Source organism: Streptomyces sp. NPDC059534 (genome assembly GCF_042743475.1).
Classification (GTDB): Bacteria; Actinomycetota; Actinomycetes; order Streptomycetales; family Streptomycetaceae; genus Streptomyces.
This window is the reverse complement of sequence record NZ_JBHWAQ010000009.1, coordinates 1-115,343: the sequence shown is the minus strand read 5'-3', so window position 1 is coordinate 115,343 and position 115,343 is coordinate 1. Positions and strand designations below refer to the sequence as shown.

General features: G+C 72.2%; 100 protein-coding genes, 1 tRNA gene and 1 pseudogene (1 of these 102 running past the window's edge). 59 read left to right on the top strand and 43 right to left on the bottom strand.

Going from position 1 to position 115,343, the window contains the following annotated elements; translation table 11 throughout:
* Nucleotides 1–541, bottom strand: partial view of a snapalysin gene (snpA, locus tag ACFVZH_RS13935; RefSeq protein WP_384896641.1) — the 5' portion only. Its footprint begins 110 nt before the window's first position; the window shows 541 of its 651 coding nt (coding positions 1–541); it begins with the start codon at nt 539–541; the stop codon falls past the left edge of the window.
* A 186-nt stretch (nt 542–727) separates the two neighbouring features.
* Here snpA and ACFVZH_RS13930 point away from each other — a divergent pair, with 186 nt between their 5' ends.
* The 3 genes from ACFVZH_RS13930 to ACFVZH_RS13920 all read left to right on the top strand — a co-directional run bounded on the left by ACFVZH_RS13930 (nt 728) and on the right by ACFVZH_RS13920 (nt 3,445).
* Nucleotides 728–1,696 (top strand): LysR substrate-binding domain-containing protein, encoded by a 969-nt coding sequence (locus ACFVZH_RS13930; protein ID WP_384896638.1) that lies wholly within the window; start codon nt 728–730, stop codon nt 1,694–1,696.
* On the top strand, nt 1,693–2,226 hold the full coding sequence (locus ACFVZH_RS13925; RefSeq protein ID WP_384896636.1) for a GNAT family N-acetyltransferase: 534 nt from the start codon (nt 1,693–1,695) through the stop codon (nt 2,224–2,226). Before ACFVZH_RS13930 ends, ACFVZH_RS13925 begins: the two co-directional genes overlap by 4 nt.
* Before the next feature lie 82 nt (nt 2,227–2,308).
* The gene (locus tag ACFVZH_RS13920; protein WP_384896633.1) at nt 2,309–3,445 is read left to right on the top strand and encodes a pentapeptide repeat-containing protein; all 1,137 of its coding nucleotides are present in this window, start codon (nt 2,309–2,311) and stop codon (nt 3,443–3,445) included.
* A 10-nt stretch (nt 3,446–3,455) separates the two neighbouring features.
* Here the strand turns inward: ACFVZH_RS13920 and ACFVZH_RS13915 are convergent, their stop codons facing one another.
* Nucleotides 3,456–4,082: a TetR/AcrR family transcriptional regulator C-terminal ligand-binding domain-containing protein gene (locus ACFVZH_RS13915; protein ID WP_384896631.1), complete on the bottom strand. Its 627-nt coding sequence runs from the start codon at nt 4,080–4,082 to the stop codon at nt 3,456–3,458.
* A gap of 82 nt (nt 4,083–4,164) precedes the next feature.
* Between ACFVZH_RS13915 and ACFVZH_RS13910 the strand changes: the two genes are divergently transcribed.
* A complete protein-coding gene (locus ACFVZH_RS13910) occupies nt 4,165–4,743 on the top strand; it encodes an RBBP9/YdeN family alpha/beta hydrolase (protein WP_384896628.1) in 579 nt (192 codons plus the stop codon).
* 66 nt (nt 4,744–4,809) lie between these two features.
* Here ACFVZH_RS13910 and sodN read toward each other — a convergent pair whose 3' ends face one another.
* Nucleotides 4,810–5,205 carry a superoxide dismutase, Ni gene (sodN, locus tag ACFVZH_RS13905; RefSeq protein WP_017236240.1) on the bottom strand — a complete coding sequence of 132 codons (396 nt, stop codon included), beginning with the start codon at nt 5,203–5,205 and terminating at the stop codon, nt 4,810–4,812.
* Between the two features lie 162 nt (nt 5,206–5,367).
* On the opposite strand from sodN, the gene sodX reads away from it, so the two are divergent.
* The gene (gene sodX / locus ACFVZH_RS13900; RefSeq protein ID WP_384896625.1) at nt 5,368–5,802 is read left to right on the top strand and encodes a nickel-type superoxide dismutase maturation protease; all 435 of its coding nucleotides are present in this window, start codon (nt 5,368–5,370) and stop codon (nt 5,800–5,802) included.
* Here sodX and ACFVZH_RS13895 read toward each other — a convergent pair.
* Nucleotides 5,706–6,335, bottom strand: coding sequence for a CGNR zinc finger domain-containing protein (locus ACFVZH_RS13895; protein WP_384896622.1), 630 nt, complete (start codon nt 6,333–6,335; stop codon nt 5,706–5,708). The two genes, sodX and ACFVZH_RS13895, sit on opposite strands and share 97 nt — an antisense overlap.
* 97 nt (nt 6,336–6,432) lie before the next feature.
* Between ACFVZH_RS13895 and ACFVZH_RS13890 the strand changes: the two genes are divergently transcribed.
* Nucleotides 6,433–7,182, top strand: coding sequence for a class I SAM-dependent methyltransferase (locus ACFVZH_RS13890; protein WP_384896619.1), 750 nt, complete (start codon nt 6,433–6,435; stop codon nt 7,180–7,182).
* A 59-nt stretch (nt 7,183–7,241) separates the two neighbouring features.
* Here the strand turns inward: ACFVZH_RS13890 and ACFVZH_RS13885 are convergent, their stop codons facing one another.
* From ACFVZH_RS13885 to ACFVZH_RS13875, 3 genes are read right to left on the bottom strand one after another with little or no spacing between them, the layout of a single operon-like run.
* On the bottom strand, nt 7,242–8,003 hold the full coding sequence (locus ACFVZH_RS13885) for an amino acid ABC transporter ATP-binding protein (RefSeq protein WP_384896616.1): 762 nt from the start codon (nt 8,001–8,003) through the stop codon (nt 7,242–7,244).
* The gene (locus ACFVZH_RS13880; RefSeq protein WP_384896613.1) at nt 8,000–8,956 is read right to left on the bottom strand and encodes an amino acid ABC transporter permease; all 957 of its coding nucleotides are present in this window, start codon (nt 8,954–8,956) and stop codon (nt 8,000–8,002) included. Before ACFVZH_RS13880 ends, ACFVZH_RS13885 begins: the two co-directional genes overlap by 4 nt.
* 29 nt (nt 8,957–8,985) lie before the next feature.
* Nucleotides 8,986–9,963, bottom strand: coding sequence for an ABC transporter substrate-binding protein (locus tag ACFVZH_RS13875; RefSeq protein ID WP_384896610.1), 978 nt, complete (start codon nt 9,961–9,963; stop codon nt 8,986–8,988).
* Between the two features lie 537 nt (nt 9,964–10,500).
* Here ACFVZH_RS13875 and ACFVZH_RS13870 point away from each other — a divergent pair.
* The 3 genes from ACFVZH_RS13870 (at nt 10,501) to ACFVZH_RS13860 (ending at nt 14,379) form a co-directional block, all read left to right on the top strand.
* Nucleotides 10,501–11,712, top strand: coding sequence for an NADP-dependent malic enzyme (locus ACFVZH_RS13870; RefSeq protein WP_384896608.1), 1,212 nt, complete (start codon nt 10,501–10,503; stop codon nt 11,710–11,712).
* A gap of 242 nt (nt 11,713–11,954) precedes the next feature.
* Entirely contained in the window at nt 11,955–12,920 is a 966-nt protein-coding gene (locus ACFVZH_RS13865) for a zinc-binding dehydrogenase (protein WP_384896604.1), read from the top strand.
* A gap of 82 nt (nt 12,921–13,002) precedes the next feature.
* A complete protein-coding gene (locus tag ACFVZH_RS13860) occupies nt 13,003–14,379 on the top strand; it encodes a cellulase family glycosylhydrolase (protein ID WP_384896887.1) in 1,377 nt (458 codons plus the stop codon).
* Nucleotides 14,380–14,466: 87 nt separating this feature from the next.
* Here ACFVZH_RS13860 and ACFVZH_RS13855 read toward each other — a convergent pair whose 3' ends face one another.
* Together ACFVZH_RS13855 and ACFVZH_RS13850 are read right to left on the bottom strand one after the other, a co-directional pair.
* Complete coding sequence (locus tag ACFVZH_RS13855) at nt 14,467–15,366, bottom strand: helix-turn-helix transcriptional regulator (protein WP_384896601.1); 900 nt, start codon at nt 15,364–15,366, stop codon at nt 14,467–14,469.
* A gap of 1 nt (nt 15,367) precedes the next feature.
* A complete protein-coding gene (locus tag ACFVZH_RS13850; protein ID WP_384896599.1) occupies nt 15,368–16,243 on the bottom strand; it encodes a DUF4097 domain-containing protein in 876 nt (291 codons plus the stop codon).
* A gap of 149 nt (nt 16,244–16,392) precedes the next feature.
* On the opposite strand from ACFVZH_RS13850, the gene ACFVZH_RS13845 reads away from it, so the two are divergent.
* Nucleotides 16,393–17,205: a hypothetical protein gene (locus tag ACFVZH_RS13845; RefSeq protein WP_384896597.1), complete on the top strand. Its 813-nt coding sequence runs from the start codon at nt 16,393–16,395 to the stop codon at nt 17,203–17,205.
* Between the two features lie 21 nt (nt 17,206–17,226).
* Here ACFVZH_RS13845 and ACFVZH_RS13840 read toward each other — a convergent pair whose 3' ends face one another.
* Nucleotides 17,227–17,409, bottom strand: coding sequence for a DUF6104 family protein (locus ACFVZH_RS13840; RefSeq protein WP_019075209.1), 183 nt, complete (start codon nt 17,407–17,409; stop codon nt 17,227–17,229).
* A 96-nt stretch (nt 17,410–17,505) separates the two neighbouring features.
* On the opposite strand from ACFVZH_RS13840, the gene ACFVZH_RS13835 reads away from it, so the two are divergent.
* The 7 genes from ACFVZH_RS13835 to fxsT all read left to right on the top strand — a co-directional run bounded on the left by ACFVZH_RS13835 (nt 17,506) and on the right by fxsT (nt 29,210).
* Entirely contained in the window at nt 17,506–17,964 is a 459-nt protein-coding gene (locus ACFVZH_RS13835; RefSeq protein ID WP_384896594.1) for a CU044_2847 family protein, read from the top strand.
* Entirely contained in the window at nt 17,961–20,006 is a 2,046-nt protein-coding gene (locus ACFVZH_RS13830) for a trypsin-like peptidase domain-containing protein (RefSeq protein WP_384896591.1), read from the top strand. The genes ACFVZH_RS13835 and ACFVZH_RS13830 overlap by 4 nt, the downstream gene beginning before the upstream one ends.
* 121 nt (nt 20,007–20,127) lie before the next feature.
* A complete protein-coding gene (locus tag ACFVZH_RS13825) occupies nt 20,128–21,144 on the top strand; it encodes an AAA family ATPase (protein WP_384896589.1) in 1,017 nt (338 codons plus the stop codon).
* A 7-nt stretch (nt 21,145–21,151) separates the two neighbouring features.
* Nucleotides 21,152–24,382: an SAV_2336 N-terminal domain-related protein gene (locus tag ACFVZH_RS13820; protein ID WP_384896586.1), complete on the top strand. Its 3,231-nt coding sequence runs from the start codon at nt 21,152–21,154 to the stop codon at nt 24,380–24,382.
* 138 nt (nt 24,383–24,520) lie between these two features.
* A complete protein-coding gene (locus ACFVZH_RS13815) occupies nt 24,521–24,721 on the top strand; it encodes a hypothetical protein (protein ID WP_384896583.1) in 201 nt (66 codons plus the stop codon).
* Nucleotides 24,722–24,853: 132 nt separating this feature from the next.
* Nucleotides 24,854–26,131 (top strand): HEXXH motif domain-containing protein, encoded by a 1,278-nt coding sequence (locus ACFVZH_RS13810; RefSeq protein ID WP_384896580.1) that lies wholly within the window; start codon nt 24,854–24,856, stop codon nt 26,129–26,131.
* Nucleotides 26,132–26,189: 58 nt separating this feature from the next.
* Nucleotides 26,190–29,210, top strand: coding sequence for an FxSxx-COOH system tetratricopeptide repeat protein (gene fxsT, locus ACFVZH_RS13805; protein ID WP_384896577.1), 3,021 nt, complete (start codon nt 26,190–26,192; stop codon nt 29,208–29,210).
* 78 nt (nt 29,211–29,288) lie between these two features.
* Here fxsT and ACFVZH_RS13800 read toward each other — a convergent pair whose 3' ends face one another.
* The 6 genes from ACFVZH_RS13800 to ACFVZH_RS13775 all read right to left on the bottom strand — a co-directional run bounded on the left by ACFVZH_RS13800 (nt 29,289) and on the right by ACFVZH_RS13775 (nt 39,132).
* The gene (locus tag ACFVZH_RS13800; protein WP_384896575.1) at nt 29,289–33,080 is read right to left on the bottom strand and encodes a multifunctional oxoglutarate decarboxylase/oxoglutarate dehydrogenase thiamine pyrophosphate-binding subunit/dihydrolipoyllysine-residue succinyltransferase subunit; all 3,792 of its coding nucleotides are present in this window, start codon (nt 33,078–33,080) and stop codon (nt 29,289–29,291) included.
* A 290-nt stretch (nt 33,081–33,370) separates the two neighbouring features.
* Nucleotides 33,371–34,423, bottom strand: a complete 1,053-nt coding sequence (locus ACFVZH_RS13795; RefSeq protein WP_384896884.1) for an ATP-binding protein — start codon at nt 34,421–34,423, stop codon at nt 33,371–33,373.
* 65 nt (nt 34,424–34,488) lie between these two features.
* The gene (locus tag ACFVZH_RS13790) at nt 34,489–35,226 is read right to left on the bottom strand and encodes a response regulator transcription factor (RefSeq protein ID WP_384896572.1); all 738 of its coding nucleotides are present in this window, start codon (nt 35,224–35,226) and stop codon (nt 34,489–34,491) included.
* An 82-nt stretch (nt 35,227–35,308) separates the two neighbouring features.
* Complete coding sequence (locus ACFVZH_RS13785; protein WP_384896570.1) at nt 35,309–35,980, bottom strand: spermidine synthase; 672 nt, start codon at nt 35,978–35,980, stop codon at nt 35,309–35,311.
* A 102-nt stretch (nt 35,981–36,082) separates the two neighbouring features.
* Nucleotides 36,083–37,153, bottom strand: coding sequence for a 5'/3'-nucleotidase SurE (surE, locus tag ACFVZH_RS13780; protein WP_384896567.1), 1,071 nt, complete (start codon nt 37,151–37,153; stop codon nt 36,083–36,085).
* Nucleotides 37,154–37,365: 212 nt separating this feature from the next.
* The gene (locus tag ACFVZH_RS13775) at nt 37,366–39,132 is read right to left on the bottom strand and encodes a glycoside hydrolase family 3 protein (RefSeq protein ID WP_384896564.1); all 1,767 of its coding nucleotides are present in this window, start codon (nt 39,130–39,132) and stop codon (nt 37,366–37,368) included.
* A gap of 181 nt (nt 39,133–39,313) precedes the next feature.
* Here ACFVZH_RS13775 and ACFVZH_RS13770 point away from each other — a divergent pair, with 181 nt between their 5' ends.
* Nucleotides 39,314–39,955, top strand: a complete 642-nt coding sequence (locus ACFVZH_RS13770; RefSeq protein WP_384896561.1) for a TetR/AcrR family transcriptional regulator — start codon at nt 39,314–39,316, stop codon at nt 39,953–39,955.
* A gap of 39 nt (nt 39,956–39,994) precedes the next feature.
* Here ACFVZH_RS13770 and ACFVZH_RS13765 read toward each other — a convergent pair whose 3' ends face one another.
* Nucleotides 39,995–40,585 carry a DUF2867 domain-containing protein gene (locus ACFVZH_RS13765; protein WP_384896559.1) on the bottom strand — a complete coding sequence of 197 codons (591 nt, stop codon included), beginning with the start codon at nt 40,583–40,585 and terminating at the stop codon, nt 39,995–39,997.
* Between the two features lie 136 nt (nt 40,586–40,721).
* Between ACFVZH_RS13765 and ACFVZH_RS13760 the strand changes: the two genes are divergently transcribed.
* Entirely contained in the window at nt 40,722–41,282 is a 561-nt protein-coding gene (locus ACFVZH_RS13760; RefSeq protein ID WP_384896556.1) for a TetR/AcrR family transcriptional regulator, read from the top strand.
* A gap of 42 nt (nt 41,283–41,324) precedes the next feature.
* Here ACFVZH_RS13760 and ACFVZH_RS13755 read toward each other — a convergent pair whose 3' ends face one another.
* A complete protein-coding gene (locus tag ACFVZH_RS13755) occupies nt 41,325–41,876 on the bottom strand; it encodes a hypothetical protein (protein ID WP_384896553.1) in 552 nt (183 codons plus the stop codon).
* Between the two features lie 91 nt (nt 41,877–41,967).
* Complete coding sequence (locus ACFVZH_RS13750; protein WP_384896550.1) at nt 41,968–42,606, bottom strand: GNAT family N-acetyltransferase; 639 nt, start codon at nt 42,604–42,606, stop codon at nt 41,968–41,970.
* Between the two features lie 130 nt (nt 42,607–42,736).
* Here ACFVZH_RS13750 and lon point away from each other — a divergent pair, with 130 nt between their 5' ends.
* Both lon and ACFVZH_RS13740 read left to right on the top strand, forming a co-directional pair.
* Nucleotides 42,737–45,148, top strand: a complete 2,412-nt coding sequence (gene lon / locus ACFVZH_RS13745; RefSeq protein WP_384896547.1) for an endopeptidase La — start codon at nt 42,737–42,739, stop codon at nt 45,146–45,148.
* 85 nt (nt 45,149–45,233) lie between these two features.
* The gene (locus tag ACFVZH_RS13740) at nt 45,234–45,809 is read left to right on the top strand and encodes a DUF4240 domain-containing protein (protein ID WP_384896544.1); all 576 of its coding nucleotides are present in this window, start codon (nt 45,234–45,236) and stop codon (nt 45,807–45,809) included.
* 40 nt (nt 45,810–45,849) lie between these two features.
* On the opposite strand, the gene ACFVZH_RS13735 is transcribed toward ACFVZH_RS13740, so the two are convergent.
* Both ACFVZH_RS13735 and ACFVZH_RS13730 read right to left on the bottom strand, forming a co-directional pair.
* Nucleotides 45,850–46,734: a lytic polysaccharide monooxygenase gene (locus tag ACFVZH_RS13735; RefSeq protein WP_384896541.1), complete on the bottom strand. Its 885-nt coding sequence runs from the start codon at nt 46,732–46,734 to the stop codon at nt 45,850–45,852.
* 207 nt (nt 46,735–46,941) lie between these two features.
* Complete coding sequence (locus ACFVZH_RS13730; protein WP_384896538.1) at nt 46,942–47,775, bottom strand: lysozyme; 834 nt, start codon at nt 47,773–47,775, stop codon at nt 46,942–46,944.
* 487 nt (nt 47,776–48,262) lie between these two features.
* Here ACFVZH_RS13730 and ACFVZH_RS13725 point away from each other — a divergent pair, with 487 nt between their 5' ends.
* On the top strand, nt 48,263–48,694 hold the full coding sequence (locus ACFVZH_RS13725; protein ID WP_384896881.1) for a MarR family winged helix-turn-helix transcriptional regulator: 432 nt from the start codon (nt 48,263–48,265) through the stop codon (nt 48,692–48,694).
* Between the two features lie 4 nt (nt 48,695–48,698).
* On the opposite strand, the gene ACFVZH_RS13720 is transcribed toward ACFVZH_RS13725, so the two are convergent.
* A complete protein-coding gene (locus tag ACFVZH_RS13720) occupies nt 48,699–49,490 on the bottom strand; it encodes a hypothetical protein (RefSeq protein ID WP_384896535.1) in 792 nt (263 codons plus the stop codon).
* Between the two features lie 370 nt (nt 49,491–49,860).
* On the opposite strand from ACFVZH_RS13720, the gene ACFVZH_RS13715 reads away from it, so the two are divergent.
* From ACFVZH_RS13715 to ACFVZH_RS13680, 8 genes are all read left to right on the top strand, one after another.
* Nucleotides 49,861–52,917: a nitrate- and nitrite sensing domain-containing protein gene (locus tag ACFVZH_RS13715; protein ID WP_384896532.1), complete on the top strand. Its 3,057-nt coding sequence runs from the start codon at nt 49,861–49,863 to the stop codon at nt 52,915–52,917.
* Nucleotides 52,914–53,405 (top strand): roadblock/LC7 domain-containing protein, encoded by a 492-nt coding sequence (locus ACFVZH_RS13710; protein WP_384896529.1) that lies wholly within the window; start codon nt 52,914–52,916, stop codon nt 53,403–53,405. The genes ACFVZH_RS13715 and ACFVZH_RS13710 overlap by 4 nt, the downstream gene beginning before the upstream one ends.
* On the top strand, nt 53,402–53,815 hold the full coding sequence (locus ACFVZH_RS13705; RefSeq protein WP_384896526.1) for a DUF742 domain-containing protein: 414 nt from the start codon (nt 53,402–53,404) through the stop codon (nt 53,813–53,815). The genes ACFVZH_RS13710 and ACFVZH_RS13705 overlap by 4 nt, the downstream gene beginning before the upstream one ends.
* Entirely contained in the window at nt 53,796–54,524 is a 729-nt protein-coding gene (locus ACFVZH_RS13700; RefSeq protein WP_384896523.1) for an ATP/GTP-binding protein, read from the top strand. The genes ACFVZH_RS13705 and ACFVZH_RS13700 overlap by 20 nt, the downstream gene beginning before the upstream one ends.
* 37 nt (nt 54,525–54,561) lie before the next feature.
* Nucleotides 54,562–55,797, top strand: a complete 1,236-nt coding sequence (locus ACFVZH_RS13695) for a styrene monooxygenase/indole monooxygenase family protein (RefSeq protein ID WP_384896520.1) — start codon at nt 54,562–54,564, stop codon at nt 55,795–55,797.
* A gap of 194 nt (nt 55,798–55,991) precedes the next feature.
* The gene (locus tag ACFVZH_RS13690; RefSeq protein WP_384896517.1) at nt 55,992–56,420 is read left to right on the top strand and encodes a protein-tyrosine phosphatase family protein; all 429 of its coding nucleotides are present in this window, start codon (nt 55,992–55,994) and stop codon (nt 56,418–56,420) included.
* A 74-nt stretch (nt 56,421–56,494) separates the two neighbouring features.
* Entirely contained in the window at nt 56,495–56,968 is a 474-nt protein-coding gene (locus ACFVZH_RS13685) for an AAA family ATPase (protein WP_384896514.1), read from the top strand.
* Between the two features lie 171 nt (nt 56,969–57,139).
* Entirely contained in the window at nt 57,140–57,673 is a 534-nt protein-coding gene (locus ACFVZH_RS13680) for a DUF6584 family protein (RefSeq protein ID WP_384896512.1), read from the top strand.
* A gap of 332 nt (nt 57,674–58,005) precedes the next feature.
* Here ACFVZH_RS13680 and ACFVZH_RS13675 read toward each other — a convergent pair.
* The 5 genes and pseudogenes from ACFVZH_RS13675 to ACFVZH_RS13655 all read right to left on the bottom strand — a co-directional run.
* Nucleotides 58,006–58,869: pseudogene (locus ACFVZH_RS13675) on the bottom strand (MFS transporter); the annotation flags it as partial.
* 107 nt (nt 58,870–58,976) lie between these two features.
* Nucleotides 58,977–60,479, bottom strand: a complete 1,503-nt coding sequence (locus ACFVZH_RS13670) for an NlpC/P60 family protein (RefSeq protein ID WP_384896509.1) — start codon at nt 60,477–60,479, stop codon at nt 58,977–58,979.
* Between the two features lie 74 nt (nt 60,480–60,553).
* Nucleotides 60,554–60,853: a hypothetical protein gene (locus ACFVZH_RS13665; RefSeq protein ID WP_384896506.1), complete on the bottom strand. Its 300-nt coding sequence runs from the start codon at nt 60,851–60,853 to the stop codon at nt 60,554–60,556.
* Between the two features lie 34 nt (nt 60,854–60,887).
* A complete protein-coding gene (locus ACFVZH_RS13660; RefSeq protein ID WP_384896503.1) occupies nt 60,888–61,610 on the bottom strand; it encodes a TetR/AcrR family transcriptional regulator in 723 nt (240 codons plus the stop codon).
* A gap of 30 nt (nt 61,611–61,640) precedes the next feature.
* A complete protein-coding gene (locus tag ACFVZH_RS13655; protein ID WP_384896500.1) occupies nt 61,641–62,576 on the bottom strand; it encodes a diiron oxygenase in 936 nt (311 codons plus the stop codon).
* 155 nt (nt 62,577–62,731) lie between these two features.
* Between ACFVZH_RS13655 and ACFVZH_RS13650 the strand changes: the two genes are divergently transcribed.
* Nucleotides 62,732–63,841 carry a ferritin-like domain-containing protein gene (locus tag ACFVZH_RS13650; protein ID WP_384896498.1) on the top strand — a complete coding sequence of 370 codons (1,110 nt, stop codon included), beginning with the start codon at nt 62,732–62,734 and terminating at the stop codon, nt 63,839–63,841.
* A gap of 43 nt (nt 63,842–63,884) precedes the next feature.
* Here ACFVZH_RS13650 and ACFVZH_RS13645 read toward each other — a convergent pair whose 3' ends face one another.
* From ACFVZH_RS13645 to ligD, 7 genes are all read right to left on the bottom strand, one after another.
* Entirely contained in the window at nt 63,885–65,372 is a 1,488-nt protein-coding gene (locus ACFVZH_RS13645) for a penicillin-binding transpeptidase domain-containing protein (protein ID WP_384896495.1), read from the bottom strand.
* Nucleotides 65,369–66,748: an FtsW/RodA/SpoVE family cell cycle protein gene (locus ACFVZH_RS13640; RefSeq protein ID WP_384896492.1), complete on the bottom strand. Its 1,380-nt coding sequence runs from the start codon at nt 66,746–66,748 to the stop codon at nt 65,369–65,371. The genes ACFVZH_RS13645 and ACFVZH_RS13640 overlap by 4 nt, the downstream gene beginning before the upstream one ends.
* 56 nt (nt 66,749–66,804) lie before the next feature.
* Nucleotides 66,805–68,085, bottom strand: a complete 1,281-nt coding sequence (locus ACFVZH_RS13635) for an ATP-binding protein (RefSeq protein WP_384896489.1) — start codon at nt 68,083–68,085, stop codon at nt 66,805–66,807.
* Nucleotides 68,082–68,900, bottom strand: coding sequence for a hypothetical protein (locus ACFVZH_RS13630; protein WP_384896487.1), 819 nt, complete (start codon nt 68,898–68,900; stop codon nt 68,082–68,084). The genes ACFVZH_RS13635 and ACFVZH_RS13630 overlap by 4 nt, the downstream gene beginning before the upstream one ends.
* Nucleotides 68,901–69,052: 152 nt before the next feature.
* Complete coding sequence (locus ACFVZH_RS13625; protein WP_384896485.1) at nt 69,053–71,353, bottom strand: PBS lyase; 2,301 nt, start codon at nt 71,351–71,353, stop codon at nt 69,053–69,055.
* A gap of 222 nt (nt 71,354–71,575) precedes the next feature.
* Nucleotides 71,576–72,535 carry a DNA ligase gene (locus ACFVZH_RS13620; RefSeq protein WP_384896482.1) on the bottom strand — a complete coding sequence of 320 codons (960 nt, stop codon included), beginning with the start codon at nt 72,533–72,535 and terminating at the stop codon, nt 71,576–71,578.
* Between the two features lie 13 nt (nt 72,536–72,548).
* On the bottom strand, nt 72,549–73,445 hold the full coding sequence (gene ligD, locus ACFVZH_RS13615) for a non-homologous end-joining DNA ligase (protein ID WP_384896479.1): 897 nt from the start codon (nt 73,443–73,445) through the stop codon (nt 72,549–72,551).
* Between the two features lie 50 nt (nt 73,446–73,495).
* Here ligD and ACFVZH_RS13610 point away from each other — a divergent pair, with 50 nt between their 5' ends.
* Nucleotides 73,496–74,695: a Ku protein gene (locus ACFVZH_RS13610; RefSeq protein ID WP_384896477.1), complete on the top strand. Its 1,200-nt coding sequence runs from the start codon at nt 73,496–73,498 to the stop codon at nt 74,693–74,695.
* A 270-nt stretch (nt 74,696–74,965) separates the two neighbouring features.
* Complete coding sequence (locus ACFVZH_RS13605; protein ID WP_384896473.1) at nt 74,966–76,573, top strand: M4 family metallopeptidase; 1,608 nt, start codon at nt 74,966–74,968, stop codon at nt 76,571–76,573.
* A 75-nt stretch (nt 76,574–76,648) separates the two neighbouring features.
* Here ACFVZH_RS13605 and ACFVZH_RS13600 read toward each other — a convergent pair whose 3' ends face one another.
* From ACFVZH_RS13600 to ACFVZH_RS13580, 5 genes are all read right to left on the bottom strand, one after another.
* Complete coding sequence (locus ACFVZH_RS13600) at nt 76,649–79,588, bottom strand: type I restriction endonuclease subunit R (protein ID WP_384896470.1); 2,940 nt, start codon at nt 79,586–79,588, stop codon at nt 76,649–76,651.
* Nucleotides 79,589–79,772: 184 nt separating this feature from the next.
* Nucleotides 79,773–80,900: a hypothetical protein gene (locus tag ACFVZH_RS13595; RefSeq protein ID WP_384896467.1), complete on the bottom strand. Its 1,128-nt coding sequence runs from the start codon at nt 80,898–80,900 to the stop codon at nt 79,773–79,775.
* Nucleotides 80,897–82,390 carry an N-6 DNA methylase gene (locus ACFVZH_RS13590; RefSeq protein WP_384896464.1) on the bottom strand — a complete coding sequence of 498 codons (1,494 nt, stop codon included), beginning with the start codon at nt 82,388–82,390 and terminating at the stop codon, nt 80,897–80,899. The genes ACFVZH_RS13595 and ACFVZH_RS13590 overlap by 4 nt, the downstream gene beginning before the upstream one ends.
* Nucleotides 82,387–83,898, bottom strand: a complete 1,512-nt coding sequence (locus ACFVZH_RS13585; protein WP_384896461.1) for an N-6 DNA methylase — start codon at nt 83,896–83,898, stop codon at nt 82,387–82,389. Before ACFVZH_RS13585 ends, ACFVZH_RS13590 begins: the two co-directional genes overlap by 4 nt.
* Before the next feature lie 177 nt (nt 83,899–84,075).
* Nucleotides 84,076–84,147: transfer RNA gene (locus ACFVZH_RS13580), tRNA-Arg, on the bottom strand.
* Between the two features lie 160 nt (nt 84,148–84,307).
* On the opposite strand from ACFVZH_RS13580, the gene ACFVZH_RS13575 reads away from it, so the two are divergent.
* The 25 genes from ACFVZH_RS13575 to ACFVZH_RS13455 all read left to right on the top strand — a co-directional run bounded on the left by ACFVZH_RS13575 (nt 84,308) and on the right by ACFVZH_RS13455 (nt 109,934).
* Nucleotides 84,308–84,784 carry a response regulator gene (locus ACFVZH_RS13575; protein WP_384896458.1) on the top strand — a complete coding sequence of 159 codons (477 nt, stop codon included), beginning with the start codon at nt 84,308–84,310 and terminating at the stop codon, nt 84,782–84,784.
* A 102-nt stretch (nt 84,785–84,886) separates the two neighbouring features.
* Complete coding sequence (nrtL, locus tag ACFVZH_RS13570; RefSeq protein WP_384896455.1) at nt 84,887–85,921, top strand: ArgS-related anticodon-binding protein NrtL; 1,035 nt, start codon at nt 84,887–84,889, stop codon at nt 85,919–85,921.
* Between the two features lie 10 nt (nt 85,922–85,931).
* A complete protein-coding gene (gene lysA / locus ACFVZH_RS13565; protein ID WP_384896453.1) occupies nt 85,932–87,323 on the top strand; it encodes a diaminopimelate decarboxylase in 1,392 nt (463 codons plus the stop codon).
* A gap of 142 nt (nt 87,324–87,465) precedes the next feature.
* Nucleotides 87,466–88,755 carry a homoserine dehydrogenase gene (locus ACFVZH_RS13560; RefSeq protein ID WP_384896879.1) on the top strand — a complete coding sequence of 430 codons (1,290 nt, stop codon included), beginning with the start codon at nt 87,466–87,468 and terminating at the stop codon, nt 88,753–88,755.
* A 6-nt stretch (nt 88,756–88,761) separates the two neighbouring features.
* On the top strand, nt 88,762–89,832 hold the full coding sequence (thrC, locus tag ACFVZH_RS13555) for a threonine synthase (protein WP_384896451.1): 1,071 nt from the start codon (nt 88,762–88,764) through the stop codon (nt 89,830–89,832).
* Nucleotides 89,833–90,132: 300 nt separating this feature from the next.
* Nucleotides 90,133–91,050, top strand: a complete 918-nt coding sequence (gene thrB / locus ACFVZH_RS13550) for a homoserine kinase (protein WP_366307637.1) — start codon at nt 90,133–90,135, stop codon at nt 91,048–91,050.
* A gap of 430 nt (nt 91,051–91,480) precedes the next feature.
* Complete coding sequence (gene rho, locus ACFVZH_RS13545; protein ID WP_384896449.1) at nt 91,481–93,550, top strand: transcription termination factor Rho; 2,070 nt, start codon at nt 91,481–91,483, stop codon at nt 93,548–93,550.
* Nucleotides 93,551–93,745: 195 nt separating this feature from the next.
* Nucleotides 93,746–94,840 carry an LCP family protein gene (locus tag ACFVZH_RS13540; protein ID WP_384896447.1) on the top strand — a complete coding sequence of 365 codons (1,095 nt, stop codon included), beginning with the start codon at nt 93,746–93,748 and terminating at the stop codon, nt 94,838–94,840.
* A gap of 134 nt (nt 94,841–94,974) precedes the next feature.
* Complete coding sequence (gene rpmE / locus ACFVZH_RS13535; RefSeq protein ID WP_384896445.1) at nt 94,975–95,196, top strand: 50S ribosomal protein L31; 222 nt, start codon at nt 94,975–94,977, stop codon at nt 95,194–95,196.
* A 93-nt stretch (nt 95,197–95,289) separates the two neighbouring features.
* The gene (prfA, locus tag ACFVZH_RS13530; RefSeq protein WP_384896443.1) at nt 95,290–96,366 is read left to right on the top strand and encodes a peptide chain release factor 1; all 1,077 of its coding nucleotides are present in this window, start codon (nt 95,290–95,292) and stop codon (nt 96,364–96,366) included.
* Between the two features lie 37 nt (nt 96,367–96,403).
* A complete protein-coding gene (gene prmC / locus ACFVZH_RS13525) occupies nt 96,404–97,249 on the top strand; it encodes a peptide chain release factor N(5)-glutamine methyltransferase (protein ID WP_384896442.1) in 846 nt (281 codons plus the stop codon).
* 34 nt (nt 97,250–97,283) lie between these two features.
* Entirely contained in the window at nt 97,284–97,931 is a 648-nt protein-coding gene (locus ACFVZH_RS13520) for an L-threonylcarbamoyladenylate synthase (RefSeq protein ID WP_376485069.1), read from the top strand.
* A complete protein-coding gene (locus tag ACFVZH_RS13515) occupies nt 97,928–98,575 on the top strand; it encodes a protein-tyrosine-phosphatase (RefSeq protein ID WP_384896440.1) in 648 nt (215 codons plus the stop codon). Before ACFVZH_RS13520 ends, ACFVZH_RS13515 begins: the two co-directional genes overlap by 4 nt.
* Nucleotides 98,576–98,611: 36 nt before the next feature.
* Nucleotides 98,612–99,859 (top strand): serine hydroxymethyltransferase, encoded by a 1,248-nt coding sequence (gene glyA / locus ACFVZH_RS13510; RefSeq protein WP_384896438.1) that lies wholly within the window; start codon nt 98,612–98,614, stop codon nt 99,857–99,859.
* 107 nt (nt 99,860–99,966) lie between these two features.
* Nucleotides 99,967–101,280: an MraY family glycosyltransferase gene (locus tag ACFVZH_RS13505; protein ID WP_384896436.1), complete on the top strand. Its 1,314-nt coding sequence runs from the start codon at nt 99,967–99,969 to the stop codon at nt 101,278–101,280.
* Nucleotides 101,281–101,543: 263 nt separating this feature from the next.
* A complete protein-coding gene (locus tag ACFVZH_RS13500; RefSeq protein WP_384896434.1) occupies nt 101,544–101,957 on the top strand; it encodes a hypothetical protein in 414 nt (137 codons plus the stop codon).
* 222 nt (nt 101,958–102,179) lie between these two features.
* Entirely contained in the window at nt 102,180–102,989 is an 810-nt protein-coding gene (atpB, locus tag ACFVZH_RS13495) for a F0F1 ATP synthase subunit A (protein WP_384896432.1), read from the top strand.
* A gap of 91 nt (nt 102,990–103,080) precedes the next feature.
* A complete protein-coding gene (gene atpE / locus ACFVZH_RS13490; RefSeq protein WP_093874070.1) occupies nt 103,081–103,338 on the top strand; it encodes an ATP synthase F0 subunit C in 258 nt (85 codons plus the stop codon).
* Between the two features lie 41 nt (nt 103,339–103,379).
* Nucleotides 103,380–103,925, top strand: a complete 546-nt coding sequence (locus ACFVZH_RS13485; RefSeq protein WP_384896430.1) for a F0F1 ATP synthase subunit B — start codon at nt 103,380–103,382, stop codon at nt 103,923–103,925.
* Nucleotides 103,922–104,737 (top strand): F0F1 ATP synthase subunit delta, encoded by an 816-nt coding sequence (locus ACFVZH_RS13480; RefSeq protein ID WP_384896429.1) that lies wholly within the window; start codon nt 103,922–103,924, stop codon nt 104,735–104,737. Before ACFVZH_RS13485 ends, ACFVZH_RS13480 begins: the two co-directional genes overlap by 4 nt.
* Before the next feature lie 140 nt (nt 104,738–104,877).
* Entirely contained in the window at nt 104,878–106,476 is a 1,599-nt protein-coding gene (gene atpA / locus ACFVZH_RS13475) for a F0F1 ATP synthase subunit alpha (RefSeq protein WP_033206791.1), read from the top strand.
* A gap of 20 nt (nt 106,477–106,496) precedes the next feature.
* On the top strand, nt 106,497–107,414 hold the full coding sequence (locus ACFVZH_RS13470; protein ID WP_384896427.1) for a F0F1 ATP synthase subunit gamma: 918 nt from the start codon (nt 106,497–106,499) through the stop codon (nt 107,412–107,414).
* On the top strand, nt 107,414–108,856 hold the full coding sequence (gene atpD, locus ACFVZH_RS13465) for a F0F1 ATP synthase subunit beta (RefSeq protein ID WP_384896425.1): 1,443 nt from the start codon (nt 107,414–107,416) through the stop codon (nt 108,854–108,856). Before ACFVZH_RS13470 ends, atpD begins: the two co-directional genes overlap by 1 nt.
* A gap of 112 nt (nt 108,857–108,968) precedes the next feature.
* Nucleotides 108,969–109,343, top strand: coding sequence for a F0F1 ATP synthase subunit epsilon (locus tag ACFVZH_RS13460; RefSeq protein ID WP_384896423.1), 375 nt, complete (start codon nt 108,969–108,971; stop codon nt 109,341–109,343).
* Between the two features lie 144 nt (nt 109,344–109,487).
* The gene (locus tag ACFVZH_RS13455; protein ID WP_384896421.1) at nt 109,488–109,934 is read left to right on the top strand and encodes a DUF2550 domain-containing protein; all 447 of its coding nucleotides are present in this window, start codon (nt 109,488–109,490) and stop codon (nt 109,932–109,934) included.
* A 201-nt stretch (nt 109,935–110,135) separates the two neighbouring features.
* On the opposite strand, the gene ACFVZH_RS13450 is transcribed toward ACFVZH_RS13455, so the two are convergent.
* The 3 genes from ACFVZH_RS13450 to ACFVZH_RS13440 form a co-directional block, all read right to left on the bottom strand.
* Nucleotides 110,136–111,977, bottom strand: a complete 1,842-nt coding sequence (locus ACFVZH_RS13450) for a glycosyl hydrolase family 18 protein (protein ID WP_384896419.1) — start codon at nt 111,975–111,977, stop codon at nt 110,136–110,138.
* Nucleotides 111,978–112,100: 123 nt separating this feature from the next.
* Nucleotides 112,101–112,754 carry a response regulator gene (locus tag ACFVZH_RS13445; protein ID WP_384896417.1) on the bottom strand — a complete coding sequence of 218 codons (654 nt, stop codon included), beginning with the start codon at nt 112,752–112,754 and terminating at the stop codon, nt 112,101–112,103.
* On the bottom strand, nt 112,751–113,947 hold the full coding sequence (locus tag ACFVZH_RS13440) for a sensor histidine kinase (protein ID WP_384896415.1): 1,197 nt from the start codon (nt 113,945–113,947) through the stop codon (nt 112,751–112,753). Before ACFVZH_RS13440 ends, ACFVZH_RS13445 begins: the two co-directional genes overlap by 4 nt.
* A 162-nt stretch (nt 113,948–114,109) precedes the next feature.
* On the opposite strand from ACFVZH_RS13440, the gene ACFVZH_RS13435 reads away from it, so the two are divergent.
* Nucleotides 114,110–114,733, top strand: a complete 624-nt coding sequence (locus ACFVZH_RS13435; protein ID WP_384896413.1) for a hypothetical protein — start codon at nt 114,110–114,112, stop codon at nt 114,731–114,733.
* Here the strand turns inward: ACFVZH_RS13435 and ACFVZH_RS13430 are convergent.
* Nucleotides 114,650–115,222, bottom strand: a complete 573-nt coding sequence (locus ACFVZH_RS13430; protein WP_384896411.1) for a cob(I)yrinic acid a,c-diamide adenosyltransferase — start codon at nt 115,220–115,222, stop codon at nt 114,650–114,652. The two genes, ACFVZH_RS13435 and ACFVZH_RS13430, sit on opposite strands and share 84 nt — an antisense overlap.
* Nucleotides 115,223–115,343 lie beyond the last annotated feature (121 nt).

Below are 115,343 nucleotides of genomic sequence, written 5' to 3'. Positions count from 1 at the left end.
CCGACATCAGCTCGCTGCACGGGCCGCTGTAGTGGTCCGGCAGGCCGAGCACGTGACCGGTCTCGTGGGCCGTCACACGGGTGGAGTTGTACTGCTGGTTCTGCCGGTAGTCGAGGAAGATGTAGCCACCGCCGTGACCGTCGGTGCTGGCGTACGAGCCGCGCGAGTCGTTGCCCTCGTAGTACGCGAAGTCCGGGTTGCTCCCCTCGACGAGCCGGACGTTCGCCACCGAGCTGTTCCATATCTGGGCGGAGCGGGAGATCTGCGTGCGGAAGCTCGGCGCGTTGGCGGCGCTGTAGACGACGGTGACCGCGGCCGCGCCCGGGGCGGCGGCCCGCTTCTTCGCCACCGACTTCACGACGGCGTCGAAGAACGCCTTGTTGGCCTTGGCCTCCTCGGCCGAACCGGCGTACGCCACCTTGGCGGTGCCGGCGGTCACGGCCGGGGCCGAGGCGGCCGCCGGGGCCGTGCCGAGGGAGGCGGTGAGGCCGAGACCGAGGGTGGCGGTCAGTACGGCGGTGAGGACCTTGGGGTGACGCATGGGGGGCTCCTCCTGTTGGGGTTGGAGAGAGTCTCGGGGGAGCCGGGGCGTGCGGGGATGATGCCAACCGCCGATAGCTCCGCCGCATCACCCTCGGTCGGAGCCCTCAACTGCCATGGAATGCAAGGAGATTGAGGCGTTCCGGATGTCTGGTGCGACGCCCGGCCGCCGCCCTACCCTCGGGGCATGGAGCTGGAGGTGAGACACCTGCGCGCGCTGTGCGCCATCGCGGACACGGGCAGCCTGCACAAGGCGGCGCGGCAACTCGGCATGAGCCAGCCCTCGCTGACCACCCAACTGCGCCGCATCGAGAACTCCCTGGGCGCCGAGCTCTTCTCCCGCGGCCGCACCGGCTGCCGCCCCACCCCGCTCGGCCGCTCGCTGCTCAGCCGCGCCCGCCCCCTCGTCGCGGACATGGCCGCCCTCGTCACCGAGGCCCGCGCCGCCGCCGCCGGCACCGGCGGCCCCGGGCTCCGCGTCGGCTCCACCGCGAGCCGGGCCCTCCCGGGCTGGCTCCGCCGGCTGCGCCAGCGGCTGCCGGACACCGACGTCGGACTCCGCATGGACGTCTCCGCCAACGCGCTGCTGCGGTCGGTCGCCGCCGGCCAGCTCGACGTGGCGTTCGTCCACGAGGTCGAGGGCTGCCCGTTACGGGTCCCCGACGGCCTCGACGGAAGGGTGCTCGTCGCCCGCGAACCGCAGTTCATCTCCATGGCCCGCGACCACCCGACCGCCGGCCGGTCCGTCGTGGACCTCGCCGACCTCGCCGGCGACCACTGGATGGTCGACCCCACCGTGGACGGCGAATGGGACGGCCTGCGCCGGGTCCTGGGCGACGCCGGCATCGACCCGCCCCTGCTGCACGGCGACTACCACACCGCCGCCTCGCTCATCGTCCTCGGCGAGGCCGTCGCCCCCTGCCAGCCGACCTCGGCCCCGCGCGAGGACATGGCCATCCGCCCCCTGCGCGGCGACCCGCTGGCCGTCCGGCTCCTGCTGTACGCGCGCCCCGGGGCACCCCTGGACCTGCTGTACGCGGAACTCGCCGCGGCCTACCGGGAAGTGGCCCTGCGAGCCGCCCCGTACCGCGAGTGGCTCCGCCGCCAGGGGACGGCGGCCGGGCTGTCGGTGGGACCGTGCATGATGACCGTATGAGCGAACGCGAAGGCGGCTCCGGCCGGGCAGTGGCACGCCACGCGCACCTGGAGGACCTGCCCCGGGCAGCGGTACGCCACGCGCACCCCGGGGACCTGCCCCGGGTCGTGGAACTCGTCGCCGAGCACGCCGCGTACGAGAAGGCGGCCGCCCCGGCGCCCGGCCTCGCCGACCGCCTCGCCCGCCTCCTCTTCGGCCCCGAACCGCCCCGCCTCCGCTGCCTGGTCGCCGCCCTCCCGGACGGCACCCTCGCCGGCTACGCCACCTGCGCCCCCGAACTCTCCACCTGGGACGGCGCCGAATACCTCCACATGGACTGCCTCTACCTCACCGAAGCCTCCCGCGGCCACGGCCTCGGCCCGCTCCTCATGGCCGCCGTCCGAGCCGAGGCCCGCGCACTCGGCCTCACCGACGTCCAGTGGCAGACCCCCGTATGGAACGAAGGAGCCATCCGCTTCTACGACCGCCTCGGCGCCACCTCCAGGGGAAAGCACCGCTACACCCTCCGCGCGGACCCCGCCGCCCCCTGATCGTGTGGGCCGCGGCTCCCGAGGGTGAGGAGTCTCGGTGTGGTGCCGGGGCCGGGCCGGTGGCGCGTGGGCCAATGAGGAGATGACCGAGAGGCCGAGCAACGGACGACTCCACCAGATCCGGCGGCGGCGTACCGCCCGGCGCCCCGGTCCGGAACGGGGCGGGACCGGTGGAACCACCTCCCGGCTCTCCCTGCTGCTCCTGAGTCTGCCGGGCCTCGCCGCCGTCGCCGCCCTGCTCTTCACCTGGCTCCAGGTCGGCCAGACCGGCAAGGAGCTGCGGATCATCGAGGAGGGCCAGATCACCACCCGCTTCAACACCGCGATCGGGAACCTGGGTTCCGACTCCGTCGACGTCCGGCTGGGCGGGATCTACGCGCTCGAACGCATCATGAACGACTCGCCGCCGGACCAGGGCAGCGTGGTGTCCGTGCTCTCCGCCTACATCCGGCGCCACTCCCCGGTGCGGCCCGGAGGCGCGCCGTCCGCCCCGTCCGTCGACGCGGTCGCCGCCATGAACGTGCTCGTACGGCGCAGGCCCGAGCACGACCAGGGGCTCTCGGTGGTGCTGAGCGGCGTCAACCTGCGGGGCTGGGCCCCGGTCCAGCCGATCGCGGCGGGCGACAGGCGCGCCGTCCACCTGCGCGAAGCCGTGCTCTCGGGTGCGGACCTGCGGGACGCGGAGTTCATCGACGCCGACCTCCGCGGCGCCGAACTCGACCACGCCGACCTCAGCGGTGCCGACATGACGTTCACGAATCTCGCGGAGGCGTCCCTGGACCGCGCGCGGCTGCGCGACACGGCCTTCAGCGGCTCGGACCTCACGGCCGTCCAGTTCTGCTTCGACTCCGGGCAGTGCGCCGACCTGACGGGCACGGACCTCTCGGGAGCCGACCTCTCGGGAGCCTCCTTCCCCGGCGCGGACCTGCGGAAGGCGCTGTTCTGCTCGGACGTCTTCCTGCAGCGCGTCGGCCGCGAGGACCCCATTTCCGAAGGCCGGTGCGCGTCCCTGCGCACCGTGGACCTGACGGCGGCGGACCTCTCCGGCGTCGACCTGGCCGGCGCGGACCTGACGGGTGCGGATCTGACCGGCGCGGACCTGACCGGCGCGGACCTGACCGGCGCCGACCTGACCGGCGCCGACCTCACGGACGCCAAGCTGGACGACGCCGTCCTCGCCGGAACACGCGGCCTGCCCCCGTCGCTCCGGAAACGATGAAGCCGCGGGCTCAGGCCGACGGTCCGCCGCCGCGCAGGCCGTCGACGACGTGCGCGACATGGTGTGCGGCCTCGGCGGGGTCGAGCGCCGCGTGTCCGACGAGCAGGCGGTACCAGAAGGTCCCGAAGATCTGGTCGGTCGCGAGCTCCAGATCGGCGCCGGCGGGCAGTTCGCCCCGGTCGAGGCCGCGGGTCAGCAGCTCCTTGACGACGGCGCGGCGGCTCTCCACCCACTGCCGGAAGGGTTCCTCGAAGGCGGGGTCGAGCTGGGCCTCGGCCATCAGGCCGCGCAGCGCCCGCACCCTCCGAGGGTGCCCCGTCACCCCGTAGAGCGCGGTGACGAACGCGGTCAGGTCCTCGGTGAGACGGCCCTCGTCGGGTACGGGCATGCGCTGCTCGATGGTCTGCCGGTACGCGTCCATGACGAGCGTCGGCCGGGACTTCCACCAGCGGTAGACGGTGCTCTTGGCGACGTCGGCGCGCCGGGCCACGCCCTCCATGGTGACGCCCTGGTAGCCGACCTCCTCCAGGAGTTCGGCCGCCGCGGCGAGTACGGCGTCGTGCGCGTCCTGGCTGCGTACGCGGCCTCCGGTGCGGGGGGCGGCGGTGCGGCGGGCGGGGGGATTCTCTGCGGACACCCGAGCACCGTAGCAGTGTGCTAGCTTTAAATCGAAACGCGACGCAGCGTTTCGATTAAGGGCTTCGACGAGGGGGAAGATCATGAGCACGGTCATCGTGTCGCACGGGCTCGGGATGAACAGCGCCGACCACTGGTACCCGTACCTTCAGGACGAACTGACCACCACCGGCCACCGGGTGCGCGTCCCCCGGCTGCCCGACGCACACGCACCCCAGGCGGACGCCTGGCTCAAGGCACTGGCCGCCGAGACCGCCGACGCGCCCGCCCCCGACACCGTCCTCGTCGGCCACAGCCTCGGCGGCGTCAACGTGCTGCGCCTCCTCGCCCAGCACGACGTCGACGCCGAGGGCCCGTACGCCGGAGTCGTCCTCGTCGCCTCCATGGCCGGCGAAGTCGGCTACGACGCCCTCGCCCCCTTCTTCGAGCCCGGCTTCGACTGGCCCCGCATCCGCCGCGCCGCCGCCTCGTTCCGCATCCTCCACGCCGCCGACGACCCGGTCACCGGCCCCGCCACCGCCGACCACGTCATGAAGTTCGTGACCGAACTCGGCGCCACCGCCACCCTCTCCGCCATCGGCGGCCACTTCCCCAGCACCGACACCACCCTCACCCGCCTCCCCGAGGCCCTCCGCCTGATCACCGACCTCCTCCCGGCCTGACCGCACACGCGAAGGGGCCCGACCGTCGCCGGTCGGGCCCCTTCGTGCATCCGGGAACGGGGAAGGTCAGGCCTTCTTCGTCTCCCAGAAGATGCGGTCGATCTCGGCGATGAGTTCCAGCGCCTTTTCGCCCGTCTTGGGGTCGGTGGACGCCTTGGCGGCCGAGAGGGCCTTCAGGGTGTCGTTGACCAGCTGGTTGAGCTCGGGGTACTTCTCGAAGTGCGGGGCCTTGAAGTAGTCGCTCCAGAGCACCGAGACGTGGTGCTTGGCGAGCTCTGCGCGCTGCTCCTTGATGACCGTGGCGCGGGCGCGGAAGTGCGCGTCCTCGTTCGCCTGGTACTTCTCCTGGACAGCCTTGACCGACTCGGCCTCGATGCGGGCCTGGGCGGGGTCGTACACGCCGCAGGGGAGGTCGCAGTGGGCGCTGACCGTCACCTTGGGGGCAAACAGGCGGGAGAGCATTGAGCCGTCCTTCCTCGTGATCGTCTTCTCAGGTGGGACATTACTCGGTGAGAAGGGCGTTTTCGCGGGCGCCCCCTGGGGCTTAGGTCAAAAGTCCAGGGTCACCATGGGACTCGTGTACGAGTCGACGAGCGGGCGCGCGGGCGGACCGGGAGGTGCCGGATGAGGGAATCGGGGCGGGAGCAGGTGGCGGAGGCCGGGGCTCCGTTCGGGATCGCCGAGGTGACGGGGGTGTCGATGGTGCCCACGCTGCTCCACGGCGACCAGCTGCTCGTGCACTACGGCGGGCGGCTGCGGCCCGGCTGCGTGGCGGTGCTGCGCCATCCGCTCCAGCAGGATCTGCTGATCGTGAAGCGGCTGATCGAGCGACGGGACGGCGGCTGGTGGGTGCTGGGGGACAACCCGGCCGCGGAGGGGGACAGCCGGGTCTTCGGGGCCGTACCGCCCGAGCTGGTTCTCGGGCGGGTGCGGGCCCGGTACAGGCCGGTGACGCCGGGGCGTCAGCGGTCGGCGGTGGTGACGCTCTCCTGGCTGGTCTCGGCGGTGAGGCCGGTGTGGTCCGACCGTTCCGCCTCCAGGCGCTTGCGGGCGCGGTAGGCGGCGACGTTGGCGCGGGTGGCGCAGCGGTCCGAGCAGTAGCGGCGGGAGCGGTTGGTGGAGGTGTCGAGGTAGGCGTTGCGGCAGGGCGGTGCCTGGCACAGGCCGAGCCGGTCGGCGCCGAACTCGGTGAGGTGGAAGGCGAGGCCCATGGCCGCGATCGCCGCGTAGCCCGCGGTCGGGTTCGAGGGGTGGTCGGCGAGATGCATGTGCCAGCGGGGGCGGCCATCGTCGTCGAGGAGGTCGTGGCCGGAGATCTGGGGGCTGACGGGGAACTCCAGGAGGAGGGAGTTCAGCAGGTCGACGGCGCCCGTGTGGTCGTCCTCGTCGGCCGCGGCGAAGACCGCCCGGAGCCGGGCGCGTACCGACCGGAAGCGGGCGACGTCGGGGTCGGTGACCCGCCGGGCCATCTGGGTGGCCGGGCCGAAGAGGTCCCGGATCACCTCGACGGAGGTCAGGGTGTCCTTGCCGCGAGCCGGCTCCTCGGTGTTGACCAGACGCACGGCATAGTCCGAGTAATAGGCCAGTTCCACTTGTAGTCCTTACTCCGGCGGGCTAGGGTCTCGGTCGTGAGGGGTAACGGCTGTGTCCCCTTCGAGGGTATTACGAAGGGGACGGGAGGGTACGGCGATGACCGGAACCGACTGGGCGGCCTGGCAGCGGAGCTGGGACCGTCAGCAGGAGTGGTACATGCCGGACCGCGAGGAGCGGTTCCGCGTGATGCTCGACATGGTCGAAGCGGTCGTGGGACCGAAGCCCCGCGTGCTCGACCTCGCCTGCGGTACGGGAAGTATCACGGATCGGCTCCTCCGGAGGTTCCCCGATTCCACCAGTACTGGAGTGGATCTCGACCCGGCCCTCCTGGCCATCGCCGACGGGTACTTCGCCGGCGACCCCCGCGTCACCCTCGTGGCGGCCGACCTCAAGGACCCGGAGTGGACCGCGGGGCTGCCCCACGACACGTACGACGCCGTCCTGACCGCCACCGCCCTCCACTGGCTCCACAGCGAGCCCCTGACGGCCCTCTACGGGCAGCTCGCCGGTCTCGTCCGGGACGGCGGCGTCTTCATGAACGCCGACCACATGATCGACACGACCACCCCGCGGATCAACGCCGCCGAGCGCGCCCACCGGCACGCCGCCATGGACCGGGCCAAGGCCGACGGGGCCCTGGACTGGGCCGAGTGGTGGGCCCTCGCCGCCGAGGACCCGGCCCTCGCCGGCCCCACCGCCCGCCGCTTCGAGATCTACGGCGAGCACGCCGACGGCGACATGCCCTCCCCGCGCTGGCACGCCGAGACCCTCCGCGCCGCCGGCTTCGGCGAGGCGCGCCCGGTCTGGGCCTCGCCCTCCGACACCCTGCTCCTGGCGGTGAAGTAGACCGGCCGGACACGACGGAAGGGGCGGTACGGGAGACCCGTACCGCCCCTTCGTGCCGTTTACAGCACCTTGGACAGGAACGCCTTCGTCCGGTCGTGCTGCGGGTTGGTCAGGACGTCCCGGGGGTGGCCCGACTCGACCACCACGCCGCCGTCCATGAAGACCAGCGAGTCGCCGACCTCGCGGGCGAAGCCCATCTCGTGCGTGACGACGACCATCGTCATGCCCGACTCGGCCAGGTCCCGCATGACGTCGAGGACGTCGCCCACCAGCTCCGGGTCGAGCGCCGAGGTGGGCTCGTCGAAGAGCATCAGCTTCGGCTCCATCGCCAGCGCGCGGGCGATGGCGACGCGCTGCTGCTGGCCGCCGGAGAGCTGCGCGGGGTAGCTCCCCGCCTTGTCGCCCAGGCCGACCCGGTCGAGCAGGCGCTCGGCACGCTCGCGCGCCACCGCCTTGGTCTCGCCCTTCACCTGGATGGGCGCCTCCATGACGTTGGCCAGGGCCGTCATGTGCGGGAAGAGGTTGAAGCGCTGGAAGACCATGCCGATGTCGCGGCGCTGGGCGGCGATCTCGCTGTCCTTCAGCTCGTAGAGCTTGTCGCCCTTCTGGCGGTAGCCCACCAGCTGGCCGTCGACGTACAGCCGGCCGGCGTTGATCTGCTCCAGGTGGTTGATGCACCGGAGGAAGGTCGACTTGCCGGAACCGGACGGGCCGATGAGGCAGAACACCTCGCCGTTCTGCACCTCCAGGTCGATGCCCTTGAGGATGTGAGCGGCGCCGTACGACTTGTGGACGCCCTCGGCCTTCACCATGGCGGTCATCGGGTCACCGCCTCACGGTTGGAGAATCGGGAGAGGTTCGCCTTGATCTTCTGCCACGGGGTGGGCGGCAGGGAGCGCAGCGACCCGCGGGCGTAGTGCCTCTCCAGGTAGAACTGCCCGACGCTGAACACCGAGGTCAGGATCAGGTACCAGATCGAGGCGACGAAGAACATCTCCATCACCGCGAACGAGGTCGAGGCGATGTCCTGAGCGGCCCGCAGAAGGTCGGGATACTGCACGGCCACGACCAGGGACGAGGTCTTCAGCATGTTGATGAACTCGTTGCCCGTCGGCGGGATGATCACCCGCATCGACTGGGGGAGCACCACGCGTCGCATCGTCTTCGCCTGGCTCATGCCCAGCGCGTGCGACGCCTCCGTCTGGCCCTCGTCGACCGACTGGATGCCGGCCCGGACGATCTCCGCCATGTACGCGCCCTCGTTGAGGCCGAGACCCAGCAGGGCGGCCAGGAAGGGGGTCATGACATCGGTCATCTCGTCCTTGTAGAACCCGATGTTGAAGATCGGGAAGATCAGGGCGAGGTTGAACCAGATCAGCAGCTGCACGTAGACCGGGGTGCCGCGGAAGATCCAGATGTAGAGCCAGGCGACGGTGCTCGTCACCGGGTTCTTGGACAGGCGCATGACGGCGAAGACCACGCCGAGCACCAGACCCAGCGCCATCGAGGCGACGCTGATCAGGACCGTGTTCCCGAGGCCCTCGAGGATGCTGGGGTCGAACAGCTTCTCGGGGACGGTCGCCCAGCGGACATCGCCCTGGGAGAACGCCACGGCGAGCAGCACCAGCAGTGCCGCCACGACGAAACCGGCGACCCAGCGACCGTAGTGGCGGACCGGAATGGCCTTGATGGCCTCCGGCGGGATCGCCGTCGGGGCGGGGGACGCCCCGGCGGGAACCTTGTCGACCTTGTCTTTGTCGAACTTGTCAGTCACAACGACTGCCCTTCAGTGGTGCCGGGAAGTCAGGAGCCGCCGTTGATCTTGGCCGCGGGGATGGCGCCGTCACCGGCGTTCCACTTGTCGAGGGCGGCCTTGTAGGAGCCGTCCTTGATGGCGGCGTCCAGGGCTTCCTTCAGCGCGTCGCGGAGCTGGGTGTTCTTCTTGTCGACGGCGATGCCGAAGAGGCCGGCGTCGGTCTTGTTGGCGATGGCCTCGAAGTCGTTGCCGCCACCCGCGGTCTGCGCGATGTACGCGGCGACCGGGGAGTCGTTCAGGTCGGCGACGGCGCCGCCCGCCTTGACACGGGTCTGGGCCTCGGCGTCGGTCGGGAAGGACTCGAAGGTGAGGGCCGGCTTGCCGTCCTTCTTGCACTTCTCGGCCTGGTCCTTGGCGGCCTGCTCGTACGTGGTGCCGCGCTGGACCGCGAGCTTCTTGCCGCACAGGTCGTCGAGCGACTTGATGTTCTGGGGGTTGCCCTTCTTCACCAGGATGCCCGTGGAGGCGGTGAAGTAGTCGACGAAGTCGACACCGGTGCCGGTCTTCTGGCCCTTGTCGTCCAGACCCTCCTGACGGGCCTTGGTGTCGGTCATCGAGGACATGACGATGTCGGTGCGGCCGGTCGGCAGGGCCGTGAGCAGCGTGTCGAAGGTGCCGCTCTCGAACTGGAACTTCACACCGAGCTGCTTGGAGAGCGCCGCGGCGATGTCGGGGTCGACACCGACGACCGTCGCGCCCTGCTTGAACTCCATCGGGGCGTAGGTGGCGTCCGTGCCGACCTTGATGACGCCGGCCTTCTGGATGTCCGCGGGCAGCTTGGCGAAGAGCGGGGCCGTGGAGGCCGCGCCGGACTTCGTGCCGCCCTCGGGCGTCGAGGCGCTCTCGGTCTGGTCGCCGCAGGCGGTCAGCAGCATGGAGCCGGCGACCGCGATGGCGGCGACCGCGGCAAGACGGGAGGTGCGGGTCTTGGCGACGGTCGTACAGCGCGTGGAGCGTGCGGTCATGGTCGGGTTCCTCCGGCGTTGAGGGAGTTGCCAGTAGGTCGCGTACGCGTCTTCGAGTGCCGCGACCTCGTGTGATTACGGCATCTTGCCATTCGGACCGCCTCAAACCGACGGCCAGTGATGTCAAAATCGGGTAACGGGTGACCCCTGAATCGCGACAGGCCGGTACATCAGGGCCGGATCTTCTGCGGAATCCCTTCCCCATCGCCGGAGAATCTCCGGTTCATCTCGCCATTCGGACGAGTCGAAGACGGCCATTCGGGTGGGGTGCACATCTATAGGGACATCGGGTGACGTGTCGTTCTCCGTCCGTGTCCGGATGCACTCGGTATGAGTCGCGTCACCGAGCGGTTATGGACTCGTCTGCGGTGCCGTCCGTCCGGTAAGAAGGATCCTTACACCCCTCATCCGGGGCTCAGGGCGCGTTGTGCGGCGCGCCCGAGCGGCTGCCCGACAAGGCCGGCCGCGGTGCCTCCCCACCCCTCCTCAACCAGGAGTGGCCACCCTCAAATGAAACAGACTTAAGGGGTCAACCCAATGGCAGCGGAGATCGTCAATCCTCGCAATGACAGCGGTACCGAAGGAGCTCAGGAGGAGCCCTTCGACGCTGTCTTCGCCCTCCACCGGGGAGGCAAGATGGCCGTGCAGGCCACCGTGCCCCTCCGGGACAAGGACGACCTGTCCCTCGCGTACACGCCCGGCGTCGCCAAGGTGTGCACCGCGATCGCCGAGCAGCCCGAGCTGGTCAACGACTACACCTGGAAGTCCAACGTCGTCGCGGTCGTGACCGACGGGACGGCCGTCCTCGGCCTCGGCGACATCGGCCCGGAGGCATCCCTCCCGGTCATGGAGGGGAAGGCCATCCTCTTCAAGCAGTTCGGCGGCGTGGACGCGGTCCCGATCGCCCTCGCCACCACCGACACCGACGAGATCATCGAGACCGTCGTCCGGCTCGCCCCGTCCTTCGGCGGCGTGAACCTGGAGGACATCTCGGCCCCCCGGTGCTTCGAGATCGAGCGCAAGCTCCAGGAGCGCCTCGACATCCCGGTCTTCCACGACGACCAGCACGGCACCGCGATCGTCACCCTCGCCGCCCTCCGTAACGCGGCGAAGCTGACCGGCCGGACCCTGGGCGACCTGCGCGGCGTCATCTCCGGAGCGGGCGCGGCCGGCGTGGCCATCGCCAAGTTCCTCCTGGAGGCCGGCCTCGGCGACGTGGCCGTCGCCGACCGCAAGGGCATCGTCAGCCGTGACCGCGAGGACCTCACCGACGTCAAGCGGGAGATCGCCGAGCTCACCAACAAGGCGGGCCTGAGCGGTTCCCTGGAGACCGCCCTCGCCGGCGCCGACGTCTTCATCGGCGTCTCCGGCGGCACGGTCCCCGAGGAGGCCGTCGCGTCCATGGCTCCGAACGCCTTCGTGTTCGCCATGGCCAACCCGAACCCCGAGGTCCACCCCGACGTCGCGCACAAGTACGCGGCCGTCGTGGCGACCGGTCGTTCGGACTACCCGAACCAGATCAACAACGTCCTCGCGTTCCCCGGCATCTTCGCCGGCGCGCTCCAGGTCCGGGCCTCCCGGATCACCGAGGGCATGAAGATCGCCGCGGCGAACGCCATCGCGGACGTCGTCGGCGACCAGCTCGCCGCCGACTGCGTGATCCCGTCGCCGTTCGACGAGCGGGTCGCCCCGGCCGTCGCGACCGCGGTCGCCGCCGCGGCCCGCGCCGAGGGCGTCGCGCGCCGCTGACGCGGTTGAACAAGGCGCTCGGCCGGCGCGACCGCGAACCACGCCGGCCGACGCGCCCCGAGTACGCCGAAGGGCCCCGTTCCGCACACCGGGACGGGGCCCTTCCGCGTACCGGGACCGGGTCCTTCCGCGTACCGGGACGGGGCCCTTCGGCGTACCCGGAGATCCCGGGGGCGCGGCGCGACACGGGTCACACCGGGGGCTGGTTCCCCGCCCGCCCGCGGGCCCCTAGGGTCGGGGCCATGTTCGCTGCCTACGCTGCCCGAATCGACCGTGACCAGCCGCTGAACGGCCTTGAGTTGGGCGAACGCCCCGAACCCGAGGTGCGGCCGGGATGGACCACCGTGACCGTGAAGGCCGCCTCGCTCAACCACCACGACCTGTGGTCGCTGCGTGGGGTGGGGCTGCCCGAGGGGAGGCTGCCGATGATCCTCGGCTGCGATGCCGCGGGCATCGACGAGGACGGCAACGAGGTCGTCCTGCACTCCGTGATCGGCCAGACGGGCCACGGCGTGGGCCCGGACGAGCCCCGGTCCATCCTCACGGAGCGCTACCAGGGCACCTTCGCCGAGCGGGTGACCGTGCCCCGCTGGAACGTGCTGCCCAAGCCGAAGGAGCTGTCCTTCGAGGAGGCCGCCTGCCTGCCCACGGCCTGGCTGACCGCCTACCGCATGCTCTTCACCAACGCCGGGGTGCGGCCCGGTGACTCGGTCCTCGTCCAGGGCGCGGGCGGCGGCGTCGCCACCGCGGCGATCGCCCTCGGCAAGGCGGCGGGGCTGCGGGTCTTCGCCACCAGCCGCGACGAGGCGAAGCGCAAGCGGGCCGTCGAGCTCGGGGCCGTCGAGGCGTACGAGCCGGGGGCGCGGCTTCCGCAGCGGGTCGACGCGGTCATCGAGACGGTCGGCGCCGCCACCTGGTCGCACTCGGTGAAGTCGCTGCGGCCGGGCGGCACGCTCGTCATCTCGGGCGCCACGAGCGGAGACCGGCCCTCGCACGCCGAGCTGACCCGGATCTTCTTCCTGGAGCTGAAGGTCGTCGGCTCGACGATGGGTTCCAAGGACGAGCTGGAGGACCTGCTGTCGTTCTGCGCGGCGACCGGCCTGCGGCCCGTCATCGACGACGTACTGCCGCTGGACCGGGCACGGGAGGGCTTCGAGCGGATGGCCGGCGGCGAACTCTTCGGAAAGATCGTCCTGACGACCTCTTGATGACCGGTCGGTACAACTGATGGGATCTCCGGCACGCGAAAGGTGAACAACGCTCACATCCTTGTGCCGGAGGTCTTCCTTGCTGCGAACCACTCTTGCCGCCACGCTCGTCGTCGCCGCGCTGCTCGCCCCGACCGCCGCCCGGGCCGAGACGGGAGGCGCGGGCGGCGACGGGATACCCGCCCTCACCGACGACCACGGCCGCGCGCTCACCCTGCGCGGCTGGAACGTCGGGGACAAGGCGCACAGCGGCGACGCCGCCCTTTCCTCCCTGACCGAGAAGCACTTCCGCGACATGCGGGCCAAGGGCTTCAACTTCGCCCGCGTCCTCGTCTTCTGGGACGACCTGGAGCCCAGCCCCGGCCGGTACAGCCAGATGTACCTCCGGAAGATCGAACGGGTCCTGGACTGGGCCGCGCGCTACGACGTCAAGGTCGTCCTCGACGCCCACCAGGACGTCTTCGGGCCCGCCTTCGGCCACCGGGGCGTGCCCGCCTGGGCGACCAGGACCGACGGACTGCCCTTCACCCCGCACCCCGACGACTGGTTCTCGGAGTACTTCGAGCCCGCCGTCCAGCGCGCCTTCACCCATCTGTACGAGGACGAGGACCTGCGACAGGCCCAGGCCCGCATGTGGCGGGTGCTCGCCGACCGCTTCGAGGACCATCCGGCCGTCCTCGGCTACGACCTGATCAACGAGCCGATGGGCGAGCTGCGCGAGGGCGAGGACCTGGCGACGGCGGCCCGCCGCATCGAGCGGGATCAGCTGACCCCCATGTACAACCGGATCGCGGACGCGGTCCGCGCGGTCGACGACGACAACTGGCTCTTCGTCGAGCCGACCCCCATCGTGGGCGAGGGCGTGCCCACGGGGCTCGGCCGGATCGACGACCCGAAGGTCGTCTACGCCCCGCACTTCTACAACGGCGCCATGGAGGCGGGCGGGGACTATGACCCGGCCGCCGGCTGGATCGAGAACTACGAGCAGTCCGTCACCCTGTACCCCAAGGAGTACAAGGTCCCCGTCGTGGTGGGCGAGTGGGGACCGCTCAACAACGCCCAGCCGAACATGAACCGCTTCTATCGCGAGGCCATGGCCTCGCTCGGCCGCTACAGCTCCGGCTGGGCCGGCTGGGAGTGGTGCTACGGCGCCGGCTACTGCGCGGTGGACGGCACGGGAGCCTTCCGCACCAACAAGGAACTGACCGCCGAGCCGTACGCCGAGGCGGTCGCCGGCACGGTCCGCTCCAGCGCCTTCGACCCGGCGGCCGGCGTCTACCGCCTGTCGTACGACGCCGCCGGCCGGCGCGGCCCCCGCGTCACCGAACTCTCCCTCCCGCCGGGCGCCTGGCGCGTCACGGCCCGCGGCGGCGCGGTCGTGCTCCGCAAGGCCACGGGCCGCGCCTGGGTCCTCGCCGCCCCCGGCGCCCACGTGACGGTCACGGTCACCCGCGGCTGAGCCCGGGGGCCTGGGCGGGGCGCCGCCGCGGGCCCTGGGCGCGGTCCGCCATCGGACACCGGTCGACCTGCGTCGTCCGTCCCCCCGTCAGGACTTCGGGCGGGGGCGGAGCAGGCCGGTGATGCGGACGGCTGCCGTCGAGAGGTGGTGGCGGGTGTCGGTCAGCTGGTCCTGGGTCACCCCGTGGTCGCGGGCCGCGTCGCGGATCTCGTCGCGGAAGCGGTCGAGGAGCCGGTCGAGGTCGCGGGCCGGGTCGCCCGAGGGCTCGGTGTCCCGGGCCCACTCCGGCGCGTCGCCGGCCGGGGCCGTCGCGAACGGCGGCTCCGGGGCGGCGGCCTTGGGGTGGGTGGTGCCCGCGACCAGGCCGCCGAGCTGGGCCGTGATGTCCGACAGCCCCTCCCAGACGCCCTTGGGCCAGTCGCCCCGCGAGAAGTGGTCCTGGACCTCCTCCTGCACCTGCTGGGCGATCCGCTGGAACTCCTTCGCCTGGCGGCGGGCCGATGTGGCCTCCGCGCGGGCCGCGCGGGCCTGCTCCTTCCACTCCTGGCCGACCCGGCGCAGCTCCTCCCGGGCGTCGGCGAACGAGGAGGAGTCCGCCGCCCGGGTGCGCCCCGCCTCCGCGCGCATCTCGCTGCGCACCCGGCCGGCCGCGCCGCGCACGTCGTCGCGGATCTCCGCCGCCAGCTCCGACACCGACTCGCGGATCTCCCGCTCCAGGTCGTCCAGTTCGGCGTCGCGCCCGGCCAGTTCGGCGCGGCCCGCTTCGGTGATCGAGTAGACCTTGCGGCCGCCCTCGCTGGCGTGGGTGACGAGGCCCTCGGCCTCCAGCTTGGCGAGCCGCGGGTAGACCGTGCCGGCCGAGGGGGCGTACAGCCCCTGGAAGCGCTCCTCCAGGAGGCGGATCACCTCGTAGCCGTGGCGGGGGGCCTCGTCGAGCAGCTTGAGCAGATAGAGGCGGAGGCGGCCGTGGGCGAAGACGGGCGGCATGTCAGAGCACCTTTCCGGTCGCGGAGGTGGTGGGGGAGGGGGTGGAGGTGGCGGCCTGGTCCGGTTCGGGGCGGCGGAGCAGGGCGATGGAGCCGGAGACGGTGGTGGCCTTGAGCGTGCCCCGGCCCGCCCCGAGGGTGCCGGTGATGGACTTGGCGCCCCACTGGCCGCCCACGCGCAGGTCCTCGAAGGCGTTCGACACGGAGCCGCTGGTGGTGGTCGCCTCGACCCGGGCGTCGGCCGGGTGCGGAAGGCGGATGGCGACCTCGCCGGAGACGCTGCTGAGTCGGATGTCCGCGGGCGGCCCGTCGAGCTCGGCCGGGTCGAGGTCGATGACCATGTCGCCGCTGACCGTGTCGGCCTTCACGGAGGCGCCCGCGCCCTCGATCACGGTGACGTCCCCGGTCACCGAGTTGGCCCGCAGGGCGCCCGTCACCGACTGGGCCTCCAGGCTGCCCGACACGCTCTCGGCGCGGACCGGGCCGGAGAGGCCGAGCAGGGTCGTGTCGCCGGTGACGCCGCGCACCTCCGTGCGTCCGCTGATGCCGGAGACGACCGCCTCGGCGCCGACCACTCCCACCTCGACGTCGACGCCCGCGGGGACGACGACGGAGACGACGGCCCGGCGCCGGTACTCCTTGCGGTCGAACCACTTGAGGATGCTCTTCCAGTGCAGGTCCTCGTAGCTCACGGTCAGCGTCGAGCCGTCCTGCGACACGATCAGGGGCGGGCCCTCGATCTCGGAGATCTCCACGCGGGTGGCACCCTCGTCGGTCCCCACCACGTTCACCGCGCCGTTGACGATGCGGACCTGGAGGCGTGTCACGGGGTCGGCCGGCGCGATTTTCGTCGGCTCGGTGACGGACCACTCTGTCATGGTGCTGACCTCCCGTTCGGCAACGCAACATATCGTGTCTCTCGATAGACACGATATATCGCGGCAAGGGGAAGTCAACCCTGACTCTCCCCTGACAGGGTGGGGGCAATTGCCTACGTACGCGGACAAATTGGCCTAGCGTGGGGCCCATGAACGCGACATCCGGACCGAGCCCCGTCGGGGCGCTGCTGCTCTGCCGTGCCGACCCCCCGGCGGTCCGCCCGCCGGCCCAACTGCTCAGGGAGCAGTTGCTCGTCGCCCCCGCCGGCGCCGAATGGAGCGTCCTCGTACCGGAGGGGAAGCCCTGGCTGCACGGCGGGGAGCCGGTCGAACAGGTCGTCACCGGCTGGGCCACGGCGCTCGCGGTCTCCGCCGCCTGGCCCGTCGTCGCGCTGTGGTGGGACCGCGACCGGGCCGGACTGACGCTGGCCGCCGGCTTCCGCCGTACCGTCGGCTACACCTGGCTCGCGGACGGCACCCCCGTCGGCGAGGACGAGGCCATGCGCACCTTCGCCGCCCGGCTCGCCCTCGACCCGGTCCTGGACGTGCAGGCCCTGGAACCGCTCACCGAGCCCGACCAGGCCGCCGACGCCCACAGCCGGCTCGTCGGCGTCGTCGCCGTCCTCGCCCGCGCCGGCCTCGCCCTGCCGACCGGGATCGTCCCCGGCGAGAGCGCCGACCGGCTTCGCTCCGTCGCCCTGGCGCAGGGCGCCGAGCAGCTCGAATGGCCCGGCTGGCGCGACGCCGTGCGCGCCGAACTGGACGCGGTGGAGGAGGGTCCCCTCGGCCCGTACCTGCGCGGCCCCAGGGCGCGCGTCCTCAGCGGCGTACAGCTCGCGGCGGGGGTGCCCCTGCTGCTCTGGGGCCTCGGCCGGCGCAGCGGCGGCTGGGCGACGGCGGGCGCGCTGCTCGTCGCGCACGGGGCGCTCGGGCTCGCCTACGACCGGCTGCGGGAGCGGTGACCCCGGCGCGGGGCGCGCTTCCTACTCGTCGTCGTCCTCGTCGTCGAGACGGGCCAGCCAGGTCGCGAGGCGCTCGACCGGCACCTCGAAGTCGGGGTTGAGGTCGACGAAGGTCCGCAGCTGCTCGGCGAGCCACTCGAAGGTGACCTCCTCCTCGCCGCGCCGCTTCTCCAGTTCCTCGATGCCACGGTCGGTGAAGTACATGGGATCAGGATAGGCCGTGGCCTTCACGTCCTCTGTCGCCCGTCAGTGCCACCGACTAGCCTTCCTCATCATCGTTTCGGGGAGCGGGGGGCCGCTGTGGCACACGGGATCGCTCGGATTCGGCTGGACGACGGGACGCCCGTCTGGGCCCGCGTCAGCGACGCGGAGGAACTCGGCAGGGGCGGCGGGTTCCAGGACACCGGCGTCCGGGACCGCGTGGTCTCGATGGCCGGCGGGCTCACGGACGTGGTGCGCGGGGTGGTCGGTTCGCTGCGCGCGGGCCTCGACCCGCAGGGGCCGGTGGAGGTCGCCGTCAGCTTCGGCATCGAACTGTCCGCGCAGTCGGGCAAGGTGATCGGCGTCCTCGCCGACGGCGCGGGCAAGGCGTCCGTGAACGTCTCCCTCACCTGGACCGAACCGGGACCCGCGCCCATGCCCGCGCCGCCCGAGCCCGCAGCCGCAGCGCCCGAGCCCGCACCCGCCGCGGCCCCCGGGCCGGCCCCCGCACCCGACAGAGACCCGCACGGGCGCCCGGCGGCCGATGGCCCCGCATGAGCGGCCCCGGCGCCCCCGGCGCCTTCAGCGCTCTCGTGCGCCCCGCGCTCGTGCGCATCGGCGACCCCGGCGGCGGGTATGACCCGCACGGCGACCGGTACTGGGGCACCGGCTTCTTCATCGCCCCCGGCTGGGTGCTGACCTGCGCCCATGTCGTGGCCGAGGGGGGAAGCGCGGTGTGGAGGAGCGAGCCGGCCGTCGGCATCGTCTGGGAGGACGGCGCGACCACCCGGGAGACCACCGGCACCGTCGTGCTCGCCCTGCCGCGCCCCGACCGGCCCGAGGACCGGCCGCCGGACCCCTGGGGCCTCCCCGACCTGGCCCTCGTCCGCGTGCCCGGCACGCGGAAGGCGTCCTGCGTACGTCTCAGCGAGCGCCCGGCCGTCTGGCCGGCCGCGGTCAGCCTGCACGGCTGGTCCCGGGAGACCGGCGAGCTCGGCGTGCGGCACGTCCACGGCACCCTGAACGGCAGCGACGGCCGGGCGCTCGTCACCGACGGGGTCAAGCCCGTCCCGGGCTGCTCCGGCGGCCCCGTCGTCGACCAGACCCAGGGGGCCGTCGTCGGCGTCAGCAAGGGCCGCGGTCCCGACGGGGGCGCGGTCGTCCCCGTCACCGCCCTGCGCGGCCTGCACGACCTCCCCGGCGGCGAGGCGATGGGCGAGGCGCTGCGCGCCCACGACCGCTACCACCTCGACCGCTTCCACTCGCTGGACGACCGGCCCGACTGGACCCGCCAGCAGCTGGTGCTGTCCGGCGCCCGGGGCGGCGGCCCCGTCCTGCGCACCCAGCTCCACGGGCACCTGGCGCAGCTGCCCGCGCCCACCGCCCCCGGCGAGATCATGCACCTGGTCGACCAGGTCAAGGCGTGGATCAGGGACGACGGTCTGCCGGACGCGCTGGAGAGCGACCCGCGCACCTGGAGCGAGGGCGCCGGGCTGCTGCGCGGCCTGCGCGTCCCCCGCCGGGACGACGCCCGCGACCTCGACCTGGACGCCCTGCTCCTGTACGCGGCCCATGTCGCACGGCACGTCTCCGAGCGGTACGGCGACCGGGCCGACACCACGGGCCTCACCCGGTGGATCGTCGACAGGTCGGGCGACGCCGACCGCTACCTCCGGCGCGAGATCGACCGGCTCGTCACCCCCGGCCGGCCGGCGCCCCTCTCCGTACGCGAACCCCGCGCGCGTGCCGACGTCCTCCTGGAGATCGACACCCCCCGCTGGGGCCGGAGTTACCCGTGGCGGGTCAAGCTCCTCCTCGACGGGCACACCGTCAGCCCGCTGCACTGCGACGACCGCGGTGTCGAGCGGGCGCGGCTCAGGGAGACCCTCAGGGAACCGCTCGCGGACGCCCTGCGGCGCGGCGACAGCGGGACGCACCTCGCGGCCGTGGAGGCGGTCCTGCCGCGCGAGCTCTTCGACGAACCCCTCGACACCTGGCGGCTCGAACCGTCCCACGGGCCCGACGACGCCTGGGCGACCACGCTCGGCCAGCGCAGGATCGTGGTCATCCGCGACGCCCGCCGCCACGACCGGGAACCGGCCCCCGAGTGGCGCGAGCGCTGGGAGGCGGGGGAGAACGGCCCGCTGTACGCGGCTCCGCTGCGCGCCGAGGTGCCCGGCGCCGGCCGCGACGCGCACACCCCGCGCGTCCGCCGGGAGACCTGGGCGGAGACGTACGACCGGCTCCGCGAGGCCGAGGGCGGCACCGTCCCCGTCTACTGCGGACCGGTGGGCAGCGGCGACGGGCTGATGGCGATGAACGCCGCGCTCGCCGCCGGCCATCCGCTCGCCCTCTGGCGGACCGGCGCCCACGACCACACCGACTGCGCGGAGTTCCACGAGGGGGCCGAGCGGCTCCTCGCGAAGGCGGTGACGGCCGAGGGCCTGCGCCACCCGATCCGCTCCCTGCGCACCCGCGCGCCGGACCGGGCGGACCTCGCCTGGGCCGAGACCATCGCCGTCCTGCTCGACCCGCCCGACCGGCCGCCGCACGGCGGGCGCCTGGAGGCCCCGCCCCTGCTCGGCGAGGGGGAGTTGTGACCCCAGCGGCCACCGGGACGACGCCCCGGCGATCCGTCCGGTTACGGCATCGGCAGGCACCGTCACCGGGCGGTACGGTCGACGGGCCCGGCACCGAGACCACAGCCAGGAGGAGTCCATCGTGAACGATTGGCGGATCTACCGTGGTGCCGGTCTTCCGCACGACGAGATAGGGCGGCTGCCGGCCCCGCCGCCCTGGCGCGACTTCTCGGCGGGCGGCGCGGACGACACCCTGGCCGGTTCCGACCGGCGGCTCGGCGTGCGGCGCAGACTGGTCCAGAACCACCACCCCAGGCCCGCCGAGACCGACGCGGTCAACGCCGCCCTGTACCTGCGGCGCCCGCTCCTCGTCACCGGCAACCCCGGCACCGGCAAGTCCACCCTCGCCCACGCCGTCGCCCACGAGCTGGGCCTCGGCCGGGTGCTGCGGTGGCCGATCGTCAGCCGCTCGACGCTCCAGGACGGCCTCTACCGCTACGACGCCATCGGCCGCCTCCAGGACGTGCAACTGGAGCGCGCCCAGGCCGGATCGCCCGGATCCGCCGCCGCGGCCCCGGCCGGCATCGGCTCGTACATCCGGCTCGGGCCGCTCGGCACCGCGCTGCTCCCCTCCGAGCAGCCCCGGGTGCTGCTCATCGACGAGCTCGACAAGAGCGACCTCGACCTGCCGAACGACCTCCTGAACGCGCTGGAGGAGGGCGAGTTCGCCATCCCCGAGCTGGAGCGGATCGCCGACCGGGAGCCGGCCGTCGAGGTGCTCAGCGACGACGGGCGCAAGGTCGCGGTGTTCGGCGGCCGGGTCCGCTGCTCCACCTTCCCCTTCATCGTGCTCACCTCCAACGGCGAACGGGACTTCCCCGCCGCCCTGTTGCGCCGCTGCATCCGACTGGAGCTCGAGGCGCCCGGCGAGGAACAGGTCGGCGCGATGATCGCCGCCCACCTCGGGACGGAGGCCGCCGAGGGGGAGGGGGAACAGGAGCTCGTCCAGCGCTTCCTGAACCGCGAACCCGGCGAGGTGATCGCCACCGACCAGCTCCTCAACGCCCTCTACCTGACCCAGCACGCCTCCCGCGCCGAACGGCTGACCAGGGAACGCATCGCGGACATGCTCATGCAGCCGCTCGATCAGCCGAGGTGATGGCCGGATGCACCGGATGCATCTGGAGGAGCTCACCCGCAGACTGCGGGCCGGCGGCCAGGACCCGACCGCCGAGGACATCGCGGACGCGGTCTGGCTCGCCCGCTGGCTCCCCGGCCCGACCCCGGAACCACCCGCGGCCGACCCGCCGGGGACGGCCGGGGACGGCGCCCCGGCGGACGACGGGGCCCTGCGCGACGGCGGGAGCGGCGAGGCCGCAGCGGCCGACGCCGCCCCGGAGGCCGTACGGGGCGAGCCGGCGCCGGCCGGCTCCGAGGGCGCGGCCGACGGCGTCCGGGAGTCCGTCTCCCTGCACATGAAGGCCGGAGCCGGCGGCGGACCCGGCCACCGCGCCCGGCGTACGGAGCGGGGCGCCGCGCTGCCCGTACGCGCCCCCGGAGCCAACGCCCTGCCCGGACTCCTCGGGCTCCAGAAGGCCCTGCGGCCGCTGCGCGACTACGCCCTCGCGCCGGGCCGCCCCGGCGAGGGCACCCTCGACGAGGAGGCCACCGCCGAACACAGCGCCGCCGCCGGCATCCTGACCCCCGTCCTGCGAGCCGCCGCCGGCCGCCGCCCCGACATCCAGCTGCTCATGGACACCGGCCCGGCCATGGTCGTCTGGGGCCGGATGGTCGAGGAACTCCGCCAGGCATGCCAGCAGTCCGGCGCCTTCCGGGACGTCCAGGTGCACCGCCTGTACGACACCGGCGACGGCCCCCCGCTGGTCACCACCACCTCCGGCGCCGACGGCAGACCCCGGCTGCGCCCCGTCGACCAGCTCCACGACCCCACCGGACGCCGGCTCACCCTGGTCGTCAGCGACTGCGTCGGCCCCCTCTGGCAGCGCGGGGCCGCCCAGCGCTTCCTGCGGCAGTGGCCCCGCCACTCCCCGCTCGCCCTGGTCCAGCCGCTGCCGCCACGCCTGTGGCCCCGCACCGGGCTCCCCGCCGAACCCGGCACCTTCCAGCGCTCCGCGACCCCCGGCGGCCCCGCCGCCTTCCGCTCCGACGACGAGCCCTGGGGTCCCCTCGTCCCCGGCCGCCGGGCCGTCCCCGTGCTCACCCCGACGCCGGAGGCGTTCGGCTCCTGGGCCCGGCTCCACACCGGTCACGGCGGCGACTCCGTACGCGGCTGGGCCGCCTGGCTCGTCCCCGAACCGGCCGGGCCGCGGCCCCCCGCGACCCCCCGCGCCCCGCGCTCCGACGAGGACGTCCTCCGGGCCTTCCGGGCGGGCGCCTCGCCCGGCGCCCTCAAGCTCGCCGTCCACCTCGCGGCCGCCCCGCTGACCCTCCCCGTCATGCAGCTCGTCCAGCGCGCCATGCTGCCCGACACCGGGCCCATGGAGCTGGCCGAGGTCCTGCTCAGCGGCCTCCTGCGGCGGCTGCCGGGACCGACCCCGTACCCCTGCTTCAGCTATCCGCCCGCCATCCAGCAGCATCTGCTCGCCTCGCTCGACCCGAGCGCGGCCGCCCTCGTCCTCAAGCACTGCTCCGCCTATGTGGAACGCAACTTCGGCCAGGGCATGCGCAACTTCCCGGCCTTCGCGGCGGCCCGCCTGGCCGGAGCCGGAGCCGGAGCCGGAGCCGGAGCCGGAGCCGATCCCGGAACCGACGCCGAGGCCCGCACCGGCATCGAGCCCGGCACCGAGCCGACCGCCAGGCCCGGGACCGGCGCCGACCCCCGTACCTCCGGCGCGGACCGGCGGCCCGGGGGCGGGGCGGCGCTCTCCGAGGAGACCGACGACACCCTCGGCCCCGAGGGCGCCGAGACCGAGCTGTTCGCCCGCATCCCCGCGCGCGTGCTCCGCTTCTACCACCCCGACCTCATCACCCCCGACCCGCTCACCGAGGCCCGCCGCCTCCTCGCCCAGGGCCGCGACCAGTCCGATCCCGCCCTGCTGGCCCGCGCCCGCGAACTCGCCGAGTCCGCCCTGCCCGACGAACCCGTCGAGGCGCGGATCGTCCTCGCCCGCGTCCTGTACGCGGAGGCGGGCACCGCGGCCGCACGGCGCACCGTCCGGCGCCGGGAGCTCCTCACCGAGGCCGCCGACACCCTCGTACGGGCCGCCGAGCCCGCCCGGCCCGGCGACGAGGCATGGGCCGAGGCCCGGCTCGAACTCGCCGTCGTCCACCACGCGCTGTGGCGCGACACCGACGCGCCCGGCCACCTGGACGCGGCCCTCGCCGCCCTCGCCGAGGACACCGGCCAGTGGCCCGAGACCGCCCGCCACACCCTCCACCTGCGCCGCGGCCGACTGCTCCTGGCCCGGGGCGACGGCGACGCGGCGGTCCGGGAACTCGCCACCGCCCTCGACCTCCAGGAGAGCGCCGCCGCCTTCCTCGACCTCGCCGACGCCCTGACCCTCGCCGAGGCGGACCCCGGCCGCATCGGCCCCGTACTCGACCGCGCGGAACCCCTCCTCGGCGACGGCCGCGCCCTGCGGCTGCGCTTCACCACGGCGCGGGCGCGGCTGTACGACACGGCCGGCGACGGGGCCGCCGCCGACGCGGCGTACGAGGAGGCCACCCTGCTCGCCCCCGCCGAGAGCGCACAACGCGGCACGCTCCTCCTCACCTGGGGCGGATCGCTGCTGCGGCGCGCCGCGGCCGGCAGCGGCACGTCCCCCGTCGACCGGGCCGAGGGCGTGCTGCGCGAAGCCCTCACCCGGCTGCCCGCCGACGCGCCCGAGCGGGCCAGGGCGCGCACCCTCATCGGCAGCGTGCTCGCCCTCCGCTTCCACCGTGCCGGCTTCCTGCCCGACCTCTTCGAGAGCCGCCACCTGCTGGAGCAGGCGCTCAGGGGCACCACGGACGCGAGTGAGCGCGCCGAGGTGTGGCTGCAACTCGGGCGGGTGCGGCTGGAGCTGGCCGAGGCGGCGCGGGACGGCGTGATCGGCGACGCCCTCACCGCCTACCGCAGTGCCGGGGAGGAGGCCACCGCCGCCCACGGCGACACCCCTGGCACGGTCACCGGCGCCCGCGCGCTGCACGCCCAGGGGGTCGTCCTGTGCCTGATGGGACGCCCGGCCGGCGCCCGGGCCGCGCTGCTCGACGCGACGGAGCGGTGGCGGCGGCTCACCGGACGGCTCGTCGACGTGGACTGGGCGGACGTGGAGCGGACCAAGGCCCTGCTGAGAGAGACGGAGAGCGCGGCCGGCCGGGACTTCGGACGGGCGTCCGCCGAGGAGCGGCGCCGGATCCTGCCGCCCTGGTGGGCCTGGAGCGGTGGTGCCGGATGAGCACGCGCCGAATGGCCGGACAACGGGGGCGCACGTGGGGGCAGTTGAATCGAATGGGTTTCCGGTATCGCGGCGTCGGGAAGAACCGCTGCGCCGCTACGACCGTGGGGGACAGGCGCCGGTGAGGAGGAGCCGAGAGTGTTCGAGCGTACGGAGTGGGCGACCGGTGTCGGCCGTGGTGCCGGACGGCCTCCGCATCTGCCCGATCTCGCCGCCGTTGACCTGCGGACCCTGCGGGTCACGAACGACGCCGCTCTCGGCGCGGAGGTCGAGAGAGTACTGCGACACCCCTCGGACCTCGTCGTCTCCTGGCCCGAGGACGCCCCCTTCGTCGACTGACACCCGGGGCGCCGCCGACCGATCGTTTCCGGCCGAATCGGCCCGCCATCCCCGGCCGGGCCCCGTATCCGCCGGCGCGGGGCCCCACCCCGCGTGGGGCGGCGGCCCCGTCCCCCGCTCGTGGAGCCGGGAGTGATCGCCGCGCCGCCGCGTGCGGCGGCCTTCGCGGCGCTGGCGAGTACGCGGCCCGCCGCGGCCGACGCGTCCTTCCTGCGGTCGGGGGCACACGCCCGGCGCCTGCTGCTGCTCAAGGCGCTGCTGGTGCGGGTGCGGCGGCATCGGGACGAGGTCGATCCCGCGGCCCTCGACGGCTTCGAGGCGGCCTGGCGGCTCCTGGAGCGGACCGAGCGCGGCAGTCCCGGCGCGGTCCGCGCCGTCCTCGACTACCCGACGACCGGGGCCTGGCTCGCGGCCGCCCTGACCGATCCCGTGGGGCCCGCCCTCGACCGGCACCTCGCCCACCTGGAGGCGGTGGCCGCCACGGCCGCGCTGCGGGCCGGCCGGCCGCTCGACCTGGTGGTCCGGGCCCCGGACGGGGTGCTGTCGCTGCCGGGCGTCGGGAGCGTCCTGGCGCACCGGGGTCCGGTCCGGCTGGTCACGCGCGCCCAGGTCGTCCGGATCCACTCCGAGGACACCCCGGGGGCGCCGGCCGCGGTCCTGCGGCTCGTCGACCGCCGCACCGGCACGGTGGCCGGCGCCGGCCACGGCTGGCGTGGCCTGCGCGGGCTGTCCGGCGGGGCCGCGCGCCTGGACGACCTCGACCCCTACCGGGTGCCGCCCGGCGGGGTGGGGACCCCGGCGCGGGTCGCGGCCGAGCGGGCCGACGTCGACCACGCCGCCTGGTCCGGTCACTGGCGCGCCGCCCGGGAGCTGCTGCGGCGGACCGACCGGGCGCGGGCCGCGGAGGTCGGCCGGACGGTCGGCGTGCTGGTGCCGCTGGTGCCGCAGGGGCCGCGGTCCGTCGGCGCCACGCTGAGCGTGGCCCCGGGGGCCGTCCTGATGACGCCGTCGGCCGGCGCCGCCGACATGGCGGAGACGCTGGTCCACGAGCTGCACCACGGCAAACTGTCCACGCTCCACGAGCTCGTCCCGCTCTACCGGCCCGGCGGCGGCGTCCTGTACCGGGTCGGCTGGCGCACCGACGAGCGTCCGGTCGCCGGGGTGTTCCAGGGGACCTACGCCCATCTGGCGCTGGCCGACCTGTGGCGCAGGGCGATGGACGCCCGGGGCGTGCCGTCGCCGTGGCGGACGCGGGCCGGGCAGCAGTTCGACCATGTCCACGATCAGGTGGGCGACGCCCTGGCGATACTGCTTGAATCCGATGAACTGACCAATGGGGGGCGGGAGTTCGCCCGGCAAATGCGGCAGCTCCATGCGAGCCTCGGCACGGGCCCCAGGGCCGGTGCGTAACACTGTGCCCACGGCACATGACACTGCGTTGCGCGTGAGCGGGACGGGAGACGTACAGATGGCGGAACAACGGTCGGGCGGAGGCGCGGAGAGCCGCGGTGGCGGGGCCGCCCCCGAGCATGTCCTGGTGGTCTTCCCCGGATACCACCGGCCATGGGCGGCCTGGATCAACCAGCGACTCGAAGCCCACGGCGTGCGCGCCACCCTGCAACGCTGGGACCCGCCCCGCGAAGTCCCCCTGGAGGACTCCCTCGGCGACCTGCTCCTCGCCCGCGGCCAGGTCCTCCTCGTCCTCAACGACTGGTTCTTCGAACTCGGCCCCCGACCGGCCGGCGAATGGAACGACGTCCTGCGCGGCTTCGTCGCCGCCCAGGCCGACCGGTTCGCCGCCGTCAACCTCACCAACCGCACGCTGCTCCCCGCCACCGCGGTCCTCGAACCCGTCAGCCTCTGGGGCGTCGGCGAGGAGGAGGCCGAGGCACGGCTGCTCGGCCGGCTCGGCATCGAACCCCGCCGCGGCAACGCCCGGCGCCTCCCGACGAGCGTCCTCGCCCGCTACCCGGAGACCCCGCCGGAGATCTGGGGCGACGTCCCCCGCCGCAACCACCGCTTCACCGGCCGCGACGACCTCCTCAGCACGCTCCAGGAACGGCTGATGGACGCCGAGCGGGGCAACGCCGCCTGCACCCTGCTCGGCATGTCCGGCATCGGCAAGACGCAGATCGCCTCCGAGTACGCCCACCGCTTCAGCCCCGACTACGACGTCATCTGGTGGGTCAACTCCGACGACCGCAACGTCCAGCGCGACCGCTTCGGCGAACTCGCCGTCCAGCTCTCGCTGCCCACCGGCAGCGAACCCGGCGAACGCATCCGGGCCGTCCGCGAAGCCCTCCGCCGCGGCGACCCGCACGCCCGCTGGCTGGTCGTCTTCGACGGCTGGGACGCCACCGAGGGCATCGACGTCATGCTGCCCCAGGGACCGGGACACGTCCTCATCACCTCCCGCAACCGCGCCTGGGCGCAGCACACCGACGTCCTGGAGGTCCCCGGCTTCGACCGCGCCGAGTCCACCGGCTACCTGATGCGCCGCGCCCCGCACATCACCGCGGCCGAGGCCGACGAGGTCGCCGCCGAGTTCGGAGACGTACCCCTGCCGCTCGTCCAGGCCGCCGCCTGGCTCGGCGAGTCCGGCATGGAGGCCGCCGAGTACCTGCGCATGGTCCGCGACGGACGGCTCTCCACCGTCGACGAGCCCACGCCGGGCACCGGGATCCCCCACGCCTCCCTCACCTCCTGGTCGATACTGATCAACCGGCTCCGCAACTCCCAGCCGCAGGCCATCGACATCCTCAGCCTGTGCGCCTCCTTCGCGCCCGGCCGCATCCCGCTCGGCATCGTCCGCGCCTATCCCCAGGCACAGCTGCCCGAGGACCTCCGCTGGATGGCCACGGACCTGCCCGCCTGGACCCGCGCCCTGGACACCCTCGTCAAGTTCTCCGTCCTCACCCGGGAGACCGCGGGACCCGTCACCGGCGAGGAGGCCGCACCGCACCAGGAGTCGGTCCACATGCACCGGCTGGTCCACGACATCGTCTCCCGGCTCACCAACGGCGAGCACCGCGACGCCCACCGCAAGGCCGTCCGCACCCTCCTCGCCGAGGCCGACCCGGGCAACCCCACCGACAGCCGTCACTGGCCCCGCTACTCCGAGCTCCTGCCCCACCTCGAACCCTCCGGGGCCCTGCGCAGCACGGACGCCCGCATCCAGGTCGCCATCCTCAACTGCCTGCGGTTCTGCGAGCGCAGCGGCGAGTACAAGGCCGGCATCCGGCTCGCCGAGCGCATCCGCGGCAACTGGACCTCCTTCATGGACCCGCTGGCCCCGCACATGCAGGCGCTGACCACCCTGGAAGGCGACATCCTGCGCCGGTACGGCCGGTTCCGCGAGGCGTACGACCTCGACCTCGCCCAGCGCGACCGGCTCGCCGGCGCCCACCACCGCAACGAGCTCGGCGAGCTCCAGACGAAGATCTCCCTCGCCCGCGACCTGCGCTTCCTGGGCCACTACCAGGAGTCGGAGGAACTCCAGCGCGAGGCCCTCGACGAGGCCAGGAGCCTGCTCGGCGAGAGCCAGGACCTCACCCTCGTGGCCCGCCACAACCTCGGCGTGGTCCTGCGCATGCGGGGCCGGTACCAGGAGGCGTACGAACAGGACGTGGACACCCTCGCCCGCTGCGAGAACATCCTGCGCCCCCACCACGCCTCCACCCTCAACTCCAACAACGCCGTGGCCCAGGACCTCCGGCTGCTCGGCCGCTATCGCGAGGCGCTCGGCCGCCAGGAGGCCAACGTCCGCCTCCACATCCAGATCCTCGGACCCCAGCACCTCCACACCCTCTACGCGCACAGCCAACTGGCGCTCTGCCGACGCCGGGAGGGCGGCTCCCAGGACATCGGCTCGATGATGGCCGGCGTCCTGGACCATCTGGAGCAGGCATACGGCCGCGACCACTACGTGACGCTGTCGGCCGTCACCAACTACGCCAACTTCCTCCGCGAGCACGGCGACCTCGACCTCGCCAGGGAACTCATCACCGAGGCGGAGGCCGGCTACCGCGCACTGCTCGGCCCCGCCCACCCGGTCTCCACCGGCGTGCTCGCCAACACCGCCCTCGTCATGCAGGCGTCCGGCGAGCGGGCCGCGGCGCTGACCATGCTGGAGTCGGCACTCGCCGGCCTCACCGCCACCCTCGGCCCCGACCACCCCTGGGTCCTCGGCTGCGCCCTCAACGCCACCGCCGCCCGCAACTTCAACGGCCGGGTCGCCGAGGCCGCCGAACTCAGCCGCGACACCCTGCGCAGGGCCCGGCACGTCCTGGGCCACGAGCACCCGCTGACCCTCTCCTGCCAGGTGGCGCTCGCCACCGACCTGCGCGGACTGCGCGAGATCGAGGAGGCCGGGAAGCTGGAGGAGGACGCCCTGCTCACCCTCACCAGGTCCCTCGGCGTCCAGCACCCGCACACCCTCTCGGCCCGCCAGCGCAACCGCCCGTACTGGGACTTCGAGGCCAACCTCTGAGAGCCCGCCGAACGCCGGAGGCCCGGCACCCCCTCAGGGGTGCCGGGCCTCCGCGCCGTACGCGTACGGAGTGGTCGATCAGGCTTCGAAGACCTCGTTGACCAGCTGCTGCTGCTCCGCCTGGTGGCGCTTGGCCGAGCCGACCGCCGGGGAGGAGGAGTGCGGACGCGAGATCCGGCGCAGGCGCTCGCCCGCCGGGATGTCCGCACCGACCGCCAGGTCCAGGTGGTCGATCAGGTTGAGCGCGATGAACGGCCACGCACCCTGGTTCGCCGGCTCCTCCTGCGCCCAGATGTACTTCGCGGCGTTCGGGTACTTGGCGATCTCGGCCTGGAGCTCGGCACCCGGCAGCGGGTACAGGCGCTCCAGACGGATGATCGCGGTCTCCGTGTCACCGCGCTTCTGACGCTCGGCCTCCAGGTCGTAGTAGACCTTGCCGGCGCAGAAGACGACCTTGCGGACGCCGGCCGGGTCGACGGTCGCGTCGCCGATCACCGGGCGGAAGCCGCCGGTGGTGAACTCCTCCACCTTGGACGCCGCGGCCTTCAGACGCAGCATCGACTTCGGGGTGAAGACGATGAGCGGCTTGTGGTGCGGGTTGTGGACCTGCCAGCGCAGCAGGTGGAAGTAGTTCGACGGCAGCGTCGGCATGGCGACCGTCATGTTGTCCTGGGCGCACATCTGGAGGAAGCGCTCCGGGCGCGCGGACGAGTGGTCCGGGCCCTGGCCCTCGTAGCCGTGCGGCAGGAGCAGCGTGACGCCGGAGGTCTGGCCCCACTTCTGCTCGGCCGAGGAGATGAACTCGTCGACGACGGTCTGCGCGCCGTTGACGAAGTCACCGAACTGGGCCTCCCAGACGACCAGCGAGTCCGGGCGCTCCAGGGAGTAGCCGTACTCGAAGCCCATCGCCGCGTACTCGCTGAGCAGCGAGTCGTAGACGTTGTAGTGGGCCTGCTCCTCGGTCAGGTAGAGCAGCGGGGTGTAGTCCTCGCCGGTCTCCTGGTCCACCAGGACCGCGTGACGCTGGCCGAAGGTGCCGCGGCGGGAGTCCTGGCCGGAGAGCCGGACCGGGGTGCCCTCCATCAGCAGGGAGCCGATGGCGAGGGTCTCGCCGAAGCCCCAGTCGATGGTGCCGTCGTCGATGGAGGCGGCGCGGCGCTGCATCTGCGGCAGCAGACGCGGGTGGACCGTGATCCGCTCCGGGATGCTGACCTGCGACTCGGCGATCCGCTTCACGACCTCCTGGGAGACCGCGGTGGTGACGCTGACCGGGAAGGCGGCCTTGGCGTCCGGCACGGTCGCCGACGCCGGGGCGTTGGTGGCCTCGCGGACCTCCGCGAACACCTTCTCCAGCTGGCCCTGGAAGTCCTGGAGCGCCTGCTCCGCCTCTTCCAGGGTGATGTCGCCGCGACCGATGAGCGACTCGGTGTACAGCTTGCGCACCGAACGCTTCTTGTCGATCAGGTTGTACATCTGCGGGTTGGTGAACTGCGGGTTGTCGCCCTCGTTGTGACCGCGGCGGCGGTAGCAGATGAGGTCGATCACGACGTCCTTGTTGAACGTCTGGCGGAACTCGAAGGCGAGCCGCGCGACGCGGACCACGGCCTCCGGGTCGTCGCCGTTCACGTGGAAGATCGGCGCCTCGATCATGCGGGCCACGTCGGTCGCGTACATCGACGAACGCGAGGACTCCGGGGCGGCGGTGAAGCCGACCTGGTTGTTGATGACGATGTGGACCGTGCCGCCGGTGCGGTAGCCGCGCAGCTGCGACATGTTCAGCGTCTCGGCGACGACACCCTGGCCGGCGAAGGCCGCGTCACCGTGCAGGGCGACGGGCAGGACGGTGAAGTCCGTGCCGCCCTTGTTGATGACGTCCTGCTTGGCGCGGACGATGCCTTCCAGGACCGGGTCGACCGCCTCCAGGTGGGAGGGGTTGGCGGCCAGGGAGACCTTGATCTCCTCGCCGTCGAGACCGACGAAGGTGCCCTCGGCGCCCAGGTGGTACTTGACGTCGCCGGAGCCGTGCATCGACTTCGGGTCGAGGTTGCCCTCGAACTCGCGGAAGATCTGCGCGTACGACTTGCCGACGATGTTCGCGAGGACGTTCAGCCGGCCGCGGTGGGCCATGCCGATGACGACCTCGTCGAGGCGCGACTCGGCGGCCGAGTCGATGACCGCGTCGAGCAGCGGGATGACGGACTCGCCGCCCTCCAGGGAGAAGCGCTTCTGGCCGACGTACTTCGTCTGCAGGAAGGTCTCGAAAGCCTCCGCCGCGTTCAGCCGGCGCAGGATCCGCAGCTGCTCCTCGCGCTCCACGCGGGAGTGCGGGCGCTCGACGCGGTCCTGGATCCACTTGCGCTGCTTCGGGTCCTGGATGTGCATGAACTCGACGCCGGTGGTGCGGCAGTACGAGTCGCGGAGCACGCCGAGGATGTCGCGGAGCTTCATCATCGACTTGCCGGCGAAGCCGCCGACCGCGAACTCGCGCTCCAGGTCCCACAGGGTGAGGCCGTGCTCGGTGATGTCCAGGTCGGGGTGCTTGCGCTGCTTGTACTCCAGCGGGTCGGTGTCGGCCATGACGTGGCCGCGGACCCGGTAGGAGTGGATCAGCTCGAAGACCCGCGCGGCCTTGGTGACGTCGTCGTCGTGCGACGCGTCGATGTCCTTGAGCCAGCGGACCGGCTCGTAGGGGATGCGCAGGGCCTTGAAGATGTCGTCGTAGAAGCCCTCCTCGCCGAGGAGGTAGTTGGCGACGACGCGCAGGAACTCGCCGGAGGCGGCACCCTGGATGACCCGGTGGTCGTACGTCGAGGTCAGGGTCATGACCTTGGCGATGCCCAGCTTGTTCAGGGTGTCCTGGGAGGTGCCCTGGAACTCGGCCGGGTAGTCCATCGAGCCGACGCCCATGATGACCGACTGTCCGGGCATCAGACGCGGCACGGAGTGGACGGTGCCGAGGCCGCCGGGGTTGGTCAGGGAGACCGTGACGCCGGTGAAGTCGTCCATCGTCAGCTTGCCCACGCGGGCCCGCTTGACGATGTCCTCGTACGCCTGCCAGAACTCGAAGAAGTTGAGCGTCTCGGCCTTCTTGATGCCCGCGACGACGAGCTGGCGGTCGCCGTTGGGCTTCACCAGGTCGATCGCGAGGCCGAAGTTCACGTGCTCCGGCTTGACCAGGGTCGGCTTGCCGTCCTTCTCCGCGAAGGAGTAGTTCATCGACGGCATGGCCTTGATCGCCTGCACCATCGCGTAGCCGATGAGGTGCGTGAAGGAGATCTTCCCGCCCCGGGCGCGCTTCAGGTGGTTGTTGATCACGATCCGGTTGTCGAAGAGCAGCTTCACCGGGACGGCGCGGACGGACGTGGCCGTCGGCACCTCCAGCGAGGCGTTCATGTTCTTCGCGACCGCGGCGGCGGGGCCGCGCAGCGTGATCAGCTCCGGGCCGGCGGGGGCCTCGGCGGCCGGGGCGGCCTTGACCGGGGCAGGCGCGGCGGCGGGCTTCGCGGCGACCGGCGCGGGAGCCGCGGCGGGCTTCACGGGAGCCGGAGCCGGAGCCGGAGCCGCGACCGGGGCGGGCGCGGGAGCCGGAACGGCAGGCGCGGCCTGTGCGGGGCCCGCCTGCGGCGCGGCGGGCGCGCTCGGGGTGGTGGTGGCAGCCGGGGCGGCGGCCGGGGTCTCCGACGTCGCTCCGGGCTTGTAGTCGGCGAAGAAGTCCCACCAGGCACGATCGACCGAATTCGGGTCCTGGAGGTACTGCTGGTAAATCTCGTCGACGAGCCACTCATTGGCACCGAAGGCGGTCGCAGGGTTCTGGCCCTGCCCGTCTTGGTCGGTCGGGGAGCTCGGGGTACTGGGGGACTGAGACGACACGGCGGCAACCGCCCTCTTCCGCTTCACAAGGTGATGGACAGCGGAAATAAAGGCTACGCCTGTCCGGCCGAGAGGTGCAGGCCGGGCACTCCAACGTCGCGCAAGTCACACTTGACGGGGTGTTTCGGGGCCGTGAATGGCGGGAAACAACCCTGGTTCCGTCGGTGTGAGGGTACGGAAAAGCGCGGGCACGGCCCGCTTCGACCGCATCCCTGACCGCGCCCCGCTCACGTGCACGCGGGTCCTGATCACGTACACGCAGAACGTGCGCTTCCGGTTCGAACCCTACGTCAACCTCTCGGGCGAAGGCTGCCCGGAAGAGTGACTCTGATGCGGCAGCCACGTGACGATTCGGCCACACCGATCCCGCCGCCGTGCAGATCCACCGCCCAGCGCGCGATCGCCAGGCCGAGTCCCGTGCCGCCGTCGCTGCCCGGACCGGGCCGGTACGGGGCCGATCCCCGGTTGAACCGCTCGAAGACCTTGTGCCGCTCCGACTCCGGGATGCCGGGGCCCTCGTCCTCGACCTCCAGCACCAGCGAGTCCGGGTACGGGCCGCGCCGGGCCCTGACCGTGACCCGGCCGTGCGGCGGCGAGTGCTTCACCGCGTTGTCGATCAGGTTCGCCATCACCTGGTGCAGCCGCTCCGCGTCCGCGTGCGCGACCAGCTCGGGCGGCGACACGTCCAGGTGCAGATGCACGTCGGTCCGGTTGTGCAGCCCCGAGGTGGAGGACAGGCCGCGCTGGGACGCGGCGAGGTTGGCCTCGCGCAGCACCCCCGACAGATACGGCCAGACCTCGAAACGGCTCGCCCGCAGCGCCACGACACCGTTGTCAAGACGTGACAGGTCCAACAGCGTCTCGACGAGCCGGCCGAGCCGCTCGGTCTGCTTCAGGGCCGACCGCATGGTCTCCGGATCTGCCTCGGACACACCGTCCACGACGTTCTCCAGGACCGCCCGGAGCGCGGCGATCGGGGTGCGGAGCTCGTGCGAGACGTTGGCGACCAGCTCCTTGCGGTGCCGGTCGACGGCCTCCAGGTCGTCCGCCATCCGGTTGATCGTCGAGGCCAGGTCGCCCAGCTCGTCCCGCCGGTCCGCGCCCCGCACCCGGCGGCTGAAGTCGCCGCGCGAGATCGTCCCCGCCACCGTCGTCATCTCGTCCAGCGGGGCCGTCAGGGACTGCGCCACGAACTGGGTGATCAGCAGGGTCGCGATCATCGCGAAGACCGTGATGTACCGGAACTCCGTGGACGTCCTGATCGCCACCAGGGCGAGGCCGGAGGTCAGCAGGACCGCCCCGACGACCAGGGCGCCCAGTTTCGTCTTGATCGAGATCACGATCCGGCGGGGCCGGCGCGGCCGCTCCGGTCCCCGTCCCGCGTGCGGCCCCCCGGGCCCCGGCCGGCTCACGGCGCCGGGGTCTCCAGCGCGTAGCCGACGCCGTGGACCGTGCGGATGCGCTCGGCCCCGATCTTCCGGCGCAGCGCCTTGATGTGACTGTCCACGGTCCGGGTGCCCGAGGCGTCCGCCCAGTCCCACACCTCGGCGAGGAGCTGCTCGCGGGAGAGCACCGCCCGCGGGGTGCCCGCCAGGCAGACCAGCAGGTCGAACTCGGTCGGGGTCAGGTGCACGTCCTCCGTGCGCACCCGGACCCGGCGCTGCGCGTGGTCGATCTCCAGCTCGCCCAGGCGCAGGATCCCGCTGCGCGGGGTGACCGCCGCCAGCGCGGCCCGCTCCACCCGGCGCAGCAGGACGTGCACCCGGGCGGCCAGCTCGCGCATCGAGAACGGCTTCGTCATGTAGTCGTCGGCGCCGACGCCGAGCCCGACCAGCATGTCGGTCTCGTCGTCGCGGGCGGTCAGCATGAGGACCGGGACGGGGCGCTGGGCCTGGACCCGGCGGCACACCTCCAGGCCGTCGAAACCGGGCAGCATCACGTCCAGGACCATCAGGTCCGGCTGCCATGCCTCGGCCGCCTCGACGGCCGCCGGACCGTCCGTCGCGGTCTGCACGAGGAAGCCCTCGGCGCGCAGCCGCGCGGAGATCGCCTCGACGATCGTCGGGTCGTCCTCGACCACCAGGACGCGCCGCTGGGCCCCCGGAGTGGCCGCCGCACCGTGGTGAGTGGTGTGTGTCTGCTCCATTGCCCCGCCTCGCGTCGCCGATGTCGGTGCAGCAGCCTAGAGGTACCGGTGGCGTCCCGGCTATCCAGGAGCCGCCCGGGCGCTATCCGGGACGGACCGCGAGGTGCACCGCGTCGGGGACGCCCCGGGCAACCGGCACCTCTTCCGTCCGTACCCCGCTGAATCCGGCATTCCGCAACGACTCCTCGAAATCGGCGGAAGGTCTGGCGGACCACACGGCGAGGATTCCGCCGGGGTTGAGCCGGGCCGCGCAGGCGGCCAACCCCCCGGCCGCGTACAGGGATTCGTTGTCCTCGGTGACCGTCCAGTCGGGGCCGTTGTCGATGTCCAGGCAGAGGGCGTCGTAGGTGTCGGGGGAAGTGCGGAGGTAGTCCATCAGGTCCGTGTGCAGGATCACGGTCCGCGGATCGGCGAGCGCGGCCCCGGAGATCGCGGCGAGCGGCCCCTGACGGTGCCAGTCGATGATCGCGTCCTCCCGCTCGACGACGGCGATCCTGCCCCAGCGGGGGTCGGCGGCGGCGTGGGCGAGCGAGAAGCCGACGCCGAGACCGCCGACGAGGACGGAGGCGCCGGAGCGGGACCGCTCGGGGAGGGCGGCCAGCGCCGCGTCGATCAGAAGCCGCTCGGAGCGCCCGTCGGAGGTGTCCATGAGGAAGGTGCCGTTGGCGATGATCTCGAAGTGTTCGGCTCTGCGCCGCAGCACGACCTCTCCGTGCGGTCCTTCACGGTGGTCGAGGATCTGGGGGGAGGGCATCGTCGATCTGTCCGCTCTCGCTCGGCAGTCGGTCCCGGCCATCCTCGTGGGGCGGACGGCCGGGATCAACACGTTATGGAGCCGGAGCGTCACGCAAGGTCCTCAGGGGCGCGGGGCCTCGTGCTTCACGAAGTGCTCGATCCGGTTCAGCTCGGGGCGGGCGTCGACCGGGGAGCCGTACGTGCGGTCCCAGGTGACCGGGGCGATCGTGATGTGGCCGCGGTCGAGCAGCCAGGTGGAGTCGGCGTCCTTCCGGCCCTCGGCGCACTCGCCCTCGCCGCTGCCGTCCAGCGGGCACAGGCCGAGGGCGATGTCGAAGGAGTCGCCGTCCCCGCGCTGTTCGAAGGCGTGGTAGACGACCGCGCCGTCGCCGACGCGGGTCCAGACCGGGGCCTTGGCGGGCACGCCCGCGCTGACGTCGGGGTAGTCGACCTTCAGGGCGAACTTCGGGGTCAGCAGCCCGCGCTGCCTGAGCCCGGCGACGAGACGGGCGCCGAACTCGGCGTGGGCGCGGTAGTTGACGCGGGGGAAGTTCAGGTTGCTCTCGTCGCCCGAGGAGGAGAAGGCGAGCGCCGGGACCCCCTGGTCGATGGCGGCGACGGCCGCGCCGACGGTGCCGGAGTCGTTGACGCTCGCGGAGACGTTGGGGCCGGAGTTGATGCCGGTGAGGACCAGGTCGGGGGCCCCGGTCCAGCCGGCCTTGGCTCTGAGTCCGCCGCGCAGGGCGAGCTTGACGGTGTCGGCGGGGGTGGCGCTGGGGGAGTCCTTGGCGCAGGGGCCGGCGGCGAGGCAGACGCCGTAGACCGCGCCGCCGGAGGGCGCCTCGGCGCAGTCCCCCTCGTAGCCGGCGGGCAGGGCGGTGCGGCGCTGGGCGGTGACGACGCCGCCGTTGGTGACGGCGGTGCCCTTGCCGGACTGGACCTGCCAGGGCGCCATGACGACGACGTCGGCTCCGGCGGCGCACATCGCGCGGCGGAGCTCGTACAGGCCGAGTCCGTCGGAGTTGCTCGCCTTCGCGGCCTGCATCGAGTCGTCGTTGGAGATCAGGATCCGCATCCCGGCGAGCGGGCGGGCGGTGCCGTGGGCGGTGGTCTGCGCGGTCGTGGCGTAGGCGGTTGCGCCGAGGCCGAGGAGGACGGCGGTGGCCGCGGAGAGTGCGAGGTACGTGCGCATGGAGAACCCTTCAGGTGCATGACATGCGGGCAGGGGAAAGAGATCCGGGGCCCTGCCCCCCACGGGAGGGCCCCGGATCGCGCGCGGAGTCGTTCAGGTACTCCGCGGTCTGGGGGTGTACCGGCCTGCGGCGTCGGGCCGCGGGTGTCCCGGTCCCGGCCGGTCCCGGCCCGGGGCGTCAGGCCGTGGCTGTCCCGGTCCCGGCCCGGGCGTCAGGCCGTGGGTGTCCCGGTGCGCGGGGACAGGCCGTGGCCGTACGGGAACACCGGGTCCGCCGTGTCGTTCGGGACGTCCGGCCGGGAGGCCGCGACCGCCGCCATCGAGCGCGGCAGCTCGAAGGGCAGCCGCCCCTCGGCCCGCGCCCGCCCGAAGGCCACGTCGAGCAGGGCCTCGTCGCTCGCGCCGTAGTCGGCGATCAGCGCCGCCGCCCGCTCGGCGATCTCCGGCAGGACGGCCGGCCGCTCCAGGTTGACGCAGACCACCGTCGGCACGGCGGCCAGCAGCCCGAGGATCCGGGCCAGCTCCTCGTCGGGGAAGGCGAGGGAGCCGGAGTGGAAGAAGGACTCGAAGAGGTTCGGCCGCTCCTCGAAGGGGGTGCGCAGCCGCAGGACCGCGAGGTCGGCCCCGGCCGGGTCGGCGACGATCTCGCCGTACGCCGCCGCGACCGCCGGGTCGACGTTCTCCACGTACAGCCTCGGCCGGCCCGTCAGGGGGAGCGGTCCGTCGGTGAGGACGGTGAGGGAGCGGCGCTGGGCGGCGGCGCCCGCGGCCTTGAAGTCGGCGCGGCCGACCGTCTCCGCCGCCTCGTCGGGGTCGACGTACCGCCGCTCGTCGAAGAGTCCGAGCAGGAACTTCTCGCGCAGCAGGCGGCGCACGGAGTCGTCGATCCGCGCCTCGGGGATCCGGCCGGACGCCATCAGCTCCACGATCACCTCGGGGCACTGCTCGCCGCCGAACTGGTCGACGCCCGCGTCGAGGGCCTTCGCCGCCCGCTCGGCCACACTCAGGTGCTCGACGCCCCAGGCCCGCGCCTCGTGCGTCTCGCCGAAGATGACGGCGTCGGTGAGCAACCCCCAGTCGGTGCAGACGATGCCGGTGAAGCCGAGCTCCTCGCGGAGCAGTCCGGTGACGACGCCCCGGTTGAAGCCGAAGCCGACCTCCTCCCAGTCGGTGCCGACGGGCTGGCCGTAGTACGGCATCATCTGCGCGCAGCCGGCGGCGATCGCCGCCTTGAAGGGCTCCAGGTGCAGTTCGCGCAGGCCGCCGGGGTAGACCTGCTCCTTGCCGTGCGGGAAGTGCGGGTCCTCGCCGTCCTTCTGCGGGCCGCCGCCGGGGAAGTGCTTGACCATGGCGGCGACCGACTCGGTGCCGAGGCGGTCGCCCTGGAGGCCGCGGACGTAGGCCCGCACGAGTTCGCCGGTCAGTTTCGCGTCCGAGCCGAAGGTGCCGGACTGGCGGGACCAGCGGGGCTCGCTGGCGAGGTCGATCTGCGGGTGGAGCGCGGTGCGGAAGCCGACGGAGAGGTACTCGCGGCGGACGGTGTCGGCGAAGCGGAAGACCAGCTCCGGGTCGCCGATGGCGGCCAGGCCGAGCGCCTCGGGCCAGGCGGAGAAGGCGCCGGCGTTGAAGGAGGCGCCGACGTTGTCGGTGAAGGCGTGCCACGGGTCCGTGGAGAGCGTGACGGGGATGCCGAGCCGGGTGCCCGCGGCCATCTCCTGGACGGCGTTGTGCCAGAGCGCCATCTCGCGGGCGCCGTGGGTGCCGAGCAGGTTGAAGTGGGTGAGCCGCCGGTCCTCGACGAGCTCCGGGGTGGCGAACGGCAGCATCGAGCCGTCGGTGTCGGTCACCGGGGTGCCGTCCGGATTCATCATCAGCATGGAGTGGAAGAGCTGTCCGGCCTTCTCCTCCGGCGTCATCCGGGCGAGGAGGTCCTCCACGCGCTCGTCCACGGCGCGGGTGGGGTCCTGGTAGGGGTTCATGCCGTACGTCCCTGCTTGTGTGACCGGGCTGCGTGACCGGGTCGGCCGACCCGGGGAGGCGGCGGTGCCGGTCTCGGGCGCCCTCAGGCTAAGCGTGAAAACCGAGTAACCACTAGGTTTCTGAAATGTGACCTGGGTCACGCGACAAAGGGGATGTTTCGGGCCCGGATAAGGTGGCCGCATGCCGGAGAACACGGGCCGCACGCCCCGCAAGAGCGCAGGCCGGGGCAGTTACGCGGTCGGTGACGCGCGCCGCCAGAAGATCCTGGACACCGCCGTCGACCACTTCGGGCAGTGGGGCTTCCACGCCTCCTCCCTCGCCCGGATCGCCAACGACTGCGGCATCACCCAGGGTGGATTGCTGCACCACTTCCGCAGCAAGGAGGACCTGCTCCTCTCGGTCCTCGCGCAGAGCGAACAGCACGACGTGGAGCGGCTCTTCAGCGTCGACCCCGAGTCGTACGAGGCGTACCTCGACACCCTCGTCGCCCTGATCGAGGAGAACACCCGGCGCCCCGGCATCGTCCGCATGTTCAACGTCCTGGTGGGCGAGTCCGGCAACGTCGGCCACCCCGCCCACGCGTACTTCAAGGAGCGCTACGCGCGCGTGCTCCGGCACACGGTCGACCTCCTGGAGCAGGCCGTCCGGCGCGGCGAACTCCGCCCCGACACCGACTGCCCGGCCGTCGCCCGGGAGCACCTCGCCGTCATGGACGGCCTGCAGATCCAGTGGGCCCTCGACCCGTCCTCGATGGACATGCCGGCCCGTGTCGGCGCCTACCTGCGGCGGCAGTACGCGGCGATCGCCGCCCCGAAGGGCTGACGCGAACGCCCGGCGGCGCCCTGTCCGGTGTCCCGCCGGTCAGGCCGCCGCCTTGCCCGCCTCCCACTCGCGGCCGATCCCGCGCAGCAGCTTCGGGTACACGCCCAGGTACCGGAACGGCTTGATCCCCGCCATGTAGACGGCGCCGAGCAGGCCGTTGGGCTTCACGAGGACGGCCATCCGGGCACGGTGGCGGCCCGGGGCGCCGTCCGGGACCCAGCCGATGTGCATTACCGCGTGCACGGTCCGGTTCGCGCTCTCCGCCACCCACTCGTCGTGCGTCCGGTAGACGGACGTGAAGGGGACCGCCCGCAGATCGGGCCCGCGTGGCCCCTCGCGGAGGTCCTCGGGGAGCCGGTCCCGGAGGGTCTCCACGCGCGCGCCGAGGCCGGCGGCGGGCTTGTCCCAGCCGAGCAGCGCGCCCAGCTTCCAGCGGATCGCGAAGAGCGTGCGGACCACGGGGGAGGAGAGGGCGGTTCCCCCGCCGCTCGTGAACTGCCGTACCAGCCGGTCGAGATCGTCCGGGCCGCCCGTGACGGGCAGTTCCCACACGTCCTCGACCTGGAAGTCGCCGGTGAACTCGTGGATCCGCCACGGGCGGGAGGTGTGCGCGGTGCGGGGAAGTCTCATGGCCGTACCCCTGTTCCGACGCCGGGACGACGTCTCTGCGATGGATCTATACGGTGGCGTATAGATCAAGCGTAGACCCGTCTGTACGGCGCCGTATAGTCGGGCGGACGAGTGGCGCGGTGAGGAGGGACACACCATGGGAGCGATTCGCACCCCCCGGGGCCGGTGGATCGAGGAGGGCCTTCGCGCGCTGGCCGACGGCGGCCCCGAAGCCGTGCGGATCGAGCCGCTGGCCCAGGCGCTCGGCGTCAGCAAGGGCGGCTTCTACGGCTACTTCGCCAACCGCGACGCCCTGCTCGACGAGATGCTCGACACCTGGGAGCAGGGAGTTACCGATGCCGTGATCGAGCGGGTCGAGAGCGGCGGCGGGGACCCCCGGGCCAAGCTGGAGCGGCTCTTCGGCCTGGTCCGCGACGCCGTCGGCGAACCGGTGACCGGCACCGCCGTCGACCTCGCGATCCGCGACTGGGCCCGGCGTGACGAGACCGTCGCCGCACGCCTGCGCCGCACCGACGACCGGCGCATGGAGTACCTGCGTTCGCTCTTCCGGAGCTTCTGCCCCGACGAGGACGACGTCGAGGCCCGCTGCATGCTGGTCTTCTCGCTGCGCGTCGCCAACCCCCTCATCGCGGCCGGCCACGGCACGCGCACGCGCGCGGACGTGCTGGCGCTCACCAAGGACTGGCTGCTCAGGTAGCCGCCGTCGCACCCGGCCGGTCCGGGGCGCGGTGGCCGGTGTTCACCGGCCGGTCGGCGGGCCGCCCTCGGGCAGGGCGGCGAAGACGCGCTGAAGGGCGGCCGGGCGCTCGCCGTCGCCCGCGACGACCAGGCGGTGGCGGTACGTGACGTAGTACTGGAAGCCGTCGGGGATCGGGCTGCCGGTCGGGCGCTCCGGGACCCGGGCGTAGGCGGGGTCCTCCAGGGCGGCGCGGAGTTCGGCGGCCTCGGCGGGGGTCTGGCGCCCGGTGCGGGGCGGCTTGGTGCCGGAACGGCTGGTCCAGGTGCCGTCGTAGTGGACGACGAGCTGGTTGCGGACGCCGGCGAGGCCGCCGTTGACCACCACCTCGACGAGGACCTCGCCCGGCTGGGGGTCCTGGGACGGGGTGGCCGGCACCGTCGTGGCGGCGCCGGCCGACGGGTCCGCCGGGGGCGCGGTGGGCGCGGTCGCCTCCGAGGGCGGCCCGCCGGGCGCGGGCGACACCACCGGCCCGCAACCGCTCGCCCCGCCGACGGCCAGGGCCGCCGCCAGCAGCAGGGACCCGCACCACTTCCCGTGTACGCCTCGCACCATGGGTCGAGCATGCCCCGTAAGGGGTGTCCCGCGCAGCCGGACGGGCTCGGTTCCCGGACCCGGCGGGGTGCGGCCGGCGGTCCGGTGCCCGTCAGGCGCCGTCGCGGACGATGCCGGTGAGCGGGCCCCGGTAGCGCCAGTCGAGCGAGTCGTAGAGGGCGAAGCCGTCGGTGGTGGCCGCGAGGACCCCGGTCGTGGCGCCCGCCTGGGCGGCGGCGGCCTCCAGGGTGCGCATGACGTTGGCGCCGAGGCCGCGCCGCCGGTGGGCGGGGTCGGTCTCGATCTGGTCGGCGACGGCCGTGGAGCCGGTCGGGGCGATCTGGCCGCGGGCGGCGAGGGTGCCGTCCGGGGCGAGGATCCGGACCCGGATGACGCCGTCCCGGGTCTCGGTGGTCCGGACGTACGCCTCCGGGGGCGCGGGCCGGGCGCCCGGGTCCAGCGGCTTGACCATCATGAAACCGGGGTCGTCGGGGACGGTCCACCCCTCGGTGATCCAGGGGGCCACGTCCTCCGGGGACGCCATGACCTTGAGCCAGCTGTACGGCTCGGTGAGCCGGGTGCAGAGCGCCCCGACGGAGGCCGCGTCGGGGGCCGGCAGGACGTGCCGCACGACGTGGCGGGGCAGGCCGACGTCGATGCGGTGGCCCCAGGGTTCGGTGACGGCGGCCGGAGTGCCACGGGAGACGGTCCAGCCCGCCACCCAGGCCGATGTAATGGCTGCAATATCCATGCAGGGATTACATCTCGTGCCACGCGCCCGCGTGGGGGTGATCGCTCAGAGCGAACGAACGTCCGGGAACATTCCGGGGCTCAGGTGCATTGAGTCGGTACAGCTCAACTTGACTGCCGAAGGGGAGATCATGGCTTCTGAGTCCATGGCGTCCGTGCCGCTCACTCTGCCTGTGCTGCCGCTCGACGACGAGGTCGTGCTGCCCGGAATGGTGGTGCCGCTCGACCTGTCCGACACCGATGTACGCGCCGCCGTCGAGGCCGCCCAGTCCGCCGCCCGCCCCGGCGCGGGCAAGCCGCGGGTACTGCTGGTGCCCCGCGTCGACGGGACCTACGCCGGAACCGGCGTCCTGGGCGTCGTCGAACAGGTGGGACGCCTGTCCGACGGCGACCCCGGCGCACTGATCCGCGGCATCGGCCGCGTCCGCATCGGCGCCGGCACGACCGGCCCCGGCGCGGCCCTGTGGGTCGAGGGCGGCACGGTCGAGGAGATCCTGCCCGACCCGCTGCCCGGCTCCGTGACCGAACTGGTCAAGGAGTACAAGGCACTCGCCACCAGCTGGCTCACGAAGCGCGGCGCCTGGCAGGTCGTCGACCGCGTCCAGCAGATCGACGGCGTCGGCGCCCTCGCCGACAACTCCGGATACTCGCCCTTCCTCACCGTCGAGCAGAAGGTCGCGCTCCTGGAGACGGCCGACCCGGTCGCCCGCCTCAAGCTCGCCACCGCCCAGCTCCGCGAGCACCTCGCCGAGCAGGACGTCGCCGAGACCATCGCCAAGGACGTCCAGGAGGGCGTCGACAAGCAGCAGCGCGAGTTCCTGCTCCGCCGTCAGCTCGAAGCCGTCCGCAAGGAGCTCCGCGACCTCAACGGCGAGGTCGAGGGCGACGAGTCCGACGACTACCGCGCCCGCGTGGAGGCCGCCGACCTGCCCGAGAAGGTCCGCGAGGCCGCCCTCAAGGAGGTCGAGAAGCTGGAGCGGTCCAGCGACCAGTCCCCCGAGGGCTCCTGGATCCGCACCTGGCTCGACACCGTCCTCGAACTGCCGTGGAACGAGCGGACCGAGGACCGCTACGACATCCGGGGCGCCCGCGCCGTCCTCGACGCCGAGCACGCCGGCCTCGACGACGTGAAGGAACGCATCACCGAGTACCTCGCGGTGCGCAAGCGCCGCTCCGACCGGGGCCTCGGCGTCGTCGGCGGCCGCCGCGGCGGAGCCGTGCTCGCCCTCGTCGGCCCGCCCGGCGTCGGCAAGACCTCGCTCGGCGAGTCCGTCGCGCACGCCATGGGCCGCGAGTTCGTCCGCGTCGCCCTCGGCGGCGTACGGGACGAGGCGGAGATCCGCGGCCACCGGCGGACCTACGTCGGCGCCCTGCCCGGCCGGATCGTCCGCGCCGTCAAGGAAGCCGGGTCGATGAACCCGGTGGTCCTGCTCGACGAGATCGACAAGGTCGGCTCCGACTTCCGCGGCGACCCCGCGGCGGCCCTCCTCGAAGTCCTCGACCCGGCGCAGAACCACACCTTCCGCGACCACTACCTGGAAGTCGAACTCGACCTCTCCGACGTCGTCTTCCTGGCCACGGCCAACGTCCTCGAAGCCATCCCGGAGGCGCTCCTCGACCGCATGGAGCTGGTCAGGCTCGACGGCTACACGGAGGACGAGAAGGTCGTCATCGCCCGCGACCACCTGCTCCCGCGCCAGCTGGAGCGGGCCGGCCTGGAGTCCGGCGAGGTCGTCCTGGAGGACGCAGCCCTGCGGAAGCTGGCCGGCGAGTACACCCGCGAGGCGGGCGTGCGCACCCTGGAGCGGTCGATCGCCCGGCTGCTGAGGAAGGTCGCCGCCCAGCACGAACTGGGCGACCGCGAGCTGCCGTTCGCGGTCGGTCCCGAGGACCTGCGGGAGCTCATCGGGCGTCCGCACCACGTGCCGGAGTCGGCCCAGGACCCGGCCGAGCGGCGCACGGCGGTGCCCGGTGTCGCCACCGGGCTCGCCGTGACGGGCGCGGGCGGCGACGTGCTCTTCGTCGAGGCGTCCCTCGCCGACCCGGAGACCGGCGCCGCGGGACTGACCCTCACCGGCCAGCTGGGCGACGTGATGAAGGAGTCGGCGCAGATCGCGCTCTCCTTCCTCCGCTCGCACGGCGCGGAGCTGGAGCTGCCCGTCACCGGCCTCAAGGACCGGGGCGTGCACATTCACTTCCCGGCGGGTGCCGTGCCCAAGGACGGCCCGAGCGCGGGCGTGACCATGACGACCGCGCTGGCGTCCCTGCTGAGCGGCCGCCTGGTCCGCACGGACGTCGCCATGACCGGCGAGGTCTCCCTCACCGGCCGGGTGCTCCCGATCGGCGGCGTGAAGCAGAAGCTCCTCGCCGCGCACCGGGCGGGCATCACCACGGTCGTGATCCCCAAGCGGAACGAGGCCGACCTGGACGACGTCCCGGCCGAGATCCTGGAGAAGCTGGAGGTCCACCCGGTGACGGACGTCCGGCAGGTCCTGGAGATCGCGCTGGCCCCGGCGGCGGTGCCGGTGGGCGTGGCCGCGTAACTTCCCGCGCCGGAGCGGGGTGTCCTGCCGGGGCACCCCGTTCCGGCGTATCCGGATGTCGGTCGGGGCTGTCATGCTCGTACGCATGAACGAAGACGCCTTCTGGGCTCTCATCGACGAGTTGAGCCGCCGTCCCGGTGACCGGGACGAACGGCTGGAGTGGCTGCGGGCCGAGCTGGTACGGCGTCCGGCGACCGAGAGCGTGGCGTTCCAGGTGCGGCTCGAGGAGGCGTGCGAGGGCGCCGACTCGCGCGCGGTGTGGACGGCGGCGGACCTGGTCGAGGGCGGCGACTGCACGGACGACGGCTTCCACTACTTCACGCTCTGGCTCGTGGGCCAGGGACGCAAGGTGTACGAGTCGGTCGTCGCCGACCCGGACACGCTGGCCGACGTGTCGGGGATACGGGCGCTCGTGGGCCGGCACCGCGACACGTGGGGCGACCACGAGTGGCCCGAGTGGGAGGAGCTCGACTACGTCGCGCAGGACGCGTTCGACGAGCTGACCGGCCAGGAGGACGACGAGGGGGACGCGTTCCTCGACGCGGTCGAGGAGCTCGCGGGAGAGCGGGAAGAGGACGAGGTGCCCTGGGGGTCTCGGCCGGAGGGGTTGGCGATTCCCCGGCTCGCCGCCCTCTTCCCGCCCCGGTCGTCCGGCTCCTAGGAGGCGCGGGGTCCCCGGCTGACCGGGGACCCCGGAGGCGTCAGGAGGCGGACGGGTTCCGGCGGCGGCCCAGGAGCAGGCTGCCGGCCGCGAAGGCGGCGACGGCGCCCGCGCCGGCCAGGGCCAGGGGGAGCGGCGAGGAGGGGGCTCCGGCGGCCTCGGAGGAGAGGGCCGGGGCCTGCTCGTCACCGCCGTGGCCCGCGTGGCTCACGGTGGAGAGATCGGCGCCCGCCGCGATCTTCGCCTCGGTCGGGGCCTTGGCCTGCGTCGTGCCGGCCGCCGTCGCCGTACCGCCGAAGGTGACGTCCGAGCAGCTGTAGAAGGCTTCGGGGCTGTCGTTGCGCTGCCACACCTGGTAGACGATGTGGCGGCCGGCGCGGGCCGGCAGGTTGCCGGTGAAGTTGTAGAAGCCGTCGGTCGAGGTGCGGGTGGTCTGGAAGACGGCGACGGGGGTCGCGTCCAGGTCCGACCACTTGAGGGGCTGCGTCGGGTCGAAGCCGGCCTTCGTGATGTAGATCGTCATGGTGCCCGAGTGGGGGGCGGTCACCCGGACCTTGAAGTCGAAGGAACCGGCGGCGACGGCGGTCGCCGGCCAGTCGGTGCGGGCCCAGTCCAGGGCCCGGTACTTGGCGCGGTTCGCCGAGCAGAGCTTGCCGTCCGGGATCAGCGCCTGGTGCTGCCCGTCGGCGTTGGCGATGTTGACCTCGTTCCAGTCGTAGAGAGGCTGGGTGCCGGAGTCGGCGACGAGGTCCTTGCAGACCTGCGACTTGGGTGTCTCGGGGCCCTCGGCGTAACAGGCGGCCACGCGGCTCACGGGGTTGAAGACGGCCCCGTGGGCGCCGGCCGCGGTGGGGGTGAGGCCGACGAGCGCGGCGGCGGACAGGGTCGCGGCGGCGACGGTGGTGGTGCGGCGGTAGGAGGCCATGCGGGGGCTCTCTCTCGTGCGTGGGGGAGTACGGGACGAGCAACGCGCGCTGGGTGCACGGAAGTTGAATTCCGGGCGACCGGCGTAGAGCCTCGCATTGGTCCATACCAATGGGCAAGAGGGTGGGTGGAAAAAGCCGCGGCGCCCCCCCGGGGTGCCGCACACCCGGGGAACCGCCGTGGACCGCTGGACCCGCCGAGGGCCAGGTCAGCCGTTCGCGAGCGCCTGTACGCGCGAGTAGTCGCCGTTGAAGTGGTTGTGGTCGCCGACCGTCGGGCCGGAGGAGGTGTACTGCCAGATCGTGTAGTACGGCCAGCCGGCCGGGAGTTCGCCGACCTCGGAGGCGTACCGCGCGATCCACAGCGGGTTGGTGGAGGCGAAGGCCGAGGAGTTCCCGGTGCACTGCTTCCACCAGCTCGTGGCGGTGTAGATCACCGGGTCGCGGCCCGTCCGGGACCGGTAGCGGTTCACGAAGTCCTGGATCCACGCGACCATCCCGGACGCCGTCTTGCCGTAGCAGGTCGCGCCGTACGGGTTCCACTCGATGTCGAGCACGCCCGGCAGGGTCCTGCCGTCCTTCGACCAGCCGCCGCCGTTGTTCACGAAGTAGTCGGCCTGGGCGGCACCGCTCGTCGTGTCCGGGGTGGCGAAGTGGTACGTCCCGCGGATCATGCCGACGTTGTAGGAGCCGGTGTACTGCTGGGTGAAGTACGTGTTCTTGTAGTACGTGCCTTCCGTCGCCTTCACATAGGCCCACTTGACCCCGCTGTTCCACAGCGTGGACCAGGCCACGTTGCCGTTGTGGCTGGAGACGTCCACGCCTTCGGTCTGGGCGGCGAGGGTCGAGGCGCCGCCGGCGGGCTTGACGCCCTTGCCGTCGTGCGCGATCACGCCCATGCCCATGTAGGCGGAGCCGCGCGCCGGGGCGACCCGGGTGCCCGGGTCCTGTGCGGCACCGGCGGAACCGGCGAGGGGCAGGAGCAGGGCCAGGGTCGCGAGGGCGGCGCCGGCGAGGGTCGTTCCGGATCTGTGCACACGCATTGCGTGCCTCCGAAAGGCTCGGTGGGGGGAGCTGTTGGGGGGAGCGGGGCGCACGGCACCGACGGGCCATGGTGTGGACATGTCAGCCAGGCGCCGTGGACGACGCTACGCACGTAGACCCACCCGGGGAAGAGGGCCCGGATGCCGCCGTTGGTCTACTCCTGCGAAATACTGGAAGAGCTGCGGAGATGGCCGCGGCGGGAAGAAACTTTCAGCGGCCGGAAACCGGCGGCCGGATCGCCGGACAGCCGCCGGAGAACGCGTGGGAGGTGCCGACGTGCACGCAAGCGGTACGGGAAGTGAAGGCCGGGCCGCCCGGCCCACGGCGGGCGACGACGACGGCACCCCGACGCCCGCACCCGCGTCCGGTGCGGGCGGCGGCACCCCGACCGCCGCACCCACGACGGGGGACGGCCGTGGCGACACCCCGACCGCCGCACCCGCGTCCGGTGCGGGCGGCGGCACCCCGGCCGCCGCTCCCGCCGGTGTGGACCCCGAGTTCCTCGCCCTCGAACGCGAGCTGGCCGTGTTCCTGCGCCGCGCGCGGGCCCAGTCCGGCGAGATGGCGCGCGAGGTGCACCCGGAGCTGGAACCGGCCGCGTACGGCCTGTTCGTCCGGCTGGACGAGGCCGGGCCCCAGCGGGCCACCGAACTGGCCGGGTACTTCGGCGTCGGCAAGGCCACGATGAGCCGGCAGCTGCGCGCCCTGGAGGTGCTCGGCCTCGTCGTCCGCGACCCCGACCCCGCCGACGGGCGCGCCTCCCTGGTCAGGCTCACCGAGGAGGGACGCGACCGCTTCCGGCACGTGCGGGACGCCCGGCGCGGGCGGTACGTCCGCAAGCTCGTCGACTGGGACCGCGCGGAGGTCGCCGAACTGGCCCGGCTGCTCCATCACTTCAACGTCCGCTCGGAGGGCTGACCGCTCAGCGGTCCGGCAGCTCCGCGTAGGCCGCCGTCGCGTCGTCGTGCGTCTTCCGGCGGTGGGCGCCGCCGACCCGCGCGGCCGCCGCCTCCAGGGCCCGGACCCGGCGCAGGAGACCGGCCGGACCCTCCTCGCGCAGGACGCCGAAGCAGGCCGTCCAGTCGCCCGCGCCGAACAGCTCCACCCAGCGGGACGCCCCGTCCGTGAGTGCCGCCAGGGCGCGTACCTCCGCGCGGGGCGTCGTGCCGGTCACCGCCCGCCCCGCAACGGCCGGGTCGGCCGCCGCCGTGAAGAAGCCGCCCTCCCGGTTGCGCAGCCGGTCCGTCGCCGCCAGGGAGCGCCGCACCTCGCCCGGCACCCGGTCGAGCCGGTCGTCCAGCACGGCGCGCACCGCACCGTCCGGCGCCTCCAGGAGAAGGACCGAGTCGGACAGGACCAGATGCTCGACCGAGGCGGCGTCCCAGCGCGCGAGGACCACCGTCGCCTGCGGCGTACGCACGTGAGAAAGGTCACAGGTGTCCCGGTGGGCGTCCGCGGTGCGCCGGATTGCCCGCGACAGGATCTCGGACAGGGGCATGTCCGGCCGGGAAGCGGACAGTTCGGTCAAAGCCCCGCCGAGGCGCGCGGTGAACCACGGCACGGTGTGCACACAACCGTCATCACCGGCGGGTGGTGTGACGCCGTCGAGCAGCACGACGGTTCCCCCGCGCCCCGAAGCGGGCAGAGCGGCGGCCACCCAGTCCTCGTTGGGGCGTTCGGGGCTGCCGGGGAGGGAGGCGACATCGCTGCGCATGAGGTCCAGTGTGCCCGCCCGCGATCCACCGGCCGCGCACTCCTTCACGGGACCTGCAAATGACCGGAAATGGCCTGTACCAACCGGGCGGCCGTGGCGCACGAGGCGGAACGGGTACCTCCGCGGAGCTGCGGGCGGGCATCCTGCCAAAGCCCGCCCGGAAGATCCAACCGGGGGCCCTTCGGGGCCCGCGGGGCCCGCCGGAGAAGTTGTTCGCCAACTCAGGAGTGTTGTTCACTCGTTCGGGTGGCGGAGCGGCCGATGCGCGCCCCCTTCCCAGAAGCGCTGGAATGGTCGGAAGCCGTACCAGGGGTGGGGGCGCTCCATGTGACCGGTCGTCACCTCTGCTTTGTGGGCGGACGAGTCAAGAATGCGAGCACCGGTGCAGAAGAAGCGGCCTCGGAGCAACAACGGCACGCGGAGTCAGGCCCCCGGTGCGGAGCCGACCCCGGGCGGCGTGACGGCGCACCCCGCGCAGGCACCCGCCCAGCCCCCCGCCGGCCGCACCAAGCGCGTCCGCAACCGCCTCGTCGCCGGCGTCGCCCTCGTCGGCGTCACCGTCCTCGCCGCCGGGGCCCCCGCGGTCCTCGCCGCCTCCGCCGAGCTGACCGACTCCCAGCGGCTGGTCACCCTCGCCGAACTCGACCGGCAGGCCGTCACCCTGGCGCACTCCCTCGCCGACGAGCGCGACGAGGTCGTCGCGTACATCGCCGCCGGCCGCGACGCCCAGACCGGCGACGCCAAGCACCGACGGCAGATCAGCGACACCCGGTCCACCCGCGTCGACCGGCAGATCGACGAGATCCGGCCCGCCGCCACCACCGAACTCCGCCGCGACCTCGCCGGAGTCCCCTCCATCCGCCGCGCCGCCCTCACCGGCAAGGGCACGGCCCTGGAGGCCCACAAGGCGTACTCGGACGTCATCGCCAAGCTCCAGGCCCTCGCCGACGAACTCGCCGACACGACCCCGGCCCGCGCCGCCGACACCTCGCTCACCGAGGCCACCCGCGCCCCGGCCGCCCTCGGCCGTGCCGTCGAACAGGCATCCGCCACCCGCGGCCTGCTCCTCGCCGCGCTCTCCGCGGCGCAGCCCGAACCCACCGGGGACGTCCACTACGACTCCGAGTCCGGCACCTACGTCCCCGACGTGCCGGAGGGCACGGCGGAGGCCGAACGCGCCCGCGACGCCCTCAGCGCCGCCGCCCAGCAGGCCCGCGTCCGCGAACTCGCCGCCCTCGGCGACTTCGACCAGGCCGCCGGATCCGCCGCCCGCGACTCGCTCGCCGCGACCGTCACCGGACCCGACGTCAAGAACGCCGAACGCTCGCTGGCCGCCCTCACCGACCAGCCCCGGCTCACCGAGGCCGAGCGCGCGACCGACCCGGCCGCCCTGGACGGAGCCCTCTCCGCCCGCGTCGAGCAGATGCGCGGCGTCGAGTCCGCCCTCGCCGCCGAGCGCGTCGAACGGCTCGGCGCGCTCCGCGACGACGACGTCACCGCCCTCGAACTGCGCATCGCCTACCTCGGCGGCTGCCTCCTCGTCGCCATCGGCATCTCCACCTACGTCGCCCGCACCCTCACGCGCCCGCTCGCCGTCCTCCGCATCGGCGCCGCCCGGCTCGCCGCGGCCCCCGCGCCGCACACCGAGGAGCCGGTCCGCTTCACCGGCCGCAACGACGAGTTCGCCCAGGTCGTCCGCTCCCTCAACACCCTCCACGGCAAGCTCTCCGGCCTCGCCGCGCAGACCGAGCGGCTCACCGACGAGCGGGCCGACCTGGCCGCGGCCAAGGAGGCCGTCGGCGCCGAACTCGCCGCCCAGCGCGCGGAGCTCCAGGGCCGCGTCGCCCTCCTCACCGCCGACCTCGAACGGCTCCGGAACACCGTCCACCACACCTTCGTCAACCTTTCGCTGCGCAGCCTCGGGCTCGTCGAGCGCCAGCTCGGCGTCATCGAGAAGCTGGAGGAGCGCGAGCAGGACCCGGACCGCCTCGGCACCCTCTTCAAGCTCGACCACATGGCCACCGTCATGCGCCGCCACAGCGAGAACCTGCTGGTCCTCGCCGGCCACGAGCACGTCCACGGCCACGCCGGGCCCGTACCGCTGGTCGACGTCCTGCGCGCCGCCGTCAGCGAGATCGAGCGGTACGAGCGGGTGACCATCCAGTCGCTGCCGCCGCACGCCCAGGTCGCCGGCTTCGCCGCGGACGACCTCAGCCACCTCGTCGCCGAGCTCCTGGAGAACGCCACCTCCTTCTCGCCGCCGGACGCCGAGGTCCAGCTCTCCGGCTGGCTCCTGGAGAGCGGCGAGGTGATGCTCTCCGTGCAGGACGCGGGCATCGGCATGACCGCCACCCGCTTCGCCGAGCTCAACGCCCGGCTCGCCGACGCCGACCCGGACGCCTTCGACGGCGAAGGGCTCGGCATGCGGGTCATCGCCCTGCTCGCCGCCCGCCACGGCGTCCGCGTCGAGCTCCGCGAGCAGCAGCCGGGCGGCACGGCGGCCGTCGTCGTCCTCCCGCTCCCGCTGCTCCCCACCGTCCCGCCGGCCACCGTCTCGCAGCCCGTGCAGGTGGCGGGCGTGGCGCCCGCCATCCAGCTGCCCGGCTCGGTGGCGGAGGCCAACTCCAACACCCTGCCGTCCCGCACCCGCGACCCGCTCGTCGAGGCCGCGGAGCGCGCCATCCTCGCGGCCGAGGCGGCGGGCGAGATGACCGCGCGCACGCCCGAACCGGCTCCGGAGGCCCACCCGGAGCCCGCGCCGGAGTACGCCCCCGCGCCGGAGGCGGAGTACGCCCCCGAGCCGGAGGTCCGGTACGAGCCGGAGTACGCCCCCGAGCCGGAGCCCGAGGCGGTGTACGCCCCCGAGCCCGCGTCGGAGTACGCCCCCGAGCCGGAGGCGGAGTACGCCCCTGAGCCCGAGGTCCGGTACGAGCCGGAGTACGCCCCCGAGCCCACCCCCCTCGGGGAGTCCGTCTCCGAGACCACGCTCCAGGTGCGGCTGCCCGACCCGCCGCCGGAGCCGGACGCCCACGAGCGGGCGGCCGACCACGTCGAGCCCGCCCCCACCGCGGAGCCCCCGGCACCCATCGCTCCCGCACCGGTCACCGCCCCCGTGCCGGTCGCCGACCCGGAGGTTCCCGGGCCTCGCCCCGCGCAGTGGGGGCGGGTCACCGACAAGGGCCTGCCCAAGCGCACCCCGCAGGTGGTGCGTCAGCCCGGCGCCGCCACCACCACCCGTAAGAGCGGCGTGGACGCCGAGGCGCTGCGACGGCGGCTCGGTGGCTTCCACCAGGGAGCCAAGGCCGGACGCCGCGACGTGGAGGCCGAGTTGGGGCCGGAGCGGATGGACACGGCGCCGACCGAGGCCGTAAGGACTGCACGTACAGAGGAGATGACGGGGGACACAGTCGAGGAGGCACGCAGTTGACCGCGACGGGAACGTTCGGACTGAGCACGGAGGCCCGCAACCTGCAATGGCTGCTGGGCAATCTGGTCGAGGAGGTGCCCGGCGTCCGCTCGGTCGCCGTCGTCTCCTCCGACGGCCTGATGCTGCTCTCGTCCGACCCGGCTGTCCAGCAGGTCACGACGGCCACCGAGGAGGCGGGCCGTCCCGACGGGCCGCGCGGCTCCAGCGCGGACCTCGCCACCATCGTCTCCGGCATCGGCAGCCTCACCATCGGCGCCGCCCGGCTGATGGACGGCGGCGGGGTCAAACAGACCATGGTCGCGATGGAGGACGGCAGCGTCTTCGTGATGTCGATCAGCGACGGCTCGCTGCTCGGCGTGCACGCGACACCCGACTGCGACATGAGCGTCGTGGCGTACCACATGGCGCTCTTCGTGGGCCGCGCCGGACACGTACTCACCCCCGAAGTCCGCAGCGAGCTGCGCAAATCGATGGAGAGCCCCCAGTGACGTCCGCCTCGCACCTCTACAAGCTGCCGGTACGGGGGGAGGGGCGGCGCCCCGCGCGCGTGCGCCCCTACTCGCTGACCGGCGGCCGGACCCGCTTCGGACACATCCTGCTCGTCGAGACCTTCGTGGCGGCGCTCGAAGCGCCCGCCGTCCGCAAGGTCCTGACGGACGGCGGGCCCGCCGCCCGCGGTCTGATGCCGGAGATGCGGGCCATCGTCGAGATCTGCCGCCGGATGCGGACGGTGGCGGAGATCTCGGCGCTTCTCAAGATGCCGTTGGGTGTCGTCCGGGTGCTGCTCAGCGACCTGGCCGACCAGGGAAAGATCCGTGTGTACGGGACCGGTCACGGCACCGGCCAGCCCGACCGCGCGCTCCTCGAAAGGGTGCTGAGTGGACTCCGTCGTCTCTGACGCCTCCGCCGTCTCCGAATCACCGGCGGCCGCGGGCATTCCCGCGCAGCCCCGGACCGCTCTCCTCACACCGGACACCCCCGCCCCGGATGCCGCCGGGTCGGACGCCGCCGTACCGGACGCCGACGACGGCGCCCAGGACTGGCAGCTCGACCACACCCGCGCACCGATAGCGACGAAGATCGTCGTCGCGGGCGGCTTCGGCGTGGGCAAGACCACCTTCGTCCGCGCGGTCTCGGAGATCACCCCGCTCCAGACCGAGGCGCTGATGACCCGGGCGAGCGAGGACACCGACGACCTCACGGCCACGCCCGACAAGCTCACCACCACGGTCGCGATGGACTTCGGGCGGATCACGCTCGACAACGACCTGGTGCTGTACGTCTTCGGCACGCCGGGGCAGCAGCGCTTCTGGTTCATGTGGGACGACCTGGTGCGGGGCGCGATCGGGGCGATCGTGCTCGCCGACACCCGGCGGCTCACCGACTGCTTCCCGGCCCTCGACTACTTCGAGAGCTGCGGACTTCCGTACATCGTGGCCGTCAACCACTTCGAGGGCACCGAGGTGTTCGAGGTGGAGGACGTCAGGGAGGCCCTGACCGTCCCTCCGCACGTACCCGTGGTGATCATGGACGCGCGCAAGCGCTACAGCGTCGTCGAGAGCCTGCTCGCGATGGTCGCGCACGCGCTCGAAGCCACCCCCGAATAGCCCTCCCCACAGCTCACAGTCGCCAGGAGCACCATCCATGCGGAAGATCCTCATAGTCGGCGCCGGACAGTCCGGCCTCCAGCTCGCCCTCGGCCTCCAGGCCCAGGGGTACGAGGTCACCCTGATGTCGAACCGGACGGCGGACGAGATCCGGGCCGGCCGCGTCATGTCCACCCAGTGCATGTTCGACATCGCGCTCCAGCACGAGCGGGACCTCGGCCTCAACTTCTGGGAGTCCCAGGCCCCCCGCATCGAGGGCCTCGGCGTCTCCGTCGCCGGTCCCGACTCCGGCCGCGTGATCGACTGGGTCGGGAAGCTGGACGGGTACGCCCAGTCCGTCGACCAGCGCGTGAAGATGGCCGGCTGGATGGACACCTTCGCCCAGCGCGGCGGCCAGCTGGTCATCCACGGCGTGGCCGTCGGCGACCTCGACTACTTCTCCCGCAGCTACGACCTGGTGCTCGTCGCCGCCGGCAAGGGCGAGCTGGTCTCCATGTTCGGCCGCGACGCGGCCCGTTCGCCGTTCGCCGAGCCGCAGCGCGCCCTGGCCGTCTCGTACGTCCACGGCCTCGGCCCGCGCCCCGAGCACCCGGACTTCGACGCGGTCCGCTGCAACATCGTCCCCGGCGTCGGCGAGCTCTTCGTCATGCCGACGCTCACCACCGGCGGTCGCGCCGACATCCTCTTCTGGGAGGGCGTCCCCGGCGGCCCGCTCGACGCCTTCCAGGGCGTCAAGGACCCCTCCGAGCACCTGGCTCTGACGCTGGAGCTCATGGAGCGCTTCACGCCCTGGGAGTACGCCCGGGCCACCAAGGTCGAGCTGACCGACGCGGGCGGCACCCTCGCCGGCCGGTACGCGCCGACCGTCCGCAACCCCGTCGGCCGGCTCCCCGGCGGCGGCCTGGTCCTCGGCGTCGCCGACGTCGTCGTCGCCAACGACCCCATCACCGGCCAGGGCTCCAACTCGGCGTCCAAGTGCGCCGCCGCGTACCTCGCCGCCATCGTCGAGCAGGGCGACCGGCCCTTCGACGAGGAGTGGATGCAGGGCGCCTTCGACCGCTACTGGCAGACGGCCCAGCACGTCACCAAGTGGACGAACGCGATGCTGGCCCCGCCGCCGGAGCACATCCTCGGCCTCCTCGGCGCCGCCGGCCAGCTCCAGCCCGTCGCCGACCGCTTCGCCAACGGCTTCAACGACCCCGCGGACTTCGAGAACTTCTTCTTCGACCCGGAGAAGACGTCCGCCTACCTGGCCTCGGTCTCGGGAGCCTGACGAGCCTCCGACCTACGTCGGAGCGGTTGCCGTTGGTGGCTGTCGGTCACCATCGGCACCCCTCCGACGGCCCACAGACGGCCCACAGACGGCCCGGCCCCGGCCGCCGGCCGCGCGTCAGGACGAAGAGCGCCGGGGCGGCCGACGGACGAATGCCGCCTGACCATCATCCGAACGGGGGCTACGCTCACACCGTGACTGCCGCATGGGAACCCACGACGGCGGGCGTGCTGCGACTGCCCTCAGGCCGGCTCGTCCGCGGCCGGGGACTGAGTCGGCCACTCCCGCCGGGCCCGCAGCCCACCTTCGCGCTCTACCTGCTGGGCCACCGGCCACCGCCGGTCGCCTGGGAAAGCCGCTGGCTCCGCTGGCCCGACTTCTGGCTGCCTTCCGACCGCGCCACGACCGCCGACGCACTGCGCGAGGCATGGGCGCGCGCCGAGGCCGAACGCGTCGAGATCGCCTGTGCCGGCGGACACGGACGAACCGGCACCGCACTGGCATGCCTCGCCGTGCTCGACGGGGTGTCCCACCGTGAGGCCGTCGCCTACGTCCGGGAGCACTACGCTCCGCGCGCCGTTGAGACACCCTGGCAACGCCGCTTCGTCTCCCGCTTCCAGTAGCGGCATCGCTCATCGGCCACAAGTGCGCGCAGGAGCGATGATCTCCATGAGGGCTCGAAGAGGGGTGGGTGGTCATGGCCGGCCGACGACCAAGACTGGTACTCCTGTGTGGTCTTCCCGGTGCCGGGAAGACCACGGTGGCCAGGAGGTTGGAGCGGGAACTGTCGGCTGTGCGGCTGTGTCCGGACGAGTGGCTCGTGGAGCTGGGGTTCGACCTCTTCGACAGTGGGGCGAGGGACCGCGTCGAGCGTCGCCTGTGGCGGCACGCCCAGGATCTGCTGGTTTCCGGAGCGGTGGTGATCCTGGAGAACGGGTTCTGGCAGCGTGGGGAGCGCGATGAGATGCGGCTCCGAGCTCGCGCCCTCGGGGTCGAGGTCGAACTTCGCCACCTCGACGTGCCGATGGCGGAACTGGAGCGGCGCATCGCCCTCCGGAACCAGGAGCCGGGCTCGGTCGTGCTGACAACCGAGCTGCTCGGAGAGTGTCGGAGTCAGTTCGAGGCCCCGACGCCGGCCGAGCTGGACCTGTTTGATCCGCCCCTGTCGTAGCCGTTCTCGATTCCTGGGTCCCGTGGTCACCCGCGGAGGCTTGTGCCCGCCACCACTCCCTTGCCGTCGCGGACTGACCTGTTGTGACCAGGACGCTGGCTTCGTGGCGGACGGCGGGTGGTCGTCGATATCGGGTCGATGCGCCGGGGGTCGGTGTTCGAGGATGGGGGCATGCCTCTGTCGAACACCCTCGCGCGCGTGGACGCGGATCTGGCCGCCGGCCGTGTGCCCGTGGCGCGCCAGCGCCTGCGTGGTCTGGTCTCCTCGTTCCCGCGGGACCTGGCGCTGCGCCGCCGGCTCGCCGAGGTGTACCGGCTGTACGGGGACGCCGCGGAGGCGGGGCGGTGGATGTACCTGGAGGAGGACCGGCGGGCGGACGAGACCGCGGCCTTCGAGGAGCGGTACGGGACTCCGGGCCGGCGGATGAGGGCGCTCGCGTGGCGCGGCCCTGAGGCGGGGGCCGGTACCGCGTTCGCCGTGGAGCGGCTGACGGCGGTGCGGGTGGCCCGTGTCGAGGCGTCGGGGCGGGCGGCCGACTGGGACGATCCGGCCTCCTATGAGGACGAGGACGAGGGCGCCGGGGACGGCGCGCCGGACAGCGGCGGGTGGAACGTCGCCGGGGTGATCGTGGCGCTCGGCAGTGTGGCGGGCGTGGTCGGCATGGTGGCGATCTGGGTGATCGGGGTCGTCGCGCTCTTCGAGTGAGCGGCGGCGGCCGCCGCGGCCTCGGCGCGGCGGACGGCGATGGGGGCCAGGAGGCCCGTGAGGGCGAAGAGGGCGCCGACCGCGTACCAGCCGGGGCGGCCCCAGCCGATGCAGAGGGCGATGAGGAGCCCGGGGCCGAGGGCCTCGGAGAGGCCGGCGCCCAGGCCGAAGACGCCGAGGTACTGGCCGGTGGCGTGGGGTGGTGCGAGCGCGTAGGACACCTCGAAGCCGCCCGCCGCGTGCCACAGTTCGCCGACCGTGTGCACCACCACCGCGGTCAGGAGCAGGGCGACCGCCACCGCGACGGGCGTGCCCGCCGCGAGCGGGACCAGTGCGCAGGAGGCGAGGAAGGCCGCCCCGGCGCGCCGGTAGGCGCGGCCGCCGGCCCGGGGCGAGTCGATGCCGCGGCTCGCCCGCACCTGGAGGCCGACGACGAGGACCGTGTTGGTGAGCATCGTCCCCGAGACCAGCCAGTGCGGGGCGGTGGTGGAGCCCACGAGCCAGAGCGGGATCGCCACGGTGAGCACCTTGAACTGGATCGCCATGATGCCGTCGAGCGCGGTCAGCGCCAGGTACGGCCGGTCCCGCAGTGCGATCCACCGGGGGCCGTGGGCGGCGGGCGCGGGGGCGACGGGCGGCAGCAGGAGCAGGACGGCGGCGGAGGCCGCGAACGCGAGGGCGTTTCCGGCGACCAGGAGCCGGTAGGCGTCGAGGGTGCCGACCTGGACCGCCCAGCCCGCGAGGAGCGCGCCGAGGGAGATGCCGACGTTGGTCAGGGCACGCAGCGAGGCGCGGAACTCCTGGGGCCGGTCGCCTCCGTAGCGCCGGATCAGCGGCGCGCGGGCGGCCAGTCCCGCCGCCTTGGCGCCGGTGGCCGTGGAGACGGCGAGGACGAACGGCCAGAAGCCGTCGGCGAGGACGAAGGCCGCCGTGGCGAGGGCCTGGACGGCCAGCGTGGATACGAGGACCCCGCGCGCCCCGCGCCGGTCCGCTCGCCGGCCGACGGCGATGCCGACGGCCGGCGACAGGAGTCCGGCGATGCCGAGCCCGAGGCCCACGGAGGCGGCCGGGAGGTGCACGGCCTGGGTGAAGTACAGCACTCCGGCGGTGAGGAAGAGCCCGCTGCCGACGGCGTTGACGAAGTTCGAGGCGGCGAGCGTGCGCTGGGGTCCGGTGTCCGGCACGAGCTTGGGCATGACGGGGCTCCGCGTCCGAGGCAGCTGGTCGTAAGGACCCCTCAAGCTTGTTGCATATTACTTGCAAGAGCAAGAGGCATGCATGGGAAGGGAGTTCGGCTTGACGCTCAGTTCCGGTCGTACCCCTCGTCCCCGCCGTCCGTGGCCCCCGCCGGAAGCACCGGCGGGGTGTACGCGTCCAGGGCGGACCCCCGCGGGTCGGGGCGTACGGCCCCGAGCAGCGGGTTCGCGGCGAGCGGCGAGACCTTCACCTTCCCGCCGGGGCGCGGCGCCTGCACCACCAGGCCCCCGCCGAGGTAGAGCGCCACATGGGTGGCGCCCGGGAAGTACACCACCAGGTCGCCGGGGCGCAGCTCGCCCAGCGCGACCCGGGGCAGGGTCGCCCACTGCTCCTGGCTGGTGCGCGGGATCTCCCGGCCCGCCGCCGCCCACGCCCGCTGGGTGAGCCCCGAGCAGTCGTACGCGTCCGGGCCCTCGGCACCCCACTCGTACGGCTTGCCGATCGCGCCCACCGCGAACCGCAGCGCCTCCGCCCCCGCCCGGGACGGGGTGCGGGTGCCGTCCAGGACGCCGGAGTCGAGCAGCTCGCGCTGCGCGCCCGCGGTCTGGACGCGCTCCAGCTCGGTCAGCCGGGCGAGCTGCTCGGGCGAGAGCCCGGCGAGCAGCTTCTCCACCTCGCGCAGCGTCGCCGTCACCTCGTCCCGCCGGGTGCGCTGCGCGGCGGCGAGGGTCTGCTGCCGGTCCAGGGCCTTGCGCGAGGTGCTCGCGAGCGCGGCGGCCCGCCGTTCCGTCGCTTCGAGCCGGGTGACGGCCGTGGTTCGGCTCCGGGCCGCGCGGGCCATCAGATGCCCCTGGTCGAGCGCCGACTGCGGGTCCTGCGAGAACAGCAGCCGCACATAGGAGGAGAACTCGGACCTGCCCTGGTACTGGTCCCTGGCGATCCGTCCCGCCTCGGCGCGCCCCTGTGCCAGGGCGGTACGGGCCGCGGTCAGCCGGGCCGTCACCTTCCTGGTGTCGGCGGTCTGCGCCTTCAGCGCCTCCTCGGCGGCGTTGAACCGCTCGGTGGCCTCCTCGGCCTGCCGGTACAGCGTCCGCAGCCGGGTCAGGAGCCCCGCCACGGAGTCGCCGCCGGGCGGCGGGAGCGCGGCGGCGTCGTCGGTGGCCTCGGCGGCGCCGGTGGGGCCGGTGGGGGCGCCGGAAGGGAGGGCGGGGGAGGTGAGCGGGGGAGAAGTGGCGGAGGGAGGCTTCGAGCCGGTCGGGACGGTCGGGTCGACCGGACCGGTCAGGCCGGTCGGGTCGGTCGGTTCGGCTGGGCCGGTCGGTTCCGCTGCCGGATCCACAGGACCTGCCGCGTCCGCCGGATCCACGGGACTCGCCGCGTCCGCCGGATCCCCCGCGTCTTTCGGGCCCGCCGCGACCGCCGCCGAAGACTCCGGATCGACCGGCTCCACCGGTTCCGCCTCCGGGTCGGCCCAGGCGATCGGGGCCAGGGTCGGGGGGTCCGGGGGCGGGTCGGGTGGGGCGGCGCCCGCCGCGGGGAGTACCCCGGTGAGCGCCGTCACCGCGGCGAGCGCCCCCGTGCAGACCGTGCGCAGCAGTCGTCGCGACACGTCACCACCTCCAGGGGGATGATGACGCGTCACTTCATCCGATTACCGTACGAGTCGGGGCGCGCCCGGCGTCCTCACCCGTTCGGCTCAGCGGCCTTCGGGGCGCCACCGCTCGGCCCGGACCACGGCCACCTCAGTTCGCGCCGCTCGCGGCCCTCGGGGGCGTACTGGTAGACCCAGCCGCGCTGGAGCCGCAGCCGCTTCGTGTAGCCCGAGGGCTCGCGCCGGTAGGTGTACAAGGTCGGCGGGTGCCCGTCATGGGCCGGGACCGGGACCTCGTACCACTTCGGCGGGTGGCCGGTCGGACCGAGCAGGATCGGCAGGACCCGGCCGTCGAGGGGGCCGCCGCGGAAGGGGGTGTTCTCGCTTCTCACCCCTCCAGTCTCCCCCGCGGCCTCCCGCACCGGCTCACAGCAGGTGCGCCGCCTGGCCGACCACCGGGACCACCTTGCGGGCGAGCGTCGCCACCGGCCCGTCGGCCGTCTCCTGGGCGAGGAGCCGCCCGACGACCTCCGCCGTCTCCGTGTCGCTCGCCGTGGTCGCCGCGAGCAGGGCGACGAGGTGGTCGACCAGCCAGTCGCGCAGGGCGCGCGCCGGGGGCTGCTTCTCCTCGTCGAGCCAGATGAGCGAGGCCGCCTCGACGGCGGCGATCCACGTCCGGACCAGCATGGAGAGCCGCGGGCCCGGCCGCTCCACCCCCAGGTGGAACAGGATCTGCTCGGCGGCGGCCCGCCGCACCTCGTCCACGATCGCGGTGGTCCGGGAGGTCTCGGCGACGCTGCCGCCCCGCAGCAGGGCGCTGAACCCGGCGTCGTGCTCGTCGACGAAGACCAGGTACCGGTCGAGGACCCGGCCGAGCCGCTCCGTGGGCGGCCCGTCCGGCGGCTCGGCGAAGCAGTGGTTCAGCGCGTCGGCGGAGGACCGGAGGGCGGCCTCGTACAGCTGCTGCTTGCCGCCGGGGAAGTACCGGTAGACCAGCGGCCGCGAGACGCCGGCCGCCTCCGCGACGTCGTCGAGCGAGACGTCCTCGGGCGTCCGGTGGGCGAAGAGCCCCAGGGCGGCGTCGAGCAGCTGCCCGCGCCGCTCCTCGACGGTGAGCCTGCGGTACGCGGGAGTGGCGGCGCTCGTCATGCTCCGCAGCGTAGCCGCGGAGCCTTCGCCTCAGGCGAGCAACCCGGAGGACTTCCAGAGTCGGCGGCCCGCCCCGCGCAGGACGCCGATGTCGTCGAGGAAGTCCGTCAGCCGCTTCGCGCCCGACTGCATGACCTCCCGCCGGTGTCCGCTCGCCCTCACCTGCGCGACGGCCTCGCGCCGGTCCAGGCCCACGGCCTCGTACACCCGCGGGTTGACGAAGCAGGTGGAGAAGACCCGGGCGGCCTCCCCGCAGCTCAGCCGGGTGAACTCCTGCTCCCAGCGCGGGGCCGTCGCCATCTGGCGGCGCAGCTCCTCGCGGGCGTACCGCACATGGCGGGCCTCCTCGACCACATGGATCCGGGTCACCCCGCGGACGAGGGTCTGCACCCGCTCGTCCGGGAAGGTCAGCCGCTGCATCCAGTCGAGGATCTCCTCGCCGAGCAGGGTGGCGGCGAACGAGCCGGGGGTGGTGGAGACGGTCTTCAGGACCCGCGCGAGGTTGTGGTACATCCGCGGCACCGGGTACGCGGGGGTGCCGCCCCGGGTGATCAGTCGGGCGAACATCATCGAGTGCCGGCACTCGTCGGCGATCTCGGTCAGCGCGTACCGGACGTGATGGCTGGTCAGTGACTTGTCGTAGATGTGCCGGACGAGCAGCTGCATCAGGATGATCTCGAACCAGATGCCGAGGGAGGCGAGCGCGGCCGCCTCGTGGCGCGAGAGGGCGATCCGCTGCTCCTCGGACATCCGGTGCCACAGCGGGGTGTCGTAGAGGGAGACCAGTTCGGGCGGCCAGAACCACTTGCCGTCCTCGAAGGGGGAGTCCCAGTCGAGTTCCGTGTCGGGGTCGAAGGAGTGCTTGCGCGAGGACTCCAGGAGGCGTTCGGCGACCTGTTCACGGTCGCGCAGCGGCCCCAGGGCGTCCCGGAGGAGGCTGAAGTCGGGCTCGGTGAAAGGGGTCATGGTCGGGGCACCTCGCTGCGCTCGCCGTCGCGTTACCGGGGGTCACCCTTTATGAGACTGCCCGTCAGCAAGACCGTCAATCCCTTCTGCGCGACTTGTTGACCATCCGTCTACCACCGTGTGAGCCTGCTGGAAACGGACGGAAGGAGTCGTCAGTGTCGACGCACGACCTCTACGTGAACGCCCCCGCAGGACCCGTCTGGCAGGTGCCGGCCACCGGTGCCGCCCGGTTCAGCTGGGAGTACGACGACGGCCGCCAGCGCCTCCTCGCCCTCTACCAGAAGGGCAAGGACAAGCAGTGGGACGGCGCGACCCGCATCGACTGGGACCTGGAGGTCGACCCGTACGACCCGCTCGGCACCCCCGACGAGGTCCTGAACCTCTACGGCACCCGCCACTGGGCGAAGATGACCGAGAAGGACAAGGGCGACCTGCGCCGCCACTACTCGTCCTGGCAGTTCAGCCAGTTCCTCCACGGCGAACAGGGCGCCATGATCTGCGCCGCCCGGATCGTCGAGTCGGTCCCCGACCTCGACGCCAAGTTCTACTCGGCCACCCAGACCATGGACGAGGCCCGGCACGCCGAGATCTACGGCCGCTTCCTCCACGAGAAGATCGGGATGCTCTACCCGATCAACGACGACCTCCAGGGCCTCCTCGACGACACCCTGCGCGACTCCCGCTGGGACATGCCCTACCTCGGCATGCAGGTCCTCATCGAAGGGCTCGCCCTCGCCGCGTTCGGCATGATCCGCGACACCACCGACAAGCCGCTGCCCAAGCAGATCCTCGCGTACGTGATGCAGGACGAGGCCCGGCACGTGGCCTTCGGCCGGATGGCCCTGCGCGACTACTACCGGCAGCTCACCGACGCCGAACTCCGCGAGCGCGAGGAGTTCGTCATCGAGGGCTGCCACCTCATGCGCGACCGGCTGCGCGGCGTCGAGGTCCTGGAGAACTTCGGCATCCCGCGCAAGGAGGCCGAGGAACTCAGCGAGCAGAGCGAGTTCCTCCGCCTCTTCCGCAAGCTGCTCTTCAGCCGGATCGTCCCCTGCGTCAAGGACATCGGACTCTGGGGCGAGCGCCTCCAGAAGGCGTACCTCGACATGGGCGTCTTCGACCTCGGCGACTCCAACCTCGACCTGCTCATGACCCAGGACGAGGAGATCGCCGAACGCCTCGACGCGGAACGCTTCGCGGCGGAGGAACACGCCCGCGTGGCAGAGGTGGAAGAGGCGATCACGGAGGGGGCGGCGGACGAGTGACGGGGCCGGGCGGGGCTCTGGGGACAGCGGCCAGGGCCTGTCGTCACGACAGGCCCTGGCCCCGCGCCTCCGCCTCCAGGCGCAGCGCCTCCTGCATCACGGCCTTCGCGACGGGGGCCGCGCTGCCGCCCCCGCTGATGTCCGTACGGGAGGCTTCCGCGTCCTCGACGACGACCGCCACGGCGACCGCCGGCTGGGCCGCGTCGTCCGCCTGCGCCCAGGCGATGAACCAGGCGTACGGGGTGCCCGTGTTGCCGAAGCCGTGCTGGGCCGTGCCCGTCTTGCCACCGACCCGGGCCCCGGGGATGGCCGCGTTCGTGCCCGTCCCCTCCTCCACGGCCTTGACCATCAGCCGCTGGAGCTGGATCGCGGTGGAGGGGTTCATCGCCTGCCGATAGCTGCGCCGGCCGGTCCGGTCCACCGTCGTGCCGCCGGAGGTGGTGGTGCGGTCGACGAGGTACGGGTGGGCGATCTCCCCGTTGTTGGCGACCGCCGCCGCGACCATGGCCATCTGCAGCGGGGTCGCCGTCGTGTCGAACTGCCCGATCGACGAGAGCGCCAGCTGGTCCGGGCTCATCTCCCGGTCGAAGTTGGACTTCGCCACCCAGGACGGCACCCGCAGGCCCGTGTCGTTGAAGCCGAACCGCTCCACCGCGTCGACCATCCCGGTCAGTCCGACCTCCACCCCGAGGCCGGCCATCACGGTGTTGCACGACCACTGGATCGCGTACGCCAGGGAGGCGTTCCCGCAGTTCTCCGCCTCGTTCGGCAGCACCTGCCGGGTGCCCGGCAGCACGAACGGATCGGGGGTGTCCGTCGGCGCCTCCATGTCCCGCACCACCCCCGCGTCGAGGGCCGCGGCCGCCGTCACGATCTTGAAGGTGGAGCCGGGCGGGTAGGTCTGGCGCAGGGCCCGGTTCAGCATCGGCTGGTTCGGCGAGGTGTTCAGCCGCTTCCAGGCGTCCTTGACCGCCTGCCCCGTCCCGGAGAGGACCCCCGGGTCGTACGAGGGCGAGCTGACGAGCGCCAGGACGCGGCCGCTGGAGGGTTCGACGGCCACGACCGCGCCGCGTTTCCCGTCGAGTCCCCGGTAGGCCGCCTCCTGCATCGAGGCCCGGACGGTCGTCACCACGTCGCCGCCCGGCTGCCGGCCGCGGGTGAGGTCGTTCCAGAGCGGCAGCGGCGCCAGCATCGGGTCGGTCCCGGCGAGGATCTCGTCCTCGGCGTGCTCGATGAGGGTCGTGCCGTACGTCTGGGAGGCGAATCCGGTCAGCGGCGCGTACAACGGCCCCTGCCGGTAGGTGCGTTCCCAGCGCAGCTGCTGCCCGCTGTCCCGGGAGCCGGTCACCGGCCGGCCGTCGACGACGATCTCGCCGCGCGGCTCGGCGTACCGCTCGATCGCGATCCGCCGGTTGGCCGGGTTGTCGTCGAGGGACTCCGCCTGGAGGACCATCACCCGGGCGGCGTTGACCAGCAGGGCGACGAGGAGGACGAGGCAGAGGGCGGCCGCCCGCCGGATGTACCTGATCACCGGGCCTCCTCGGTCACGGGGGCGAGCGTCCCGGTGTCGGCGGCGTCCGGCTGCGGGGCGCGCGCCGAGTCGCTGACCCGGATGAGGAGGGCCACGATCACCCAGTTGGTGACCACCGACGAGCCGCCCTGGGCCAGGAACGGCATCGCCATGCCGGTCAGCGGGATCAGCCCCATCACCCCGCCGGCGATCACGAACACCTGGAGCGCCACGATCGAGGCGAGCCCGATCGCCAGCAGCCGCCCGAACGGGTCCCGCAGCGAGAGGCCGGCGCGGTAGCCCCGGGCGACGAGCAGCGCGTACAGGAGGAAGAGCGCGGTGAGGCCGACGAGTCCCAGCTCCTCGCCGGCCGTCGCCAGGATGAAGTCGGACTTGACGGCGAAGCCGATGAGGACCGAGTGGCCGAGTCCGAGCCCGGTGCCGAGCATGCCCCCCGCGGCGAAGGAGAAGAGGGACTGGGCGAGCTGGCCCGGCCCGTCCCCGGCCCGGATCGAGGCGAACGGGTCGAGCCAGTCCTGCACCCTGCTGTGCACGTGCGGTTCGAGCGAACCGACCAGGAACGCCCCGGCGGAGGCCAGCACGAGACCCACCGCGATCCAGCCGGTCCGCCCGGTCGCCACGTACAGCATGATCACGAAGAGCCCGAAGAAGAGCAGCGACGTCCCCAGGTCCCGCTCCAGCACGAGCACGCCGACGCTCAGCAGCCAGATCGCGACGATCGGCCCGAGCACCCGCCCCGTGGGGAACTGGAACTTCCAGATCCGGCGGCCGGTGTACGCCAGGGCGTTGCGGTTGGCGGCGAGGTACGCGGCGAAGAACACCGCGAGCAGGATCTTCGCGAACTCGCCCGGCTGGAAGGAGAGCCCGCCGATCCTGATCCAGATCTTGGCCCCGTTCACCGCCGGGAAGAAGATCGGCAGGATCATCAGGGCGAGCGCGGCGGCCACCGACACGTACGCGTACCCCTGGAGGGTGCGGTGGTCGCGCAGCAGCACCACGACGACGATGAAGAGCGCCACCCCGAGCGTCGACCAGACCAGCTGGGTCGCCGCCGCCTGGTCGTTCGGCGTCTCCAGGTCGAGGCGGTAGATCAGCACCAGGCCGAGGCCGTTGAGCAGCACCGCGATCGGCAGCAGCAGCGGATCGGCGTACGGGGCGCGGAACCGGACCGCGAGATGGGCGACGAGCGACAGCAGTCCGAGCCCGGCGCCGTAGCGGACGGCGTCCGGCGGCACGGCGCCGCTGCGGGCGAGGCCGACCGCGGCGTAGCCGGAGACGGAGATGAGGACGGCGCAGACGAGGAGGGAGAGTTCCACGCCGCGGCGCTTCGGGATGCGTACCCCGGGCGGGGGAGCGTCCGTGCGCGGTGCGGTCATGGTCGGCAACGTAGCAAGCGCCATGCCCTATGTCCCTTTTGTGTGACGGTGCGCCGTCAGTCCTCCGTTCCGGCGTCCTCGTCCGCGAGCCGCACGTACTCGGGCAGCCGCAGCCGGGCCTCGGCGCCCGCGCCCTCCCCGGGGCGGGTGAAGACCAGCTCGGCGCCGATCACCTCGGCCTGCCCCACGGCGATCGTCAGCCCCAGGCCGTGCCCCTTGCCCCCGCTCTCCGTACGGAACCGCTGCGGCCCCGACTCCAGCAGATAGCCGGGATAACCGGGGCCGTGGTCCCGCACGGACACCACGGGACCGTCCACCGTCACCACCACCGGAGGCGCCCCGTGCCGGTGCGCGTTGGCGACCAGGTTGCCGAGCACCCGCTCAAGCCGCCGCCGGTCCGTCTCCACCGTGGCGTCCCGGAGCACCCGCACCTCCGTCTCCGTGCCCGAGGCCCGCACCACCCGCTCGGCGAGCGGCCCCAGCTCGTGCACCGCCAGGTCCACGGTCTCGTTGCGCGCGTCGAGCCGCGAGATCTCCAGCAGGTCCTCGGTGAGACCGCGCATCGCCCGCACCCGGTCCCGCACCAGCTCCGACGGCCGCCCCTCCGGCAGCAGCTCGGCCGCCGCCGAGAGCCCGGTCAGCGGAGTGCGCAGCTCGTGCGCCACGTCCGCCGTGAACCGCTGCTCGCTCTGCAGCTTGCGCTGGAGCGACGAGGCCATCGTGTCGAGCGCCCCGGACACCGTGGCCACCTCGTCCTGCGGACGCGAGGGGTCCTTCGTACGGGGGTCGTCGACGCGCGCGTCCAGGTCGCCGGCGCTGATCCGGCGCGCCACCTGCGCGGTCAGGTGCAGTCGCCGCGTGACCCGGGTGACGGCGAAGGCGCCCACGAGCAGGGTCGCGCCGATCGCCAGCACGGAGGAGCCGACGATCGACCGGTCGAGCGCCTCGATCGTCTCGGCGCTCTGCGTGTAGTCGACCCGCACCGCCAGGGCGTGGCCGTCCGCCGGGCCCGCCGCCCACATCGTCGGCCGCCCCCGGTCGTCGGCGACCGTCGTGCCGCGCTCCCCGCGGGCGGCGAGCGCCCGCAGCGACGCCGGAAGCCCGGGCGGGTCGACCCCGGCGAACCGGGGCAGCGGCTCGCCCGCCTCGTAGAGCCCGCTCACCTCGGCGAGACGGGCCAGTGCCTTCTCCCGCGAGTCGTCCACCGTCTGGGACGTCACCGACACATGGACGAGCACGCCGAGCAGCGCGGCGAGCGCGCAGCACATCACGGCGATGAAGACCGCGGCCTTCCAGGTGAGCGTCGCGGTCCAGGCGGGCAGCCGGGGCGGCCTCACCGGGCGGGCTCGGCGGGCACGGGAACGGGTTCCGCCGGGACGGGATCGGCCGGTGCGGACCCCGGCTCGGCGGGGGTGGGGCTCCCGGCCGGCGCCGGGGCCGTCGGGCTCGGACTGACGAGCCGCGGTACGGGCACCGCCGACGGCCCGGTACGGGAGGGGCGCACCCGGATGATCTCGTCCCGGGTCGGCAGCATGCTGTGCTGCTGGTCGTCCCACGACCAGGCGGTGCGGTACTCGTACCCGGGGATTCCGGCCGACGCGACCCGTATGACCAGGTCCCGCCCGGCCAGCTCCACGTTGATGACCTGGTCGACGGTGGACATGATCCGCGTCAGTCCGCCGTTCTCGGCCAGATAGACCCGCACCCCGACCTGCTGCTCCGGCATCCGGATCCCCACGATCAGCTCGTCACGGCCGTTGCCGGTGAGATCGCGGTAGTAGGGCTGCATGACCGGACAGGCCGCGGGCGCGGTGGTGCACTTCTCGATCGCCCGGGCCGTCTCCTCGTACAGTCCGTCCTCGCCCGAGTACGTGTCCGGCTTCGCCCGCACCTCGGCCTGGACCACCGCCACCGGGTCCACCGACCGCACGTCGTTGTCGGCCACCTCCACCCCCGGCACCCGCTCCGTGTCGGACTCGCCGTAGTCCACCGGCGGGTTCGTCGCGGGCGCGAGGTCCGGCCACAGCCGCACCGGCCCCACGGCCGCGGGGGTCGGACCGGCGCTCTTCGGCCCGCCCTCCCCGGCCCCGCACCCGGCGAGCACGAGGGCGCACAGCACGCCGCCGGCGATCTGTACTCCGCGCGGTCTCACGGTGCTCCTCGATGGGTCGGGTCTCCTCCGTAGACCTTAATGCGGGAGGAAGTCCTTTTTGTCTCTCCATCGGATGATAGGCGCGACCGGCGCGGGCGAGGACCACCGGCCCTGGTGGGGACCACCGGCCCTGGCGGGGCCGTGGTCCGCTCTCAGAACGTCCCGCGCTCCATCCGGGCCAGCGCCGCGCGGCACAAGGTCAGGAGCTTCTCGTCGAGGTGGATGTCGTGGCTGCCGGAGGCGCCCTCACGGGCGTTGTGACGGCGGCGGCGGGTGAGCTCGGTGAGGATCACGAGCTGGGCCTCCGAGGCCGCGGGGCCCATCTCGGCCAGGCACTCGGCGATGTCCAGGCGGGCGTGCCGGTTCTCCTCCCAGGCCGAGAGCAGCACCGGGAGGGTCGCCACGGTCTCGCCGGACACCCGCCACAGGGCCGCGGCGGTACGCACCCGGACCCACAGGTCGCGCGAGGCCAGGCCGGGCCGGAGCGCGGCGGCGGTCGAGGCGGCCGCCGGGCCGATCTCGCCCAGAGCCAGGGCGGCGGTGCACCAGTCCGCGCCCGACGCGCCCGGCCGCAGCCACCGCTCCAACGCCGCCAGCGCCTCCCCGGTGTCCCCCTCGGCCGCCCACAGCGCGCGGGCCGCCGCCGTGGCGACCGCGGCCGAATCGGCGGCCAGGAGTCTTCGCAGCTCCGGCACCGCCTCCCGGGCGGCCGGGCCGAACGCCGCCAGGGTCCGCAGAGCCGCCTCCCGCACCCAGTCGCGCCGGTTCGCGGGGGCGCCGCGCAGCACCCGCAGCACCTCGGGCAGGGCCTGGCTGCCCCGTACGGCAGCCAGGGCGTACAGCAGCGGCGCCGCCCGGTCGTGCAGCCGCTCGTCGAGCTCGACCTCCGCGAGCCGGCGCCGCAGCAGCGGGGCGAGCATCGCCGCGGAGGGCCCCAGGCCGTCCATCGCGTAGAGCAGCTCCCGCCGCACCTCGCTCTCCTCCAGGGCGCGCGCCAGCAGCGGGACCGCCCGGGTGTCCCCGGCGCGGGCCAGCGCGAGCAGCGCCCCGTCGCGCCCGGACCGGCCGACGAAGGCGTACCCGCTGCCGTGCCCGGGCGCGGGCGGCCCGCCGGGGCCGCTCAGGGGGCCGGCCGGGCCGCCGACGGGGCCTACCGGAGGACCACCGACGGGGCCGGCCGGACCGCCGGGGCCGCTTTCGGGGCCTACCGGGCCGCCGATGGAGCCCACCGGACCGCCGACAGGGCCTACCGGACCGCCGACCGAGCCGGCCGGGCCGCCGGGGGAGCCCGCCGGGCCCGTCGTCAGCCGGGCCACGAGCGCGTCGGCGGCCGGGCCGCCCAGCTCGAAGAGGCGCTCCAGGAACGAGGTGGCGGCTTCCCTGAGCCGGGGCTCGGGGTCGTTGAGCTGGGCGCCGACGAGCCGGACGACCTCCTCGTACCGCCCGCGCCACAGCCGTATCAACCCCCCGCACAGCCAGATCGCGTCCGAACGCTGTCCCCAGTCGGGGCTGCGCAGCTGCGCGACGATCAGCGCGATCCGGTCGTCGACGCGGTCGTCGAGGGCGGTGTGGAGGGTCCGGAGCAGCTCCTCGGTCCAGGGCGCCGGCCGCCCGGCCGCGTGCTCCTCCAGCAGTTCGCGGACCTGTCCGATCAGCGTCGGCGCGGCGGACCGGTGGGCGTCGGCGTCGGTGCCCGCCCGGTGCGCCGCCGTTCGGATCTCCTCCAGGAGCTCCGTCACCCACGGCACGACGTCGTCCGGGATCTCGCCCGGCGCGCAGCGCGCCCGCTGGGCGAGCGCCGAGAGCCGGAGCCCCGGGTCCTGGGCGGCGCGGGCGAGCCAGCCGAGCCAGTCGACGGTCTCGGCGCGCAGCGACGCGTGGCGCAGCGCGATCCGCCCGACGGCCGCCACGAGGGCGAGCCGCACCTCGGTGTCCCGCTCGACGGTCAGCCGCTCCCGCAGCAGCGTCAGCGCCCGGCTGGGCTCGGGGTGGAGCGAGGCGAGCGCGCACGGCGCGGCCAGCCGCACCTCGGGGTCCGGGTCGGAGACGAGCCCGAGGAAGACGTCGGACCCGGCGGCGATGGCGGCGGCGGCCATCGCGTAATTGGCGGCGGGAATGAACTCCTCGTCGTCCGGGGCGAGTTCGTCCAGTGCGTCGAGTTCGTCGTCGTCGTCGAGCTCGATGCCGCCGATGCTGGTGAGCAGCTCGACGATGCAGCCCCGGTCCTGGACCGCGGGATCGGCGACGAGTTCGAGGAGGAAGGGGATGCAGGCGAGCGTCGAGTCATAGACGTCGCCCTGGTGGTGCACGGCCCCGTACATGCCGTCGAGGGCGGTCTCCCGCTCCGCGGGGTCGGCGGAGGCGAGTCCGCGGAGCAGCTCCGGCACATCGTCCGCGGGGCCGTACGCGTGGCCCAGCGAGGCCCAGTCGACCTCCTCGATCCCCGTCAGCATTGCCAGGCCGCCTTCCCCGTGAGCGCTGTACCAGGCAGCAAGTGTGCACCACAGGGCGGACAACAACGCCGAACCGGCGACACCGGCCCCGCGCGGGGCCTCGGTTGCGGCCTCTTTGCGCCATATACGGTACGGAGCAAGGCAGTTGCTCTCGGTGTATGCCTCCTGTGAGCCCGCGCGCGGCCGCTCGGCCCACCCGGCCCCCCGTCCGGACCCAGCCTCCTACCCCTCCGCCCGGACCCGGACGAACGACGCGTTCCCGTGCCGCCCCGCGATCCGCCGCAGCTCGACGGGGAGCGGCGGGTCCACCGGCCGCACCGGCCCGTGCTCCGGGTCCTCGGCGAGCGGTCCCGCGCGGTCGCCCGCCAGCGCGCCGACCTCCTGCGACTGCGCCGGCGTGAGCCGGGGCGAGGTGGGCACGGTCCGCCCGTCCGGGAGCCGTACGAGCAGGGCGCGGGGCCGGTCCACCGGTCCGACCAGGCCGACGAGCAGGCCGTCGCTCGTGTCGGCGTGCCGGATCTTCCGCCAGGCCCAGGTGGAGCCGCCCCGGTAGGCCGAACCGAGCCTCTTGGCGACGATCCCCTCGACCCCCGCGTCCCGCAGGTCCCGGAACCAGCCCCGGGCGGTCTCCTCGTCCCGCGTCGCCAGGACGCGCTCCAGGGGAGGGCCGACCTGCGCCAGCGCCGCGCCGAGCAGCTCCCACCGGTCGCGCAGCGGCAGGCTCCGCACGTCACGGCCGGGGACGGCGAGCAGGTCGAAGGCGATGTACGAGACCGACACCCCGGCCCGCACCCGGTCCGCGTGCGAGCGGAGCAGGTCGGCGAAGCTCAGCCGCCCCTCCCGGTACGCGCACAGCTCGCCGTCGAGCACGATCCCGGCCGGCAGCCGTTCGCCCAGGTGCGCGGCGATCTCCGGGAACTCGGGCGCGAGGTCCCTGCGGGACCGGGACTGGAGCACCACCCGCCGCCCGCCGAGCACGAACGCCAGGGCCCGGAACCCGTCCAGTTTGAGCGAGTACTGCAGCTCCCGCGGCGGCTCCCCCTGCCCCGGGATCTCGTCCGCCGCCCGCGGCCGCATGACCTCGACGGGCGGCACGAGCACCACGGAGTCCGCGCCCCCGGGACCCGGCCCCGCGCTGCCGGCACCCGCGCCGCCGCCACCGCCGGTCCCGCCCCGCTTCACGATCTCCCCCCGTTCACGGCACGTCTCCCGCCCGTTCGGGCGCGAAAAGAGGCGCCAGAAGCTCCCCGTACCGCTCCAGACGTGGCGCGATGTCGTCCATGAGGAGGACGAGCCGGCCGGGGTCCGCGCCGGGCCCGGCGCAGTGCTCCACCTCCTCCCAGGTGACGGGCGCCGAGGCGGTGGGGAGGGCCCGGGCCCGCAGGGTGTAGGGGGTGGCGGTGGTCTTGGCGGCGGCGTTCTGGCTGTGGTCGACGAAGACCTTCCCGGGCCGCAGGGCCCGGGCCATCCGGTGCACGGCCAGCTCCGGCAGCGCGGCCTCCGCTTCGACCGCGAGCTGCTTCGCGTACGCCGAGACGCGCGCGGACGGTGTCGGCGTCACCGGCACGAGCAGGTGGAGCCCCTTGGCGCCGGAGGTCTTGGCGAAGGCGTCGAGGCCGTCCGCCGCGAGCCGCTCGCGCAGGTGCAGCGCGACCCGGCAGCACTCGACGACGGTCGCGGGCGGCCCCGGGTCCAGGTCGATCACGAGCCGGTCGGCGACGGCGGGGGAGGGCGCCCGCCACTGCGGCGTGTGGAACTCCACGACCAGGTTCGCCGCCCACATCAGCGACGCCAGGTCCTGGACGACCACCTGCCGGGCCCGGGGGTCCTCCGAGCGGGGCACGGGGGTGGTCGTCACCCAGGAGGGTGTGCCGGGCGGCGGATTCTTCGTGAAGAAGAGCTGCCCCTCCGGGCCGTCCGGATAGCGCAGGAAGGAGACCGGCCGGTCGCGCAGATGCGGCAGGATCGCGGCCCCGGCGGTCGCGTAGTAGTGGAGGACCTCGCCCTTGGTGGTGCCCGTGACCGGGTGGAGCACCTTGTGCAGGTTGCTCAGCGTCAGCCTGCGCCCCTCCACCTCTGTGATGGGCGTCATACGATGAGAATCCCATGATTCCGGATTCTTCGGCTCGAAAGGCAGGAACCGTGCGATCCATCTGGAACGGTGCCATTTCCTTCGGGCTGGTCAGCATCCCGATCAAGCTGGTGAACGCCACCGAGAGCCGGTCCGTCTCCTTCCGCCAGGTCCACCTCGAGGACGGCGGCCGTGTCCGCTACAAGAAGGTGTGCGAGTTGGACGGCGAGGAGGTCTCCCAGGCGGAGATCGGCAAGGCGTACGAGGACGCCGACGGGACCATGATCCCCATCACCGACGAGGATCTGGCCTCGCTGCCGCTCCCCACCGCGAAGACGATCGAGATCGTGGCGTTCGTGCCGACCGGGGAGATCGACCCCCTCCAGATGGACGCCGCGTACTACCTCTCCGCGAACGGCGTACCGGCGGCGAAGCCGTACACCCTGCTCCGCGAGGCGCTCAAGCGCAGCGACAGGGTGGCGGTCGCGAAGTACGCCCTGCGGGGGCGGGAACGGCTCGGCATGCTGCGGGTCGTGGACGACGTGATCGCCATGCACGGACTGCTCTGGCCGGACGAGATCCGGGCCCCCGAGGGCGTGGCCCCGGAGTCCCCGGTCACCGTGCGGGACGCCGAACTCGACCTGGCGGACGCCCTGATGGCCACGCTCGGCGAGGTCGACATCAGCACCCTCCACGACGACTACCGCACCGCCGTGGAGGAGATGATCGCCGCGAAGGCGGAGGGCGGCGAGGGCGTTCCGGCCCCCTCCTCGGAGGAGGAGGGCGGCGGGCGGGTCATCGACCTCATGGCCGCACTGGAGAGCAGTGTGCGCGCGGCGAGGGAGGCCCGCGGGGAGCGGGCCGACACGGAGGACGCCGACTCGGCGAGGGTCGCCGAGGTCACCCCGCTCAAGCCCCGCGGCGGCCGCACCACCCGCACCACCCGCGCCGTCGGTACGCCGAAGACCACGGACGCCAAGAAGTCCACCTCCCGCACGGCGGCGAAGAAGACGGCGGTCCCCGCCCGCAAGTCGACGTCGGCGTCGGCAGCGGAGTCGACGTCCGGCGCCCAGGCGAAGAAGTCGACCGCCAGGTCGACCGCCAAGACCACGGCCAAGACGACCGCCAAGGCGCCGGCCAAGAAGGCCCGGACCAAGGCCCCGGCCACGTCGCAGGCCGACAACCCGGCCAAGACCCCGGCCAAGACGGCGGACAAGACCCCGGCCAAGTCCCAGGCCAAGAAGGCGACCCCCCGCAGACGTTCGGCCTGACGGTTCCCGCCCCGTCCCGCCCCGGCCCCTCCCCCTAGGCATCCCGCCCGATCGCGAGCCCCCCGGATCACACCGCTCCGGGGGGCTTTTCGCTGCCCGAAGACGGGCACGAGGGCGCCGAACTCGTCGGATAGCGAACAGACTTCACTGTCCTTCGGACAACACATGGTCAAATTCTTGTTGCAGACCTGTCAAACAGGCGGCTTCGCTGGCACGCTCACTCGCGCACACCCCCCCACAACCCCCACGCTTTTCAGCGAAGGAGCCCGCGTGACCCGCCAGCAGTCCTCGCACCGCCGTACCGCCGTCACCACCGCCCTGCTCGCATCGGCCGCCATGGTCGTCGTCGGAGTCCAGACCGGCTCCGCCAGCGCCGATGTCCAGCGGGAGGCCGGCGCGTCCGCCGTCGCGCTCTCCGGCAACCAGCGCGCCGCCGCCGTCCAGGACGCCCAGGCCGGAGCCTCCGCCACCGCCAAGGCCATCGGCCTGTCCGGCAAGGAGGCGCTCGTCGTCCGCGACGTCGTCAAGGACGCCGACGGCACCGTCCACACGCGCTACGAGCGCACCTACGAGGGCCTGCCGGTCCTCGGCGGCGACCTGGTCGTCCACCAGAAGAAGACGGGCGCCCGCTCGACCACCAAGGCGACCGGGGCCCCCATATCCGTGGCGAGCACCGCCGCCGCGGTCCCGTCCGCCGCCGCGAAGAAGGCCGCGCTCGCCTCCGCCGCCAACGCCTCGGAGTCCGCCTCCACCGCCCGCAAGGTGATCTGGGCGGCGACCGGCAAGCCGGTCCTGGCCTGGGAGACGACCGTCACCGGCGTCCAGCAGGACGGCACGCCGAGCCGCCGGCAGGTCGTCACCGACGCCACCACCGGCAAGGAGCTCTTCTCCTACGAGACGATCGAGACCGGCGTCGGCAACACCATGTACGCCGGCCAGGTCACCCTCGGCACCTCGCCCTCGTACACCCTCACCGACGCCACCCGCGGCGGCCACAAGACGTACGACCTCAACGGCGGCACGTCCGGCACCGGCACCCTCTTCACGAACTCGACCGACACCTGGGGCAACGGGCTCGCCTCCGACCGCGGCACCGCCGCGGCCGACGCCCACTACGGTGCCGCCGTCACCTGGGACTTCTACAAGAACGAGCTCGGCCGCTCCGGCATCCGCGGCGACGGCGTCGCCGCCTACTCCCGCGTCCACTACGGCAACGCCTACGTGAACGCCTTCTGGGACGACGCCTGCTTCTGCATGACGTACGGCGACGGCATCGGCAACACCCACCCGCTCACGTCCCTCGACGTGGCCGGCCACGAGATGTCCCACGGCCTGACCTCCTCCACCGCCAACCTCCGCTACAGCGGCGAGTCCGGCGGCCTGAACGAGGCCACCTCCGACATCCTCGGCACCTCGGTCGAGTTCTTCGCGGGCAACGCCACGGACATCGGCGACTACCTCATCGGCGAGAAGATCGACATCAACGGCAACGGCACGCCGCTCCGTTACATGGACCAGCCCAGCAAGGACGGCAAGTCCGCCGACTACTGGTCGAAGTCGGTCGGCCGCCTCAACGTCCACTACTCCTCGGGCCCGGCCAACCACTTCTTCTACCTGCTCTCCGAGGGCAGCGGCTCGAAGACGATCAACGGCGTCACCTACAACTCGCCGACCTCCAACGGCTCCACGGTCACCGGCATCGGCCGCACCGCCGCGTACAAGATCTGGTACAAGGCCCTGTCCACCTACATGACCTCCACCACCGGCTACTCGGGCGCCCGCACGGCCACCCTGAACGCCGCGAAGGACCTGTACGGCACCGGCAGCGCCCAGTACAACGCGGTCGCCTCCGCCTGGACCGCGATCAACGTCAAGTAACCCCGCACGCAGGCCACGGGCCGCCCGGCACACCCACGCCGGGCGGCCCCGCCGTGTTTCCCCGGCGGGTCCGGCTCAGTAGTACTCGGCGACGTACCCGTACGCCTTCTCGAAGACGTCGTTGTCGCGGATCCGGTACTTGACGTACAGCGTCCTGCGCAGCGCCTGGCGGACCTCCTTGTCGCCCCCGTGGGTCTGCTGCCAGCCCTCGAACCGGACGGCGCGGACGACCATGTCGATGTCCGCGACGATCCGTTCCACGATGACCGGCGTGCCGTCCGACCTCAACGCCTCGAACAACTCGGTGAGCGCGGCCTTCCCCTGCTCCTCGCGGGGCACCTCCGCGGCCTCCTTCTCGGCCCGCAGGGTGTCCTTGGCCAGGTCGAGAAGGGCACGCAGGAAGTCGAGGCTGGACTGCTGCCCGTCCTGGTACCTCGCCCGCAGATCGTCGAGCCGCCGCCCGAGCGCCACGAACCGGGGGTTCGTCAGATGCCGGGCGAGACGAGCCGTGATCTGCCTCTCGACGTCCTCGGACGTGACACCCTCCGCGGTACCGGACATCAGGTCCCCGACGACGTCCGGGCCGAGGACGATCGTCTCCAGGTCGCCGCGGGGGACCTCGACCTCGACGTGCTCGTTGATCAGCTCGACCGTACGGGCCCCCAGCGCGTGCCAGACGAGCCGGCCCGTGATGTCGGCCGGCCGGATCGACTCGTACACCTCGGTCAGCCACCGGTAGTCGCCCCGGAACTCCGCCAGGGCCGGCGAGGGACCGAGCGCCTCCCACAGCTGCGAGACGACGGAGTACGCGGCGCCGAAGGCGTCCTTCGTCCCGTCGTCCGGGAGGGCGGCCTGCGCCTGGATCAGCCCTTCGTAACCGGCGACCGTACGGTCCACCCCGGGGAAGAACGCGAGCGCGTCCGCCATCGCCCGCGGCAGCCGGCCGGCCAGCGTGTCGATGTTCGTGATCGTCGCCATCACGCTCGTCTCGTCGAACGCCAGCGCCCTGGCCACGTCGTCGAACACGCCCAGGTAGTCCACGACCAGGCCGTGGGTCTTGTGCGGGGGGTACGTGCGGTTGGTGCGGGTGATCGCCTGGAGGAGCGTGTGCTCCTTGAGGGGCTTGTCGAGGTACTGCGCGTACAGGACGGGCGCGTCGAAGCCGGTCAGGAGCTTGGCCGTGACGATGATGATCTTGAGCGGGTCCGCCGGGTCGTTGAAGCGGGCCAGGATCCTCTCCTGCTGCGCGGCATCCGGGCTCCACCGCCCCCACTCGGTGGGATCCCCCTGGGCCCTCGACATCACGACGGTCGACGCCTCGGCCGGCAGGTACCGGTCGAGCTCCTCCTTGTAGGCCACGCAGGTCGGCTTGTCGTAGACCACGACCTGCGCCTTGAACCCCTGCGGCTCCACCCTCCGCTTGAAGTGCTCGGCGATGTCCGCGGCGATCCTCTCGATCCGGCGGGGCGCCTTGATCAGCGCCTCGATCGAGGCGGCCCTCCTGGAGAGCGTGATCCTGTCCGGCTCCCGCAGCTCGAACTCCTCCGCCAGCTGCTCGAAGGCGGTGTCTATCGCCTCCGCGTCGACGTGGATCTCCGACAGTCGGGGCTCGAAGTGGAGCGGCAGGGTCGCGCCGTCGTGGATCGAGTCGTCCATCGCGTACCGCGACAGGTAGCCCCCCTCGTCCTCGGCCGAGCCGAACCACTTGAAGGTGTTGCGGTCACGGCGGTTGATCGGCGTACCGGTGAGGCCGAACAGGAACGCGTGGGGGATCGCGGCCCGCATCCGCGCGCCGTAGTCGCCCTCCTGGCTGCGATGCGCCTCGTCGACCATCGCGATGATGTTCTCCCGCGCGTCGAGCACCCCCGGGGCCTCGCCGAACTTGTGGATCGTCGTGATGACGACCTTGCGCGCCCCGGCCCTGAGCAGCTCCCGGAGCTCGTCGCGGCTGTCGGTGGAGACCAGGCCGGGCACGTCCGCTGCGCCGAACGTGCCGGTGATCTGGGTGTCCAGGTCGATCCGGTCCACGACGATCAGGATCGTCGGGTTCGCCAGCGCGGTTATGGCGCGCAGCTTCAGCGCGGTGAACACCATGAGCAGGGACTTGCCGGACCCCTGGAAATGCCAGACGAGGCCCTGCTTGACGCGCCCGTGCAGGACGCGCTCGATGATCAGGCCGGCCGCCTGGACCTGCTGGAAGCGGGCGATGATCTTGATCTTGCGGTGCTTCTTGTCCGTCGCGAACAAGGTGAAGAAACGCAGGAACTCCAGTACCGCCGACGGCGTGAGGACGCCCTCGACCGCCTCCCGGACGGCGGCGAGACCGGGCGTGTGCGGGGCCCGCTCGCCGGACCGCTCCTCGCGCCACGGCCCCCACTTCCCGAGGGGCATGCCGACCGTTCCGTAACGCAGGTCCTTGCCGTCGGTGGCGAAGGAGAACACGTTCGGCACGAAGAACGGCGGCACGGACGTCTCGTAGTCCTCGTGCACCTGCGCGGCGCCGTCGATCCACGTGACGGCCGGCCGCGTCGGGGTCTTGGCCTCACCCACCACGAGGGGGAAGCCGTTGCACCACAGCACCAGGTCGAGACGCCTCTCCACCCTGCCCTGGACCACGGTGACCTCGGTGGAGACGGTCCACCGGTTCGCCGAGGCGTCGTCGGGGCGGTCGAAGTCGACGAGCCGCACCGTCGTGTGCTCGCCGTCCGGTCCGAACGGCATCGACCTCCGGCCCAGCAGCCACGCGGCGAACTCCTCGTTCGCCACCACCGGATGCGGCGAGGTGCGCGCCGACAGCAGGATGGCGCGCAGCCGGTGCAGCACCTCGTCCGCCTTGTCCAGGTCGGCGCCGATCTCCGGGTTCAGACGGACCAGCGCCTCCCTGACCTCCGACTCGAGCAGCACCTCCGACTCCGTCCGGGGCAGTTCCCTGCCCGGTACGAACCGCACACCGCGGGCGCGGACGAGATCCCGCACGAAGTCACGGACCGTGATGTCCTCGGTGAACTGGGACATGGATCAACCCCCGATGATCATGGTGAAACCGGGACACGGATCAGCCCCGGAAGAGTCCGGCGAAGCGGGACACGGACCAGTCCCGGAAGATCTCGGCGAACGGAGACACGCGTCAGCCCCCGAAGATCTCGGCGAACCGGGACACGCGTCAGCCCCCGAAGATCTCGGCGAACCGGGACACGCGTCAGCCCCCGAAGATCTCGGCGAGCAGCGACGACCTGAGCCGGCGCAGGGCGTCCGCCTCACCGGTCAGGGCGGCCAGGGACGCCCGCCGTTCCTGGACGAGCTCCCGCAGCTCGGTGCGGTCCGACGGCCACGGAACCTCGATCCTCATCAGATCGCTCTTGTTCAGCTTCCGCACGATCGTCGTCGTCTCGCGCGCCTCGATGGCCTGCCGGCCGGCCGGATGCGCGAGCAGCGCCTGCAAGGTGTACGCGTCGTCGCGCGCCAGTCCCACGACCGCGGTGATCTGCTGATTGCTGATACCGGGCCGGGTGATGACCGCGGACTTCCCGAGGTCGCCACCGATGCAGGCGACGGCGACCGCGTGCGCCGGCAGCGGCCGCCCCGTGGCCGCACCCGCCTCGCTGACCCGCTGGCCGGCCACGTCCACCGTGTCGCCGTCGATGTCCGACGGCGTGTAGAAGGGGACGTCCTCACTGCTCCAGTACGCCCCGTTCGCCTTCGAGGGCGTCGACCCCGTCACGCACGCGGCGATCCGGCCGATCTCCCGCTTCTCGCCGGACTCCCACGCCTCGCGCAGCCGGACCCCCACGGCCCGGTCCGCCGCCCGCGCCACGTCCGAGACCGCCAGCCGGTGCTCCTCGACCGCCCACAGGAGGTCGGCCAGCGACCGCTGCACGTCCAGCGGCGGGAGATCGAACGCGTACCCGGACAGGTCGCGCCAGTTGGTACGCGGCGACAGCGACCCCGCCGACGTGCCGAGCGCGTGCCGGAAGAACCCGTCGGAGATGACGAGGAACGGCAGGAACCGGGGCAGCAGCCGGGTCTCGTCCGCCTCGAAGGTGAGGACGTCCCCGGAGCAGATCGCGTCGAAGTCGGCGTACGCGACCTTGCGCTGGTACGCGCGCCGCTTCCCGAAGAGCGTCTGCCCCGGCGTCACCCGCCGGGTGAACGTCGTCCCGTCCTCGGTCGAGCCCCAGCGCCGGATCTTCAGTTCGGCCGGATCCATGTGCTCCATGGCGACGACGCGGTCGACGCCCGCCGCCCCGGGGTCCCGTACGGTCACGTTGACGTTCCGGACGACGTCACCGAAGGCGACGCGCTCCCATGTGCTCTTGTCCAGGTTCACGGGGTGACCTCCTTGCGGAGCAGGGTGTCGAGGCCGGTGACCGCCTCGGCGGACGCGGAGGCCGCCGCGCGCCACGCGGCGAGCGCGCTCCCGACGCCCACCCGCTCGGCGTCGCCGTCGGGCGCGGCGCTCCCGACGTACTGCGGGATCGCGAGGCCGAACCCCTTCCCCGCGATCTCGTCGAGCGTGGCGACCGCCGCGAAGCCCTCCTCGCCCTCGAACGTGCGGTAGGCGGTGAGGATCCGCCGCTGGTGGTCCTCGCGCAGGAACGACTGCCCCTGCTCCCGGGTCACCTCGTTCACCGCGTTGACGAACAGCACCCGGCCGCGCCGGTCCACCGGCTTGCGCGCCCTCAACGTGATCACCACGGCCTCCATCGGACTGTTGTAGAACAGCCCCGCGCCGAGCCCCAGCACGCTCTCCACCAGGTCCGACCTGACCAGCGCCTCGCGCAGCGCGCTCTCCTCGCGCCGGAACAGCACGCCGTGCGGGAACAGGATCGCCGCGCGACCCGTCTCGGGGTCCAGGCTCTTCGCGATGTGCTGGAAGAACGCGTAGTCGGCGCGCCCCTGCGACGGGGCACCCCACATGTTGCGCCCGTACGGGTCGTTCGTGAACGCGGTCCGGTCCCACGCCTTGATGGAGTACGGCGGGTTGGCGAGCACCACGTCGAAGGTCCGCAGACCCCCGTCGTCGTCGTGGAAGGCGGGCCGGGCGAGCGTGTCGCCGTGGGCGATGTGCCCGTCGGTGATGCCGTGGAGGAACAGGTTCATCCGCGCGATGGCGGACGTCCCGAAGTTGAGCTCCTGCCCGTACAGCCGCAGACCGCGCCACTCGTCGCCCTGGCGCTTCAGCTCGGCCACGGTGGAGATGAGCATCCCGCCGGTGCCGCAGGTCGGGTCGTACACCGACTCTCCCGGCCGCGGCCTCAGCATCATCGTCATCAGGTGGACCAGGGTGCGGTTGGTGTAGAACTCCTGGGCCGTGTGCCCGGAGTCGTCCGCGAACTTCTTGATCAGGTACTCGTACCCGTTGCCGAGTTCGTCCTCCGGCAGGTTCGCGATCGTCAGCGTCCGGCTGGAGAAGTGCTCCACCAGCTGCGCCAGGGTCGCGTCGGACAGCAGGTCCTTGTTGCCCCAGTCCCCGTCGCCGAACACCCCCGGCAGCGTCTCCGGGTTGGCGGACTCGATGGCCCGCATCGCCGCCCTGAGCGTCCTGCCGATGTCCTGGGTCACGCCGCGGACGTCGTCCCAGTGCGCGCCCTCGGGCACCGCGAACCGGTGGTTCTCCGCGAGTCCGGCCACCTCGGCGTCGCCGTAGACCTCCATCGCGTTCCCGAACTCCTCGTCGTAGACGTCGGAGATCCGCTTCAGGAAGGTCAGCGGGAAGATGTACTGCTTGTAGTCGCCGGCGTCGATGAGGCCGCGCAGGATGACGGCGGCGCCCCAGAGGTAGTTCTCCAGCTCGCGCTGGGTGATACGGCTGTTCACGCGTCGCCCTCCTCGATCGCCGGCCCCCACTGCACGAGCTCCCCCTCCAGCGCGGCCAGCGTCAGCCGCGCCTGCTCCCGGGCCGCCTCCAGTTCGGTCAGCGCCTCCGGCAGCGTGATCCGGTCGCCCTCGCCGGCGGGCTTCACGTACAGCGGGATGTTGAGGCTGAACCCGTTCGCCGCCAGCCCTGCGGCGTCGGCGACATGGGCCAGGCCCTCGACGTCCTCGAACGCCCGGTAGGTCTCCAGCAGCGTCGTGACGTGCCCGGGCTCCAGCGTGTTCTGGTTCCGGCCCCGCCGGAACAGCTCCTCGCCGTTCACGAACAGCGTCCGCCCCTCGCGCCCGGGCGGCCTCGACGTACGCAGGATCAGCACGCACGCCGCCAGCCCCGTGCCGTAGAAGAGATTGGGCGCCAGCCCGATCACGGCCTCCACGACACCGCTCTTCACCACGTGCGCGCGGATCTTCGCCTCGGCGCCCTGACGGAACAGCGCGCCCTGGGGGAGTACCACCGCGATCCGGCCCGTACCCGGCTGCGCGGACGCGACCATGTGCTGCACCCACGCCCACTCGGCGTACCCCTTGGGCGGCACCCCACCGTGCTCGGCACGGCCCCACCGGTCGGTCCCCCAGCCCTCGTGGCCCCAGTTCTTCAGGGAGAACGGCGGGTTGGCGAGCACGCAGTCGAACCGCGCCAGACGGTTGTCCGTGTGGAACGCCGGGCTGCGGAGCGTGTCCTCCCGCGCGATCCGGAAGTCCTCGATGCCGTGCAGCAGCAGGTTCATCCGGGCGATGCCCGACGTCGCCAGCACCTTCTCCTGCCCGTACAGCTTCCCCCACAGCCGCTTCGGACTGCCCCCGGCGGCCTTCACGTGCTCGATGACCTCGATCAGCATGCCGCCCGTGCCGCACGCGGGGTCGTAGACCGTCTCCCCCTCCCGCGGATCGAGGATGCTCACCAGCAGACCGATCACCGACCGCGGGGTGTAGTACTCGCCCGCCTTCTTGTTCGACTGGTCCGCGAACCGCTTGATCAGGTACTCGTACGCGTTGCCGAACACATCCGGCGACACCGACGCGTTGGACAGCGACCGCGTCGAGAAGTGCTCGATCAGGTCCGACAGCTTCGCGTCGGACAACTTCTCCTTGTTCGTCCAGTTCGCGTTCCCGAAGATCCCGAACAGCGTCTCCGGGTTGGCCTTCTCGATCTCCCGGAACACCGTCCGCAACGCCTGCCCGACGTCCTCCGTCCGCTCCCGCACATCCCCCCACAGACACCCCTCCGGGATCGTGAAGCGATGGTTCTCCGCGAACGCCGCGAACTCGTGGTCCCCGCCCGACTCCTCCAGCGCCTCCGCGTACTCCTCCAAGTACACGTCGGAGATCCGCTTGAAGAACATCAGCGGAAAGATGTACGCCTTGAAGTCCGCCTGGTCGATCGCCCCCCGCAGCAGATCCGCCCCCCGCGCCAGGTACTGCTCCAGCTCCCCCAGCGTCAACCCCGCCACCGGCGCCACCCCCGCCCCTCCGAACCCATCCCATCACCCATCACCACCCCATGATCCCCGACCCCCCACCCCCACCCCGCCTGCGCCGGCCCCCCTCGCCCCGCCCACCGCCCAACGCAAAGACCCCGTCCTCAGCGTTTCCGCTGTGAACGGGGTCCTTTGGCACTTCCTGCGAAGTGCCCCCGGCAGGATTCGAACCTGCGCACACGGCTCCGGAGGCCGTTGCTCTATCCCCTGAGCTACGGGGGCGTTCACCGTGTTTGGCGGCGACGGGTAGAACCCTACCAGCTCGGGGGGTGTGGCTGTGAACAGGTATTTCCGGGGTGTCACCAGGGGCGGGGTCCCTCGCACGGGTCAGAAGTGGGTAAAACCCGGACGCGGTGGTGGGGGGCGTCCTACTCTCGTTCGTGTGTCAGGCGTGTCCGGTCGGGTGCTCGTTGTCGACGACAACAAGGTGATCCGGCAGTTGATCAGGGTCAATCTCGAACTCGAGGGGTTCGAGGTCGTGACCGCGGCCGATGGTGCCGAGTGTCTGGATGTCGTGCATCGGGTCTGTCCTGATGTCGTCACCCTGGACGTCGTCATGCCCCGGTTGGACGGGATCAAGACGGCGGAGCGACTGCGGGCGGACCCGCGGACCAGGCATCTGCCCGTGGCGATCATCAGCGCGGCCGGTGAACACGAGGTGGCCGGCGGGGTCGCGTCGGGTGTCGACGCCTTTCTGGCCAAGCCGTTCGAGCCGTCCGAGCTCGTGCAGGTGGTGCGCCAGTTGATGCACCGCGAGCGGCGGGAGCGGCGGGAGGCGGCCGGGCAGGACGCGGGAGAGGAACCGGCCGCAGCCGAGGTGCGGCAGGACCTGGCAGGACGGGCACGCGGGGTCGGTTGACCCGAGGGCGAGCCGGCTGCCTTGACGGCGGTCGTGGACCGAGGTGCCCGCATGGCGAAACCGGTTCGCGTTCCGACCCCCCTCCTCCCCTAGGCTTGCACCGTGACCCCCGCGGACCTCTCCCTCACCGTGCTGCACGCCGTGCGCCGTGCGGTCGACGACGGTGCGCTGCGGGTCGACGTACCCCCGCGAGTGAAGGTCGAACGGGCCCGGCCCGGCGGCACGGGGGAGTACGCCACCAACATCGCCCTGACCCTCGCGCGGCCGGCCGGGCGCAGTGCGCTCGACGTCGCGGGGATCATCGAGGAGCGGCTCCGTGACGTACCGGGGCTCGCCGGGGTCGAGATCACCGGGCCCGGTTTCCTGAACTTCAGCCTCCGGCGCGACGCGGGCGGTGAGCTCGTGCGGGTGATCCGGGAGGCGGGCGCCGCGTACGGACACGGCACCGCCCTCGCCGGCACCGCCGTCCGCTTCGCCGAAGTGACCGAGGAGCGCGCGACGCTCGTGGTCGGGACCGTCGTCCGGCTGCTGCGGTCCCAGGGCGCGGACGCGTCCTTCGGCGGCGACGAGCGGATGTACGTACGCCCCGGGGCGTACGACGTCGAGGGCCTCGGTGCCGACGCCGCGCGCTGGGCCCTGCTCAGGGCCGCGCCCCAGGACCGGCCCCTTGACGGGCCGCCGCTGCTCGTCCAGCACGAGCGCAACTCCCTCTTCCGGGTGCGGTACGCGTACTCCCGCGTGCGGAGGCTGCTCGCCAACGGCCGGCAGCTCGGGATCACCCCCGGGGACGGATGCGGCCCCGACGCCTCGTACGGACCCGGCGCCCCGTCCTGGACCGGCCCCGCCCACGAGACCGACACCCCCTACGCCCCCCACGCCGCCGAGCTGCTGGCCGTCCTCGGGGATCACCCCGTCGTTCTGCTCGCCGCGGCGCGTCATCGTGCGCCCGACCGGGTCGCCCGGCATGTGGAGGCAGTCGCGGACGCGTTGCTCGGGTTTCAGCACGCGGTGCTGCCGCTCGGCGACGAGAAACCCTCGGCCGCCCATCGTTCCCGGCTCGCGCTCGCCGAAGCCGCCGGGACGGTGCTTGCCGGTGGCCTCGCCGTGCTCGGCATCAGCGCACCCGATCGGATCTGAAAGAGCAGACATGAGCCGTTCCGCCCACCCCGCAGGGCCCCGTCACGCCGATGTCCTCCCCGAGGGGCACTACTCGGCGCCGCCCGCCGACCTCAACGTCCTCGACCCGAAGGTGTGGTCCCGGACGGTGGCGAGGGACGAGCGCGGTGTCGCCACGATCGGCGGGATCGCCGTCGACGCCCTCGCCGAGGAGTTCGGCACGCCCGCGTACTTCCTGGACGAGACCGACTTCCGTGCCCGGTGCCGGGCGTGGGCGGAGGCGTTCGGGAAGGACGCCGACGTGTTCTACGCGGGGAAGGCGTTCCTCTCCAAGGCCGTCGTGCGGTGGCTGAAGGAGGAGGGGCTGAACCTGGACGTGTGCTCCGGTGGCGAGCTCACGACCGCCCTCGCCGCCGGGATGCCGGCCGAGCGCATCGCCTTCCACGGGAACAACAAGAGCGAGGAGGAGATCCGCACGGCCGTCGAGGCCGGTGTCGGGCGGATCGTCCTCGACTCGTTCCAGGAGATCGTCCGGGTCGCGCATGTCGCGCAGTCCCTCGGCAAGCGCCAGCGGGTGCAGATCCGGGTGACGGTCGGCGTCGAGGCGCACACGCACGAGTTCATCGCGACCGCCCACGAGGACCAGAAGTTCGGCATCGCGCTGGCCGGCGGGCAGGCCGCCGAGGCCGTCCGGCGGGCGCTGAGGCTGGACGGTCTGGAGCTGATCGGGATCCACTCCCACATCGGCTCGCAGATCTTCGACATGGCCGGCTTCGAGGTCTCGGCCCGCCGTGTCGTGCAGCTGCTCGCCGAGGTCCGTGACGAGCACGGCGTGGAGCTCCCCGAGATCGACCTCGGCGGCGGTCTCGGCATCGCGTACACCTCCGCCGACGACCCGCGCGAGCCGCACGAGATCGCCAAGGCGCTGAACGAGATCGTGACGCGGGAGTGCGAGGCCGCCGGTCTCGCCACGCCCCGGATCTCCGTCGAACCGGGCCGCGCCATCGTCGGCCCGACGGCGTTCACGCTCTACCGGGTGGGCACGATCAAGCCGCTGGAGGGGCTGCGGACGTACGTGAGCGTCGACGGCGGCATGTCGGACAACATCCGCACCGCCCTGTACGACGCCGAGTACAGCGTCTCCCTCGTCTCGCGGACCAGCGACGCCGAGCCGATGCTCACCCGGGTCGTCGGCAAGCACTGCGAGAGCGGCGACATCGTCGTACGGGACGCCTTCCTGCCCTCGGACCTGGCGTCCGGCGACCTGATCGCCGTGCCGGCCACCGGCGCGTACTGCCGCTCCATGGCCAGCAACTACAACCACTCGCTCCGGCCGCCCGTCGTGGCCGTCCGCGAGGGCGAGGCGCGGGTCATCGTCCGGCGCGAGACGGAAGAAGATCTCCTGCGTCTCGACATCGGCTGACGAAATAGTCGCGTGGTGGAATAGTCGAGTGATGAAATCGATGTCTCAGGATCCGGACGGGGGGCGGAAACCCCCGTCCGGTGAGTGAGACTGTTCCCACCGTAGAAATACGAAGCAGAAGTACGAGAAACGAGGTCGGATGATGCGTACGCGTCCGCTGAAGGTGGCGCTGCTGGGCTGCGGAGTGGTCGGCTCAGAGGTGGCGCGCATCATGACGACGCACGCCGACGACCTCGCCGCGCGCATCGGCGCCCCGGTCGAGCTCGCCGGCGTGGCGGTCCGCCGCCCGGACAAGGTCCGCGAGGGCATCCCCGCGGAGCTGATCACCACCGACGCCACCGCCCTGGTCAAACGGGGGGACATCGACGTCATCATCGAGGTCATCGGCGGCGTCGAGCCGGCCCGTACCCTGATCACCACCGCGTTCGAGCACGGCGCCTCCGTCGTCTCGGCGAACAAGGCGCTGCTCGCCCAGGACGGCGCGACCCTCTACGCCGCCGCCGAGAAGAACGGCCAGGACCTCTATTACGAGGCCGCCGTCGCCGGCGCGATCCCGCTGATCCGGCCGCTGCGCGAGTCCCTCGCCGGCGACAAGATCAACCGGGTCATGGGCATCGTCAACGGCACCACCAACTTCATCCTCGACAAGATGGACACGTCGGGTGCCGGTTACTCCGAGGCGCTCGACGAGGCCACCGCCCTCGGGTACGCCGAGGCCGACCCGACCGCCGACGTCGAGGGCTTCGACGCCGCCGCGAAGGCCGCCATCCTCGCCGGGATCGCGTTCCACACCCGGGTGCGCCTCGACGACGTCTACCGCGAGGGCATGACCGAGGTCACCGCCGCCGACTTCGCCTCCGCCAAGCAGATGGGCTGCACCATCAAGCTGCTCGCGATCTGCGAGCGGGCCGCCGACGGCGGGTCCGTCACCGCGCGCGTGCACCCCGCGATGATCCCGCTCAGCCACCCGCTCGCCTCCGTCCGCGAGGCGTACAACGCGGTCTTCGTCGAGGCGGAGGCCGCCGGGCAGCTCATGTTCTACGGCCCCGGCGCCGGCGGCTCGCCGACGGCCTCGGCCGTGCTCGGCGACCTCGTCGCCGTGTGCCGCAACAAGCTCGACGGGGCCAACGGCCCCGGAGAGTCCGCGTACACCCAGCTGCCCGTGAGCTCCATGGGCGAGGTCGTCACGCGGTACCACATCAGCCTCGACGTGGCCGACAAGCCGGGCGTCCTCGCCCAGGTCGCGACGGTCTTCGCCGAGCACGGCGTATCCATCGATACGGTGCGCCAGCAGGGCAAGGACGGCGAGGCGTCCCTCGTCGTCGTCACCCACCGCGCGCCCGACGCCGCCCTCTCGGGGACCGTCGAGGCGCTGCGCAAGCTCGACACCGTGCGCGGTGTCGCCAGCATCATGCGTGTTGAAGGGGAGTAAGGACCCATGACCCACAAGGGCACCCACCAGTGGCGCGGCATCATCGAGGAGTACCGGGACCGCCTTCCGGTCACGGACACGACGCCGGTCGTCACGCTCCGTGAGGGCGGTACGCCGCTCGTCCCCGCTCAGGTGCTCTCCGAGCGCACGGGCTGCGAGGTGCACCTCAAGGTCGAGGGCGCCAACCCCACCGGCTCCTTCAAGGACCGGGGCATGACCATGGCCATCTCCAAGGCCAAGGAGGAGGGGGCGCAGGCCGTCATCTGCGCCTCCACCGGCAACACCTCCGCCTCGGCCGCGGCCTACGCGGTACGCGCCGGCATGGTGTCGGCCGTCCTCGTGCCGCAGGGCAAGATCGCGCTGGGCAAGATGGGCCAGGCCCTCGTGCACGGCGCGAAGATCCTCCAGGTCGACGGCAACTTCGACGACTGCCTCACCCTGGCCCGCAGCCTCTCCGAGAACTATCCGGTGGCGCTGGTCAATTCGGTCAACCCGGTCCGCATCGAGGGCCAGAAGACCGCCGCGTTCGAGATCGTCGACATGCTCGGCGACGCCCCCGACATCCACGTGCTGCCCGTGGGCAACGCCGGCAACATCACGGCGTACTGGAAGGGGTACCGCGAGTACGCCGAGGACGGTCTCGCGACGCACCGGCCGCGCATGTGGGGCTTCCAGGCGTCCGGTTCGGCGCCGCTCGTGCGCGGCGAGGTCGTCAAGGACCCGTCGACGATCGCCACCGCGATCCGTATCGGCAACCCGGCCTCGTGGGACTACGCGATCGCCGCGCGCGACGAGTCGGGCGGCTTCATCGACGAGGTGACGGACCGTGAGATCCTGCGCGCCTACCGCCTGTTGGCCGCGCAGGAGGGTGTCTTCGTCGAGCCCGCCTCGGCGGCCTCGGTCGCCGGTCTGCTGAAGGCGGCCGAGCAGGGCAAGGTCGACCCGGGTCAGCGGATCGTCTGCACCGTGACCGGAAACGGCCTGAAGGACCCCGACTGGGCCGTCGCCGGCGCACCGCAGCCGGTCACCGTCCCGGTCGACGCCGCGACCGCCGCCGAGCGCCTCGGCCTGGCCTGATCCCACCTTCCCCCGCGGGGGAAACCGCTGATCGATACCCGATCAGGAACGTACATAGGCGCACAGGTTGGCTCGCGACACGCATCGTGCGCCTCCTGTGCGCCCTATGTCGCCGCAGAACCTTCCTTCGATAGTCTGTACCGAACCCGCCCCGACGCATATGCGCCGTGTCGTTGCCGTTGTCGCCCCCGTGGCCGAAACGGCCCCCGGGTCCTCGAGTACTTCACCCGCGGTACTTGTCGGGGTGAAGCCTTGCTGTTCGAAATGCCTGTTGCCGCAATCAAGGAGAGTCATCGAGCGATGGCCGGTCCAGCGTTCCGCGCCGCCGCCGTACGGGTGCGCGTCCCCGCCACCAGCGCCAACCTCGGCCCGGGCTTCGATGCCTTCGGCCTGTCGCTGGGGCTCTACGACGACGTCGTCGTCCGGGTCGCCGACTCCGGACTGCACGTCGACATCGCGGGCGAGGGCGCCGAGACGCTCCCGCGCGACGAGAGCCACCTGCTCGTCCGCTCCCTGCGCACGGCCTTCGACCTGCTCGGCGGACAGCCCCGCGGCCTCGAGGTCGTCTGCGCCAACCGCATCCCGCACGGCCGCGGCCTCGGCTCCTCCTCCGCCGCCATCTGCGCCGGCATCGTCGCCGCCCGCGCCGTGACCATAGGCGGGGACGCCAGGCTCGACGAGGCGGCCCTGCTCGAACTCGCCACCGAGATCGAGGGGCACCCCGACAACGTCGCCGCCTGTCTGCTCGGCGGATTCACGCTCGCCTGGACCGAGTCCGGTGCCGCGCGGGCGATCAGGATGGATCCCTCCGATTCCATCGTTCCGGTGGTTTTCGTCCCCGGAAAGCCCGTACTCACCGAGACCGCCCGCGGACTCCTGCCGCGCACCGTCCCGCACGTGGACGCCGCGGCCAACGCCGGGCGCGCCGCCCTCCTCGTCGAGGCCCTGACCCGCCGCCCCGAGCTGCTGCTCTCGGCCACCGAGGACCGGCTGCACCAGGAGTACCGGGCTCCCGCGATGCCGGAGAGCATCGCCCTGGTGAACCGGCTGCGGGCGGACGGCGTCCCCGCGGTCATCTCCGGCGCGGGCCCCACGGTGCTCGCGCTGGCCGAACACGGGACGGCCGACAAGGTCGCCCGACTGGCGGGCGAGGGATGGGCCGCGAACCGGCTCGACCTCGACGCGTCCGGAGCGGTCGTACTGCCGCTGGCGCCCTAGCGCGCGGCGGCGGGGGGCGCCGGGCAGCGTCCCCCGTACTGCCCCGGACACGAGATTGCCGGTGAGGGAGAGGGGGAATGTTTGTTGGAGCCGGTAGTGTTAACCTCAAGTCTGCACCCGACCTCTTTGTGGAGCGGTGCGGAGAGTCCCCATCAGGGACCACCATTCTTCCGGGAGCCTCCTCAACTGCCTGAGCAGCCTGCCTGAGCAGTTTTGAGCACGCTCCGGAACCGGCACGACACCCCTCGCTCTTCTGCAGTGAGGGCCGAGCAGGGGGCGCTCGGGCCGGACCCACAGCACGTTTTCTCCCTTCCGCCGTACCCGGCGGGACCACCGCCCCGGACACGGTCCACAAGCCAGGACCGCTGCCGGACAGCACAACCGGTCGCCGAGCCAGATGGCCGACGTCCGCTCCAGGGAAGGACCCTTCGTGAGCGACACCACCGATCTGATGGGCGTGACTGCCGACAACAATGTCGACACCGCCGCGCCCGCCGCAGGTGCTGCCACCGGCGGCACCGCACGGCGCCGCCGCTCCGGCACCGGCCTCGACGGCATGGTCCTGGCCGAGCTGCAGCAGGTCGCGTCCGGCCTCGGCATCAGGGGCACCGCGCGGATGCGCAAGAGCCAGCTGATCGAGGTCATCAAGGAGGCGCAGGCCGGAGGGGGATCCTCCCAGGCCGCCGCTCCCGCCAAGGCCGAAGCCGACACCAAGCCGAAGCGCCGCGCCACCTCCAAGGCCCGCACGGTCGACGCCGCGGCCGAGGCCGCCGCGCCCAAGGCGGAGAAGGCCGAGAAGGCCGTCGCCCAGCAGCAGATCGACATCCCGGGCCAGCCGGCCTCCGACGACCAGCCGGCCGGTGAGCGCCGTCGTCGTCGGGCCACCGCCCCCGCCGGTTCGCCGGAGGGCGAGGCCAAGGCCGAGGCCGCCCAGGTCGTCAAGACCGAGGCCCGCACCGAGGCCCGTACCGAGGCCAAGGCCGACGCGCAGGCCGAGGCCGCCGTCGACGGTGCCGAGGGCCGCGGCCGTCGTGACCGCGGCGAGCGCGGGGAGCGCGGCGAGCGCCGTGACCGCCGTGACCGTCAGCGCGAGCGCGGCAAGGGCGACGAGCAGCAGGGCGGTGGCCAGGGCGGCCAGCGTCAGCGCCAGGGCGGCCAGGGCCAGGGCCAGGGTCAGGGCCAGCAGGTCCAGGTCCAGGGCCAGGGCCAGGGCCAGCAGGGCGGCCAGCAGGCCGGTCCGCAGGACGACTACGACGACGCCGAGGGCGGTCGCCGCGGGCGTCGCGGGCGCTACCGCGACCGTCGTGGCCGTCGTGGCCGTGACGACTTCCAGGCCGGCGAGCCGCAGGTCGCCGACGACGACGTCCTGATCCCCGTCGCGGGCATCCTCGACATCCTCGACAACTACGCGTTCATCCGGACCTCGGGCTACCTGCCCGGTCCGAACGACGTGTACGTCTCCCTCGCGCAGGTCCGCAAGAACGGCCTGCGCAAGGGTGACCACGTCACCGGCGCGGTGCGTCAGCCGAAGGAGGGCGAGCGCCGCGAGAAGTTCAACGCGCTGGTCCGCCTGGACTCCGCGAACGGCATGGCCGCCGACTCCGGCCGCGGCCGCCCGGAGTTCAACAAGCTGACCCCGCTCTACCCGCAGGACCGGCTCCGTCTGGAGACCGACCCGGGCGTGCTGACCACGCGGATCATCGACCTCGTGTCGCCGATCGGCAAGGGCCAGCGCGGTCTGATCGTGGCCCCGCCGAAGACCGGCAAGACCATGATCATGCAGGCGATCGCCAACGCGATCACCCACAACAACCCCGAGTGCCACCTGATGGTCGTCCTGGTCGACGAGCGTCCGGAAGAGGTCACCGACATGCAGCGGTCGGTCAAGGGCGAGGTCATCTCCTCGACCTTCGACCGCCCGGCCGAGGACCACACCACCGTCGCCGAGCTGGCCATCGAGCGCGCCAAGCGTCTCGTGGAGCTGGGTCACGACGTGGTCGTCCTGCTCGACTCGATCACCCGCCTGGGCCGCGCGTACAACCTCGCGGCGCCGGCCTCCGGCCGCATCCTGTCCGGTGGTGTCGACTCGACCGCCCTGTACCCGCCGAAGCGCTTCTTCGGTGCGGCCCGGAACATCGAGGACGGCGGCTCGCTGACCATCCTCGCCACCGCCCTGGTGGACACCGGTTCGCGCATGGACGAGGTGATCTTCGAGGAGTTCAAGGGCACCGGCAACATGGAGCTCAAGCTCGACCGGAAGCTCGCCGACAAGCGCATCTTCCCGGCCGTCGACGTCGACGCCTCGGGCACCCGCAAGGAGGAGATCCTCCTCGGTGCCGACGAGCTCGCCGTCACCTGGAAGCTGCGTCGTGTGCTGCACGCGCTCGACCAGCAGCAGGCGATCGAGCTGCTCCTCGACAAGATGAAGCAGACGAAGTCGAACGGCGAGTTCCTCCTCCAGATCCAGAAGACCACCCCCGGAGGGAACAGCAACGACTGACGCGAGAGCTGCGTCACACGACGAAACCCGGGCCCCGCGTCCGTAACCCCGTCGTGACCTGCGTAAACCACCGCGCCCACCGTGCCCCGCACGGTGGGCGCGGTGCGTTGCCCACCGAAACCTCACAGGGACCCGTGCAACCCTTTCGGGTGCTTCGCCGTCACAGAAGGTGAACCGAGGGCCCGAGGGGAGACGATGACCGAGCAGAACGACAGCGGCCGCATACGCGGGGCCGGCAGCGGCCGGCGCCGCAAGCCGCCCGCCAAGCGCCGCAAGGCGCCGATCCTGATAGCGGGGGCCGCCGCGGTCCTCGTCCTCGGCGGCGCCGGCCTCGGCTACGTGTACGTCAAGCTCGACGGCAACATCAAGGGCGTCGACATCAACGCCCAGCTCGGCACCGAACGCCCGGTGGACGTCGACGACGGCTCCCTGGACATCCTCGTCCTCGGCTCCGACTCCCGCTCCGGCGACAACGCCGCCTACGGCGAGGACGAGGGCGGCGCCCGCTCCGACACCGCGATGGTCGTCCACGTCTACGAGGGCCACAAGAAGGCGAGCGTCGTCTCCGTCCCCCGCGACACCCTCGTCGACCGGCCGGCCTGCACCGACGGCCAGGGCGGCAGCGTCGCCGGCGAGCGGCGGGCCATGTTCAACACGGCGTACGAGGTCGGCGGCCCCGCCTGCGCCGTCAAGACCGTCGAGTCGATGTCCGGCATCCGCATGGACCACTACATCGAGGTCGACTTCACCGGCTTCAAGAAGCTCATCGACACCCTCGGCGGCGTCGAGATCACCACCACGCAGGCCATCAAGGACTCCAAGAGCCACCTCGACCTCGCTCCCGGCACCCACACCCTCGACGGCGAGCAGTCCCTCGGCCTCGTCCGCACCCGCAAGAGCGTCGGCGACGGCAGTGACCTCGGCCGCATCCAGCTCCAGCAGGCGTTCATGAAGGCGTTCATCGACCAGGTCAAGGACGTCGGCGTCTTCACCAACCCGAAGAAGCTCCTCGATCTCGCCGACGCCGCCACCAAGGCCATCACCCCGGACTCCGAACTCGACTCGGTCCAGGAACTGATGGGCTTCGCCAAGGGCCTCTCCGGCCTCGGCGCCGAGGACGTCCACATGATCACCCTGCCGGTCGAGTACGACCCCCGGGACCCCAACCGCGTGATCCCGCTGGAGGCCGAGTCCCGGCAGGTCTGGAAGGCGCTCAAGGCCGACCTGCCGATTCCCGCCTCGGCCACGAAGGACGCCGCCACCGGCCAGGCCGGCGGCGTCGTGAAGTAGCCCGGGAATACCTCCGGCCCCACCCCCGTTTTGGGAGATACGGCCGGTCCTGGCAGACTGGTACGTCGGCCCCGGTTCACGCTTGCCGCAACCCGCGACGGCGACCCGGAGCCCTCCCGAAACTAGGAGACACCTTGAAGCGCGAGATCCACCCCCAGTACGTCGATACCCAGGTCAGCTGCACCTGTGGTGCGTCGTTCACCACCCGTAGCACCCTGACCGAGGGCACCATCCGTGCCGAGGTCTGCTCCGAGTGCCACCCGTTCTACACGGGCAAGCAGAAGATCCTCGACACCGGCGGCCGCGTCGCCCGCTTCGAGGCCCGCTTCGGCAAGGCCACCGGCTCCGCCAAGTAGCGAGCCCCTGCGCCGGTCCACGGCCGCCCCGCGCGGGCGGCCGGGACCGGCGCTTTGCCGTCCCGTAGAACTGACGAAAACCAGGAGCCCCCGATGTTCGAGGCGGTCGAGGAACTGGTCGGCGAGCACGCCGACCTGGAGACGAAGCTCGCGGACCCCTCGGTCCACGCCGACCAGGCGAACGCGCGCAGGCTGAACAAGCGCTACGCCGAGCTGACCCCGATCGTCGCCACGTACCGGTCCTGGAAGCAGACCGGCGACGACATCGAGACCGCCCGCGAGTTCGCGCACGACGACCCCGACTTCGCCGCCGAGGTCAAGCTGCTGGAGAAGGACCGCGAGGAGCTCACCGACAAGCTCCGCCTGCTCCTCGTCCCGCGCGACCCGAGCGACGACAAGGACGTCATCCTGGAGATCAAGGCGGGCGCCGGCGGCGACGAGTCCGCGCTCTTCGCTGGCGACCTGCTCCGCATGTACCTCCGGTACGCCGAGCGCGTCGGCTGGAAGACCGAGATCATCGACGCCACCGAGTCCGAGCTGGGCGGCTACAAGGACGTCCAGGTCGCCGTGAAGACCAAGGGCGGCAACGGCGCCACCGAGCCCGGCCAGGGCGTCTGGGCGCGACTCAAGTACGAGGGCGGCGTGCACCGCGTGCAGCGCGTCCCCGCGACCGAGTCGGCCGGCCGCATCCACACCTCCGCCGCCGGCGTGCTCGTCACGCCCGAGGCCGAGGAGGTCGAGGTCGAGGTCCACGCCAACGACCTGCGCATCGACGTCTACCGCTCGTCCGGCCCCGGCGGCCAGTCGGTCAACACCACCGACTCCGCGGTCCGCATCACGCACCTGCCGACCGGCATCGTCGCCTCCTGCCAGAACGAGAAGAGCCAGCTCCAGAACAAGGAGCAGGCCATGCGCATCCTGCGCTCGCGGCTGCTCGCCGCCGCGCAGGAGGAGGCCGAGTCGAAGGCCGCCGACGCCCGCCGCAGCCAGGTCCGCACGGTCGACCGGTCCGAGAAGATCCGTACGTACAACTTCCCGGAAAACCGGATTTCCGACCACCGCGTCGGCTTCAAGGCGTACAACCTGGACCAGGTCCTCGACGGCGAACTGGACCCCATGATCCAGGCGTGCGTCGACGCCGACTCCGCTGCCAAGCTCGCCGCGGCGTAAGTTCCGTAAGCCCCACCCCGCACCACGGAGGACCAGCGTGAACCTGCTGCTTGCCGAGGTGGCCCAGGCCACCCAGCGGCTGGCCGACGCCGGCGTTCCCTCACCGCGTTTCGACGCCGAGGAGCTCGCCGCGTTCGTGCACGGCGTCAAGCGGGGGGAGCTGCACAACGTCAAGGACGCGGACTTCGACGCCCGCTACTGGGAGACGATCGCCCGCCGCGAGGCCCGAGAACCGCTCCAGCACATCACCGGCCGGGCGTTCTTCCGCTTCCTGGAGCTCCAGGTGGGCCCCGGCGTCTTCGTGCCCCGCCCCGAGACCGAGTCGGTCGTCGGCTGGGCCATAGACGCCGTACGCGCCATGGACGTCGTCGAGCCCCTCATCGTCGACCTCTGCACCGGCTCCGGCGCCATCGCCCTCGCCATGGCGCAGGAGGTCCCGCGCTCCCGCGTGCACGCCGTCGAGCTCTCCGACGACGCCCTCCTGTGGACCCGCAGGAACGCCGAGGGCTCCCGCGTCTCCGTCCACCAGGGCGACGCCCTGAGCGCCCTCCCGGAGCTGGACGGACAGGTCGACCTGGTCATCTCCAACCCGCCGTACATCCCGCTCACCGAGTGGGAGTACGTGGCGCCCGAGGCCCGCGACCACGACCCGGAGATGGCCCTCTTCTCCGGCGAGGACGGCCTCGACACCATCCGCGGCATCGAGCGCACCGCCCACCGTCTGCTCCGCCCCGGCGGGCTCGTCGTCATCGAGCACGCGGACACCCAGGGCGGGCAGGTGCCGTGGATCTTCAACGAAGAGGCCGGCTGGGCCGACGCCGCCGACCACCCCGACCTGAACAACCGGCCGCGTTTCGCGACCGCCCGCAAGGCAATGCCATGACCAAGCACGACGCGTACGAGGAGGCCGGGAACTGATGGCACGGCGATACGACTGCAACGAGGCGACCGATCGTGTGACCGGCCTGCGCGAAGCCGCGTCCGCCGTCCGCCGCGGCGAGCTGGTCGTGCTGCCCACCGACACCGTGTACGGGATCGGGGCGGACGCCTTCAGCAGCGAGGCCGTGGCGGACCTGCTCGCCGCCAAGGGCCGGGGCCGCAACATGCCCACGCCCGTGCTCATCGGCTCCCCGAACACCCTCCACGGCCTGGTCACCGACTTCTCCGAGCAGGCGTGGGAGCTCGTCGACGCCTTCTGGCCCGGCGCGCTCACCCTGGTCGCCAAGCACCAGCCGTCCCTCCAGTGGGACCTCGGCGACACCCGCGGGACCGTCGCCATCCGGATGCCGCTGCACCCCGTCGCGATCGAGCTGCTCACCGAGGTCGGCCCGATGGCCGTCTCCTCGGCCAACCTCACCGGCCACCCGTCGCCGGAGGACTGCGACGCGGCCCAGCAGATGCTCGGGGACTCCGTCTCCGTCTACCTCGACGGCGGCCCGACGCCCGGCATCGTCCCCTCGTCCATCGTCGACGTCACGGGCAAGGTGCCGGTGCTGCTGCGCGAGGGCGCGCTGTCCCCGGAGGAGCTCCGGAAGGTCGTACCCGACCTCGAGGTGGCCAGTTGACCGCCCTTGAGGGGCGTGGCATAGCGGGGTTCGACGACAGCAGCACCTTCCGCATCCTCCACGTCAGCACCGGCAACGTCTGCCGCTCGCCCATCACCGAGCGGCTGACCCGCCATGCCCTGAGCGACCGCCTCGGCGACCCGCTCGGCGGCGGCCTCATCGTGGAGAGCGCGGGCACCTGGGGGCACGAGGGCGCCCCCATGGAGACCAACGCCGAACTGGTCCTCGCCGACTTCGGCGCCGACTACAGCGGCTTCGTGGGCCGCGAACTCCTCGACGAGCACGTCATCCGCGCCGACCTGGTCCTCACGGCGACCCGTGACCACCGGGCCCAGGTCATCTCCATGGGCCACTCGGCCGGCCTGCGCACCTTCACCCTGAAGGAGTTCACCCGCCTGGTCCGCGCGATCGACCCGGCGACGCTCCCCGACGCCCGCGACGAGGGCATGGTCGAGCGCGCCCGCTCCCTGGTCCGCGCTGCCGCCGCTCTACGCGGGTGGCTCCTCGCCCCCTCGGTCGACGCCGACGAGGTGAACGACCCCTACGGCGCCCCCATCACTTTCTTCCGTTCCATCGGCGACGAGATCAACCAGGCCCTCGATCCGGTGGTCACCGCCCTGACGGGCGTCTCCGCCCGCCGCTGACGGGCGGAGCGCCGGGGGCGCGCCTACATTGGTGACATGCCGGTCACCGCGCCCCCTGATGTGGATCTCGACGTCCTGCGCCGGCAGGACCCGGAGATCGCCGACGTGCTGTCGGGGGAGGTGCGGCGGCAGGGGGACAGCCTGCAGCTGATCGCGGCCGAGAACTTCATGTCGCCCGCGGTCCTGGCGGCGCTGGGCTCGCCGCTGGCGAACAAGTACGCGGAGGGGTATCCGGGCGCCCGCCATCACGGCGGCTGCGAGTACGCCGACGCGGCGGAGCGGATCGCCGTGGAACGGGCCACTGCGCTCTTCGGATCGGACCATGCGAACGTCCAGGCCCACTCGGGCTCCTCGGCCGTCCTGGCGGCGTACGCGGCCCTTCTGAGGCCCGGTGACACGGTCCTGGCCATGGGGCTGAACCACGGCGGGCATCTCACCCACGGCTCGCCCGCCAACTTCTCCGGGCGCTGGTTCGACTTCGTGCCCTACGGCGTCGACGCCGAGACCGGGCTGGTCGACTACGAGCAGGTCGCCGCGCTCGCCCGCCACCACCGCCCCAAGGCGATCGTCTGCGGCTCGATCTCCTACCCCCGCCACCTCGACTACGCGGTCTTCCGCGAGATCGCCGACGAGGTCGGCGCCTACCTCATCGCCGACGCGGCCCACCCGATCGGCCTGGTCGCCGGGGGAGCGGCCCCCAGCCCCGTCCCGTACGCCGACGTGGTCTGCGCGACCACCCACAAGGTGCTGCGCGGGCCGCGCGGCGGGATGATCCTGTGCGGCGAGTGGCTGGCGGGGCGGGTCGACCGGGCGGTGTTCCCGTTCACCCAGGGCGGCGCCCAGATGCACACGATCGCGGCGAAGGCGGTGGCCTTCGGCGAGGCGTCCACCCCGGCGTTCACCGGGTACGCCCATCAGGTGGTGGAACACGCGAAGGTGCTCGCCGCCGCGCTCGCCGCCGAGGGCTTCGCGCTGACCACCGGCGGCACCGACACCCACCTCATCACCGCCGACCCGGCCCCCCTCGGCGTCGACGGCCGCACGGCCCGCGCCCGGCTCGCCGCCGCGGGTGTGGTGCTGGACACCTGTGCCCTGCCGTACGGCGAGGGCCGCGGCATCCGGCTGGGCACGGCCGCGGTCACCACCCAGGGGATGGGCAACCCGGAGATGGCCCGGATCGCCGCGCTGTTCACCGCCGCGCTGCGCGACGACGCCCGTGAGACGGCCCGGGTACGGGCGGAAGTACGTGCCCTGACCGGGCGATTTCCCCCGTACGGACACTGAGGAAAACCGATCGCAACCGTTCCGGTGGCAGGGGATGTCTCCAAGCACATGGACGGCACGGCTAGGGTGTGGGGCTGAGATGGCCAGCGATTCCTGTGGGGCAGCCCGTGCGTGATTACCTGCTGACGCTCTGTGTCACGGCCGCGGTGACCTACCTGCTCACCGGTCCGGTGCGCAAGTTCGCCATCGCGACCGGGGCGATGCCGGAGATCCGCGCCCGCGACGTACACCGAGAACCGACTCCGCGGCTCGGTGGCATCGCCATGTTCTTCGGGCTGTGCGCGGGACTCCTCGTCGCCGACCACCTGCAGAACCTGAGCAGCGTCTTCGAGCTGTCGAACGAGCCGCGCGCGCTGCTCTCCGGCGCCGCGCTGATCTGGCTGATCGGCGTCCTGGACGACAAGTTCGAACTGGACGCGCTGATCAAGCTCGGCGCGCAGATGATCTCCGCGGGCGTGATGGTCGTCCAGGGTCTGACGATCCTGTGGCTGCCGATCCCGGGCGTCGGCGTGGTCTCCCTGACCCCGTGGCAGGGCACGCTCCTCACGGTCGCCCTGGTCGTCCTGACCATCAACGCGGTGAACTTCGTCGACGGCCTCGACGGTCTCGCCGCCGGCATGGTCTGCATCGCCGCCGCGGCCTTCTTCCTGTACGCCTACCGCCTCTGGTACGGCTACACGATCGAGGCGGCGGCACCCGCGACGCTCTTCACCGCGATCCTCATGGGCATGTGCCTGGGCTTCCTGCCGCACAACATGCACCCGGCGCGGATCTTCATGGGCGACTCCGGCTCGATGCTGATCGGCCTGATCCTGGCGGCCTCGGCCATCTCGATCACCGGCCAGGTCGACCCGGACGCGCTGAAGATCTTCGAGGGCTCGACCCGGCAGGCCACCCACGCGGCCCTGCCCGTCTTCATCCCGCTCGTGCTGCCGCTGACGATCATCGCGATCCCGATGGCGGACCTGGTCCTCGCGATCGTCCGCCGTACGTGGAAGGGCCAGTCGCCGTTCGCGGCCGACCGCGGGCACCTGCACCACCGGCTCCTGGAGATCGGCCACTCGCACAGCCGCGCGGTGCTGATCATGTACTTCTGGTCGGCGCTGATCGCCTTCGGGACGCTGGCGTACTCGGTGCACTCGACGTCGATGTGGATCGTCCTCGGCGTCGTCGCGCTGAGCGCCATCGGCCTGGTGCTGCTCCTGCTGCCGCGGTTCACGCCGCGGGCGCCCCGCTGGGCCGAGTCCGTCGTGCCGCCCCGCTACCGCCGGCGCAAGCGGGTTTCGGTGCCGGAGCCCGTCGCGGAGGTCCCGGTGGTCGAGGAGGAGCGCGTTCCGGTGCCCGCCGGCATCAACGGCGCCACCGCCATCGGCAACCGCGCGCGCTTCCCCGACCGGCGGAAGGCCGGAACGCCAAGTTGACGAAAGCCGCATTCGCGGCCATTACCAGACAGGGTGACTCCGTGTCGTGCACACACGCGCGGAGTAGCTCTCATGTGTGACGGTTGGCACACCTTATGGGTAAAGACCTATTCAAATAGTTTGTGATACCGTTCACGAGACCCGGCGACAGTGCCGAAAGACCGTAGTGCGACGGTCTGTTGGCCCCGAGACCCACCTCGGACCGGGCCTACGCTCGTCCATGACGACACCATCGCCCCCTGCCATTAAGCGGAGACACCGCCATGCCGTCCAACGACGCACGCATCCTGCTGCACACCGCCGTTCCCACCGCTGCCGTCGGCGCACTCGCCACGGTCATCAGTGGCGTGGTCGCCGGTGGCAAGGGTGCGCTCGGAGCCGTTGTCGGCACCCTGGTGGTCATCCTCTTCATGGGTATCGGGCAACTGGTGCTCCAGCGGACGGCGAAGTCGCTTCCGCACCTCTTCCAGGCCATGGGGCTCATGCTCTACACGGCCCAGTTGCTGGTGCTCTTCATCTTCCTCGCCTTGCTCAAGAACACGACGCTGTTCGACTTCAAGGCGTTCGCCTTCACGCTGCTCGCGACGACCGTGGTGTGGGTCGCCGCACAGGCTCGGGCGTACATGAAGGCCAAGATCACGTACATCGACCCCGGAAACACGGGGCCGAAGTCGTGAAGGGTAGGGCCGGGATAAAGCCGCCGTCGGCTTCCTGCTATCGTCCGGTGCCAACTGCGGCACTGCGGGCGCGGGCATCCGAGACGCCTGTCCCAGCGCGAGGCTCGATGCCGAACCGCCGCCCCCTTATCCGTAAGACCAGTCCAGTGCCGACCCGCGGCTGCGTGCCGCGCCGACACAACGAGGTTGCCGTACCTATGCGCCACGCTGAAGGAGCCCGCGGTGAGTGCTGACCAGACGCTTGCCTTCGACCCGGATTGCCACATCTTCACTGGATGTGGCTTCCCGGCGCCGGGCCTGCACACGTTCATGTACGAGCCCATCGCCACGGTGGCCGGCATCGACATCACCAAGCCGATGCTGCTCGCCCTCCTCGGCTCCATCGTGGTCGTCGGGTTCTTCTGGGCCGCCTTCAACAAGCCCAAGCTGATCCCCGGCAAGATGCAGATGGTCGGCGAAGCCGGTTACGACTTCGTGCGCCGCGGCATCGTCTACGAGATCATCGGCAAGAAGGACGGCGAGAAGTACGTCCCCTTCATGGTGTCGCTGTTCTTCTTCGTCTGGATCATGAACCTCTGGTCGATCATTCCGCTCGCCCAGTTCCCGGTCACCTCGCTGATCGCCTTCCCGGCCGGTCTCGCGCTGATCGTGTACGTCATGTGGATCTCGCTCACCTTCAAGAAGCACGGCTTCGTGGGCGGCTGGAAGAACATCGTCGGTTACGACAAGTCCCTCGGTGCGATCCTCCCGATGGTCGTCGTCCTCGAGTTCTTCTCGAACCTCCTGATCCGGCCCTTCACGCACGCGGTGCGACTGTTCGCGAACATGTTCGCCGGTCACCTGCTGATCGTGATGTTCTCGCTGGCCACCTGGTACCTCATGAACGGCATCGGCTTCGTCTACGCCGGCGCGTCCTTCGTGATGGTCCTCGTGATGACCGCCTTCGAGCTCTTCATCCAGGCCGTCCAGGCGTACGTCTTCGTCCTCCTGGCCTGCAGCTACGTCCAGGGCGCGCTCTCCGAGCACCACTGAGCCGTCAAGGCCCCGTAGCTCCACCCCCGAAACCATCAGTCGTCCGGTGGCCAACCCCCACCGGGTCATTGAAAGAGAAGGAAGTAACGGCATGTCCGCTGCTCTCGACATGGTCAACCTCGCCGCCGGCGCCAAGGAAAACGTCGTCGGCAACGTCGCCTCGATCGGTTACGGCCTCGCCGCGATCGGCCCCGGCGTCGGCGTCGGCATCATCTTCGGTAACGGTACGCAGGCCCTCGCCCGCCAGCCCGAGGCCGCCGGTCTGATCCGCACCAACCAGATCATGGGCTTCGCCTTCTGTGAGGCGCTCGCCCTCATCGGCATCGTCATGGGCTTCGTCTACCAGTAAGCCGGACCGACTGCCCGATTCTTTTTACGGAAGGCACTGATGTGAACGCTCTGCTTCTTGCGGCAGCGGAGGAGCCTCAGCCTCCTCTCATCCCGCATCTCGACGAGCTCGTCATCGGCCTGATCGCCTTCGTCATCGTCTTCGGCTTCCTCGCCAAGAAGCTCCTCCCGAACATCAACAAGGTTCTGGAGCAGCGTCGCGAGGCCATCGAGGGTGGCATCGAGAAGGCCGAGTCGGCCCAGATCGAGGCTCAGAGTGTGCTGGAGCAGTACAAGGCCCAGCTCGCCGAGGCCCGCCACGAGGCCGCGCGTCTTCGCCAGGAGGCGACGGAGCAGGGCACCGCGATCATCCAGGAGATGAAGGCGGAGGGCCAGCGCCAGCGCGAGGAGATCATCGCGGCCGGCCACACGCAGATCGAGGCCGACCGCAAGGCTGCATCCGCCTCGCTGCGCCAGGACGTGGGCAAGCTCGCCACCGACCTGGCCGGCAAGCTGGTCGGCGAGTCCCTTGAGGACATCGCCCGCCAGAGCCGCACGATCGACCGCTTCCTCGACGAGCTCGAGGAGAAGGCCGAGGCGGTCCGATGAACGGAGCGAGCCGTGAGGCACTGGCTGCCGCCCGTGAGTCCCTCGACGCGCTGACCGACAACACGTCGGTCGACGCGGCGAAGCTCGCGGACGAGCTGGCCTCCGTCACCGTGCTGCTCGACCGCGAGGTGTCGCTGCGCCGGGTCCTGACCGACCCCGCACAGTCGGGTGAGGCCAAGGCCGAGCTCGCGCAGCGACTCCTGAGCGGTCAGGTCGGCGGCGAGACCGTCGACCTGGTCTCGGGCATGGTGCGTTCCCGCTGGTCGCGCTCGCGTGACCTGGTCGACGCGGCCGAGGAACTGGCGAACATCGCCGACCTCACCGCGGCGCAGAAGGCGGGCGCGCTGGACGACGTCGAGGACGAGCTGTTCCGGTTCGGCCGGATCGTGTCCTCCAGCAACGAGCTCCGCTCGGCGCTGACGGACAAGTCCGCCACGGCCACCGCCAAGGGCGAGCTGCTCCGCAGCCTGCTCGGCGGCAAGGCCCACGCGGCCACCGAGCGTCTGGTCGTCCGTCTGGTGACCCAGCCCCGGGGACGTAGCCTGGAAGCGGGACTCGAGTCCCTGTCCAAGCTCGCCGCGGCGCGCCGGGACCGGATGGTCGCGGTCGTCACCTCGGCGGTGCCGCTGTCCGACCAGCAGAAGCAGCGCCTCGGTGCCGTTCTGGCCAAGCTGTACGGCCGCCCGATGCACCTGAACCTGGACGTGGACCCGGCGGTCCTCGGCGGGATCACCGTGCAGGTCGGTGACGAGGTCATCAACGGCTCCATCGCCGAGCGCCTCGACGAGGCGACTCGTCGACTGGCCGGCTGACGGCAGCCACCGCAGCACACAGCAACACAGCATCACCAGCGGCCCGGTTGGGCCGTGCAGAGATTGCAGAAGATTCCTGGGGGTCGGCCCCCAGACCCCTTAAGAAACTTCGGGCCCAACAAGGAGAGCAGGGAACCCAGATGGCGGAGCTCACGATCCGGCCGGAGGAGATCCGGGACGCACTGGAGAACTTTGTCCAGTCGTACCAGCCGGACGCGGCCTCGCGCGAGGAGGTCGGCACGGTCAGCCTGGCCGGTGACGGTATCGCGAAGGTCGAGGGTCTTCCCTCGGCCATGGCGAACGAGCTGCTGAAGTTCGAGGACGGGACCCTCGGTCTCGCGCTGAACCTCGAAGAGCGCGAGATCGGTGCGATCGTCCTCGGCGAGTTCAGCGGTATCGAGGAGGGACAGTCGGTGCAGCGCACCGGCGAGGTCCTCTCCGTCGGTGTCGGTGAGGGATACCTGGGTCGCGTCGTCGACCCGCTCGGCAACCCGATCGACGGTCTCGGCGAGATCGCGACCGAGGGCCGCCGCGCCCTCGAGCTGCAGGCCCCGGGCGTTATGGCCCGTAAGTCGGTGCACGAGCCGATGGAGACCGGCTACAAGGCCGTCGACGCCATGACGCCGGTCGGCCGCGGCCAGCGTCAGCTGATCATCGGCGACCGCCAGACCGGCAAGACCGCGCTGTGCATCGACACGATCATCAACCAGCGCGACAACTGGCGCTCGGGCGACGTGAACAAGCAGGTTCGCTGCATCTACGTCGCCGTCGGCCAGAAGGGCTCGACCATCGCGTCCGTTCGCGGCGCCCTGGAAGAGGCCGGTGCGCTCGAGTACACGACGATCGTCGCCGCCCCGGCGTCCGACCCGGCCGGCTTCAAGTACCTGGCGCCGTACACCGGTTCCGCCATCGGCCAGCACTGGATGTACCAGGGCAAGCACGTCCTGATCGTCTTCGACGACCTGTCGAAGCAGGCCGACGCCTACCGCGCCGTGTCGCTGCTGCTGCGCCGCCCGCCGGGCCGTGAGGCGTACCCGGGTGACGTCTTCTACCTGCACTCGCGTCTCCTCGAGCGCTGCGCGAAGCTCTCGGACGAGCTCGGTGCCGGTTCGATGACGGGTCTGCCCATCGTCGAGACCAAGGCGAACGACGTGTCGGCGTTCATCCCGACCAACGTCATCTCCATCACCGACGGCCAGTGCTTCCTGGAGTCCGACCTGTTCAACGCCGGCCAGCGTCCGGCCCTGAACGTCGGTATCTCGGTCTCGCGTGTCGGTGGCTCCGCCCAGCACAAGGCGATGAAGCAGATCTCCGGTCGCCTCCGTGTCGACCTCGCCCAGTTCCGTGAGCTGGAGGCGTTCGCCGCCTTCGGTTCCGACCTGGACGCGGCCTCGAAGGCGCAGCTGGAGCGTGGACAGCGCATGGTCGAGCTGCTCAAGCAGGCTCAGTACCAGCCGATGCCCACCGAGAACCAGGTCGTCTCCGTCTGGGCCGGCACCACCGGCAAGATGGACGACGTCCCGGTCGCCGACATCCGTCGCTTCGAGGCCGAGCTCCTGGCGTACCTGCGCCAGAACCACTCGGGTCTCATGACCTCCATCCGTGAGGGCGGCAAGATGTCCGACGACACCCTGCAGTCCGTCGGTGACGCCATCGCGGAGTTCAAGAAGCAGTTCGAGACCTCTGACGGCAAGCTGCTGGGCGAGGACGCTCCTGCCGCCGTCAACGTCTCGAAGTGACGACGGAAGGGACCTGACTCATGGGAGCGCAGCTCCGGGTCTACAAGCGTCGCATCAAATCCGTCACCGCGACGAAGAAGATCACCAAGGCGATGGAGATGATCGCCGCCTCGCGTGTCGTCAAGGCGCAGCGCAAGGTGCAGGCGTCGACCCCGTACGCGACCGAGCTGACGCGCGCGGTCACGGCGGTGGCCACCGGTGCCAATGACAAGCACCCGCTGACCACCGAGGCGGAGAACCCGGTTCGCGCCGCAGTCCTGCTCCTCTCGAGCGACCGCGGTCTGGCCGGTGCCTTCAACTCCAACGCCATCAAGGCGGCGGAAAAGCTGACGGCGAAGCTGGAAGGCGAGGGCCGCGAGGTCACCGTCTACGTCGTCGGCCGTCGTGGTATCGCGCACTACAACTTCCGTGAGCGGAAGCTGGCCGGTACGTGGACCGGGTTCACGGACCAGCCGTCGTACGGCGACGCCAAGACGATCGCGGCACCGCTGATCGAGGCGATCGAGAAGGACACGGCGGAGGGCGGCGTGGACGAGCTCCACATCGTCTACACCGAGTTCATCTCGATGATGACGCAGACGGCGGTCGAGGCCCGGCTGCTGCCCCTCAGCCTCGACGAGGTGGCGAAGGAGGCCGGCGACACGGACACGCTCCGTCCGCTGTACGACTTCGAGCCGTCGGCGGAGGACGTCCTCGACGCCCTGCTGCCCCGGTACGTCGAGAGCCGGATCTACAACGCGCTGCTCCAGTCGGCTGCCTCCAAGCACGCCGCCACGCGCCGCGCGATGAAGTCGGCTACCGACAACGCGGGAGACTTGATCAACAATCTCTCCCGACTTGCCAACGCGGCCCGCCAGGCCGAAATCACCCAGGAAATCAGCGAGATCGTCGGTGGCACCGCAGCCCTGGCCGACGCGACCGCGGGGAGTGACAAGTAATGACGACCACTGTTGAGACGGCCGCCGCCACGGGCCGCGTCGCCCGGGTCATCGGCCCGGTCGTCGACGTGGAGTTCCCCGTCGACGCGATGCCGGCGATCTACAACGCGCTGCACGTCGAGGTCATGGACCCGACCGAGGAGGGCGCGACCAAGACGCTGACCCTCGAGGTCGCCCAGCACCTCGGTGACGGCGTCGTCCGCGCCATCTCCATGCAGCCCACCGACGGTCTGGTCCGCCAGGCCCCGGTGACCGACACGGGCACGGGCATCACCGTCCCCGTCGGTGACTCCACCAAGGGCCGCGTGTTCAACACGCTGGGCCAGGTGCTGAACGCCGACGAGTCGACCGTGGCCGACGCGCCGCGCTGGACGATCCACCGCAAGGCCCCGGCCTTCGACCAGCTCGAGTCCAAGACCGAGATGTTCGAGACCGGCCTGAAGGTCGTCGACCTTCTCACCCCGTACGTCAAGGGTGGAAAGATCGGTCTGTTCGGTGGTGCCGGTGTCGGCAAGACCGTTCTGATCCAGGAAATGATCGTCCGTGTGGCCAAGCTGCACGACGGTGTCTCCGTCTTCGCGGGCGTCGGCGAGCGCACCCGTGAGGGCAACGACCTCATGGTCGAGATGGAGGAGGCCGGCGTTCTCGACAAGACCGCGCTGGTCTTCGGCCAGATGGACGAGCCCCCGGGCACCCGTCTGCGCGTGGCCCTCGCCGGTCTGACCATGGCGGAGTACTTCCGCGATGTGCAGAAGCAGGACGTGCTGTTCTTCATCGACAACATCTTCCGCTTCACCCAGGCCGGTTCCGAGGTCTCCACGCTGCTCGGCCGCATGCCCTCCGCGGTGGGTTACCAGCCGAACCTGGCCGACGAGATGGGTCTCCTCCAGGAGCGCATCACGTCGACCCGTGGTCACTCGATCACCTCGATGCAGGCGATCTACGTCCCCGCGGACGACCTGACCGACCCGGCCCCGGCCACCACCTTCGCCCACCTCGACGCGACGACGGTTCTCTCCCGTCCGATCTCCGAGAAGGGCATCTACCCGGCCGTGGACCCGCTGGACTCCACGTCCCGGATCCTGGACCCGCGCTACATCGCGCAGGACCACTACGACGCCGCCACGCGCGTCAAGGGAATCCTGCAGAAGTACAAGGACCTCCAGGACATCATCGCGATCCTCGGTATCGACGAGCTGAGCGAGGAGGACAAGCTCGTTGTCCACCGCGCCCGCCGTGTCGAGCGCTTCCTGTCCCAGAACACCCACGCGGCGAAGCAGTTCACCGGTGTGGACGGTTCGGACGTTCCGCTCGACGAGTCGATCGCCGCGTTCAACGCGATCTGCGACGGTGAGTACGACCACTTCCCCGAGCAGGCGTTCTTCATGTGCGGTGGCCTTGAGGACCTCAAGAACAACGCCAAGGAGCTCGGCGTCTCCTGAGCCCCGTGCTCACCCGAGGGGGGTGGGATCCGTCCCGCCCCCCTCACCACGCCCCGTAGAATTGACCCCAACACCCGGCACGACCGCCGGGTGGTGACCCGAGGAGCCACCCTTGGCTGCTGAGCTGCACGTCGAGCTGGTCGCCGCGGACCGGAGTGTCTGGTCCGGCGAGGCCACCCTGGTCATCGCGCGTACCACCTCCGGCGACATCGGCGTCATGCCCGGCCACCAGCCGCTGCTCGGTGTGCTGGAGTCGGGCCCGGTGACCATCCGTACCAGTGAGGGCGCGACCGTCGTCGCCGCCGTCCACGGTGGATTCATCTCGTTCGCCGACGACAAGCTGTCTCTGCTCGCGGAGATCTGCGAGCTGGCGGACGAGATCGACGCCCAGCGCGCCGAGCGCGCGCTGGAGCGGGCGAAGACGGACGAGGACGGCGCCGCCGAGCGTCGCGCCGAGGTCCGGCTGCGCGCGGTGTCGGTCCGCTGACGGTCCGCACCGACTAGTAGTGCCCTCAGCCGCGGCACGGCTGGAATTTTCCAGACCGTGCCGCGGCTGAGGCGATGCATATGCAGGTTGTATTCGGTTCTGCCGGCCGTGCCGGCTACGGACGCAGCGAGGAGGTCGGTGAAGATGTTCCTCGCTCTGCTCCTGTGCGGCCTGGTCGTCGCACTGGTGGTGATCGGGCTCTTCGTCTTCGGCTTGCGCCGGAGACTGATCCAGCGTGCCGGCGGCACCTTCGACTGTTCGCTGCGCTGGGACGTGCCCGACGAGCCGGATCCGACCGGCAAGGGCTGGGTGTACGGCGTCGCCCGCTACAGCGGCGACGAGATCGCCTGGTTCCGTGTCTTCTCGTACTCTCCCCGCCCGCGCCGGGTCCTGGAGCGTTCGTCCATCGTGGCCCTGGAGCGCCGGACGCCGGAGGGCGAGGAGGAGCTCGCGCTGCTCTCCGACGCGGTGATCCAGCCCTGTATGTACGAGGGGGTGCGTCTGGAGCTCGCGATGAGCGAGGACGCGCGGACCGGTTTCATGGCCTGGCTGGAGGCGGCGCCTCCCGGCCAACGGGTGAATGTGGCGTAGTTTTCCCTGCCCGTTGGATGGGGGTCCCCCCGGACGAAGTCTGGGGGAGGGTGAATGTGGCGTAGTTTTCCCTGCCCGTTGGATGGGGGTCCCCCCGGACGAAGTCTGGGGGAGGGTGAATGTGGCGTAGTTTTCTTTGTAAGGCTGAAGCGGGGGACGGTGTGCTGCACCGTCCCCCGCTTCGTCGTTTCCCGGCGGGTGCTAGTTCAGGCCGGTGTGGAGGGCGCCGACGAGTTCGCCGTTGGTGGTGTCACCGCTGAACTCCCAGAAGAAGGCTCCGCCGAGGCCCTGGTTCTTGGCCCAGCTCATCTTCGAGTTCACGGTGGCGGGGGTGTCGTAGCTCCACCAGTTGCTGCCGCACTTGGCGTACGCCGTGCCCGCGATGGTGCCGGTGGCCGGGCAGGTGTTCTTGAGGACCTTGTAGTCCTCGATGCCCTGCTCGTACGTGCCCGGCGCGGGGCCGGTCGCCGTGCCGCCGGGGGCGGCCTGGGTGACGCCGGTCCAGCCGCGGCCGTAGAAGCCGATGCCGAGCAGCAGCTTGTTCGCGGGGACGCCCTTCGCCTTGAACTTGGCGATCGCCTCGGCGGAGTTGAAGCCCGCCTGGGGGATGCCGGCGTAGGCGGTGAGCGGGGAGTGCGGGGCCGTCGGGCCCTGCGCCGCCCAGGCGCCGAAGAAGTCGTACGTCATGACGTTGAACCAGTTCATGTACTGCGCGGCGCCCGCGTAGTCGGCGGCGTCGATCTTGCCGCCGGTGGAGGCGTCGGCCGTGACGGCCGCGGTGACCAGGTAGTTCGGGCCGAACTTGGCGCGCATGGCCTGCATCATGTTCTTGAAGGACGCGGCGCCGCTGGTGTCGCAGGAGAGACCGCAGGCGTTGGGGTACTCCCAGTCCAGGTCGATGCCGTCGAAGACGTCGGCCCAGCGCGGGTCCTCGATGAGGTCGTAGCAGGACTGCGCGAAGGCGGTCGGGTTCTGAACGGCCTGGCCGAAGCCGCCGGACCAGGTCCAGCCGCCGAAGGACCACAGGATCTTGATGTTCGGGTACGCCTTCTTCAGCTTGCGGAGCTGGTTGAAGTTGCCGCGCAGCGGCTGGTCCCAGGTGTCGGCGACGCCGTCGACGGACTGGTCGGCGGTGTACGCCTTGTCATAGTCGGCGTAGGCGTCGCCGATGGTGCACTTGCCGCCCTGGACGTTGCCGAAGGCGTAGTTGATGTGGGTGATCTTGGACGCGGAGCCCGAGGTCACGATGTTCTTCACGTGGTAGTTGCGGCCGTAGACGCCCCAGTTGGTGAAGTAGCCCATCTTCACGACGTTGGGCGGCGGGGGGCCTCCGCCGCCGGTGGTGCGGACCGGGGTCGGGCCGGCGGCCGGGCCGATCTGGTCGATGGTGTCGTGGGCGACGACCGTGTAGTTGTAGTCGGTGCCGGCGGTCAGGCCCTGGTCGGTGTAGGTGAGGCCGGTGGTGCTGGTGACCTTGGCGCCGTCGCGCAGGACGTCGTAGTTCTTGACGCCCTTGTCGTCGGTGGCGGGGGTCCAGGTCAGCTTCACCGAGGTGTCGGTGATGTCGGAGGCGACCGGGGTGCCGGGGGCCGAGGGCGGCATGTCGCTGGGCTGGCTGCCGTCGCACTGGGCGCCGTTGATCTTACAGCCGGTGGGTGCGCCGGGGCCCGCGCCGTTGTAGCCGAAGGAGACGGAGGCGCCGGGGGCGAGGGTGCCGTTCCAGCCGACGTTCTTGGCGGTCCAGTGGGTGCCGGAGCTGGTGACGGTGGCGTCCCAGGCGGAGGTGACCGAGGTGCCGGCGGGGTAGTCCCACTCGACGGTCCAGGCGCTGATGGTGGTGGTGCCGGTGTTCTTGACGGTCCAGTTGGCGCCGAAGCCGGTGCCCCAGTCCTGGGTCTTGGTGTAGGTCGCGGTGGCCGAGGTGGCCGCTTCGGCGGGGCTGGCGAGGCCGACCATGGCGGCCAGCGGCAGGATCAGGGCAGTCAGACCGGCGGCGGCCCGGCGTCTGAACCCTGATCTGCGCGTCGGTGCTTGAGTGCTCAACGGTGCTCCTCAAGTTGCGGACGGACAAGGTGGGGGTGGTCCGTGAAGATGCGCGCGCCCCGCGAGCGTAGGAAGGTCTGGACCAATCGTCAAGAGGTCCAGACCAACGTTGCCGTTCTTCGGTCAGACCCCCAACTCCTGTGCTAGGACGGCCGCTTGGACCCTGCTCCGCAGCTCCAGCTTCCCGAGCACCTTGCTGACGTGGGTCTTCACCGTCGCCTCCGCCATGTCCAGCCGTACCGCGATCTCCGCGTTCGACAGCCCGCCGCCCAGCGCCGAGAGCACCTCCCGCTCCCGCGGCGTCAGGACGTCGAGGACGGCGGGGTCCGTACCCGACGCGGCCCGCGCCGGCCGCCCGGTCGCCGCGAACTCCGCGATGAGCCGCCGGGTCACCGCCGGGGCGATCGTCCCCTCGCCGCGCGCCACCGTCCGTACCGCCTCGATCAGCTCGCGCGCGTCCGCGTTCTTCAGCAGAAAGCCGGCCGCCCCCGCCCGCAGCGCCCCGAACACGTACGCGTCCAGGTCGAAGGTGGTCAGCACCAGGACGTCGGCCAGGCCCTCCGCGACGACGATCCCGGTCGCCGTCACACCGTCCATCCGGGGCATCTGCACATCCATCAGGACCAGGTCCGGCCGCAGCTCGCGCGCCAGCTCGACCGCCCGCTCCCCGTCGGCCGCCTCCCCGACCACCTCGATGTCCGGGGCGCTGCCCAGGATGAGGACCAGTCCGGCCCGCACCGCACTCTGGTCCTCGGCGACCACCACCCGTACCGTCACACCCGCTCCTCGTCGCTCGCGGCCACCGGCAGTTCCGCCCGTACCCGCCATCGTTCGCTTCCCTCGTCGTCCGTCGCCGGACCCGCCTCGAAGACCCCGCCGAGCAGGGCCACCCGCTCCCGCATCCCCACCAGTCCGGCCCCCGAACCCGGCGCGGTCGGACCGGGGCGCTCCCCGCGCGGGCTCGTCACCTCGACCGTCAGCGCCGCCGGCTCACGCGCGAGGGACACCCGGACCTTGCCCGGTGCCGCGTGCTTGAGGGCGTTCGTCAGGGACTCCTGCACGATCCGGTACGCGGCCAGCTCCACCGGCGCCGGCAGCGCGGTCGCGCTCTCCCGGGCGTCGACCAGGGCGAACGCCAGACCGCTCGGCCCGCCGTTGGCGCGGGCCTGGGCGACCAGGGCGTCCACCCCGGCGAGCGTGGGCGCGGCCGCCGGCTCCGTGTCCCCGCTGCTGTCCCGCAGCAGCCCGATCAGCCGCCGCATCTCCGCCAGGCCCGCCACGCTGTTCTCCCGGATCACGGTCAGCGCCTGCCGGGTGGTGGCCGGCTTGTCGAGCGAGAGGGCCGCCGTGGAGTGGATGGCGATGGCCGAGAGGTGGTTCGCCACCATGTCGTGGAGCTCGCGCGCCATCCGGGCCCGCTCGGCCACCACCGCCTGCGCCCGGTCCATCTCGGCCAGCAGCGCCGTCTGTTCGGCCCGCAGCCGGGCGGCGTCCGCCGCGTTCCGGTGGTTGCGGACGACGGCGCCGGTCAGCGCGGGCAGGAAGGAGATCATGCCCGTGATCACCCCGATGAGGAGGGCGATCGCGTTCTGCCACCAGACGAGGAAGCCGACCGTCACACCGATGGTGATCAGCGCGGTGGTGTACGGGAGGCGGCGGGCGGAGGCGGGCGTGCCGTACACGACGGCCGCGTAGACCACGTCCGTGAACATCAGGACCGTGACCAGGTTCCCGTTGGTGAACTGGTCCGCCACGAGGGCGACCGTGCCGACGTTCAGCGCGGTCAGCGGCAGCGTCCGGCGCACCGCCTCCATCGCGGACATCACCGCGAGCGGGATCAGCGGCGCCCACCGCTGGTCGAAGACGCGGTCGCCCGTCGTGTAGAGACCGAACGACCACAGGAGCAGCCCGCAGGCGAGCCCCGCGAGGGCGATGAGCAGATCGGTGCGGTGCGGGCGGGGGAGCGTCACGTACTCATCCAACACGCCCCCGGGTGCCGGGACCTCCTCGCCGGGGCCGATCCGCACCACCGCCGCCCTCCGCCGAAGGATGTAGACGGACCTCGTCACCGGCGACGACGAACCTCGCCCGGTGCCGGGGGACGCTGAGGGGGAGCCGAAAGGGGAACCGTCGTGATCGTCACGCTGATCGTCGTCTGCGAGGTCGGTTTCTGGGTCCTGCTGGCCGCCGGACTCGCCGCCCGCTACCTCCTGAGGATGCCCCGGACGGGTATGGCCATCCTCCTGTGCGAACCGCTCCTGGAGGTCCTGCTCCTCGTCGTGACCGCGATCGACCTCAAGAACGGGGCCGATCCCAGCTGGAAGCACGGCCTCGCCGCCGTCTACATCGGCTACACCGTCGGACACGGCCACCGGACCGTGCGGTGGCTCGACGGCCACGCCGCCCACCGCTTCGGCGGCGCCCCGCGGCCCGCCGGGCCCCCGCGGTACGGCAGGGCGCGCGCCCGCCACGAGGGCCGGGTCTGGCTCGGCTCGGTCGTCGCCGCGGCCGTCGCCTCCGGTCTGCTGCTCCTCGCGATCCTGTACGTCGGCGACGACGGGAACACCGAGTCGCTGCGGAGCTGGATCTTCGGCGTCTGGCGGGCGGCCGGCATCCACGGCCTGATCGCGCTCAGCTACGCGATCTGGCCGAAGAAGGCGCCGGAGGGTGCGTCAGCGGTCCCCGCCCGGGACCCAGAGCACGTCCCCGACCTCCTTGTTCGCGGTGCGGGCAAGGATGAAGAGCAGATCCGATAGCCGGTTGAGGTAGGTGGCGGTCAGGGCGTTCATCGTCTCGCCGTGCACCTCAAGGGCGGCCCAGGTGGAGCGCTCCGCCCGCCGGACCACCGTGCACGCCTGGTGCAGCAGTGCCGCACCGGGCGTGCCGCCCGGCAGGATGAAGGAGCGCAGCTTCTCCAGCTCCTCCAGGAAGCGGTCGCAGTCGGCCTCCAGCTTGTCGACGTAACCCTGCTCGACCCGCAGCGGCGGGTACTTCGGGTCCTCCACGACCGGGGTGCAGAGGTCGGCGCCCACGTCGAAGAGGTCGTTCTGGACGCGGACGAGGACCTTCACGACCTCCTCGTCGAGCCGCCCGAGGGCGACGGCCGTGCCGATGGCGGCGTTGGCCTCGTTGGCGTCGGCGTAGGCCGAGATCCGCAGGTCCGTCTTGGCGGTCCTGCTCATGTCGCCGAGGGCCGTCGTGCCCTGGTCGCCGGTACGGGTGTAGATGCGCGTCAGATTGACCATGGCACCAGCCTAGTGAGGCACCGGCGCTCCGGAACGCCCGTGTGCCGACCGTCACGGCGAGCCCGGTCACGGCGAGGGGGGCCCGCCCGGCACCCCGGCGGGCCCCCCGCGCCGCCGGGCG

Coding starts and splice junctions, on each gene's coding strand:
- ACFVZH_RS13930 (WP_384896638.1), top strand. CDS start 728: ATGGAGCTGGAGGTGAGACACCTGCGCGCGCTGTGCGCCATCGCGGAC.
- ACFVZH_RS13925 (WP_384896636.1), top strand. CDS start 1,693: ATGAGCGAACGCGAAGGCGGCTCCGGCCGGGCAGTGGCACGCCACGCG.
- ACFVZH_RS13920 (WP_384896633.1), top strand. CDS start 2,309: ATGACCGAGAGGCCGAGCAACGGACGACTCCACCAGATCCGGCGGCGG.
- ACFVZH_RS13910 (WP_384896628.1), top strand. CDS start 4,165: ATGAGCACGGTCATCGTGTCGCACGGGCTCGGGATGAACAGCGCCGAC.
- sodN (WP_017236240.1), bottom strand. CDS start 5,205: ATGCTCTCCCGCCTGTTTGCCCCCAAGGTGACGGTCAGCGCCCACTGC.
- sodX (WP_384896625.1), top strand. CDS start 5,368: ATGAGGGAATCGGGGCGGGAGCAGGTGGCGGAGGCCGGGGCTCCGTTC.
- ACFVZH_RS13890 (WP_384896619.1), top strand. CDS start 6,433: ATGACCGGAACCGACTGGGCGGCCTGGCAGCGGAGCTGGGACCGTCAG.
- ACFVZH_RS13885 (WP_384896616.1), bottom strand. CDS start 8,003: ATGACCGCCATGGTGAAGGCCGAGGGCGTCCACAAGTCGTACGGCGCC.
- ACFVZH_RS13875 (WP_384896610.1), bottom strand. CDS start 9,963: ATGACCGCACGCTCCACGCGCTGTACGACCGTCGCCAAGACCCGCACC.
- ACFVZH_RS13870 (WP_384896608.1), top strand. CDS start 10,501: ATGGCAGCGGAGATCGTCAATCCTCGCAATGACAGCGGTACCGAAGGA.
- ACFVZH_RS13865 (WP_384896604.1), top strand. CDS start 11,955: ATGTTCGCTGCCTACGCTGCCCGAATCGACCGTGACCAGCCGCTGAAC.
- ACFVZH_RS13855 (WP_384896601.1), bottom strand. CDS start 15,366: ATGCCGCCCGTCTTCGCCCACGGCCGCCTCCGCCTCTATCTGCTCAAG.
- ACFVZH_RS13850 (WP_384896599.1), bottom strand. CDS start 16,243: ATGACAGAGTGGTCCGTCACCGAGCCGACGAAAATCGCGCCGGCCGAC.
- ACFVZH_RS13845 (WP_384896597.1), top strand. CDS start 16,393: ATGAACGCGACATCCGGACCGAGCCCCGTCGGGGCGCTGCTGCTCTGC.
- ACFVZH_RS13840 (WP_019075209.1), bottom strand. CDS start 17,409: ATGTACTTCACCGACCGTGGCATCGAGGAACTGGAGAAGCGGCGCGGC.
- ACFVZH_RS13830 (WP_384896591.1), top strand. CDS start 17,961: ATGAGCGGCCCCGGCGCCCCCGGCGCCTTCAGCGCTCTCGTGCGCCCC.
- ACFVZH_RS13820 (WP_384896586.1), top strand. CDS start 21,152: ATGCACCGGATGCATCTGGAGGAGCTCACCCGCAGACTGCGGGCCGGC.
- fxsT (WP_384896577.1), top strand. CDS start 26,190: ATGGCGGAACAACGGTCGGGCGGAGGCGCGGAGAGCCGCGGTGGCGGG.
- ACFVZH_RS13790 (WP_384896572.1), bottom strand. CDS start 35,226: ATGGAGCAGACACACACCACTCACCACGGTGCGGCGGCCACTCCGGGG.
- ACFVZH_RS13785 (WP_384896570.1), bottom strand. CDS start 35,980: ATGCCCTCCCCCCAGATCCTCGACCACCGTGAAGGACCGCACGGAGAG.
- surE (WP_384896567.1), bottom strand. CDS start 37,153: ATGCGCACGTACCTCGCACTCTCCGCGGCCACCGCCGTCCTCCTCGGC.
- ACFVZH_RS13775 (WP_384896564.1), bottom strand. CDS start 39,132: ATGAACCCCTACCAGGACCCCACCCGCGCCGTGGACGAGCGCGTGGAG.
- ACFVZH_RS13770 (WP_384896561.1), top strand. CDS start 39,314: ATGCCGGAGAACACGGGCCGCACGCCCCGCAAGAGCGCAGGCCGGGGC.
- ACFVZH_RS13765 (WP_384896559.1), bottom strand. CDS start 40,585: ATGAGACTTCCCCGCACCGCGCACACCTCCCGCCCGTGGCGGATCCAC.
- ACFVZH_RS13760 (WP_384896556.1), top strand. CDS start 40,722: ATGGGAGCGATTCGCACCCCCCGGGGCCGGTGGATCGAGGAGGGCCTT.
- ACFVZH_RS13755 (WP_384896553.1), bottom strand. CDS start 41,876: ATGGTGCGAGGCGTACACGGGAAGTGGTGCGGGTCCCTGCTGCTGGCG.
- ACFVZH_RS13750 (WP_384896550.1), bottom strand. CDS start 42,606: ATGGATATTGCAGCCATTACATCGGCCTGGGTGGCGGGCTGGACCGTC.
- lon (WP_384896547.1), top strand. CDS start 42,737: ATGGCTTCTGAGTCCATGGCGTCCGTGCCGCTCACTCTGCCTGTGCTG.
- ACFVZH_RS13740 (WP_384896544.1), top strand. CDS start 45,234: ATGAACGAAGACGCCTTCTGGGCTCTCATCGACGAGTTGAGCCGCCGT.
- ACFVZH_RS13735 (WP_384896541.1), bottom strand. CDS start 46,734: ATGGCCTCCTACCGCCGCACCACCACCGTCGCCGCCGCGACCCTGTCC.
- ACFVZH_RS13730 (WP_384896538.1), bottom strand. CDS start 47,775: ATGCGTGTGCACAGATCCGGAACGACCCTCGCCGGCGCCGCCCTCGCG.
- ACFVZH_RS13720 (WP_384896535.1), bottom strand. CDS start 49,490: ATGCGCAGCGATGTCGCCTCCCTCCCCGGCAGCCCCGAACGCCCCAAC.
- ACFVZH_RS13715 (WP_384896532.1), top strand. CDS start 49,861: ATGCGAGCACCGGTGCAGAAGAAGCGGCCTCGGAGCAACAACGGCACG.
- ACFVZH_RS13695 (WP_384896520.1), top strand. CDS start 54,562: ATGCGGAAGATCCTCATAGTCGGCGCCGGACAGTCCGGCCTCCAGCTC.
- ACFVZH_RS13685 (WP_384896514.1), top strand. CDS start 56,495: ATGGCCGGCCGACGACCAAGACTGGTACTCCTGTGTGGTCTTCCCGGT.
- ACFVZH_RS13680 (WP_384896512.1), top strand. CDS start 57,140: ATGCCTCTGTCGAACACCCTCGCGCGCGTGGACGCGGATCTGGCCGCC.
- ACFVZH_RS13660 (WP_384896503.1), bottom strand. CDS start 61,610: ATGACGAGCGCCGCCACTCCCGCGTACCGCAGGCTCACCGTCGAGGAG.
- ACFVZH_RS13655 (WP_384896500.1), bottom strand. CDS start 62,576: ATGACCCCTTTCACCGAGCCCGACTTCAGCCTCCTCCGGGACGCCCTG.
- ACFVZH_RS13640 (WP_384896492.1), bottom strand. CDS start 66,748: ATGACCGCACCGCGCACGGACGCTCCCCCGCCCGGGGTACGCATCCCG.
- ACFVZH_RS13625 (WP_384896485.1), bottom strand. CDS start 71,353: ATGCTGACGGGGATCGAGGAGGTCGACTGGGCCTCGCTGGGCCACGCG.
- ligD (WP_384896479.1), bottom strand. CDS start 73,445: ATGACGCCCATCACAGAGGTGGAGGGGCGCAGGCTGACGCTGAGCAAC.
- ACFVZH_RS13600 (WP_384896470.1), bottom strand. CDS start 79,588: ATGTCCCAGTTCACCGAGGACATCACGGTCCGTGACTTCGTGCGGGAT.
- lysA (WP_384896453.1), top strand. CDS start 85,932: ATGAGCCGTTCCGCCCACCCCGCAGGGCCCCGTCACGCCGATGTCCTC.
- ACFVZH_RS13560 (WP_384896879.1), top strand. CDS start 87,466: ATGCGTACGCGTCCGCTGAAGGTGGCGCTGCTGGGCTGCGGAGTGGTC.
- thrC (WP_384896451.1), top strand. CDS start 88,762: ATGACCCACAAGGGCACCCACCAGTGGCGCGGCATCATCGAGGAGTAC.
- thrB (WP_366307637.1), top strand. CDS start 90,133: ATGGCCGGTCCAGCGTTCCGCGCCGCCGCCGTACGGGTGCGCGTCCCC.
- ACFVZH_RS13540 (WP_384896447.1), top strand. CDS start 93,746: ATGACCGAGCAGAACGACAGCGGCCGCATACGCGGGGCCGGCAGCGGC.
- prfA (WP_384896443.1), top strand. CDS start 95,290: ATGTTCGAGGCGGTCGAGGAACTGGTCGGCGAGCACGCCGACCTGGAG.
- ACFVZH_RS13520 (WP_376485069.1), top strand. CDS start 97,284: ATGGCACGGCGATACGACTGCAACGAGGCGACCGATCGTGTGACCGGC.
- glyA (WP_384896438.1), top strand. CDS start 98,612: ATGCCGGTCACCGCGCCCCCTGATGTGGATCTCGACGTCCTGCGCCGG.
- ACFVZH_RS13500 (WP_384896434.1), top strand. CDS start 101,544: ATGCCGTCCAACGACGCACGCATCCTGCTGCACACCGCCGTTCCCACC.
- atpE (WP_093874070.1), top strand. CDS start 103,081: ATGTCCGCTGCTCTCGACATGGTCAACCTCGCCGCCGGCGCCAAGGAA.
- ACFVZH_RS13480 (WP_384896429.1), top strand. CDS start 103,922: ATGAACGGAGCGAGCCGTGAGGCACTGGCTGCCGCCCGTGAGTCCCTC.
- atpA (WP_033206791.1), top strand. CDS start 104,878: ATGGCGGAGCTCACGATCCGGCCGGAGGAGATCCGGGACGCACTGGAG.
- ACFVZH_RS13470 (WP_384896427.1), top strand. CDS start 106,497: ATGGGAGCGCAGCTCCGGGTCTACAAGCGTCGCATCAAATCCGTCACC.
- atpD (WP_384896425.1), top strand. CDS start 107,414: ATGACGACCACTGTTGAGACGGCCGCCGCCACGGGCCGCGTCGCCCGG.
- ACFVZH_RS13455 (WP_384896421.1), top strand. CDS start 109,488: ATGTTCCTCGCTCTGCTCCTGTGCGGCCTGGTCGTCGCACTGGTGGTG.
- ACFVZH_RS13430 (WP_384896411.1), bottom strand. CDS start 115,222: ATGGTCAATCTGACGCGCATCTACACCCGTACCGGCGACCAGGGCACG.